The sequence below is a fragment of the Streptomyces sp. YS415 genome (assembly GCF_023544665.1).
Lineage (GTDB): Bacteria > Actinomycetota > Actinomycetes > Streptomycetales > Streptomycetaceae > Streptomyces.
Map to the genome: position 1 here is coordinate 1 of NZ_JAMJFL010000001.1, position 113,988 is coordinate 113,988.

The 113,988-nt window shown below is 71.5% G+C and carries 98 protein-coding genes, 1 other RNA gene, 1 pseudogene and 1 riboswitch; of the genes and pseudogenes, 49 read left to right on the forward strand and 51 right to left on the reverse strand.

What is annotated here, in order from left to right; translation table 11 throughout:
* From M8H82_RS00005 to M8H82_RS00025, 5 genes are all read right to left on the reverse strand, one after another.
* On the reverse strand, positions 1-869 hold an 869-nt coding region (locus M8H82_RS00005; RefSeq protein WP_250070147.1), incomplete at its 3' end, for an ABC transporter ATP-binding protein.
* The gene (locus M8H82_RS00010; RefSeq protein WP_250070148.1) at positions 866-2,014 is read right to left on the reverse strand and encodes an energy-coupling factor transporter transmembrane protein EcfT; all 1,149 of its coding nucleotides are present in this window, start codon (positions 2,012-2,014) and stop codon (positions 866-868) included. The genes M8H82_RS00005 and M8H82_RS00010, both read right to left, overlap by 4 nt.
* Positions 2,007-2,627, reverse strand: a complete 621-nt coding sequence (locus M8H82_RS00015) for an SCO2322 family protein (RefSeq protein ID WP_250070149.1) — start codon at positions 2,625-2,627, stop codon at positions 2,007-2,009. The genes M8H82_RS00010 and M8H82_RS00015 overlap by 8 nt, the downstream gene beginning before the upstream one ends.
* Complete coding sequence (locus tag M8H82_RS00020) at positions 2,624-3,838, reverse strand: prenyltransferase/squalene oxidase repeat-containing protein (protein ID WP_250070150.1); 1,215 nt, start codon at positions 3,836-3,838, stop codon at positions 2,624-2,626. Before M8H82_RS00020 ends, M8H82_RS00015 begins: the two co-directional genes overlap by 4 nt.
* A 110-nt stretch (positions 3,839-3,948) precedes the next feature.
* A riboswitch (cobalamin riboswitch) is annotated at positions 3,949-4,087 on the reverse strand.
* 17 nt (positions 4,088-4,104) lie between these two features.
* Positions 4,105-5,130 carry an MBL fold metallo-hydrolase gene (locus M8H82_RS00025; RefSeq protein WP_250070151.1) on the reverse strand — a complete coding sequence of 342 codons (1,026 nt, stop codon included), beginning with the start codon at positions 5,128-5,130 and terminating at the stop codon, positions 4,105-4,107.
* A 153-nt stretch (positions 5,131-5,283) separates the two neighbouring features.
* Here M8H82_RS00025 and M8H82_RS00030 point away from each other — a divergent pair, with 153 nt between their 5' ends.
* Positions 5,284-6,741, forward strand: coding sequence for an aldehyde dehydrogenase (locus tag M8H82_RS00030; RefSeq protein ID WP_250070152.1), 1,458 nt, complete (start codon positions 5,284-5,286; stop codon positions 6,739-6,741).
* A 5-nt stretch (positions 6,742-6,746) separates the two neighbouring features.
* Complete coding sequence (locus tag M8H82_RS00035; protein WP_250070153.1) at positions 6,747-6,980, forward strand: ferredoxin; 234 nt, start codon at positions 6,747-6,749, stop codon at positions 6,978-6,980.
* Positions 6,981-6,992: 12 nt separating this feature from the next.
* On the opposite strand, the gene M8H82_RS00040 is transcribed toward M8H82_RS00035, so the two are convergent.
* Positions 6,993-7,646, reverse strand: a complete 654-nt coding sequence (locus tag M8H82_RS00040) for a TetR family transcriptional regulator (protein WP_250070154.1) — start codon at positions 7,644-7,646, stop codon at positions 6,993-6,995.
* Positions 7,647-7,818: 172 nt separating this feature from the next.
* On the opposite strand from M8H82_RS00040, the gene M8H82_RS00045 reads away from it, so the two are divergent.
* Genes M8H82_RS00045 through M8H82_RS00055 form a run of 3 tightly spaced genes read left to right on the forward strand, consistent with a single transcriptional unit; the run spans position 7,819 to position 11,005 of the window.
* Positions 7,819-9,210 carry a glycosyltransferase family 4 protein gene (locus M8H82_RS00045; RefSeq protein ID WP_250070155.1) on the forward strand — a complete coding sequence of 464 codons (1,392 nt, stop codon included), beginning with the start codon at positions 7,819-7,821 and terminating at the stop codon, positions 9,208-9,210.
* On the forward strand, positions 9,204-9,938 hold the full coding sequence (locus M8H82_RS00050) for a class I SAM-dependent methyltransferase (RefSeq protein WP_250070156.1): 735 nt from the start codon (positions 9,204-9,206) through the stop codon (positions 9,936-9,938). Before M8H82_RS00045 ends, M8H82_RS00050 begins: the two co-directional genes overlap by 7 nt.
* A complete protein-coding gene (locus tag M8H82_RS00055; RefSeq protein WP_250070157.1) occupies positions 9,935-11,005 on the forward strand; it encodes a prenyltransferase/squalene oxidase repeat-containing protein in 1,071 nt (356 codons plus the stop codon). Before M8H82_RS00050 ends, M8H82_RS00055 begins: the two co-directional genes overlap by 4 nt.
* Positions 11,006-11,040: 35 nt before the next feature.
* Here M8H82_RS00055 and M8H82_RS00060 read toward each other — a convergent pair whose 3' ends face one another.
* From M8H82_RS00060 to M8H82_RS00085, 6 genes are all read right to left on the reverse strand, one after another.
* A complete protein-coding gene (locus tag M8H82_RS00060; protein ID WP_250070158.1) occupies positions 11,041-11,334 on the reverse strand; it encodes a hypothetical protein in 294 nt (97 codons plus the stop codon).
* Positions 11,335-11,374: 40 nt separating this feature from the next.
* Positions 11,375-12,382: an LLM class F420-dependent oxidoreductase gene (locus M8H82_RS00065; protein ID WP_250070159.1), complete on the reverse strand. Its 1,008-nt coding sequence runs from the start codon at positions 12,380-12,382 to the stop codon at positions 11,375-11,377.
* A 99-nt stretch (positions 12,383-12,481) separates the two neighbouring features.
* Positions 12,482-13,303 carry a DUF5336 domain-containing protein gene (locus tag M8H82_RS00070; RefSeq protein WP_250070160.1) on the reverse strand — a complete coding sequence of 274 codons (822 nt, stop codon included), beginning with the start codon at positions 13,301-13,303 and terminating at the stop codon, positions 12,482-12,484.
* A gap of 121 nt (positions 13,304-13,424) precedes the next feature.
* The gene (locus M8H82_RS00075) at positions 13,425-14,357 is read right to left on the reverse strand and encodes an N-acetylmuramoyl-L-alanine amidase (protein ID WP_250070161.1); all 933 of its coding nucleotides are present in this window, start codon (positions 14,355-14,357) and stop codon (positions 13,425-13,427) included.
* A gap of 22 nt (positions 14,358-14,379) precedes the next feature.
* Complete coding sequence (locus tag M8H82_RS00080; RefSeq protein WP_250070162.1) at positions 14,380-15,030, reverse strand: class I SAM-dependent methyltransferase; 651 nt, start codon at positions 15,028-15,030, stop codon at positions 14,380-14,382.
* Positions 15,031-15,132: 102 nt separating this feature from the next.
* The gene (locus M8H82_RS00085; RefSeq protein ID WP_250070163.1) at positions 15,133-16,851 is read right to left on the reverse strand and encodes an MFS transporter; all 1,719 of its coding nucleotides are present in this window, start codon (positions 16,849-16,851) and stop codon (positions 15,133-15,135) included.
* Between the two features lie 168 nt (positions 16,852-17,019).
* On the opposite strand from M8H82_RS00085, the gene M8H82_RS00090 reads away from it, so the two are divergent.
* The 3 genes from M8H82_RS00090 (at position 17,020) to M8H82_RS00100 (ending at position 20,110) form a co-directional block, all read left to right on the forward strand.
* Positions 17,020-18,519, forward strand: coding sequence for an MFS transporter (locus M8H82_RS00090; RefSeq protein WP_250070164.1), 1,500 nt, complete (start codon positions 17,020-17,022; stop codon positions 18,517-18,519).
* A gap of 233 nt (positions 18,520-18,752) precedes the next feature.
* Entirely contained in the window at positions 18,753-19,292 is a 540-nt protein-coding gene (locus M8H82_RS00095) for a SigE family RNA polymerase sigma factor (RefSeq protein WP_250070165.1), read from the forward strand.
* 29 nt (positions 19,293-19,321) lie between these two features.
* Entirely contained in the window at positions 19,322-20,110 is a 789-nt protein-coding gene (locus M8H82_RS00100; RefSeq protein WP_250070166.1) for a hypothetical protein, read from the forward strand.
* Here M8H82_RS00100 and M8H82_RS00105 read toward each other — a convergent pair.
* Positions 20,107-20,739 (reverse strand): response regulator transcription factor, encoded by a 633-nt coding sequence (locus M8H82_RS00105; protein ID WP_250070739.1) that lies wholly within the window; start codon positions 20,737-20,739, stop codon positions 20,107-20,109. The two genes, M8H82_RS00100 and M8H82_RS00105, sit on opposite strands and share 4 nt — an antisense overlap.
* 254 nt (positions 20,740-20,993) lie before the next feature.
* Here M8H82_RS00105 and M8H82_RS00110 point away from each other — a divergent pair, with 254 nt between their 5' ends.
* Genes M8H82_RS00110 through M8H82_RS00120 form a run of 3 tightly spaced genes read left to right on the forward strand, consistent with a single transcriptional unit; the run spans position 20,994 to position 23,932 of the window.
* The gene (locus M8H82_RS00110; RefSeq protein ID WP_250070167.1) at positions 20,994-21,851 is read left to right on the forward strand and encodes a MaoC/PaaZ C-terminal domain-containing protein; all 858 of its coding nucleotides are present in this window, start codon (positions 20,994-20,996) and stop codon (positions 21,849-21,851) included.
* 60 nt (positions 21,852-21,911) lie between these two features.
* Positions 21,912-22,988: a Zn-dependent alcohol dehydrogenase gene (locus M8H82_RS00115; protein ID WP_250070168.1), complete on the forward strand. Its 1,077-nt coding sequence runs from the start codon at positions 21,912-21,914 to the stop codon at positions 22,986-22,988.
* The gene (locus M8H82_RS00120) at positions 22,988-23,932 is read left to right on the forward strand and encodes a 3-oxoacyl-ACP reductase (protein WP_250070169.1); all 945 of its coding nucleotides are present in this window, start codon (positions 22,988-22,990) and stop codon (positions 23,930-23,932) included. The genes M8H82_RS00115 and M8H82_RS00120 overlap by 1 nt, the downstream gene beginning before the upstream one ends.
* A gap of 74 nt (positions 23,933-24,006) precedes the next feature.
* Here the strand turns inward: M8H82_RS00120 and M8H82_RS00125 are convergent, their stop codons facing one another.
* Both M8H82_RS00125 and M8H82_RS00130 read right to left on the reverse strand, forming a co-directional pair.
* Positions 24,007-24,159, reverse strand: a complete 153-nt coding sequence (locus M8H82_RS00125) for a hypothetical protein (protein WP_250070170.1) — start codon at positions 24,157-24,159, stop codon at positions 24,007-24,009.
* A 94-nt stretch (positions 24,160-24,253) separates the two neighbouring features.
* Positions 24,254-25,432 (reverse strand): hypothetical protein, encoded by a 1,179-nt coding sequence (locus tag M8H82_RS00130; RefSeq protein WP_250070741.1) that lies wholly within the window; start codon positions 25,430-25,432, stop codon positions 24,254-24,256.
* Between the two features lie 233 nt (positions 25,433-25,665).
* Here M8H82_RS00130 and M8H82_RS00135 point away from each other — a divergent pair, with 233 nt between their 5' ends.
* The 3 genes from M8H82_RS00135 to M8H82_RS00145 are packed head-to-tail and all read left to right on the forward strand — an operon-like array spanning position 25,666 to position 28,464.
* The gene (locus M8H82_RS00135) at positions 25,666-26,505 is read left to right on the forward strand and encodes a Nif3-like dinuclear metal center hexameric protein (protein WP_250070171.1); all 840 of its coding nucleotides are present in this window, start codon (positions 25,666-25,668) and stop codon (positions 26,503-26,505) included.
* Positions 26,502-27,245, forward strand: coding sequence for a zinc ribbon domain-containing protein (locus M8H82_RS00140; protein ID WP_250070742.1), 744 nt, complete (start codon positions 26,502-26,504; stop codon positions 27,243-27,245). The genes M8H82_RS00135 and M8H82_RS00140 overlap by 4 nt, the downstream gene beginning before the upstream one ends.
* A 25-nt stretch (positions 27,246-27,270) precedes the next feature.
* Positions 27,271-28,464 carry a bifunctional RNase H/acid phosphatase gene (locus M8H82_RS00145; RefSeq protein ID WP_250070172.1) on the forward strand — a complete coding sequence of 398 codons (1,194 nt, stop codon included), beginning with the start codon at positions 27,271-27,273 and terminating at the stop codon, positions 28,462-28,464.
* Here the strand turns inward: M8H82_RS00145 and M8H82_RS00150 are convergent.
* Complete coding sequence (locus M8H82_RS00150; RefSeq protein WP_250070173.1) at positions 28,439-29,071, reverse strand: bifunctional 4-hydroxy-2-oxoglutarate aldolase/2-dehydro-3-deoxy-phosphogluconate aldolase; 633 nt, start codon at positions 29,069-29,071, stop codon at positions 28,439-28,441. The two genes, M8H82_RS00145 and M8H82_RS00150, sit on opposite strands and share 26 nt — an antisense overlap.
* Before the next feature lie 71 nt (positions 29,072-29,142).
* A complete protein-coding gene (gene yaaA / locus M8H82_RS00155) occupies positions 29,143-29,925 on the reverse strand; it encodes a peroxide stress protein YaaA (protein ID WP_250070174.1) in 783 nt (260 codons plus the stop codon).
* A 75-nt stretch (positions 29,926-30,000) separates the two neighbouring features.
* Here yaaA and M8H82_RS00160 point away from each other — a divergent pair, with 75 nt between their 5' ends.
* The gene (locus tag M8H82_RS00160; RefSeq protein ID WP_250070175.1) at positions 30,001-31,440 is read left to right on the forward strand and encodes an RNB domain-containing ribonuclease; all 1,440 of its coding nucleotides are present in this window, start codon (positions 30,001-30,003) and stop codon (positions 31,438-31,440) included.
* On the opposite strand, the gene M8H82_RS00165 is transcribed toward M8H82_RS00160, so the two are convergent.
* Entirely contained in the window at positions 31,391-32,170 is a 780-nt protein-coding gene (locus M8H82_RS00165) for a MerR family transcriptional regulator (protein WP_250070176.1), read from the reverse strand. The two genes, M8H82_RS00160 and M8H82_RS00165, sit on opposite strands and share 50 nt — an antisense overlap.
* Positions 32,171-32,289: 119 nt before the next feature.
* Here M8H82_RS00165 and M8H82_RS00170 point away from each other — a divergent pair, with 119 nt between their 5' ends.
* Positions 32,290-32,856 (forward strand): Uma2 family endonuclease, encoded by a 567-nt coding sequence (locus M8H82_RS00170; RefSeq protein WP_374211609.1) that lies wholly within the window; start codon positions 32,290-32,292, stop codon positions 32,854-32,856.
* 29 nt (positions 32,857-32,885) lie between these two features.
* An RNA gene (gene rnpB / locus M8H82_RS00175) (RNase P RNA component class A) lies at positions 32,886-33,291 on the forward strand.
* Between the two features lie 31 nt (positions 33,292-33,322).
* On the opposite strand, the gene M8H82_RS00180 is transcribed toward rnpB, so the two are convergent.
* Positions 33,323-35,275 carry a DUF2075 domain-containing protein gene (locus M8H82_RS00180; RefSeq protein ID WP_250070178.1) on the reverse strand — a complete coding sequence of 651 codons (1,953 nt, stop codon included), beginning with the start codon at positions 35,273-35,275 and terminating at the stop codon, positions 33,323-33,325.
* A gap of 257 nt (positions 35,276-35,532) precedes the next feature.
* Positions 35,533-36,432 (reverse strand): replication-relaxation family protein, encoded by a 900-nt coding sequence (locus tag M8H82_RS00185; protein ID WP_250070179.1) that lies wholly within the window; start codon positions 36,430-36,432, stop codon positions 35,533-35,535.
* Between the two features lie 538 nt (positions 36,433-36,970).
* On the opposite strand from M8H82_RS00185, the gene M8H82_RS00190 reads away from it, so the two are divergent.
* The 5 genes from M8H82_RS00190 (at position 36,971) to M8H82_RS00210 (ending at position 47,312) form a co-directional block, all read left to right on the forward strand.
* Positions 36,971-38,641, forward strand: a complete 1,671-nt coding sequence (locus M8H82_RS00190) for a TIGR02677 family protein (protein WP_250070180.1) — start codon at positions 36,971-36,973, stop codon at positions 38,639-38,641.
* Positions 38,641-40,050 carry a TIGR02678 family protein gene (locus M8H82_RS00195; RefSeq protein ID WP_250070181.1) on the forward strand — a complete coding sequence of 470 codons (1,410 nt, stop codon included), beginning with the start codon at positions 38,641-38,643 and terminating at the stop codon, positions 40,048-40,050. Before M8H82_RS00190 ends, M8H82_RS00195 begins: the two co-directional genes overlap by 1 nt.
* On the forward strand, positions 40,047-44,222 hold the full coding sequence (locus M8H82_RS00200; protein WP_250070182.1) for a TIGR02680 family protein: 4,176 nt from the start codon (positions 40,047-40,049) through the stop codon (positions 44,220-44,222). The genes M8H82_RS00195 and M8H82_RS00200 overlap by 4 nt, the downstream gene beginning before the upstream one ends.
* The gene (locus tag M8H82_RS00205; protein WP_250070183.1) at positions 44,219-45,562 is read left to right on the forward strand and encodes a TIGR02679 family protein; all 1,344 of its coding nucleotides are present in this window, start codon (positions 44,219-44,221) and stop codon (positions 45,560-45,562) included. The genes M8H82_RS00200 and M8H82_RS00205 overlap by 4 nt, the downstream gene beginning before the upstream one ends.
* 76 nt (positions 45,563-45,638) lie before the next feature.
* Entirely contained in the window at positions 45,639-47,312 is a 1,674-nt protein-coding gene (locus M8H82_RS00210; protein WP_250070184.1) for an SWIM zinc finger domain-containing protein, read from the forward strand.
* A gap of 122 nt (positions 47,313-47,434) precedes the next feature.
* Here M8H82_RS00210 and M8H82_RS00215 read toward each other — a convergent pair whose 3' ends face one another.
* The 3 genes from M8H82_RS00215 to M8H82_RS00225 are packed head-to-tail and all read right to left on the reverse strand — an operon-like array spanning position 47,435 to position 49,203.
* The gene (locus M8H82_RS00215; protein WP_250070185.1) at positions 47,435-48,169 is read right to left on the reverse strand and encodes a translation initiation factor IF-2; all 735 of its coding nucleotides are present in this window, start codon (positions 48,167-48,169) and stop codon (positions 47,435-47,437) included.
* A gap of 44 nt (positions 48,170-48,213) precedes the next feature.
* A complete protein-coding gene (locus tag M8H82_RS00220) occupies positions 48,214-48,615 on the reverse strand; it encodes a MazG-like family protein (RefSeq protein ID WP_250070186.1) in 402 nt (133 codons plus the stop codon).
* Between the two features lie 30 nt (positions 48,616-48,645).
* Positions 48,646-49,203: a DoxX family protein gene (locus tag M8H82_RS00225; protein ID WP_250070187.1), complete on the reverse strand. Its 558-nt coding sequence runs from the start codon at positions 49,201-49,203 to the stop codon at positions 48,646-48,648.
* Positions 49,204-49,334: 131 nt separating this feature from the next.
* Between M8H82_RS00225 and M8H82_RS00230 the strand changes: the two genes are divergently transcribed.
* A complete protein-coding gene (locus M8H82_RS00230) occupies positions 49,335-49,661 on the forward strand; it encodes a nuclear transport factor 2 family protein (protein WP_250070188.1) in 327 nt (108 codons plus the stop codon).
* A gap of 72 nt (positions 49,662-49,733) precedes the next feature.
* Positions 49,734-50,720, forward strand: coding sequence for an aldo/keto reductase (locus M8H82_RS00235; protein ID WP_250070189.1), 987 nt, complete (start codon positions 49,734-49,736; stop codon positions 50,718-50,720).
* Between the two features lie 277 nt (positions 50,721-50,997).
* Here M8H82_RS00235 and M8H82_RS00240 read toward each other — a convergent pair whose 3' ends face one another.
* On the reverse strand, positions 50,998-51,765 hold the full coding sequence (locus tag M8H82_RS00240; protein ID WP_250070190.1) for an SDR family oxidoreductase: 768 nt from the start codon (positions 51,763-51,765) through the stop codon (positions 50,998-51,000).
* Between the two features lie 134 nt (positions 51,766-51,899).
* Here M8H82_RS00240 and M8H82_RS00245 point away from each other — a divergent pair, with 134 nt between their 5' ends.
* Positions 51,900-53,555 carry an alkaline phosphatase gene (locus M8H82_RS00245; protein WP_250070191.1) on the forward strand — a complete coding sequence of 552 codons (1,656 nt, stop codon included), beginning with the start codon at positions 51,900-51,902 and terminating at the stop codon, positions 53,553-53,555.
* 27 nt (positions 53,556-53,582) lie between these two features.
* On the opposite strand, the gene M8H82_RS00250 is transcribed toward M8H82_RS00245, so the two are convergent.
* Positions 53,583-54,635 carry a Gfo/Idh/MocA family protein gene (locus tag M8H82_RS00250; protein WP_250070192.1) on the reverse strand — a complete coding sequence of 351 codons (1,053 nt, stop codon included), beginning with the start codon at positions 54,633-54,635 and terminating at the stop codon, positions 53,583-53,585.
* A 91-nt stretch (positions 54,636-54,726) separates the two neighbouring features.
* On the opposite strand from M8H82_RS00250, the gene M8H82_RS00255 reads away from it, so the two are divergent.
* The 4 genes from M8H82_RS00255 (at position 54,727) to M8H82_RS00270 (ending at position 59,045) form a co-directional block, all read left to right on the forward strand.
* Entirely contained in the window at positions 54,727-56,049 is a 1,323-nt protein-coding gene (locus tag M8H82_RS00255) for a multidrug effflux MFS transporter (RefSeq protein WP_250070193.1), read from the forward strand.
* Positions 56,019-57,176 (forward strand): serine hydrolase domain-containing protein, encoded by a 1,158-nt coding sequence (locus tag M8H82_RS00260; protein ID WP_250070194.1) that lies wholly within the window; start codon positions 56,019-56,021, stop codon positions 57,174-57,176. The genes M8H82_RS00255 and M8H82_RS00260 overlap by 31 nt, the downstream gene beginning before the upstream one ends.
* Positions 57,177-57,390: 214 nt before the next feature.
* A complete protein-coding gene (locus M8H82_RS00265) occupies positions 57,391-58,383 on the forward strand; it encodes a small ribosomal subunit Rsm22 family protein (protein WP_250070195.1) in 993 nt (330 codons plus the stop codon).
* 47 nt (positions 58,384-58,430) lie between these two features.
* The gene (locus tag M8H82_RS00270) at positions 58,431-59,045 is read left to right on the forward strand and encodes a TetR/AcrR family transcriptional regulator (RefSeq protein WP_250070196.1); all 615 of its coding nucleotides are present in this window, start codon (positions 58,431-58,433) and stop codon (positions 59,043-59,045) included.
* Here the strand turns inward: M8H82_RS00270 and M8H82_RS00275 are convergent.
* The gene (locus M8H82_RS00275; protein WP_250070197.1) at positions 59,015-59,866 is read right to left on the reverse strand and encodes a glycerophosphodiester phosphodiesterase family protein; all 852 of its coding nucleotides are present in this window, start codon (positions 59,864-59,866) and stop codon (positions 59,015-59,017) included. The two genes, M8H82_RS00270 and M8H82_RS00275, sit on opposite strands and share 31 nt — an antisense overlap.
* A gap of 159 nt (positions 59,867-60,025) precedes the next feature.
* Here M8H82_RS00275 and M8H82_RS00280 point away from each other — a divergent pair, with 159 nt between their 5' ends.
* Positions 60,026-60,757 carry a bifunctional DNA primase/polymerase gene (locus M8H82_RS00280; RefSeq protein WP_250070198.1) on the forward strand — a complete coding sequence of 244 codons (732 nt, stop codon included), beginning with the start codon at positions 60,026-60,028 and terminating at the stop codon, positions 60,755-60,757.
* Positions 60,758-60,777: 20 nt separating this feature from the next.
* Here M8H82_RS00280 and M8H82_RS00285 read toward each other — a convergent pair whose 3' ends face one another.
* The 5 genes and pseudogenes from M8H82_RS00285 to M8H82_RS00300 form a co-directional block, all read right to left on the reverse strand.
* Positions 60,778-61,773 carry a hypothetical protein gene (locus M8H82_RS00285; protein ID WP_250070199.1) on the reverse strand — a complete coding sequence of 332 codons (996 nt, stop codon included), beginning with the start codon at positions 61,771-61,773 and terminating at the stop codon, positions 60,778-60,780.
* Positions 61,733-61,870, reverse strand: a pseudogene (locus tag M8H82_RS36590) (iron transporter); the annotation flags it as partial. The gene M8H82_RS00285 and the pseudogene M8H82_RS36590, both read right to left, overlap by 41 nt.
* Positions 61,871-61,884: 14 nt before the next feature.
* On the reverse strand, positions 61,885-62,706 hold the full coding sequence (locus M8H82_RS00290; protein ID WP_250070200.1) for a heme ABC transporter ATP-binding protein: 822 nt from the start codon (positions 62,704-62,706) through the stop codon (positions 61,885-61,887).
* Positions 62,707-62,918: 212 nt separating this feature from the next.
* A complete protein-coding gene (locus tag M8H82_RS00295) occupies positions 62,919-64,004 on the reverse strand; it encodes an iron ABC transporter permease (protein ID WP_250070201.1) in 1,086 nt (361 codons plus the stop codon).
* Positions 64,001-65,005, reverse strand: a complete 1,005-nt coding sequence (locus M8H82_RS00300; RefSeq protein WP_250070202.1) for a hemin ABC transporter substrate-binding protein — start codon at positions 65,003-65,005, stop codon at positions 64,001-64,003. Before M8H82_RS00300 ends, M8H82_RS00295 begins: the two co-directional genes overlap by 4 nt.
* Positions 65,006-65,175: 170 nt before the next feature.
* Here M8H82_RS00300 and M8H82_RS00305 point away from each other — a divergent pair, with 170 nt between their 5' ends.
* From M8H82_RS00305 to M8H82_RS00320, 4 genes are read left to right on the forward strand one after another with little or no spacing between them, the layout of a single operon-like run.
* Complete coding sequence (locus tag M8H82_RS00305) at positions 65,176-66,567, forward strand: HtaA domain-containing protein (protein ID WP_250070203.1); 1,392 nt, start codon at positions 65,176-65,178, stop codon at positions 66,565-66,567.
* 34 nt (positions 66,568-66,601) lie between these two features.
* A complete protein-coding gene (locus M8H82_RS00310) occupies positions 66,602-68,104 on the forward strand; it encodes an HtaA domain-containing protein (protein ID WP_250070204.1) in 1,503 nt (500 codons plus the stop codon).
* A gap of 11 nt (positions 68,105-68,115) precedes the next feature.
* Positions 68,116-68,994: a hypothetical protein gene (locus M8H82_RS00315; protein ID WP_250070205.1), complete on the forward strand. Its 879-nt coding sequence runs from the start codon at positions 68,116-68,118 to the stop codon at positions 68,992-68,994.
* Positions 68,987-69,631, forward strand: coding sequence for a PhzF family phenazine biosynthesis protein (locus tag M8H82_RS00320; RefSeq protein WP_250070206.1), 645 nt, complete (start codon positions 68,987-68,989; stop codon positions 69,629-69,631). The genes M8H82_RS00315 and M8H82_RS00320 overlap by 8 nt, the downstream gene beginning before the upstream one ends.
* 8 nt (positions 69,632-69,639) lie before the next feature.
* On the opposite strand, the gene M8H82_RS00325 is transcribed toward M8H82_RS00320, so the two are convergent.
* Together M8H82_RS00325 and map are read right to left on the reverse strand one after the other, a co-directional pair.
* Complete coding sequence (locus tag M8H82_RS00325; protein ID WP_250070207.1) at positions 69,640-70,287, reverse strand: heme oxygenase (biliverdin-producing); 648 nt, start codon at positions 70,285-70,287, stop codon at positions 69,640-69,642.
* A 112-nt stretch (positions 70,288-70,399) separates the two neighbouring features.
* Entirely contained in the window at positions 70,400-71,257 is an 858-nt protein-coding gene (gene map, locus M8H82_RS00330) for a type I methionyl aminopeptidase (protein ID WP_250070208.1), read from the reverse strand.
* A gap of 58 nt (positions 71,258-71,315) precedes the next feature.
* Here map and M8H82_RS00335 point away from each other — a divergent pair, with 58 nt between their 5' ends.
* Positions 71,316-71,543 (forward strand): hypothetical protein, encoded by a 228-nt coding sequence (locus M8H82_RS00335; RefSeq protein ID WP_250070209.1) that lies wholly within the window; start codon positions 71,316-71,318, stop codon positions 71,541-71,543.
* On the opposite strand, the gene M8H82_RS00340 is transcribed toward M8H82_RS00335, so the two are convergent.
* Together M8H82_RS00340 and M8H82_RS00345 are read right to left on the reverse strand one after the other, a co-directional pair.
* Positions 71,544-72,827, reverse strand: coding sequence for an MFS transporter (locus M8H82_RS00340; protein WP_250070210.1), 1,284 nt, complete (start codon positions 72,825-72,827; stop codon positions 71,544-71,546). It lies immediately after the preceding gene.
* Between the two features lie 72 nt (positions 72,828-72,899).
* On the reverse strand, positions 72,900-73,511 hold the full coding sequence (locus M8H82_RS00345; RefSeq protein ID WP_250070211.1) for a hypothetical protein: 612 nt from the start codon (positions 73,509-73,511) through the stop codon (positions 72,900-72,902).
* Between the two features lie 144 nt (positions 73,512-73,655).
* Between M8H82_RS00345 and npdG the strand changes: the two genes are divergently transcribed.
* Together npdG and M8H82_RS00355 are read left to right on the forward strand one after the other, a co-directional pair.
* Entirely contained in the window at positions 73,656-74,363 is a 708-nt protein-coding gene (gene npdG, locus M8H82_RS00350) for an NADPH-dependent F420 reductase (protein ID WP_250070212.1), read from the forward strand.
* A 112-nt stretch (positions 74,364-74,475) separates the two neighbouring features.
* Positions 74,476-74,655 carry a hypothetical protein gene (locus tag M8H82_RS00355; protein ID WP_250070213.1) on the forward strand — a complete coding sequence of 60 codons (180 nt, stop codon included), beginning with the start codon at positions 74,476-74,478 and terminating at the stop codon, positions 74,653-74,655.
* Here the strand turns inward: M8H82_RS00355 and M8H82_RS00360 are convergent.
* Positions 74,640-75,407 (reverse strand): site-2 protease family protein, encoded by a 768-nt coding sequence (locus tag M8H82_RS00360; protein ID WP_250070214.1) that lies wholly within the window; start codon positions 75,405-75,407, stop codon positions 74,640-74,642. The genes M8H82_RS00355 and M8H82_RS00360 overlap by 16 nt on opposite strands.
* Positions 75,408-75,513: 106 nt before the next feature.
* Here M8H82_RS00360 and M8H82_RS00365 point away from each other — a divergent pair, with 106 nt between their 5' ends.
* On the forward strand, positions 75,514-76,062 hold the full coding sequence (locus M8H82_RS00365) for a DUF6578 domain-containing protein (RefSeq protein WP_250070215.1): 549 nt from the start codon (positions 75,514-75,516) through the stop codon (positions 76,060-76,062).
* Between the two features lie 37 nt (positions 76,063-76,099).
* Entirely contained in the window at positions 76,100-79,333 is a 3,234-nt protein-coding gene (locus tag M8H82_RS00370; protein ID WP_250070216.1) for a BTAD domain-containing putative transcriptional regulator, read from the forward strand.
* A gap of 27 nt (positions 79,334-79,360) precedes the next feature.
* Here M8H82_RS00370 and M8H82_RS00375 read toward each other — a convergent pair whose 3' ends face one another.
* The 6 genes from M8H82_RS00375 to M8H82_RS00400 form a co-directional block, all read right to left on the reverse strand.
* Positions 79,361-80,170, reverse strand: coding sequence for an ABC transporter permease (locus M8H82_RS00375; RefSeq protein ID WP_250070217.1), 810 nt, complete (start codon positions 80,168-80,170; stop codon positions 79,361-79,363).
* The gene (locus M8H82_RS00380) at positions 80,167-81,192 is read right to left on the reverse strand and encodes an ATP-binding cassette domain-containing protein (RefSeq protein ID WP_250070218.1); all 1,026 of its coding nucleotides are present in this window, start codon (positions 81,190-81,192) and stop codon (positions 80,167-80,169) included. Before M8H82_RS00380 ends, M8H82_RS00375 begins: the two co-directional genes overlap by 4 nt.
* A 79-nt stretch (positions 81,193-81,271) precedes the next feature.
* Positions 81,272-82,495, reverse strand: coding sequence for an MFS transporter (locus M8H82_RS00385; RefSeq protein WP_250070219.1), 1,224 nt, complete (start codon positions 82,493-82,495; stop codon positions 81,272-81,274).
* 112 nt (positions 82,496-82,607) lie between these two features.
* Entirely contained in the window at positions 82,608-83,660 is a 1,053-nt protein-coding gene (locus tag M8H82_RS00390) for an endonuclease/exonuclease/phosphatase family protein (protein WP_250070220.1), read from the reverse strand.
* A 181-nt stretch (positions 83,661-83,841) separates the two neighbouring features.
* Positions 83,842-84,477, reverse strand: coding sequence for a TetR/AcrR family transcriptional regulator (locus tag M8H82_RS00395; protein ID WP_250070221.1), 636 nt, complete (start codon positions 84,475-84,477; stop codon positions 83,842-83,844).
* A 33-nt stretch (positions 84,478-84,510) separates the two neighbouring features.
* A complete protein-coding gene (locus M8H82_RS00400; protein WP_250070222.1) occupies positions 84,511-86,061 on the reverse strand; it encodes an MFS transporter in 1,551 nt (516 codons plus the stop codon).
* A 179-nt stretch (positions 86,062-86,240) separates the two neighbouring features.
* On the opposite strand from M8H82_RS00400, the gene panB reads away from it, so the two are divergent.
* Positions 86,241-87,107 carry a 3-methyl-2-oxobutanoate hydroxymethyltransferase gene (gene panB / locus M8H82_RS00405; RefSeq protein ID WP_250070223.1) on the forward strand — a complete coding sequence of 289 codons (867 nt, stop codon included), beginning with the start codon at positions 86,241-86,243 and terminating at the stop codon, positions 87,105-87,107.
* A 67-nt stretch (positions 87,108-87,174) separates the two neighbouring features.
* Here panB and M8H82_RS00410 read toward each other — a convergent pair whose 3' ends face one another.
* The 3 genes from M8H82_RS00410 to M8H82_RS00420 all read right to left on the reverse strand — a co-directional run bounded on the left by M8H82_RS00410 (position 87,175) and on the right by M8H82_RS00420 (position 90,278).
* Positions 87,175-88,929 (reverse strand): NAD+ synthase, encoded by a 1,755-nt coding sequence (locus tag M8H82_RS00410; protein ID WP_250070224.1) that lies wholly within the window; start codon positions 88,927-88,929, stop codon positions 87,175-87,177.
* A 66-nt stretch (positions 88,930-88,995) separates the two neighbouring features.
* Positions 88,996-89,619 (reverse strand): DUF305 domain-containing protein, encoded by a 624-nt coding sequence (locus M8H82_RS00415; RefSeq protein WP_250070225.1) that lies wholly within the window; start codon positions 89,617-89,619, stop codon positions 88,996-88,998.
* Positions 89,616-90,278 (reverse strand): DUF3105 domain-containing protein, encoded by a 663-nt coding sequence (locus M8H82_RS00420; RefSeq protein ID WP_250070226.1) that lies wholly within the window; start codon positions 90,276-90,278, stop codon positions 89,616-89,618. Before M8H82_RS00420 ends, M8H82_RS00415 begins: the two co-directional genes overlap by 4 nt.
* Positions 90,279-90,465: 187 nt before the next feature.
* On the opposite strand from M8H82_RS00420, the gene M8H82_RS00425 reads away from it, so the two are divergent.
* On the forward strand, positions 90,466-90,912 hold the full coding sequence (locus M8H82_RS00425; protein WP_250070227.1) for an Rrf2 family transcriptional regulator: 447 nt from the start codon (positions 90,466-90,468) through the stop codon (positions 90,910-90,912).
* A gap of 118 nt (positions 90,913-91,030) precedes the next feature.
* On the opposite strand, the gene M8H82_RS00430 is transcribed toward M8H82_RS00425, so the two are convergent.
* Positions 91,031-92,203 (reverse strand): globin domain-containing protein, encoded by a 1,173-nt coding sequence (locus M8H82_RS00430; RefSeq protein ID WP_250070228.1) that lies wholly within the window; start codon positions 92,201-92,203, stop codon positions 91,031-91,033.
* A gap of 312 nt (positions 92,204-92,515) precedes the next feature.
* Between M8H82_RS00430 and glnA the strand changes: the two genes are divergently transcribed.
* The gene (glnA, locus tag M8H82_RS00435; protein ID WP_250070229.1) at positions 92,516-93,877 is read left to right on the forward strand and encodes a type I glutamate--ammonia ligase; all 1,362 of its coding nucleotides are present in this window, start codon (positions 92,516-92,518) and stop codon (positions 93,875-93,877) included.
* Positions 93,878-93,939: 62 nt separating this feature from the next.
* On the opposite strand, the gene M8H82_RS00440 is transcribed toward glnA, so the two are convergent.
* The 3 genes from M8H82_RS00440 to M8H82_RS00450 form a co-directional block, all read right to left on the reverse strand.
* Positions 93,940-95,094, reverse strand: coding sequence for a hypothetical protein (locus M8H82_RS00440; protein WP_250070230.1), 1,155 nt, complete (start codon positions 95,092-95,094; stop codon positions 93,940-93,942).
* A 146-nt stretch (positions 95,095-95,240) separates the two neighbouring features.
* The gene (locus tag M8H82_RS00445; protein ID WP_250070231.1) at positions 95,241-95,681 is read right to left on the reverse strand and encodes a VOC family protein; all 441 of its coding nucleotides are present in this window, start codon (positions 95,679-95,681) and stop codon (positions 95,241-95,243) included.
* On the reverse strand, positions 95,681-96,211 hold the full coding sequence (locus M8H82_RS00450) for a pyridoxamine 5'-phosphate oxidase family protein (protein ID WP_250070232.1): 531 nt from the start codon (positions 96,209-96,211) through the stop codon (positions 95,681-95,683). Before M8H82_RS00450 ends, M8H82_RS00445 begins: the two co-directional genes overlap by 1 nt.
* 101 nt (positions 96,212-96,312) lie before the next feature.
* On the opposite strand from M8H82_RS00450, the gene M8H82_RS00455 reads away from it, so the two are divergent.
* Positions 96,313-99,297: a bifunctional [glutamine synthetase] adenylyltransferase/[glutamine synthetase]-adenylyl-L-tyrosine phosphorylase gene (locus tag M8H82_RS00455; RefSeq protein WP_250070233.1), complete on the forward strand. Its 2,985-nt coding sequence runs from the start codon at positions 96,313-96,315 to the stop codon at positions 99,295-99,297.
* On the opposite strand, the gene M8H82_RS00460 is transcribed toward M8H82_RS00455, so the two are convergent.
* The gene (locus M8H82_RS00460) at positions 99,294-100,136 is read right to left on the reverse strand and encodes a phosphatase PAP2 family protein (protein WP_250070234.1); all 843 of its coding nucleotides are present in this window, start codon (positions 100,134-100,136) and stop codon (positions 99,294-99,296) included. The two genes, M8H82_RS00455 and M8H82_RS00460, sit on opposite strands and share 4 nt — an antisense overlap.
* Before the next feature lie 108 nt (positions 100,137-100,244).
* Positions 100,245-101,279 carry a LacI family DNA-binding transcriptional regulator gene (locus M8H82_RS00465; RefSeq protein ID WP_250070235.1) on the reverse strand — a complete coding sequence of 345 codons (1,035 nt, stop codon included), beginning with the start codon at positions 101,277-101,279 and terminating at the stop codon, positions 100,245-100,247.
* Between the two features lie 382 nt (positions 101,280-101,661).
* Here M8H82_RS00465 and M8H82_RS00470 point away from each other — a divergent pair, with 382 nt between their 5' ends.
* The 6 genes from M8H82_RS00470 (at position 101,662) to pulA (ending at position 113,940) form a co-directional block, all read left to right on the forward strand.
* Complete coding sequence (locus M8H82_RS00470) at positions 101,662-102,930, forward strand: extracellular solute-binding protein (protein WP_250070236.1); 1,269 nt, start codon at positions 101,662-101,664, stop codon at positions 102,928-102,930.
* A gap of 100 nt (positions 102,931-103,030) precedes the next feature.
* Complete coding sequence (locus M8H82_RS00475) at positions 103,031-104,035, forward strand: carbohydrate ABC transporter permease (RefSeq protein ID WP_250070237.1); 1,005 nt, start codon at positions 103,031-103,033, stop codon at positions 104,033-104,035.
* A 13-nt stretch (positions 104,036-104,048) separates the two neighbouring features.
* On the forward strand, positions 104,049-104,960 hold the full coding sequence (locus tag M8H82_RS00480; protein ID WP_250070238.1) for a sugar ABC transporter permease: 912 nt from the start codon (positions 104,049-104,051) through the stop codon (positions 104,958-104,960).
* Between the two features lie 237 nt (positions 104,961-105,197).
* Entirely contained in the window at positions 105,198-106,877 is a 1,680-nt protein-coding gene (locus tag M8H82_RS00485; protein ID WP_250070239.1) for a glycoside hydrolase family 13 protein, read from the forward strand.
* A gap of 167 nt (positions 106,878-107,044) precedes the next feature.
* On the forward strand, positions 107,045-108,421 hold the full coding sequence (locus tag M8H82_RS00490; protein WP_250070240.1) for an alpha-amylase family protein: 1,377 nt from the start codon (positions 107,045-107,047) through the stop codon (positions 108,419-108,421).
* A gap of 128 nt (positions 108,422-108,549) precedes the next feature.
* A complete protein-coding gene (gene pulA, locus M8H82_RS00495) occupies positions 108,550-113,940 on the forward strand; it encodes a pullulanase-type alpha-1,6-glucosidase (RefSeq protein WP_250070241.1) in 5,391 nt (1,796 codons plus the stop codon).
* The last annotated feature ends 48 nt before the right edge of the window (positions 113,941-113,988 follow it).

The following is a 113,988-nucleotide window of genomic DNA, read 5'->3' on the forward strand; positions in this document are numbered from 1 at the left end:
GGTAGCCGCAGGTCGAGTACAGCCCCGCGCCCCTTAAGGGAGTCGGTGTTCCGCTCTTTTAGCTGTTCCCTTAGGTCCGCTGCCCTTCTGCGGGCGTCCCTGACCGTCAGGGGCAGGGGGGTCCAGCCCGCGAGGCGGCCGAGGTCCACCACCGGTGGGGTGACCGGGGAGATCGCCATGACGTCCGCCGGGGCGCCGAGGACGGGGGCCGCTCCCGGCGACGGGAGCAGGACGACGTGGTCGGCGTACTGGATGACCCGTTCCAGGCGGTGCTCGGCCATCAGGACCGTCGTGCCCAGGTCGTGGACGAGGCGCTGGAGGACCGCCAGGACCTCCTCCGCCGCCGCCGGGTCCAGGGCGGAGGTCGGTTCGTCGAGGACCAGGACCTGGGGGTGGGGGGTGAGGACCGAACCGATCGCCACGCGCTGCTGCTGGCCGCCGGAGAGGGTCGCGATCGGACGGTTGCGCAGCTCGGCCAGGCCCAGCAGGTCGAGGGTCTCCTCGACCCGGCGGCGCATGACGTCCGGGGCCAGGCCCAACGACTCCATGCCGTAGGCGAGTTCGTCCTCGACCGTGTCCGTCACGAAGTGGGCGAGGGGGTCCTGGCCCACCGTGCCCACCACGTCGGCCAGTTCACGCGGCTTGTGGGTGCGGGTGTCGCGGCCGGCGACGGTCACCCGGCCGCGCAGGGTGCCGCCGGTGAAGTGCGGAACGAGACCGCTCACGGCGCCGAGGACCGTGGACTTGCCCACGCCGGACGGGCCCACGAGCAGGACGAGTTCGCCCTCCGGCACCTCGAAGTCGATGTGCTGGACCGTGGGTTCGCGCTGCCCGTCGTAGGTCACGGAGACGTTCTCGAAGCGGATCACGACGGCTCCTTCGGGGTGGGGGCGAGGACGGCGGGGAGCAGGCCGAGCAGGATCGCCGCGGCGGGCCAGAGGGGCAGGGTGGGCGCGGTCAGGGGGATCACGCCGGGTTCCAGGGCCGCGGGGTTCTGGGCCTCCGCCAGGAACATGAGCGCGGCGACCGCGATGCCGGACGCCGTCACCAGCCAGGCCCGCGCGTCCCAGGGGTCGGGGCGGTAGCGGGTGCGGGCGGCTCGGCGACCGCCCAGGCGCAGGCCGACGAGGGCCGTGGTGAGCCCGGCGAGGAGGACGGGCAGGCCGTAGGTGCCGCCCTCCGCGGTCAGCACGCCGTAGGTGCCGGCGCAGACGCCGAGCAGGCCGCCGAGGGTGAGGGCGGTGGTGGTACGGCGTACGGCGGGCGGGACGTCGGCGGTACGGCCGTAGCCGCGGGCGTCCATGGCGGCGGCGAGGGCGACCGAGCGTTCCAGGGCGCCCTCCAGGACGGGCAGGCCCACGTGGAGCAGGCCCCGGATGCCCTTGTCCTGGCGGCCCCGCAGGCGGCGGGCGGCCCGCAGGCGCTGCACGTCCGCGATGAGGTTCGGGGCGAAGGTGAGCGCCACGACCACCGCCACGCCCATCTCGTACAGGGCGCCCGGGAGGCATTTGAGGAGGCGGGTGGGGTTGGCGAGGGCGTTCGCCGCGCCCACGCAGATGAGGAGCGTGGCCAGCCGCAGGGCGTCGTAGAGCGCGAAGACGATGCCCTCCGCGTGCACCCGGCCGCCCAGGCGGATGCCCTGGGCCCAATCGGGGAGGGGGATCTCGGGGAGGGTGACGAGGGTGTGGGTGCCGGGGATGGGGGAGCCGAGGACGACGGCGAAGGCGAGGCGGATGAGGATGACGGCGAGGGCGAGCTTGACGAAGGCGTTGTAGGAGCGGGACCAGGGGGTTTCCTGGCGGCAGGTCACCACGACGTAGGCGGACGTGGCTATGAGGAGGGTGAGCAGGAGGGGGTTGGTGGTGCGGGTCGCCGCGGTGCCGAGGGCGAGCGACCAGAGCCACCAGGCGCCGGGGTGGAGGGGGGTGCGGGGCGTGGGCCGGGGCGGGGTGGGAGCGCTCACCGGCGCTTGCCGGGTGCCGCTGCGCCCCGAGTGGCTGGGCGCCTTATCCATGCCGGCGTCGGCGTGCCTGCCAGAGTGCCGCCGCTCCCAGGGTTGCCACGCCCGCCACGCCTGCCCACAGGCCCACCGACGGGCCCTCGGTCTGCTCCGTGCTCTTGGGTGCCGACTTCGCCACCTTTTCGCCGCAGCCCGCGCTCGGGTAGCCCGCGATCGCGCACAGCAGGGCGTTGGAGTCGTAGCGGAGCGGTTTGGCGACCGAGGCCAGCGCATCCGCCGTGGTGGCGTCCTCGCCGACCCGGGCGCAGGCCGTGCGCGGCTTCGGAGGGGTCTCGCCCGAGGGGGACTCCGCCCTGGTGCCGAAGTCGATGACCAGGGCCACCCGCTTCTCGCCGTCCCGCGCCGGTGTCCGCGCGCAGATCGCGCCGAAGGTCGCCGTGCCGCGCGGGGTCGCCGCGTCGGCGGAGTCCTCGCTCACGGTGAAGCGGAACCCCTGGACGTCGCCGTCCGAGGGGACCGTTGTGGACGGGCCCTGGGTGGCGTACGTCCAGGCCGAGCCGTCACGGTCCCAGAAGGACCAGTAGCGGTAGCCGGCGGCCTGCGCCGAGGGGGCCGCGGCCCACAGGGCGAGCGCGGCCATCAGCAGGGCGCAGGCCCGACGTGTCACAGCTGCTGCCCCTTGTTGCGGCCGGTGAACAGGAAGCCGACACCGATGCCCGCGACCAGGCCCACGCCGATGATCCACCAGACGCTGACGCCGTCCTCGTCGTCCTCCGCCTTCTCGGCGGCCTTCGCGGTGGCCTGCGTCTTCGGCTCGGGGCCGGTGGCGTTGAGCTGCTTGACCAGGTCCGTGCCGCCGAAGGTGCGCGGGTCCGCCCCGGCCGCCTCGGCCGCGAGGATCAGCTGGGCGTAGGCGGCGGGGCCGTTCTGCTTCGCCCAGTCCGCGGAGTTCTTCTCCAGCCAGGTCAGCGGCTTCTCCGCCGCCTTCGGACCGGCCGTCACGGCGAGCGCGACGACCGCGTCGGCCGTGTTGCCGAAGTCGGGCTGGTCCTCGGCGCCGGCGAGGGCGGACATCAGGTGGCTGTCCTTCTCCATCGCCTCGGCGAGGTAGGACGCGCCGTTGGCGGCGACCTGGTCGGGCTCGGCCTTCGTGGCGTCGGTGCAGCTGAGGTCCGTGTCGTCGGCCGCCTTCGCCGACTCCATGCTCATGCCCTTCAGGCCGACCACGGCTGCCGCGGTCGCGTCGGCGTTGGCGGTGAGCTTGCCCTTCTTGTCGGGCTGGTAGGCGAACGCGCCGCCGTCCTCGCAGGGCAGCGCCAGCTTGCGCAGGGCGTCGTAGGGGGACTTGCCGTCCTTGACCGCGGTGTCGGGGTCCTGGCCCACGGCGTTGAGGGCGCCGATGACGACGGACGTGGAGTTGGCGTCGCTCGGCCCGCCGGGGGTGTAGCCCCAGCCGCCGTCCTTGTTCTGCACGCTCTTCAGCCAGGTGACCGCCTTGAGGGCGACGTCCATGTGGTCGCCGTCACCGGCCAGGGACAGGGCCTGGGCCGCGGCGGCCGTGCTGTTGGTGTCGACCATGACCTTGGCGTCGCATGCTTTGGCGGGCTCGGCGCGGAAGGCGGCGAAGGCGCCGTTCGCGCACTGCTGTCCGAGCAGCCAGTCGACGGCCTTGGTGGCGGGCCGCACATCCGACTTGTGCTGGGCGATCAGGGCCAGCGACTGGCGCCAGACGCCGTCGTAGGTCGGATCGCTGGTGCCGTACAGACCGGAGGGGACGGCGACGGACGGTGACGGTGACGGGGACGCGGCCATGACGGGCGTGGCCGTGCCGATCACGGCGGTGGCGGCCAGGACCGCGGCGCTGCGGCGGACGTTCATGATCGGCGGGTGCCTCTCCCTGGGGGAGCCGGGCAGCACGGGACGACCCCGGGCGGCTCGGCTCCGCAGACCTCGACGGTGCCGTGCGGCGGCGGGCTGCCGGCGCACGTGAGCCGTTCACGACCGTAGCGGGGCAGTCCGGCTCGCAGTTCCATGACTGCTTACGGTTGCGGGTCAGCGCCGGAATTGCACCGGCTTCCCCCCGTACGGGTGTGATGACGACGCGGCCACTCTACCGGCCCGTAATTTCGGCTCCTACGGAACCCTCACACGGCCCGGTACGTCACCGGCCCGCTCCCCGTCACCGTCTCCGCCCGGCCCAGCTTCACCAGTCGGCGCAGGTGGGACTCGGCCTCCGAGACCGCGATGTTCCGTGAGCCGTAGGGGATCTGCTCCCAGGGGCGGTTCCACTCCATGCGCTCGGCGAGCTGCCAGGCGGTGAGGGGTTCGCGCAGGAGGGTGAGCAGGCCGGTGAGGCGGGCCTCGTGGTGGGCGAGCAGTTCCCGCACGCGGGCCTCCGCGCCGGTGAAGGCGTGCTGGTGTGCCGGGAGGATCTCGGCGGGGGCCAGCCGGGCGATCCGCTCCAGGGAGTCCAGGTAGTCGCCGAGAGGGTCGGTGACGGTGTCGTCGTCGGGGTCCTCGTACAGGCCGATGTGCGGGGTGATCTCCGGGAGGACGTGGTCGCCGGAGAACAGGCGCCCGTGGCCGGGGAGTTGAGCGGGATGCTCCTCCTCCAGGTGCAGGCAGACGTGGCCGGGTGTGTGGCCCGGGGTCCAAATCGCGCGCAGCCGTCGGCCGGGGAGGTCGAGGAGTTCGCCCGGGACGATCTCGCGGTCCGGGAGGGCGGGGGAGAGGCCGGGCAGGGTGTGGCGGCGGGCGCCGCGCAGGGGGGCCACGTGCTCCTCGGGGGCGCCGGCCGCGGTGAGCTTCGCCGCCATGTACGTGAACCAGCGCTCGGGTTCGGCGGAGCGGGTGCGGCGCACGATCGCGGTGTCCGCCTCGTGCATCGTGATCCAGGCGCCGGAGGCCTCGCGCACGGTGCCGGACAGGCCGTGGTGGTCGGGGTGGTGGTGGGTGACGACCACGCCGTGGACCTCGCCGACGGACGTACCGCAGGCCGTCAGGCCCTCGGCGAGGGCGTCCCAGGAAGCCGGGTCGTCCCAGCCGGTGTCGATCAGCACCGGTCCACGGTCGGTGTCGACGACGTGGACGAGGGTGTGGCCGAGGGGGTTGTCCGGGATGGGGACCTGGATGGACCGAACGCCCCCGCCGTGATCGTAGGTTCTCGTCATCTGCCCCTCCGCGTCGCGGTCATTGCCCACTATAACTAGAACTGGTATCAGTTCTGAGGCAGCGTCAGAAAACCGTGCAGCGTCAGTAACAGTGCAGCGTAAGAAACAGCGCAGCGTCAGAAACAGTGCTCAGCTCCGCAGGAGGCGTCGGCCATGACCGAGCTCGTGGAACACGGACAGCTGTTCATCGGCGGGGAGTTGACCGACCCCCTCGGCAAGGACTTCATCGAAGTCGTCTCGCCGCACACGGAAGAGGTCATCGGGCGGGTGCCGCACGCGTCCACCGCCGACGTGGACCGGGCCGTCGCCGTCGCCCGGAAGGCCTTCGACGAAGGGCCCTGGCCGCGGATGTCACTGGAGGAGCGGATCGAGGTCGTCACCCGGATCAAGGACGCCTTCGCCGTACGGCACGAGGAGATCGCCCGGGTCATCTCCTCCGAGAACGGCTCCCCGTACTCCTGGAGCGTCCTCGCGCAGGCGCTCGGCGCGATGATGGTGTGGGACTCCGCCCTCACCGTCGCGCGGGACTTCACCTACGAGGAACACCGCGACGGAGTCCTCGGCAGGATCCTCGTGCGGCGCGAGCCGGTCGGGGTCGTGGCGGCCGTGGTGCCGTGGAACGTCCCGCAGTTCATCACCGCCGCCAAGCTCGGCCCCGCCCTGCTCACCGGCTGCACGGTGGTGCTCAAGCCGTCGCCCGAGTCGCCGCTCGACGCCTATCTGCTCGCCGAGATCACCAAGGAGGCCGGGCTGCCGGAAGGGGTCCTGTCCATCCTCCCCGCCGACCGCGAGGTCAGCGAGTACCTCGTCGGGCACCCCGGCATCGACAAGGTCTCCTTCACCGGCTCGGTCGCCGCGGGCCGGCGCGTGATGGAGGTCGCCGCGCGGAACCTGACGCGGGTGACGCTGGAGCTGGGCGGCAAGTCGGCGGCGGTCGTGCTGCCGGACGCGGACATCGACACCGCGGTGGCCGGGATCGTCCCGGCGGCCTGGATGAACAACGGCCAGGCCTGCGTCGCCCAGACCCGCATCCTGCTGCCGCGCTCCCGCTACGACGAGTTCGCCGAGGCCCTCGCCGCCGCCGCGAACGCCCTCGTCGTCGGCGACCCCCTCGACCCCGCGACCCAGGTCGGCCCGCTCGTCGCCAAGCGCCAGCAGCGCCGCAACCTCGACTACATCCGCATCGGCCAGGAGGAGGGCGCCAAGATCCTCACCGGTGGCGGGCGTCCGCCGGGCCTGGACCGGGGCTGGTACGTGGAGCCGACGCTCTTCGGCGACGTCGACAACTCCATGCGGATCGCGCGGGAGGAGATCTTCGGGCCGGTGATCTGCCTGCTGCCCTACGGCGACGAGTCCGAGGCCGTGAAGATCGCCAACGACTCCGAGTACGGGCTCAGCGGCAGCGTCTGGACGGCCGACGTCGAGCGCGGCATCGAGGTCGCCCGCCGGGTCCGTACCGGCACCTACTCCGTCAACACCTTCAGCCTCGACATGCTCGGCCCCTTCGGCGGCTACAAGAACTCCGGCCTGGGACGCGAGTTCGGGCCCGAGGGATACGGCGAGTACCTCGAGCACAAGATGATCCATCTCCCCGCCGGCTGGGAGGCGTAGGCGGGATGGGAGACCGCTGGCACGTCGAGGTCGACCGGTCCGTGTGCATCGGCTCGGCCCAGTGCGTCCACCGGGCCCCCGACGCGTTCCGGCTGGACACCGCCCGCCAGTCCCACCCCCGCGAGCCGGAGACGGACGCCCACGAGGAGGTCCTGGCGGCGGCGGAGACCTGCCCGGTGGAGGCGATCGTGATCACTCTGCTGGGCAGCGGGGAGCCGGTCTTCCCGCCGGAGGACTAAGGGATTGGGGGACTACGGGGTGCGGGAAGCCGCCCCGTGGGTCTCTTGCGGGTCCTCGGGGGCCGTCAGGTCGATCAGGCGGCACACCGTCTCGATGTCGATCTTCACCTGGGCGATGGAGGCACGGCCCGACAGCCAGGTGATCAGCGCCGAGTGCCAGGTGTGCTCGATGACCCGGACCGCGGACAACTGCTCCGGCGTCGGGTGCTCCTGGCCCATCGCGTCCAGGATGATCACGGTCGTCTGCCGGGACACCTGGTCCACCTCGGGCGACACACTGCGGTCCGCGAAGGTCAGCGCGCGGACCATGGCGTCGGCGAGATGCGGCTCGCGCTGCAGGGCGCGGAAGGCGCGCATCAGCGTCTCCGCCACCCGCTCCGCCGCCGTCTCGCCGGCCGGCGGCTTCTTGCGGAGGGTGCCGTGCATGTGCTCCAGCTGATCCTGCATCGTGGCGACCAGCAGATGGATCTTGGACGGGAAGTAGCGGTAGAGCGTGCCGAGCGCCACCTGCGACGACTCCGCGACCTCCCGCATCTGCACGGCGTCGAAACCGCCCCGGCTGGCCAACTGCGCGCTCGCGTGCAGGATGCGGCGGCGACGCGCCTCCTGCCGCTCGGTGAGGGGTGGGGCGACGGGTCTCGCGGTACTGGCTGCCACCTTGTCCACCTTGTTCCCCTCGCCGTGGCGCGACCGTGGCGTGAATCACCTGATCCACTGCTCACGCCGCCTCTACCTGCCGGTAGATTCGGAGCCTCTTGAACGATCAAGTCTGTAACTTGTTCTAGATTAGCGTCCCGGCGTAATCTCGCGGGACAGTGCAGGGAGAAGGGGGCCCGGAGTGACCGCTGAGGCCAGTCGGACGGGTTCCCCCACGGAGCCCGCCGCGGACGGCGAGCGACCTCTCGACATCGCGCTTCTCACCTATAAAGGGAACCCGTTCTGCGGCGGCCAGGGCGTCTACGTCCGCCACCTCTCCCGCGAACTGGCCCGCCTCGGCCACCGCGTCGAGGTCATCGGCGCCCAGCCCTACCCGGTCCTCGACGAGGGCGTCCCGCTCACCGAGCTGGCCAGTCTCGACCTGTACCGCCAGCCCGACCCCTTCCGCACGCCCGGGCGTGGCGAGTACCGCGACTGGATCGACGCGCTGGAAGTGGCCACGATGTGGACCGGCGGCTTCCCCGAGCCGCTGACCTTCTCGCTGCGCGCCCGCCGCCATCTGCGCGCCCGCCGCGGCGAGTTCGACGTCGTCCACGACAACCAGACGCTCGGCTACGGCCTGCTGTGCGACGTGGGCGCCCCTCTCGTCACCACCATCCACCACCCCATCACCGTGGACCGGCAGTTGGAGCTGGACGCCGCCGAGGGCCGGCGCCGCCGGTACTCGGTGCGCCGCTGGTACGCCTTCACCCGGATGCAGAAGCGCGTCGCCCGCCGCCTGCCCTCGGTCCTCACCGTCTCCGGCACCTCCCGCGCCGAGATCGTCGACCACCTCGGGGTGCGCGAGGACCGCATCCACGTCGTGCACATCGGCGCCGACACCGACCTGTTCTCGCCGGATCCGTCCGTCCCCCAGGTCCCCGGCCGGATCGTGACCACCTCCAGCGCCGACGTCCCCCTCAAGGGGCTCGTCTTCCTCGTCGAGGCGCTCGCCAAGGTGCGCACCGAACACCCCGACGCCCACCTCGTCGTCGTCGGCAAGAAGCCCGCCGAGGGCCCGGTCGCGCAGGCGGTCGAGCGGTACGGCCTCGACGGCGCCGTCGAGTTCGTCAAGGGCATCTCGGACGCCGAACTGGTCGACCTGGTCCGCTCGGCGCAGGTCGCCTGCGTGCCGTCCCTGTACGAAGGCTTCTCCCTCCCGGCCGCCGAGGCCATGGCCACCGGCACGCCCCTGCTCGCGACAACCGGCGGGGCGATCCCGGAGGTGGCCGGCGCGGACGGCGAGACGTGTCTGGCGGTGCCGCCCGGCGACGCGGGCGCGCTGGCCACCGGGCTGAGCCGGCTCCTCGGGGACCCCGGACTGCGGGCGCGGCTCGGCCGGGCCGGACGTGAGCGCGTGCTGGCGCGGTTCACCTGGGCGCGAGCGGCGGAGGGCACGGTGGCGCACTACCGCGAGGCCATCGCCCGCTCCACGGCCACGGACGGCGGCGCACCCACGCCCCCGGCCGGGGCCGCCCCCCTGACCTCCGCGAGTAACACCGGCGTCTATCCCGAAAGCAGGGCCACGTGCTGACCGTCGACTTCTCCCGGTTCCCGCTCGCCCCGGGCGACCGTGTCCTGGACCTCGGCTGTGGTGCCGGGCGGCACGCGTTCGAGTGCTACCGGCGCGGCGCCCAGGTCGTCGCGCTGGACCAGAACGGCGAGGAGATCCGCGAGGTCGCCAAGTGGTTCGCGGCGATGAAGGAGGCGGGCGAAGCACCCGAGGGCGCCACCGCCACGGCGATGGAGGGCGACGCGCTGGCCCTGCCGTTCCCCGACGAGTCCTTCGACGTCGTCATCATCTCCGAGGTCATGGAGCACATTCCGGACGACAAGGGCGTCCTCGCCGAGATGGTCCGGGTGCTCAAGCCCGGCGGCCGCATCGCCATCACCGTCCCGCGCTACGGCCCCGAGAAGGTCTGCTGGACGCTGTCCGACGCCTACCACGAGGTCGAGGGCGGCCACATCCGCATCTACAAGGCCGACGAACTCCTCGCCCGGATCCGCGAGGCGGGCCTGAAGCCGTACGGCACCCATCACGCGCACGCGCTGCACTCGCCGTACTGGTGGCTCAAGTGCGCGTTCGGCGTCGACAACGACAAGGCGCTGCCGGTGCGGGCGTACCACAAGCTGCTGGTCTGGGACATCATGAAGAAGCCGCTGGCGACGCGGGTCGCCGAGCAGGCCCTCAACCCCCTCATCGGCAAGAGCTTCGTGGCCTACGCGACCAAGCCGCACCTGCCCCGGGTGGACGCCAAGTGACCACTCCGCGGACAGAGCACCTCGTCCTGCCCGGGGTCCTCACCGCCGAGCAGGCCGCCGCGACCGTCGCCGGACTGCTCGCCGTGCAGCGGGAGGACGGCGCCATACCGTGGTTCCGGGGACACCATCTCGACCCCTGGGACCACGTCGAGGCGGCCATGGGCCTGGACGCCGCAGGCGAGCACGAGGCCGCCGAGCGCGCCTACGAGTGGCTCGCGCGGCACCAGAACGAGGACGGCTCCTGGTACGCGGCCTACCAGGACGGCGCCTTCGACGACGTCACCGACCGCGGACGCGAGACCAACTTCGTCGCCTACATAGCGGTCGGCGTCTGGCACCACCACCTCTCCACCGGCGACGACGCCTTCCTGGACCGCATGTGGCCGACCGTGTACGCGGCGATCGAGTTCGTCCTGCGGCTGCAGCAGCCGGGCGGGCAGATCGGCTGGCGGCGGGACGACGACGGCACGGCGACCGAGGACGCGCTGCTGACCGGCTCGTCCTCCGTCCACCATGCGCTGCGCTGCGCGCTCGCCATCGCCGAGCAGCGCGAAGAGCCCCAACCGGACTGGGAGTTGGCGGCGGGCGCCTTGCGGCATGCGATCCGGCGGCACCCCGAGCGGTTCCTGGACAAGGACCGCTACTCGATGGACTGGTACTACCCGGTGCTGGGCGGTGCGCTCACCGGCGTGGAGGCCAAGGCCCGCATCGAGGAGTCCTGGGACCGCTTCGTCGTCCCCGGGCTCGGCGTGCGGTGCGTGGACCCCAACCCCTGGGTGACGGGTGGTGAATCGGCCGAACTCGCCCTGGCCCTGTGGGCGATGGGCGAGTCCGACCGGGCGCTGGAGATCCTCCAGTGGATCCAGCACCTGAGGGACGAACGGACCGGCCTGTACTGGACGGGCTACGTCTTCGACGACGCGGCGATCTGGCCGAGGGAACTGACGACCTGGACGGCGGGCTCACTGCTGCTCGCCGTCGCGGCCCTGGGCGGCCATGAGGCCACCTGCCGGGTCTTCGGCGGCGAGCAACTGCCCACCGGCCTGGACCCGGACTGCTGCGGCTGACTCAGTGGCGGTGTGCGCGGTCTGCTGCGGCTGACTCAGTGGCGGTGGACGCGGTTCGCGATGGCGTGCCCGATGAACAGGTACACCACGGCGGCGAGTCCGTACCCCGCCACGACCCGGGCCCATGCCTCGTCGAAGGTGAACAGGTCGTGGGACCAGCCGGCGAGCCAGCGGGCCGCGTCATGGATGAACTGCACGAAGTCGTTCGTGCGGTTCGCGTCCAGCAGGTACATCAGGATCCACAGGCCCAGTATGAGCGCCATGATGTCGGCGACGATCGCGATGACCCTGCCCGCCGAGCTCGCACCGTTGCTATATCGAGGGGACATGCCCGACGGGTTGCCGCTGAACCGCCGACGAAACCCCGGCTCAGCGGTTCAGCTCGGCGAGCACCCGTAGCGACCGCGCGTCCGGCGCCAGCGCCAGCAGGTCCGTCACCGGGCCCTTGCGCCACAACTCCAGCCGCTCGGCGATGCGTTCACGCGGGCCGACCAGGGAGATCTCGTCGGCGAAGGCGTCGGGGACGGCGAGGACCGCCTCTTGGCGGCGTCCTTCGAGGAACAGCCGCTGGATGCGGCGGGCTTGCTCCTCGTACCCCATGCGGGCCATGAGGTCGGCGTGGAAGTTGCGGGCCGCGTGGCCCATGCCGCCGATGTAGAAGCCGAGCATCGTCTTCACCGGCAACAGGCCCTCGGCCACGTCGTCGCAGACGCGGACCTGCGCCATCGGCGCGACCACGAAGCCGTCGGGAAGGCTCTCGGGGAGGGCGTACGCCTCGGGGCGGGCCGGGGACCAGTACAGCGGGAGCCAGCCGTCGGCGATCCGCGTGGTCTGGGCGACGTTCTTCGGACCCTCGGCGCCCAGGAGGACCGGGAGGCCGGGGCGGAGGGGATGGGTGATGGGCTTGAGGGGCTTGCCGAGGCCGGTGGCGTCGGCGCCGCGGTAGGGGAGGGGATGGAAGCGGCCGTCGAGCGTGACGGGGGCTTCCCGCCTGAGCACCTGCCGTACGACATCGACGTACTCCCGGGTCGCGGTGAGCGGCGACTTCGGGAACGGGCGGCCGTACCAGCCCTCCACCACCTGCGGCCCGGACAGCCCGAGGCCGAGCATCATGCGGCCGCCGGAGAGATGGTCCAGGGTGAGGGCGTGCATCGCGGTCGTGGTCGGCGACCGGGCCGCCATCTGGGCAACCGCCGTGCCCAGCTTGATCCTTGACGTCTGCGCGGCGATCCAGGTCAGCGGGGTGAAGGCGTCGGAGCCCCAGCTCTCCGCCGTCCACACCGAGTCGTAGCCGAGCCGCTCGGCCTCCCGGGCCAGCGGCACATGATCGGGGGAGGGGCCGCGCCCCCAGTAACCGAGCGCGAGACCGAGCCGCATACCTGCCTCCTGACGGTGCGTCAGCCGGAGATCCGGAGGGCGACTGTACGACAACGGCCCCCCGCCTGGAAGGGCGAGGGGCCGTGGCGTCGAGCGGTGTCAGCCGCGCTGGATGCCGCTGGTGTCCTGGAGGACACCGCGACGACCGTCCTGCGTCTGCGCGATCAGGCTCGGGCCGCGCTGCTCCACGGCCAGGTACCAGGTACCGGGCGCCAGTTCGGCGATCGGCGTCGGCGAACCGTCCTCCGCGAACAGCGGGCGCGGCACCGGCACGGCGAACCAGAACGGGGAGAAGTCCCCGCCGGGCTGCGGCGCGGGCGCCTGCGGCTGCTGCCCCGGCTGCGGCTGGCCGCCGAACGGCTGCGCACCCTGCGGCTGACCGCCGTAGGGCTGGCCGGGCTGCGGCTGAGGCCCCGGCTGCCCCGGCTGGGGAGCGCCCGGGTAGCCGTAACCACCCTGCGGCTGACCGCCGTACGGCTGCGGGGCCGCGGGGCGGGAGGCCGGCATGAGGGGGGCCTGGAGGGCGGGCATGAGCGGGGAGGCGACGGCGGCACCGGCCAGCAGGAGGGCGGCGATGAAACCGAGGATGAGACCGGCACCGGCCGAGACGTTGTCCGGGACGTCCACGATCGTCCAGAACAGGACCCAGGTGGCGAAGATGGTGAACGCCGTGCCGAGCACACCGAGGTCCAGACCGGCCACCTTGCGCGGAGCCGGCAGCAGGCGGTTGACGACGATCAGCGCGGCACCGATGACTCCGCCCAGATAGACACCCATGCCGGTGTACAGGTTTTCCCAGGCGTTCGGGATGTCAGCATCGAAGCCGTCGATGGAGTACATCTCGAGGAACGACGCGACGAAGAGCAACACCGCTGCTCCGATCACCACGCCGTCGCCTCGAGTGAGGGAGCGGATATTCACTTCAGGTCCTTCGTAGGTCGTCTCGTCATCGGTAGAGGCGTCGCGGGGGTGGCCCCTTATCGTACGGACGACCCTATCGTCCGAACGATCAGGCTGTCCGCCGGGATCAGCGCGCTGTTCACTACCCGCGCAGGAAGCTCACGATTCCCTCGGAGATCCCTTGCGCCGCTTTCTGCCGCCACGCACCGCTGGTCAGCTGTGCCGCGTCCTTGGTATCGCGCATGTTGCCGCACTCGATGAACACCTTGGGAACCGTTGACAGATTGAGACCGCCGAGATCCTTACGCGTGACGATCCCGGTGCCGTCGCCGACGTAGTTGGAGGGCGTGCTGCCGGTGGCGCGGACGAACCTGCCCGCGATGCGTTCGCCGAGATCGCGGGAGGCGCCGACGATCGGGCGGGTGTCCGCGGCACCGGAGTTCACCGCGCCGGGGAGGATGACGTGGAAGCCGCGGTTGCCCGAACCGGAGCCGTCGGCGTGCACGGAGACCACCGCGTCGGCCTCGGCCTGGTTGCCGATGCGCGCCCGCTCGTCGATGCACGGGCCGTACGAACGGTCGCCGTCCTGGGTCAGTTTCACCGTCGCGCCCTGCTTCTCCAGCAGGGTGCGCATGCGGTGGGCGACGTCCAGGGTGAACTCGGCCTCGGTGTAACCGGAGTTGGTGGCCGTGCCGGTGGTGTCGCACTCCTTGTAGCCGGTGCCGATGTTCACCTTGGCGTTGATCTCGGCGGTGTGCCGGAAGTTGGCCGGGTTGTGGCCGGGGTCGATGACGACGACCTTGCCCTTGAGAGCACCGGGGGAGCCGGGGGCAGCGGGAGCGGAGGTCGCGGGTTCCGTGGGGCTGGGCCCCGGTTCCTTGGCGTCGCCGGTGGCCGACGGCGTGCGTACCGCCGCCGACTCCGGGCCGCCGCGGCCGTCGTCGGTCGCGCTGCCGAGTCCCTCGTACACCACCCAGCCGAGCAGCGCGCCCGGCACGAGCGCGGCGAGGGCCACGGTCAGGGGGCGGCGCCGGGGGCGGCGGGGCGGTTCGAATTCAGGGCCTGCGTACGACACGTCTGCGACTCTAACCTCGGCCTCAGATCCCCGCCCCGGTTCGCCGCAGCACGCGCAGCGAGTCCGTGACGGAGATCTCCGTGAACGCGCTCGACTCCAGCGCCCGCAGATAGACGCGGTACGGGGCCTGGCCGGTGAACTCGTCCGCCGGGTCCGGGAAGACGTCGTGGATGGCGAGCAGGCCGCCTTCGGCCACATGGGGGGCCCAGCCCTCGTAGTCCGCGGTGGCGTGCTCGTCGGTGTGGCCGCCGTCGATGAAGACCAGGCCGAGCGGGCTGCCCCAGACCCGGGCCACCTGCGGGGAACGCCCGACCAGGGCGATCACGTGCTCCTCCAGTCCCGCCCGGTGCAGCGTGCGCCGGAAGGTGGGCAGCGTGTCCATCAGGCCGATCTCGGGGTCGACCGTCTCCGGGTCGTGGTACTCCCAGCCCGGCTGCTGCTCCTCGCTGCCGCGGTGGTGGTCGACCGTGAGGGCGCTCACCCCGGCCGCGCGGGCCGCGTCGGCGAGCAGCACGGTGGAGCGCCCGCAGTAGGTGCCGACCTCGAGGAGCGGAAGCCCGAGCCGACCGGCCTCCACGGCCGCCGCATAGAGCGCCAGCCCCTCACCCACCGGCATGAACCCCTTCGTCGCCTCGAATGCGGCAAGGATTTCGGGCGCGGGTGCCGGGGCCATGGGGCCGCCTTTCGGTCGTACGGGCATCTGAGCGCCCCATGCTGCCGTATGCGCAGGTCGGGTGGTGAGCGGGGGGCGGGGGCAGGGCGGGGGCGCTGCGGACTACCTGGCCGGGACCGTCCCGCTCGGTAGGGACAGGTCCAGGGACACCGTGCTGTCGTCGCCCGCGTGGGTTGCCGCGGAGGCGTGGGGGCCGTGGCCGTCGGCCGTGGCGGCCAGGACGTACGCGCCCTGCGCCGGGACCGGGAGGGTGTAGGTGCCGTCCGCCGCCGAGAGCGTGGCGCCCGCCTGGCGGCCCCGGGGGTCGATCAGGGTGACCTTGGCGTGCGGGACCGGGGTGCCGGTGGCGTCCAGGACCCGGCCGCGGAAGCCGCGCAGGGCCGCTTCCGCGCGGGCCAGGTTGGCGTCCTCCTCGCTGCTGGCGCGAAGCTGCGGCGCGCGGTTCGGCTTCGGCAGGAACAGGGCGAGCAGCAGGCCGATGGCCACCGCGCCGGTCGCGATCAGGAAGGAGAGGCGGAAGCCGTGCATGGTGGGGATCTCGGCGCCGTTCACGGTGTTCGCCGTGTTCGCCAGCACCATGCCGATGACGGCGCTGGAGACGGACGTACCGATGGAACGCATCAGCGTGTTCAGGCCGTTCGCCGCGCCCGTCTCCGACGCCGGGACCGCGCCGACGATCAGCGCGGGCAGCGAGGAGTAGGCGAGGCCGATGCCCGCGCCGAGGAGGACGGCGATGACCAGGGACTGCCAGGCGGCGCTCATCAGGCCGAGGCCCGCGCCGTAGCCGACGGCGATGATCGACAGGCCGAGGATGAGGGTGAACTTGGGGCCGTACCGCGCCGAGAGACGGGCGTAGACGGGCGCCGTGAACATCATCGTCAGGCCCAGCGGCGCGACCAGCAGACCCGCGACGACCATCGACTGGCCGAGGCCGTAGCCGGTGGACTCGGGCAGCTGGAGGAGCTGGGGGAGGACCAGGGAGACGACGTAGAAGGAGACGCCGACCATGATCGAGGCGAGGTTGGTGAACAGCACGGCCGGGCGGGCGGTGGTGCGCAGGTCGACCAGCGGGGCCTTGGTGCGCAGCTCGTAGACGCCCCACAGGAGCAGGACGACGACGGCCGCGGCGAACAGGCCGAGAGTGAGGGCGGAGCTCCAGCCCCAGTCGCTGCCCTTGGTGATGGGGAGCAGGAAGAGGACCAGGCCGGCGGACAGGCCCAGCGCGCCCGGCAGGTCGAAGGTGCCCTCGGCGCGCATCGGGGACTCCGGTACGACGAGGAACGTGAGGGCGATGGCGAGGACGCCGAGCCCCGCGGCGCCGTAGAAGAGGGCGTGCCAGTCACTGTGCTGGGCGACCAGCGCGGCGGCGGGCAGCGCGAGTCCGCCGCCGACGCCGATGGAGGAGCTCATCAAGGCCATCGCCGAGCCGAGCCGCTCGCGGGGCAGCATGTCGCGCATCAGGCCGATGCCGAGCGGGATGGCACCCATCGCGAAGCCCTGGAGGGTACGGCCGACGATCATCGGCAGCAGGGCGCTGGTGACCGCGCTGACGAGGGCGCCGACGACCATCACGGCGAGGCTCAGCACCAGCATGCGCCGCTTGCCGTACAGGTCGCCGAGGCGGCCCATGATCGGGGTGGCGACGGCGCCGGAGAGAAGGGTGGAGGTGAGGACCCAGGTGGCGTTGGACGGGGAGGTGTCCAGCAGCAGCGGCAGGTCCTTGATGACCGGCACGAGGAGGGTCTGCATCACCGCGACCACGATGCCCGCGAAGGCGAGGACGGGGACGACTGCGGGGCGGTCGTGGGGCGTACGTGTCATGTGTAGCTTGAACTCGGTGTGCCGGAGCAACTATTCCGATGCTTCGGCTCACTAACGAAATCTTGACCTTTTCTTGGGTCGCTTGGGGAACAGCCGCTCACCCATGGGAACGGCCAGGTCGGACCTAGTCCGAAATGCCGATGCCAGGAGCGTCGGGCGGTTGAGAACATGACAGGCATGCCCGATGCCCCCGATGTCCCCGCCGCCAGCGACGCCTCCCGTCCGCCTCGCCGTACCGCCCCGCCCGCCTGGGTCGTGGTGGCCCTCGCGTGCGCGGGCCAGTTCCTCGTCGTGCTCGACGTCTCCGTGGTGAACACCGCGCTGCCGTCGATGCGGACCGGCCTCGGGCTGAGCGAGCAGGGGCTGCAGTGGGTGGTGAACGCCTACGCCATCGCCTTCGCCGGGTTCATGCTGCTCGGCGGCCGGGCCGGTGACCTCTACGGCCGCAAGCGGATGTTCCTGGTCGGGCTCGGCTTGTTCACCCTCGCCTCCCTCGGCGGCGGGCTCGCCCAGGACGACTGGCAGCTGCTGCTCGCCCGCGCGGTGCAGGGGCTCGGCGCGGCCGTGCTGGCACCGGCCACGCTGACGATCGTCACCTCGGCGGTGCCGGAGGGCGCCGCCCGGGCCCGGGCCATAGCGACCTGGACCGCGGTGGGCGCGGCCGGCGGCGCGTTGGGCGGACTGGTCGGTGGCCTGCTGGTGGAGGGCCTGACCTGGCGCTGGGTCCTGCTGATCAACGTCCCCGTCGGCGCGGTCGTGCTGTTCGCGGCCGCCCGGTACCTGGCCGAGAGCCGCGCGGGGGACGGGCGCCGGCTCGACCTGCCGGGCGCGGTGCTGGTGACGGCGGGGCTCGCGACCCTGGCGTACGGGATCTCGCAGACCGAGGCCGAGGGCTGGACGGCCACGGCCACGCTGGTGCCGCTGGCCGCCGGGCTCGCCATGATCGGGCTGTTCCTCGCGGTGGAAGCACGGACGACGGCCCCGCTGATGCCGCTCGGCCTGCTCGCGCGCCGGCCGGTGTCCTCGGCGAACGTGTCGATGTTCCTGTGCGGCTCCGCCATGTTCTGCATGTGGTTCTTCATGACGCTGTACGCGCAGAACGTCCTCGGCTACACCCCGCTGGAGGCCGGTCTCGCGCTGGTGCCCAGCTCGCTGGCGGTGATCGTCGGCTCCAAGCTGGCGCCCCGGCTGATGCGTCGGCTCGGGGCGCGCGGCCTGGCGGCGCTCGGCAACCTCGTCGCGGTGGCCGGGTTCGCCTGGCAGTCCCTGATGACCGTGGACGGCTCCTACCTCACGGCGATCATGTTCCCCGGGGTCCTGATGATGCTCGGCGCGGGGCTCGCGGCGACCCCGCTGGCCGCGCTCGCCACCTCGGGGGCGCCGCCGGAGGAGGCGGGCCTGGTGTCGGGGCTGGTGAACACGTCACGGGTGATGGGCGGTTCGCTGGGGCTCGCGGTGATGTCGACGATCGCGGCGGCCCGGACCGAGAGCAGCTCCGGGGGTACGGCGCATGCGCTGACGGAGGGGTACGCGCTGGTGTTCCGCACGGGGGCTTGGGTGTTGCTGGCCGGGACGGTGCTGATGCTGGTGTGGCTGCCGCGGAAGGCGGCGGCGGAGGTACCGGCGGAGGTTTTGGCCGAGGCGGCGGCGGACGTGCCTGCCAAGTGATGTCGGCCGAGTTATGTCGGCCAAGTGACGTCTGCCGAGTGATTTCGGCTGAGCGCTGGCTGCCCAGTGATGTCTGCCGCGTGATGTCGGCTGAGCGCTGGCTGCCCAGTGATATCCGCCAAGTGATGTCCGCCAAGTGATGTCCGCGAAGTGATGTCCGCGAAGTGATGTCTGCGAAGTGAGGCAACGGTTTGGGCGGCTCATGGACTCCTTCAATCATCTAGGAGGTGCCCATGGGGGAACGGACACTGGCTCGGGACGAGGAGTTCCGCAGCTTCGTCACCGGCCGCTGGCCGCGGCTGATGCGCACGGCATTTCTCCTCACGGGGGAGCAGCACGCCGCGGAGGACCTGGTCCAGTCGACCCTCGAACAGGTCTACGTGGCCTGGCGCAGGGTCGGCTCGGCCGACGAACCCGACGCGTACGTACGGCGCGTAATGATCAACTCGCACGCCCGCAAGCACCGCAGACGGCTCAAGGAGTTCCTGGCGCCCAAGGACGACTCGGGCCTGGTGCGCGAGGTCCCCGACACCGGTGACCGCATCGCCCAGGCCGACGACCGCAACGCCCTGCTGACGGCACTCGCTCAACTGCCGCCCCGGCAGCGGGAGGCGGTGGTCCTGCGCTACTGGGAGGACCTGACCGAGACACAGACGGCACAGGCGATGGGCTGTTCCGTCGGCGCGGTGAAGAGCAACGCGGCCAAGGGGATCGCGAAGCTGCGCGCAATACCAGGGCTGGCGGAGACGGTGACGCACGGAGGGCGGATGTGATGAACGCGGACCGGGAGACGAACCTCGACATGACTCACAGGGACATCGCACTCCTGCTGGCCGAGGCGGCGGACGAGGCGGAGATCGGCATAGCCCCCACCCAGGCGGTACTGCGGGGCGGCCGCAGGCGCAGAGCCCGCAGGTGGGCGGTGGCGACGGCCACGGCGCTGGTGATCGCGGGGTCGAGCGGGGCGCTGGCGGTGGCGGGGCTGCCGGGTGGGGACGGGGGCGGTAGCCGGGAGGTGGCGGTGGCGCCTTCCGTGTCCGCGGACCTGCTCAAGCCCCGGTCGACCGCACTGGCGGTCGGAAGGGACGAGGGCAAGAACTGGAGCGTGATGCTGGAGTTGTGGGCGCCCCCGCAGAACGAGAAGGAGGCGCGGGCCCAGCTGGCGGCGATGGAGGAGTTCGGCATGCGGCCGGACGGTGTCGAGAGGGCCTCGGAACTCATCGGCCGGACGACGTACTTCGTGGGCAGGGCCGTGGAGGGTGCTTACGGAGAGATCGAGCAAGGCGCCTTCGGCGGCAAGCCGGCAGTGGTCCTCAGCGAGACGGCCGTCCCCCTGGAACCCGACACCGACGGCCCTGCCCGTTTGGTGGTCGGCCGGCTCGCCAAGTACGACGCGGGCGTCATCTGTACATGGCAGGACGGCACCACCACCGATCTTCGGAGGAACAAGCACGGCTCCGACGGTACGGCGATCACCTCCGTCGAGGGCTCCCCGGCCGACTGGTTCGTTTGCCTGGCACCGGAGGACACTGCTTATGAGTCGGTGGGGCACATCGTGCCTCCACTGCCGCGAGGGGCTCAGAAGCCCTAGACCCACCCCTGCTCCCGGGCCGCCCGCAGGGCCTCCGTCGGGGTGTGAGCGGACGTCTTGGTGAGGGCCGTGGCGAGGTGGGCGCGGACCGTCGGCTCGGGGAGGTGGAGGGCCTCGGCGATAGTGGCGACCGTCGCCCCGTGCGTGCAGGCGCGCAACATGTCGCACTCGTCGGCCGTGAGGGGGTTCGGCGCGGCGCCCCGGGACGCTGCCGCGAGCGCCGGATCGATCACGGTCTCCCCGGTCAGTACCCGGCGGATCGCCCCGGCCAGCTCCTCCACGGGGCCGTCCTTCACCAGGATGCCCGCGGCGCCCGCGGCCATGGCCCGCTGGAGGTAGCCGGGCCGGGCCGACGTCGTCAGGAGCAGTACCCGGCAGTCGGGTGCCTGGTCGCGCAGGTCGGCAGCCGCTTCCAGGCCGCCTCGGCCGGGCAGTTCGACGTCGAGCAGGGCCACGTGGGGACGGTGGAGAAGCGCCGCGTCGACCAGGTTCTCGCCCTTCCCGACCTGCGCCACGACCTTCAGGTCCGGCTCCATCCCCAGCAGCACCGCCAGCGCGCCGCGCCGCGTGCCCTGGTCCTCGGCGAGCAGCACTCTGATGGACCTGGCGGGGCGGTGGTCCCGGGGCATCTCGTTCACGGGCCAAGCGTAGGGCGGGAGGGACAGGCAGGCGACGCGGGCGAGCCACGGGCGGGCTGACGCCATGTCAGGAGCCTTCACAAGTGCCGGGCGCTCGGCTATAACGAGGGCGCCGGACTGGAACGCGTTCTAGGTCCTGAAGGGACCGGGTCCGCCGACGCGCTTCCGGGCCCGCCCCTACGCGACCTCGGTGCGGCCGACGGTGCGGACGACCGCGCCGAGGTCTCAGACCCCTCAGGAGCCCCATGCCCATCGACGCAGCGAAGGCCGTAGCCGCCGAACCCCGGTCCGGCGAGATCTCCTGGACCGCCAAGGACGTCCAGCTCTACCACCTCGGCATCGGCGCCGGACGCCCGGCCACCGACCCCGACGAGCTGCGCTACACCCTGGAGTCCCGGCTGCAGGTGCTGCCCAGCTTCGCCACGGTCGCCGGCTCCGGCGCCCCCGGAGTGATCAGCGGTCTGTCCATGCCCGGCGTCGAGGTCGAGCTGGCCCGCGTCCTGCACGGCGGGCAGAGCCTGGAGATCCACCGCCCGCTCCCCGTCGAGGGCACCGCGACCACCACCTCCCGCATCGCCGCCGTGTACGACAAGGGCAAGGCCGCCGTCCTGGTCCTGCGCACCGAAGCCGCCGACGCCGACGGGCCGTTGTGGACCAACGACTCGCAGATCTTCATCCGGGGCGAAGGCGGATGGGGCGGCGACCGGGGCCCCTCGGCCCGCCCCGAGCCGCCCACTGGGGAGCCCGACAAGATCGTGGAGCGGCCGATCCGCGAGGACCAGGCGCTGCTCTACCGACTCTCCGGCGACTGGAACCCCCTGCACGCCGACCCCGACTTCGCCGCCAAGGCCGGCTTCGACCGGCCCATCCTGCACGGGCTGTGCACCTACGGCATCACCCTCAAGGCGGTCGTCGACACCCTGCTGGGCGGCGAGGCGGGCCGGGTGCGCGCGTATGCGACCCGGTTCGCCGGGGTCGTGTACCCGGGAGAGACCCTGCGCATCCGCATGTGGCACCGGGGCGACACCGTCCGGGTTGCCGTCGGCGTCGTCGAACGGGACGACGCACCCGCCCTCACCGACACCGTCGTCCACCACTCCTGAGTCACCGCCGTCCACCACTCCTGCGTCACCGCCCGAGTCACCGTCGAGGGGAGCCGCACCATGCGCGCAGCCGTACTGCACGAGACCGGCCAGGACAAACTGGAGGTCCTCGACGATGTCGAGGCGGTGGGATTCGGCCCCGGCCGGGTGAGGATCCGGGTGCGAGCCACCGGGCTCTGCCACTCCGACCTGTCCGCCATGAACGGAGTACTGCCCCAGCCGGCCCCCTTCGTCCCCGGCCATGAGGGCGCGGGGGAGATCCTCGAAGTCGGCGAAGGTGTCACCCATTTGAAGCCCGGTGACCGGGTCGTCGTGTGCTGGCTGCCGGCCTGCGGTGCCTGTCCCGCCTGCAAGCGCGGCCAGACCGAGCTGTGCCTGGCCGGGTTCATGAACGCCGGCACCCCCAACTTCAAGCGCCCCGGCGGCGATGTCTTCGGCTTCGCGGGTACCGGCACCTTCGCCGAGGAGGTCGTCGTCGACGCCGGCTGTGCGGTGCCGATCCCCGAGGACGTGCCGTTCGACATAGCCGCCCTCATCGGCTGCGGGGTCACCACCGGACTCGGCGCCGCCATCAACACCGCCGACGTGCAGGCCGGTTCGTCGGTCGCCGTCATCGGTTGCGGCGGGGTCGGCATCTCCGCGATCCAGGGCGCCCGGCTCAAGGGCGCCGCCGAGATCGTCGCCGTCGACCCCGTCCCGAGCCGCCGCGAGGCCGCGCTCGCCTTCGGCGCCACCAAGGCCGTCTCGCCTGACGAACTGCCCGGCGCCAAGCAGGAGATCACCGCCGGCGAGGGCTTCGACTACGTCTTCGAGGTCGTCGGCAGGTCCGCCACCGCCCGCACCGCCTACGAGAACACCCGGCGCGGCGGCACCCTGGTGATCGTCGGCGCGGGCGCCATGGACGACTTCCTCCAGCTGAACATGTTCGAGCTGTTCTTCGACGAGAAGCGCATCCTGCCGTCCCTGTACGGCGGCGGCGACGTGCTGCGCTCCTACGAGCGGACCATCGACCTGTGGCGGGCGGGCCGCGTCGACCTGGCCGGGCTGATCACCCACCGGGTGCCCCTCGCCGAGATCAACGAGGCCCTCGACCAGATGCGTACCGGCAGCGCGCTGCGTACGTGCATCGAGCTGTGATGGCCACCCCCTCCGGGGCCCCGCTGGAAGGGCTCACGGCCATCGTCACCGGCGCGGGCAGGGGCCTCGGCCGCGCCGAGGCGCTGGAGCTCGCCCGGCTCGGCGCGGCCGTCGTCGTCAACGACTACGGTCAGCCGGGCCGGGACGGCTCCGGCGCATCCTCCGCCGGACCTGCGGAGGAGACGGCCGCCGAGATCCGCGCGGTGGGCGGCCACGCCCGCGCGCACACCGGGGACGTCGCTGACTTCCAACAGGCTCAGCAAATGGTCCAGTTGGCGATCGAGGAGTTCGGCAAGCTGGACATCCTCGTCAACAACGCGGGCATCCTGCGCGACCGCATGGTCTTCTCGATGACCGAGGACGAGTGGGACTCGGTGATCCGCGTCCACCTCAAAGGCCACTTCAATACCACCCGCTTCGCGGCAGCGCACTGGCGCGAGCGGTTTAAGGCGGACGGCGGACCGGTGTACGGGAGGATCGTGAACACCTCCTCGGAGGCGTTCCTCGCCGGATCCGCGGGACAGCCCAACTACGCCGCCGCGAAGGGCGGAATCGTCGGCCTGACCACCTCCACGGCACTGGCGCTCGCCAAGTACGGGGTGACCGCCAACGCCATCTGCCCGCGGGCCCGGACCCGGATGACCGAGGACGTGTTCGGCGAGCCCGCCGAGGGCGGCCTCGACCCGCTCGCCCCCGAGCATGTGGCGCCGCTCGTCGGCTACTTGGCCTCACCGGCCGCCGCCCGGATCAACGGCCAGTTGCTCGTCGTGCACGGCGGCATGGTCGCGGTCGTCGACCGTCCCCGGGTCCGGGCCCAGTTCGACAGCAAGCAGGACACCTTCTCCTACGACGAGCTGGACGCCGTACTCACCGCGCACTACGCGGACCGGCCGCCGGGGGAGACGTTCGCGGCGACGGAAGTGCTGGGACTGAAACGGGCGTAGGTAATTCCACTTGGATACAGGGATACAGAACGGCCCCCGCGCCTCTCATCGAGGTGCGGGGGCCGTTCCGTCGCTCAGGCCGCCGTCTCGGTCTGCTCAGCCGGCTTGCGGTGACGGCCGCGGGGGGCCGCCTCGCCGTCGTGGGACGAGACCGGACCGCGGTGCCTGCCCTGACCTGAGTTCTCCTGGTCCTGGGCATGCGGCTGGGTCATAGTGGCGTCGCTCATCGGAAATTCACCCCGTCAACATGATCTTTCAGACAGCCGAGCGAGTTTAACCGGCACACCTCGGGCCGAATCCAGCCGCACACGCCAACCGCCACTACTTCGTTACAAGACGCCCCAACGGCGCCTGCTGCAACGGCACGGGCCGTACCGGGGCTGGGGTCGAGGGGGTGGGTGGTTCGTCCTGGTGCGGGCCCGCTGCGGCGCCGTCCAGGTCGGTCGCGCGGTTCCCCTCGCCCCCCACGGGAGCCTCCGGACCCGGACTTTCCCAGTGCGCCACCCCGCACGGCACCGCCTGCGTCGAGTACGGCAGTTGGAGCGACCCCTCCCGCGTCCACCAGCCCGCTCCCGCCAGCCATCCCTCCGGCGCCGCAAGATGACGCATCTGCTTCTCGGCGGGCCGCCACACCCCGAGCCAGCTGCCGAGCGGGCCGTCCACCCGCAGCGCCACCGAGCAGCTCTCCGGCATCAGCACCTGCCCCGGCTGGACCGCGAACGGTGTCACGGCGCACTCCGGCACCCGCAGGCACTCCGGGAACCGCACCGGCAGGGTGCTGCCCAGCACGCCCCACCCCAGCCTCGGCGCCTCCCCCGGCTCCGGCGCGTCCGAGCCGATCAGCAGCAGCCCGCTGTCCGCGTCCGCGAGCAGCAGCCGGTCGTCGCTCTCCGCCGCGATCTGCAGCAGCGGCGACACCTCCCCGCCGCGCTCCAGGTCCACCACGACCGCCTTGGTCCGGCCCCCGACCTCCCGGTCCAGCGCCAGCATCCGCCCCGCATGGTCCAGCCACACCCCGCCCGAGCAGCGCCCCGGGATCTCGGCGACGTGCTCCGGCCCGAAGGCGCCGCCCGCCACCAGCCACACCGTGCTCGTGTACCGGCCCACGGCGAGGGCGTACGCCTTGCGCCCGCACGGCGCCGGGGGCAGCAGCCGCAGCCCGGTGTCGGCGTCGGGGCACTCGACCGCGCCGATGAGCAGCTCGCCGGTGCCGGGCCCGGTCGGATAGAGCAGCGTGAAGACATGCCGTCCGTCGGTGGGCCGCCGGATCAGGACGCGTCCGTCGCCCATCGGCTGCACCTCGGTGCCGGGCTCCTCCGGCTGGTTGCCGGGCAGCGGCACGGCGTACGGCTCGGGTCCGTCCAGCGTCCAGCGCTCCGGGAACCAGCAGTCGCCGTCCAGCGCGAGACGCGCGGCATAGGCGCCGTCCGCGGTGATCACGCACCCCGCTTGCGGCGCCTCGGACTCGGCGGCGGGGGGTTCGATGGCACAGGCCGTCATCGTCTGGTCACCTCCGGCCACGAAGCTAGTTTTCGTACGCACAGGCGTGGGACCGGCAGGCTGCCGCTTCACACATAAGGGTGTTCCAGGAACGATTCGCCTGAGGGAACGGGGGCGGGTGTGCTGGGCGGGGGAGCGTGGCGCCCGTGGGGCCCGGGAACGTGACATTTCACGGACCCCGCGGCCGGGGTGCGACGGTTCTGCGGCACAGAACGGCCAGGTAGCCTTTTCACGTGCCCCGTCTGTCTGAAGTCATCGCCGCGCTGGAGAACCTGTGGCCCGCCGAGCGGGCCGAGTCCTGGGACGCGGTCGGCACCGTCGTGGGCGACCCCGATCAGGAGGTCACCCGGGTCCTGTTCGCCGTCGACCCGGTCCAGGAGATCGTCGACGAGGCGGTCAAGCTGGGCGCCGACCTGCTCGTCACCCACCACCCGCTCTACCTGCGCGGTACGACGACGGTGGCGGCCTCGCACTTCAAGGGCCGCGTCGTCCACACCCTGATCAAGAACGACATCGCGCTGCACGTGGCGCACACCAACGCCGACACGGCGGACCCGGGAGTGAGCGACGCCCTGGCCGGCGCCCTGGACCTGCGGGTCGTAGGGCCCCTCGTGCCGGACCCGGCCGACCCGTCCGGACGCCGCGGCCTCGGCCGTATCTGCGAACTCGACCACCCGGTCACCGTCCGCGAACTCGCCGCCCGCGCCGCCGCCCGGCTGCCCGCCACCGCGCAGGGCATCCGGGTCGCCGGCGACCCCGAGACGACCGTCCGTACGATCGCCGTGAGCGGCGGCTCGGGCGACAGCCTCTTCGACGCCGTCCGCGCCTCGGGCGTCGACGCCTTCCTCACCGCGGACCTGCGCCACCACCCGGCGTCCGAAGCCGTGTCCCACACCCCTCTCGCGCTGCTCGACGCCGCGCACTGGGCCACCGAGTGGCCCTGGTGCGAGCAGGCCGCCGCCCAGCTCGACGAGATCTCCGACCGCCATGACTGGAACCTCCGCGTCCATGTCTCGAAGACGGTCACCGATCCCTGGACCAGTCACTCCCCTTCACCTGGAGCCCCCAACTGAACGCCGCGCCCGCCGACCAGATCCGCCTTCTCGAGGTCCAGGCCCTCGACGTCCGCCTCCAGCAGCTCGCGCACAAGCGCCGCTCGCTGCCCGAGCACGCCGAGATCGAGTCGCTGACCAAGGACCTCACCCAGCTGCGCGACCTGCTCGTGGCCGCCCAGACCGAGGAGAGCGACACCGCCCGCGAGCAGATCAAGGCCGAGCAGGACGTCGACCAGGTCCGCCAGCGCGCCGTCCGCGACCAGCAGCGGCTGGACTCCGGCGCGGTCAGCTCCCCGAAGGACCTGGAGAACCTCCAGCGCGAGATCGCCTCCCTCGCCAAGCGCCAGGGCGACCTGGAGGACGTGGTCCTGGAGGTCATGGAGCGCCGCGAGTCCGCGCAGGAGCGGGTCGCCGAGCTGACCGAGCGGGTCGGCTCCGTGGAGTCGAAGATCGAGGACGCGACCGCGCGCCGCGACGCCGCGTTCGAGACGCTGGACGGTGAGGCGGCGACCGTGACCAAGGAGCGCGAGGTCATCGCGGGCGCGATCCCGGCCGACCTCCTCAAGCTCTACGAGAAGCTGCGCGAGCAGCAGGGCGGCGTCGGCGCGGCCAAGCTGCAGGCGCGCACCTGCCAGGGCTGCCGCCAGGAGCTGTCCATCACCGACATCAACGAGATCCGCGCGGCGGCGCCCGACACGGTGGTGCGCTGCGAGAACTGCCGCCGCATTCTGGTGCGTACGGCCGAGTCGGGTCTGTAGGCCGGGTCCGTAGGGAGCTTCGGTCGTGCGGGAGTTCATCGTCGAGGCGGACGGCGGGTCACGGGGCAACCCGGGGCCCGCGGGCTACGGCGCGGTGGTCTTCGACGCCGCTACGGGGCAGACGCTGGCGGAGCGGTCCGAGTACCTCGGCGTGGTCACGAACAACGTCGCCGAGTACCAGGGCCTGCTGGCCGGCCTGCGAGCCGCGTTCGACCTGGACCCGACCGCGACCGTGCATGTTCGCATGGACTCCAAGCTCGTCGTGGAGCAGATGTCGGGCCGCTGGAAGATCAAGCACCCCGACATGAAGCCGCTGGCCATGGAGGCGTCACGGGTGTTTCCACCGGAGCGGGTGACGTACGAGTGGATTCCGCGGGAGCGGAACAAGGTGGCGGATCGGTTGGCCAACGGGGCGATGGATGCGGGGGTTGCTGGAGCGGCGGAGGTCTCGGCGGACTCGGTGGCCCCGGTCGCCGGGGGTGCCGCAGCCGACGCTGCCAGGGCTGACGCCGCCATGACCGACACCGCCAAGGCCGACGCCGACATCCGCGCCGCGAAGACCGTGGCGAGCGCCGGATGGGGACCCCCGGACATGGGCGCGCCCGCGACCTTCGTACTCCTCCGCCATGGCGAGACCGCGCTGACTCCGCAGAAGCGGTTCTCCGGAAGCGGCGGCAGCGATCCGGCCCTGTCGGAGATCGGCCGGGACCAGGCCGAGCGGGCCGGCGCCGCGCTGGCCCGGCGCGGCACGATCCAGGCCATCGTCGCGTCCCCCCTCGCCCGTACCCGCGAGACCGCGGCCGCCGTGGCCAGGCGCCTCGGCCTCGAAGTGGCCGTCGACGAGGGCCTGCGCGAGACGGACTTCGGCGCCTGGGAGGGCCTGACCTTCGGCGAGGTCCGCGACCGCTACCCGGACGACCTCAACGCTTGGCTCGCCGACCCCGAGGCCCGCCCCACCGGCGACGGCGAGAGCTTCACCGAGACGGCCACCCGCATCGCCGCGACCCGCGACAAGCTGGTCGCCGCCTACGCGGGCCGCACGGTCCTCCTGGTCAGCCACGTCACCCCGATCAAGACCTTCGTCCGGCTGGCCCTGGGCGCCCCGCCCGAGTCCCTGTTCCGCATGGAACTCTCGGCGGCCTCCCTGTCGGCGGTGGCGTACTACGCCGACGGCAACGCGAGCGTACGGCTCTTCAACGACACGTCCCACCTGCGCTGAGCCCCGCCGCGCCCCGGGCCAGCGCCTCGATGCGCGCCCAGTCCCGCGCGGCGACCGCATCCGCGGGAAGCATCCAACTCCCGCCCACGCATCCCACATTGGGCAGTGCCAGATACTCCGGCGCGGAGTCGGCCCCGATCCCCCCGGTCGGACAGAACCGAGCCTGCGGCAGGGGCCCGGACAGCGACTTCAGATACGCCGTCCCCCCGGCGGCCTGCGCCGGAAAGAACTTCATCTCCCGCACCCCGCGCTCCAGCAGCGCGACAACCTCGGAAGCCGTCGACACCCCCGGCAGGAACGGCACACCCGACGCTCGCATGGCCTCCAGCAGTACGTCCGTCCACCCCGGACTGACAAGGAACCGCGCCCCGGCATCGACGGCCGCCGTCACCTGCTCCGGCGTGATGACGGTCCCCACCCCGACAACGGCCTCCGGCACGTCAGCCGCCATGGCCCGTATCGCATCCAGCGCTGCCGCCGTCCGCAGGGTCACCTCGATGGCGGGAAGCCCTCCGGCGACGAGCGCCCGGGCGAGCGGCACGGCGTCGGACGCGTCCTCGATCACGACGACAGGCAGCACGGGGGCGAGATCCAGCACGGAGGTCATGCGGACATCCTGTCGCCGCCGTGCAGCATGCGCAAAGACCGTTGCACATGCTGCAATGCGGCGAGGGCGACTCAGTGGATCTCGTCCACCAGCACATCCAGCGACCAAGGCGCACCGGCCTTGCCCGGCGCCGCGGCCTCCACCTCGTACCCCAGATCCCGCAACGCCTCGACCAACTCGGCCGGACCGCCGGGCTTCGTGCCGGACGTGAGCAGACTGCGCACGATCCGCCCCTTCGTCGCCTTGTTGAAGTGGCTGACGACCTTCCGGGTCGGCGCGTGCAGCACCCGCACGCTCGCCGTCCGCCCGGCCACCTCACCCTTGGGCTTCCAGGCCGCCGCGTACGCAGCGGACCGCAGATCCAGTACGAGCCCGTCCCCCGCGACCTCGGGAAGCACCGCCGCCATGGCCGTACGCCAATGAGTGCCCAGCGCCCCGAGCCCAGGCAGCTTCACCCCCATCGAGCACCGGTAGGAGGGAATCCTGTCGCTGACCCGCACCGCCCCCCACAACCCGGAGAACACGAGCAACGAGCGCGCCGCCCGCTTCTTCGCGGCGGTGTCGAGGGAGGCGAGGTCGAGGGCGTCGTAGAGGACGCCGGTGTAGATCTCCCCGGCGGGCCGGGCACCAGCGGTCCGCAGCTCGGCATTCTTGGCGACCTCGCCCCGCAACCCCTCACTCAGCCCCAGAACCTCCCGCGCCTTCTCCTCGTCCCCCGCGCACAGCTCGACGAGTTCGTCGAGCACGGCCGCACGAGCCTCGGACAGCCCCGGCAGCGACAGCGACTCCAGCTTCAGCGGGGCACCACGGCCGGAAGACGCCTTGCCTTCGGAGGGCGGCAGCAGGACAAGCACGGGTGGATCTCCTTCTGTAGAACTCGGCCAAGCGTACGGCGTGCTTCCGGGCGGCCTCCGCCCTAGGCTCGCTGTATGCCTCGCCGCCACATCCGCGTGACCGGCGCCCCAGAAGCCCCGCTCCGGGCCGCCCTCACCGCGTTGCGAACCGAGCTCGACATCGACGAGACCTTCCCGCCGGAGGTCCTGGCGGAAGCCGAAAGGGCCGCGCGAGACCCCGTGCTGCCGGTGGAGGACGCCACGGACGTCCCCCTCTTCACCATCGACCCACCCACGTCCACGGACCTCGATCAGGCGATGCACCTGTCCCGCCAGGGCACCGGCTACCGCGTGCGGTACGCCATCGCGGACGTCGCCGCCTTCGTCGAACCGGGCACGGCACTCGACGCCGAGACCCACCGCCGCGTCATGACCCTCTACTTCCCGGACACCCGCATCCCCCTGCACCCAGCCGTCCTCAGCGAGGGCGCGGCGAGCCTGCTGCCGGGCCAGACCCGCCCGGCGGTCCTGTGGACGATCGACCTCGACGCGGAGGGACGCCCACTGGCCGTCGACGTCCGCCGCTCGCTGGTCCGCAGCAGGGCGAAGCTGGACTACGCCGCCGTACAGAAGGAGATCGAGGAGGGGACGGCCGAGGAGCCGCTGGCGCTGCTGGCGGAGATCGGCCGGCTGCGGGAGGCCCTGGAGGTGGACAGGGGAGGCATCTCCCTGAACGTCCCCGAGCAGGAGATCGTGCAGCGGAACGGCGGCTACGAGCTGAGCTTCCGCGCCCCACTGCCGGCGGAGGGCTGGAACGCGCAGATCTCGCTCCTCACGGGCATGGCGGCGGCGGACCTGATGCTGTCGTCCGGCACGGGAGTCCTGCGCACGCTCCCCGCTGCCCCCGACGGAGCGGTGGGCCGCCTCCGCCGTACCGCACACGCCCTGCACATCGACTGGCCGCACCACGTGTCGTACGCGCAACTCGTGCGCTCCCTGGACCCTTCGGTCCCCCACCATGCGGCATTCCTCCAGGAGTGCACGACGCTGCTGCGGGGCGCGGGCTACACGGTCTTCCGGGACGGCGACCTCCCCGACATCGTGACCCACTCGGCGGTGGCAGCCCCGTACGCCCACTGCACGGCCCCCTTGCGCCGCCTGGCCGACCGCTTCGCGTCCTCACTGTGCCTCGCGGCAGCAGCGGGCGGCCCCCCGCCCGAGTGGGTCCTTTCGGCCATGGACGCGCTGCCCAAGGAGATGGCGGACGGCTCGCGGCGGGCCGGGACGGTGGAGCGGTCGTGCGTGGACATCGTGGAGGCGGCGGTGCTGGAGGGCCGGGTGGGGGAGGTGTTCGACGCGTACGTGGTGGATGTGGACGAGCGTCGGCCGGGGGTCGGAACCGTCCAGTTGGAGAGCCCAGCGGTGATAGGGCGGGTGGAGAGCGAGAACGGGGCGCTGCCGCTGGGGGAGCGGCTGCGCGTACGCCTCACGCAGGCGGATCCGGTGGCGGCGAAGGTACGTTTCGCCCCCGCGTGACGATCTGGACGGTCCGCCGGATGGCCTCGGCCTGCGCCGGGGCGAAATCGGCGTAGAAGGCGCGGAGGAAGCTGTTGTCCTGGTCGATGGGAGGGGTGGGCAGCATGAGCTCGCTGGGGAGGCATTCGACGAGGGCATGAGCAGCGTGCTCAACGCGGGGATCGTCGGGTTCGGCGTCGGCGAGGTCGTCGAGGAGGGCGTAGGCGGCACGGACGCGCTCGATGCCGGCGGGGTCCTCCAAGGCGGCACTCATGATCCCCGAGAACCGCTCGCGCTCCTCCGGACCGGCGGTGCTCTCCATGAGCGCGAGGATCTCCCGGTCCTTGGCGGCCATGGGGGAGTCGGAGAGATGCGCGGTACGACGGAAGAGCGAGGCAAGCTCGGGAGAAACGGGCCCCTCGACGGAGACGCCGTCCTCCATCAACGCCCGCAACCTCGCGCGCCGCTCCCGCAGCGCGGCCTCCTGCCGAGCAAGATCCTCATCGAGCTCGCTCAACACCTCGGCGAGGTCCTTCCCGGCCTCATCGGCCAGCACGTCCCGCACCTCCCCGAGCCCGAGCCCCAACTCGGTGAGCCGCCGTATGCGAGCGAGCACGACGGCGTGGCGCAGGGTGTAGTCCCGGTACCCATTGCTCAGCCGCTCGGGCTCCGGGAGCAGCCCGAGGTGGTGATAGTGCCGCACGGTTCGGGTGGTGACACCTACGGCGTCGGCGAGCTCTCCGATGCGCATGGGGCCAGTAGAGACCTTGACGTGGCGGCAGGGTCAAGGGGGAGGCCGACGGCCCCCGTGCAGGTGATCGTCCTCATTTCCGGCTCCCTCTTCGCTCGCGGGAGCCTTGTATGGGTGACATGGCACTGGACGCGATCACGCAGAAGGTTTTGCTGGACTGGTTTGCCGAGCTGGACGCCCCCGAGGGTCTTCGGGTGGAGCTCATGGAGGGGGAGGTCGTCGTGGCGCCGTTGCCGGACGGCCACCATGAGCACTGCGTCAGCGAAATCGTGAGTCAGGTGCATGAGCACTCCGTGACCGAAATGCAGTTCTCTAGGCAAAAAGGCTTGAAGCTGCGAAGCGCGGATGGCTGTCCACAGGATCACGTGATCCCGGACGGGACGTTCGCTCCCAAGGAACAACGCCTCTATCGGGGAGCCGACCCGTGGATGCCATGCGAGGGAGTCACGATGGTGTTGGAGGTGACATCCGGGAAGCCGCGGCCAGACCGCGAGATCAAACGCCGCTGCTACGCCCGAGCCGGTATCCCCCTCTACTTGCTCGTCGACCGCGAGGCCAGATGGACCACGCTGTTCGAGTCCCCGAAGGCGGACGACTACGAAGAGCTCCGCGGCGTCGCCTACGGCAAACCGCTCCCCCTCCCCGCCCCCTTCGCCTTCGACCTGAAGACGACCGACTTCCTCTGAGCGCCTAGTACCATGGTCGACACGGCAGACGAGCCGGGCGGGCGGCCGCGTGGAGGTTCTTGGATCTCCCCGAGGAACGTCCGGGCTCCACAGGGCAGGGTGGTGGCTAACGGCCACCCGGGGTGACCCGCGGGACAGTGCCACAGAAAGCAAACCGCCGGGGACCGCAAGGCCCTCGGTAAGGGTGAAACGGTGGTGTAAGAGACCACCAGCGCCTGAGGTGACTCAGGCGGCTAGGTAAACCCCACCCGGAGCAAGGTCAAGAGGGGCCGCCTTTCGAGGTGACCCTGCGCGGACGTTCGAGGGCTGCCCGCCCGAGTCCGCGGGTAGACCGCACGAGGCCGGCGGCAACGCCGGCCCTAGATGGATGGCCGTCGCCCCGGCTCCCGCGAGGGAACCGGGGAACAGAACCCGGCGTACAGCCCGACTCGTCTGCCAGCAGGACCCCCGACCAGGCCCCCGACATTCATGCACGGGACGGCGTGGGCACGGGGCTTTCGGCTTCGGACGCCGCATGAATGAGGGACCTCAGCTTCTCGCGCGTCTCCGGGTCCGTTGAGTAGATGATCGTGCCGACCATCCCGCGGGTCAGCAGCACCTTGTAGGTGTTGCGGATCAGTCGGTCGATGTCCTCGTCGGATGTGGCCTTCGTGAACGACGGATCCTTCGACGCAGACCGGTCCACCACCCAGTGGTCCGTGCGCCACACCAGGTCGGGGCCCATGATGACGCCCGACCAGTCGTACTCAAAGCCCTGGGCGGTGTAGACGCAGCCGACCTGGGTGAATCCGGCCGGGTCGGTGGCCCAGAGCGGGGCGGGCGGGGCGCCGAGCATGGAACGGTCGCCGTAGACGTTCCAGGGGCGGGCCCAGTCGCCGATGACGACGTCGGTGGGCAGGGCCGTCATGGTGGGGGTGATCTTCGTGGTCCACTTCCAGCAGTAACCGGCGGAGATCCGTGCGCCGTAGCCCTCTGCGCGGCGGCTGATGAGGAACTCCTCCAACTCTTGGGGACTTCCCGCGGTCAGCAGCTCGAACTTGCCGTCTGGAGCCCAGTGGTGGGGCGTGCCGCCGTCCAGACCGAGCAGATCGACGACCCACTTCTCGTACGCCTCACTGCCGCCGCACCGGAACTGGCCGTCCAGTTCCACGACCGTGCACTCCAGGCCCTGGGCTGCGGCGGCCTGCTGAATCGCCTCCTTAGTTCCCATCTCGCCGGGGCGCACTACCTGGTGCTGGTCGAGGAGGAACACCGGCACGCGTGCCGCGTCGATCAGCTCCGCCACCTGGGGACGACCAGTGCGGAGTTCCGCCTTTGTGTACCGGTTGGCGGAGGTCTTGCGGAGGCGGTGTGCCTCGTCACAGATCAGGACGTCGATGTCGTTCGGCTCGGCGTCCATGAAGCTGTTGAAGTACTTGAACAGTTGCTGGACTTCGCGCTTGCGGGCGCCCGCGACCTTGCGCATCGTCTTGGTGAAGGACTGCGACCCGGTCGCGTGAAGAGCGGGTACCCCGCGTCGGTACAGCTCGCCCAGTAGCGACATCGCCACCACGCTCTTGCCGGAGCCGGGGCCGCCGGTCACCACGATCACCTGCTTGTGGTTGGACCGCTTGGCCTTGCGTACGGCGGACATCACCTGCTCGTACGCTTCCCGTTGCTCGGCGATCAGCACGAACTGTTCGCGGTCACGGATCTCGGCCGCCGCCACGGACATCAGTTGCTTCGACGGCCGAACCTTCCCGGCGAGCAGTTCGTCCGCGGCCTGGGCGCCGGGCTGGGCGGCGAGCCGGGAGCGCAGGAACTCCATGAAGGCGCCGCGCTGTTCGCCGGTGTACATCCGGCCGTACTGGTCCTCCTTGACGGCCCGCAGACCCGCCACGCCGAACTCGGTCGCATTGTGAAGGAACGCGACTCCCGCCAGGGACTTGGGCATCCGCTCCAACGCCCCGTTGAATGAGAGCAGGTATTCGCAGTAACCCCGCACCTGCTCGATCGGGTTGAGGACGGGCTGTGCGTAGGAGTCGATCCGGCACAGCAGTGGTTCTTCCTCATCTGGGTAGGCAGAGCTCCACTGCTTGAGTTCCACGACGACGTAAGACGGTTCGCGGGTGGTGGGGTGAACTCCCGCGAGTACGGCGTCGGCGCGCTTGCTGGTGAGGGGCAGGCTGTATTCGACGAGGACTTCGACCTCGTCGAGCCCGGCCTCGATGAGGGCGTTGACGAGCGCGGGCAGGCTGCGTTCCCAGGACCGGATCTCCGCCTGCGCCGGCATTCTGCCGTGCAGATGACGGAAGTTCTCAGTCAGGTGCAGAGCCAGCGATCCTTCGAGTATGCGGGTGGCCACGGACGCCGCGGACTCACGGAACAGCAAGAAAACGCCCCCAGGCAGCACGAAGTGAACTCGTGCGGGTGGGGGCATGTCCTCCGGTGTCCGCCCGGAGGCGGATCAGGAAGCCCGTCGGGCCGCTGAGATGGTGCTCGCCATCCTAAGACAGCGTGTATGGCGCGGCCGTCCCTTCCCGTGTGCGCAAGGCTGCGTAGGTGTCCGAGCATTGCGCATCGCGATGCGCACGGGGCGTGACGCTGATTGCGCATCACCGCGACCTCGCTCGTGGTTCGGTATTGCGCAGCCGCCGCACAGCGGTAGCAGCCATTGCGCACGGCTGCGCAATCCGTCTACTGACGCGGTGACCAGGTCCAAGGGACTGCGCAGTCGGGACCCAGGACGGGGTGCCACACCGGCGCGGAGGGGCCGCTGTTGCGCAGGTCTGCCAGTGCAGCGGTCAGGATGGGGACCGTGTGGAAGAAGAGGGGCTGCTCCGAGGCCTTGGCGGCTCCTTGCAGGGCGTCGAGGCGGGTCTTGATGCCGGTGGGGCCCGTGCCGTCCAGGACGAACAGCAGGCGGGGGAACAGCGGATAGTGCCGCCGCCATTCCTCCTGCACCGGGCCTTGGGTGGCAGTCCGCCGGTGGCCTGCGAAGGGCGTGGGGGTGTAGCTGTGAAGGCGGGAGTAGGCGCCCAGTTTCGCGCCCAGGCGCTCGGGGCCCATGGTGGCCCGGTCGACCTCGACGAACGCTCGCAGCATCGTCCCGTCGCCCGCGGTGGTGCCCCGCGCGTAGTACATGAGGGCGTCCGGTATGACCGCCTCGCCGCCCCCGAGAGGGTGGTACACCTCGGGGATCCAGTCCAGCGGGCGGCACAAGTCGCCGATTCGGCGAGCGTCTTCGATGAAGGTGAGCGCTGTCTCGGTCACCGTCAATGTGTGGCCTGACCGCAGTCTCGCGGCTGTCGGGTCGGACACCATCCTCGGCAGTCGTCGGCCCCGCAGCTCCGGCCACTCCGCGGCGATCTGCGCGCCGTACGAGGTCGGGAACCATGCACGCAGGCGTCCTGCTTGGGGGAGGGTAATGCGGTCGACCAGTCCTTCCGACCGCAGCTTGGCCATCCGGCGCCGCGTCTGCTCGATGCGCACTCCCGGCGCGATCAGCCGGTGCATCTGCTCGGTGGTGGTCATCCGGTACTGCGTCAGCACCGCGAGTGCCAGGCGATCCCCGCCGCCCGTATCCACGTCCGTCATCGTCGGCCTGCCCTTCGGTACAGGTGGCGCCGTCCTGACCGGCTCCACGTGTACGGCCACCGCAGCAGGCCACCCCGACCACACCTGCGACCGCGAAGGCCCGACCACGGTCACGATGCGACAACTCCCCCGACAACCGGGCCGACAGCCCCGCCCATATCCCCGGGGACAGCTGTTCGTGCCTTGCCGGAGGGGGGCGGCGTATTCGCAGGTCAGCACGCCATTCTCGGCTTGGTCGCCAGGCCGACATCCCCCTCTGCACACCCCACACCCGCCCCGAAGCAAAAGAAGAACAGGGGACGGCGGGAGAACGGGTGGGCGCGTGCCGCCGGGGGATCGGGGCGCCGTGTCGCATGCTGCGCGCCGGCGACCGCCGTCGCGCTCACGCGCCGATCCCGGCGCACGTCAACGGCACGAGCGAAGTCCCGAGGGCAGGCACCTTCGCCCTGGCCATCGACGTCCGGATCGGACCGCACAGACCAGTCGGATTCCCCGAACCCTCTCCGTACTGTCAGTGCCACTCCGTACGCTCGAGAGCATGGTGGGGGACGAACTACGCCAAGAACCACATGACGAGCCGCCCGGCGAGGAGAGCGAGAGCGACAGCGAGACCTGGCAGCGACTCAGCGCCTACGCCTACCTCAGCGCACCCGAGCGCCTGGAGTACGTCGCAGTGATGCGGGTCTTCTGCGGCACCCTGCTCGCGGACCTCGCCGTACCCGATGTGCTCGGCAAGCTGGTGCAGGCCGGGCATCCGGTTGCTGCGCTGGGCGCGGAGACCTTGACCGCTCGGCTCGAACAGCTCGTGCGCTGGGGCAATCTGCTGCGCAGTACGCACACGGTCACTGCGACCAGCATCGCCGAGTACCAGCGCTCACGGTCCCGTTATCAGCTGTCGAAGCTGGGGGAGCGGGTGCAGCGTGATGCCGATGAGGTGCTGGCAGGAGCGGATGCCGCGCGTGAGGTCAGCAGTGAGCTGCTCACCCTCGTCGACCGGGGGCTCAAGGAGATTGCTGCGCTGGCCGCCGCGCCGGGCGGTACGGAGCCGCAGCAGGCCCTGGAGAAGATCAGCACGCTCTTCGCGCAGTTCGCCGAGTTCGCCGAGTCGGTGCGGGACTTCTACGCCTACCTCGGCCAGGTTCTTGCCCGCTACGACCTCGATGGCGCCGAGTACCAGGGCTTCAAGGAGCTGCTGCTCGACTACGTGCAAGCGATCACCGAGGATGTTTCCTTCCGCGCTCCGCGCATCGCCGCCCATCTGCAAGCCATCTGGCCGCATCTGCCCGCCTTGCTCAGCCGCATCGACGCTCATGCGTCGGGCCTCGGTGCGCTCTCCGACGCGCTGCCGGAGACGCGGGTGCAGCGCAGCCGGGGGCGGGAACTGGCCGACTGGGAGGGAATGCGCGACTGGTTCGCCGACAGTGACGGCCACGGCAGCCAGGTGGACCAGCTCCGGGACGCAACCATGCGCGCCCTGCAGTCCCTGCTCGCCAACGCCAAACGAATGCTGCGTTCGGCGTCGGGGGAGATGTCCCGCCGCAAGGACCTGCTCAGGCTTGCCGCCTGGTTCGACGCCGCGGAGCCCGACGAGGCGCACGACATCGCGGTCGCGGCCTTCGGGCTGTACGGGGCGCGGCATCTGGGGGTGGCGCCGGATCCCGATCTGTCCGTGCCCGCGTATGTGAGCTGGTGGAACGGCCCCGTCGTGGATGTGCCGGTGGCCTTGCGTGAGCGTGGCAGCCGAGCCCCGCACGGGCGATCCGCGGCGATCGAGGACCATGCTGAGCAGAAGCGCCGGCTCATGGAGCAGGCGCGTGAGCAGGCCGCCGCGCGTCACGCCGCGGCCGCCGAACTGCGCAGCGCATCGGGTCGGTTCGACCAGGTGCGGCTCGGTTCCGCCGCCATGCGGCTCCTGCTGGAACTCCTCACCACTGCCCTCGGCAATGCCCAACTGCACAAGGATGGCGATGACTTTCAGCTCGGTACCGCGCAGGCAGGTGACGTGGATTTGGGCATCCGGTTGACGGCCTGGCGTACCCCGGGCCGGCACACCCTCCTGCGTTCCGCGGACGGCGACCTGACGGCGGACGACCTCACCCTGGCCGTCGAAAGTATCACCGGCAGCGTCACCGGCGGCATTGCTGGCAGCATCCCCGAGGGCGTCACCAACACCGCCCCGGCTGCCACGGCCGAGGAAGCGAGCGCCTGATGCCCCTGCCCTCCGCCCACGACGTCGCACTCGCCGCCGAACGCCGTACCGCCGCCCGCCTGCTACTGGCCCACCCTCTGGTCACCAGCAACGGCCCGCACAGCGACACGTTCCCGCTGATCCGCCGCCACGCTGACTGGCTTGCCCAGCGCTTCCAGCAGGTGTTCGGCTACCGACTCCTTGTCGAGGCTTCATACGCCCGCCTGTTCAAGGCAGGCCTTGGCCCCGGCTCCGGGCACCGCCTGGAGCGGCCGTCCACCGGTACGCCATTCACACCGCGGACGTACACCTACCTCGCCCTTGCCCTCTCGGTTCTCGTCACCGCCCCCGAGCAGGTTCTGCTGTCCCAGCTCGTTGCCGATCTGAGGGTCGCGGCCGTGGACGCCGGCATCGAGGTCGACGACATCGGGCGTCAGGCAGAACGGCGTACGCTCGCCGCCGCGTTGCGCCAACTCGTGGACTGGGGAGTGCTGACGGAGACCGAAGGCCATGTCTCGGCCCTCGCCGAGGAGCGGGGCGGCGAGGCGCTGCTGACCGTGGACCGCGAGATCGCCCGCGCGGTCGTCGCCGGACCGCTGACGCAGAGCCGCGACGGAGCCGATCTCGTACGCCGAGCCGCCGACCCCGGCTTCGGCGGCCCGCGTACGTACGTGCGCAGACGCCTCGTCGAGACACCCGCCGTCCACCTCGACGACCTCACCGGCGCCGAGCGGGAATGGCTGCGGACCCGGCAGCGGCGTGAGTCGCAGGCCTTCTCCGAACTGCTTGGCCTGGAGGCGGAGATCCGTGCCGAGGGCATCGCTCTCATCGACCCGGACGGTGATCTCACCGACCTGCACCTGCCCGGCACCGGCACCGTCGCACAGGCGGCACTGCTCCTGGTGGGACGGCTGGTCGACCGGCTGCGCCCCGAGGATCCCGGCCACCCGGCAATCGGCGGGAGGTTGATCATCGGCGTTCCCGTGCCGGACGGGCTGCTGCCTGAGCTGCTGGACGAGCTCGTCGAGGAGTACGGCCGACGCAGCAACTGGCAGCGCGGCCTCCTGGAGGATCGGAAGGGACTGCTCGCCGCCGTCCTCGATCACCTGGTCCGCATGCGCCTGATGGCGCCCGCAGGCCCGGTGCGCGCCGACGGCCACGGCCTGCCCGACGGACACGAGGACGCAGCGCTGGACGGCCGGTCCGTCACCGACGTCTCGGGCGCCCGAGGACAGGACGGCGCCCACGGCTGGGTGCTGCTCGCCGCTGCCGCCCGGTTCGCCACCACCGTGGCCGTCACGCCCCGTGGCGGACAGCCGCAAGCAGACGAGGCCTCCCAGGCACTCGCCACCACCGTGGCCGTCACTCCCCGTACCCAACAGCCTCAAGCAGACGACGCCTCCCAGGCCCTCGAGGAGCCGACCCGGTGAACCGCCCCTCTTCCCCGCCCCGCTACCGCCTGCACCGCGCCGGCATCCTGAACGTCTGGCAGTACGACCGGCAGGAGTTCGCCTTCGGCGACGGGCGCCTGCTGCTGCGCGGCAAGAACGGCGCCGGCAAGTCCAAGGCGCTGGAGATGCTGCTGCCCTACCTCCTCGACGGTGACGCCCGCGCCCTGGACGCCACGGGAACCGGCCGGACCACACTCCTGTGGCTGATGCTCGACGGATTCGAGCAGACCAACCGGCTGGGCTACCTCTGGGTGGAGTTCGCACACACGGATGAGGATGGCAACGAGCGTCACCTCACCCTCGGAGCCGCCGTCCGCGCCTCCCAGTCGACCAGGACGGCCAAGCCGTTCTTCTTCATCACCCCGCTGCGGGTCGGGCAGGACCTCCACCTGGCACCCGCCGGCCAGCCGCTGCCCCTCGACCAACTCAAGGCACTCGTCGGCCCGGAGAACATCACCGACCGGGCCGTGGAGCACCGAGCCCGGGTCGCCCACCGCCTGTTCGGCCTCACCGATCCGGCCCGCTACCGCAACCTGCTCCACCTCCTGCACCGCCTGCGCCGCCCCACCATCGGCGACCGCATCGACTCCGGCGGGCTGGTCTCCGTTCTCGCGGAAACGCTGCCCGCGCTCGACGACGATGTCGTGGAAAAGGTGGCGCGCAACCTCGACGACCTGGACACCGTACGCACCCACCTCGCGCGCCTGGAAGGGACCGACGAGGCACTGCGCACCTTCCTGACCGGCTACCGCGGCTACCTGCACGGGGCGTTGCGCCGCCGCACCGACGAGCTGAACGGTGAGCTGGGACGGCTGGCGGAGCAGCGGCGTCTGGCGGACGAGGCAGTGAAGAAGGTGGTCAAGCTCCGCACCAGCGAGGAGGAACTCACCGCCCGTCTCGACGTCCTCAACGCGGAGGCGGACGCGGCCGAGACGGACCTTGCCGCCCTGCACGCCAGCGCTGCCTACCGCAGCTTGCAGGAGCTGGGGGAGAAGCGCGCCACGGTAACCGCCCTGCACAGCGCGGCGGCGGCCGCCTTCAAGGCCCTGCGTCAGGCTCACAGCACTCAGGAGGAAACCGGACGGCGGCTCACCGAGGAAGCCGGGAGGCTCGGCGGTGAACTTGCCGACCTCAGTACGACGCACGGCGAGCTGCTGCGCGAGGCGGAGCGGTCCGGGCTCGACCCCGTGCACCTGGGTGAAGCAGGGGCGGTCACCGTGACCCCGATCGCGGCAGCAGCGGCAACCGAACTGACCTCCCCCGACGGCGACTTCCATCTCGTGCGGCACAGCGAAGTCCGTGCCGTCGACACGGAGTCCTGCGCCGGAGCTCTGGAAGCTTGGGACACCCAACTGGACGCCGCCGGCCCGGTGGTCAGGAACCGCGCCCGGGCCGTGACCGAAGTGACCGCGCTCATCGACAAGGCACACCAGGCCCAGCACAGGGCGCACCAGGCCGACTCCGCCCGGGAGCGTCTGGAGGAGCAGCTGGACGAGGCGCGCGAGCAGGTCGAACGCCGACGGGAGGAGACGGCACGCGAAGGGGAGGCCTACGCGAGCGCCGTACGGACCTGGACCGAGCGGCTGCGCAGCCTGACTGGCGTGGCCCTGGACGACGTAGACGCCCTGACCGCTCACGACCCGGCGGAGGGTCCGCTGTCCGCCCACGTCCCCGACGAGGTGGCCGACACCGCCCGGTCGGTCGTCGAGCCGTGGCTTGAGGAATTGGGCGAGCAGCGCGATGCGCGGGCGTTGGCGATCCGTGAGCTGGCCGCCGAAAGGGACCGCCTGCGGCGTGAGCGGAACGACTGGGAAGCCCGCACCGACCCCGAACCCGCGCCCCCGACCCACCGCTCGGCCCCCCGCACACCCGGCACCGGGGCCCCGCTGTACCGGCTCGTCGACTTCGCCGATGGCCTGGCGCCGACGGCCCGCGCGGGCCTGGAAGCCGCACTCGAGGCGAGCGGCCTGCTCGACGCATGGGTATGCGCCGACGGCGCCGTCGTGGACCCGGCCACACGAGACACCCTCCTCACCCCCGGTACACCGCCCGCCGGGCCGACGGTGGCCGACGTTTTGCGCCCGGTCACGGCATCCGACAGCGGGGTGACGACCGAGCAGGTCGAGCGCCTGCTCCACGCCGTGGCTCTGGTCACGGAGGGGACCACGGGTACGACGGCGGACTCCGCCCTCGGCACCGACGGCTCCTGGAAGCTGGGCGTCGCCCGAGGCCGTCACACCAAGCAGACCGCCGAGTACGTCGGCGCGGAGGTACGGGCCGAGACCCGCCGCCGGGTCTTGGCCGAGCTGGACCAACAACTCAAGCGCCTCGCCGAAGAACTGACGCAGCACGAGAACGGCCTGCGGATCCTCACGGAACACCGCGCGCAAGTAGCAGACGCCCTCAGCCACCCACCCACAGCCCGCCCACTGACCGACGCATGGGCCCGTACCACCGAGGCCGAGCGCACCGCCGGCGTGCTGGCCGGCAAGGCCTCCGCAGCCGCCCGTGAGGCCGAGCAGGTGCGCGCCCTCGCGGTCGCCGCCCGGCGCGAGTCCGAGGCGACCGCGAGCGCGAACGACCTCCCGGTCGACCCGGCCGCGCTCGACTCCGTACGCCTGTGTCTGGACCGCCTCGACACGGGCATTGAGCGATTGCGCAGACGGCTGCGCGTGGTGGGTTCCTCCGTCGACGCCCATCGCCAGAGCGGCGTGGACTACCAGCGCTCCTTGACATCCACCCGAGAAGCGGAATCCGACTACTCCGAGCCGCTCGCCCGCCTGGACACCGCCCGCCGCACGGTCAGGGCCTTGGAAGAGGCGCTGGACGCGCCGGAACAGGAGATCCTCGCCCGCGAGGACGAGGCGAAGCGGCGACTGGAAGCCGTACGTCGGCAACTGCCCGGTGCCGAGCGGGACCTGAACGCCGTGCACGACGAACGGGTGCGCGCGGAGGAGGACGAGAGGGTCAGGCGCCAGGCGCTCGCCACGCAAGAAGGGGAGGCGGTCGCAAGTGGCAGGCGACTGCGTACGGCGCTGTCCCTGCCGGGCGTGACCCGGGGCGCGGGCATCGACCTGTCCACCCAGGAGGAGGGGAGCGAGGGGCACGTCCTCGATGATGGCGCGCGCGACCGCACCACGGCATTGCGCCCCCTCGTGGAAGCCGTGCGCCGATGCCTGGACGCCGAGCGGCGCGACATCTCGGACACCGCGCTCCTCAACCGGCACACCGAGCTGCGCGACAAACTCTCCGGAGGCTACGACGCCACACTGGAGGAACACGACGGCATAAAGGTCTGCCGTCTCGTCGACGACCACGGTCCGCACGACGTCGCCACCGTGGGCGAGCGCATCGCCGCCGAAGCAGCCGATGCCCGCCAACGGCTCACGGACCGCGAACGAGAGGTCTTCCAACGCTTCCTGACCGGTGAGCTGGGCGACCACCTCTCCGGTCAGGTCCTGGCCGCAGGCGCCCTCGTCGCTGCACTGAACGGCACCCTGTCCACCGTCCGGACCTCGCACGGACTGGGGGTCACACTCGACTGGAAACTGGCGGACGGAGTCGAGGCCGACGTCAAAGCGGCGGTCGACCTCCTGCGCAGCCCCTCGGGCCTGCGTACACACGAGCAGTCCGAGCGGCTCCGTGACGTGCTCCAGCGCCGTATCGAGGACGCCCGCCGCGCCGACCCGGGTGCCAGCTACGCCGCCCATCTGCGCACCGCCCTCGACTACCGGGACTGGTTCACCTTCACTCCCTGGGTGGTCGACGACGCCGCCCCCAGCAGCCGCCGCAAGCTCTCCGGCCGCACCGGCCTCAGCCAGGGCGAACAGCGAGTCCTGTCCTACCTGGTCCTCTTCGCCGCCGCGGCCGCCCACTTCACGAGCCTCGCCGAGTCAGCCCCGCACGCGCCCCGGCTGATCCTGCTGGACGACGCCTTCGCCAAGGTCGACGAGCCCACCCACGCCCGTCTCGGCCGTATCCTGGTCGACCTGGACCTGGACTTCGTCCTCACCAGCGAACGCCTTATCGGCAACTGGCCCGACGTGCCGTCTCTGCACATCTACGAGTGCCTGCGCGACCCGCACGTGCGAGGCGTGGCCACGCTGCACTACACCTGGAACGGGCGACAGAGGCGGCTGGTATCGGTATGACGGACGCCTCAACGGACGCCTCAACGGACGCCCCCACGGACGCCCAATCGGAGAGTGAGCAGCCGCTGACCGCCGAAACCCTGGCCTTCCTGACCCGCCCAGGGCTCAAGCGCCTGTGGACCACGGCCCGAACCCGCCTCGAACGAAGCGGCCTCCAACCGGCCGGCACCATCCGACTCCAGGACCTGGACGCCGAGGAGCGCCAGGCCCTCTCCCTCCTCCTGGCCAAACCCGTCACCGGCCCCACCGCCACGATCCGCCTGCCCGACCTGGACACTCGCCTGCGCACCAGCGCGGTCGGCCGGAGCCTGCCCGAGACGCTGACGGCACTGGGCCCGCCGCTGACCGACCGGCGGGCGGTGCGGGACGCGGCGCAAGCCGAACGCACCCGCCTGTGGTCCGCGACGGAAACGGCCCTCGCCGCCACGCCACTGGCAGACCATGCGTGGGCCCACCAATGGCTCGAGGAGATACGGCGGGGCGGCACGCTGATGCGACAGCCGTCCGGCGAGACCGCGCTCACCACCATCACCAAGGCCATCGACACTCTGGCCACCCTCTTCCCCGGCGCGGACAGGCAACCCACCCCCGCCACTTGGGGTCGCGGTGAACTGGCCACCCGCACCACCGGCTCGGCCCACGGCCTGGACGACGGCACGGTGCTGGCCCGCCTGGTCCTGCGCGGCATAGCGATGGCCCGAGGCGTGGACTTCCCCACCGATGCACCCGGCCGCCGTGCACTGTGGCGCCAGGCCTCGGTCACCCCCGACGAGGTCTCCAGCACCGTGCTCACCTACGGTCTACGCCCGACAGGCGCCACCTGGCAGGAAGCGGCCCTGCGCCAACGCGCCGACCACCGCCTCGAGGCACATCTCACGCTGCGCGAACTCCGCTCCCTGCACCTGACGTTCCCACCCACCACGCGCATCCATGTCTGCGAGAACCCGCGCGTGGTGGAGGCCGCCGCGGACACCGCCTGCACCGCGCCCCTGATCTGCACCTCAGGCAGTGCCGCGACCGTGGTCCTCACCCTCCTGGATGCGCTGTCGGCGGCCGGCTGCGTCTTCGCCTACCACGGTGACTTCGACTGGCCGGGCATCGCGCTCGCCAACCGCGTCATCGGGCGGTACCAGGCGGAACCGTGGCGCATGGCGGCTGCAGACTACGAATACCTCGCGACGCGCGCGCAGTTGCAGGGCACGCCGTCGCTTCCTCTCACCGGCCCATCGATCGAGGCGACCTGGGATGCCGAACTGGCCCCGAGCATGGACGCCTTGGGTATCGCCCTCCATGAGGAGGCGGCCCTGGATCTGCTGCTCGCCGATCTCCAGGAATCTTGAGCATCCGTGACAAAGCGCCCTCCGCCTACGGCACCCTTGAGACAGCACATCAAGCGCACCACGGGAGCTGGGCGGAATGGACACGGAAGGCCTCACCGAGGCGAGTCTCCAGGAGCTGGCCGGAGCCCGTTCCTTCGCGCGGGGGCTCGGGTACCGCGACGCCGTCTCTGCAGTGGAGATCGGCGACAGCTGGATCACGGCAACCGTCCACGGCACCGAGCCCTACCTGGTGGAGCTGACCCTCGACGATCCCGGCGGGCTCTCCGGCGAATGCGACTGCCCCTACGGCCAGGAAGGCAACTTCTGCAAACACCTGGTCGCCCTCGGGCTGACGGTACTCGCCCAGCGGGAGAGCCTGCCGCGACAGCGCAAGGCCGCCCGGCGCCGAGGGCAGGACCTTGACGCGTGGCTGTCCGCCCTGTCCAGGGACGAGTTGCTCGCGCTGATGCGGGAGCAGATCGGCGAGGACCGCAAGTTGCGGAGCCGCCTTGAGTTGCGGGCTTCGAGCGCCCGCGGGGATGTGTCCGGGGTCCGCTCCCGCATCCGTGAGCTTCTCGACATCGGCCCGTTCGCCCGCTACGGGTACGTCGAGTACGCCGACGCCCGCGCCTACGCCGACCAGGCCGGGCAGGCGGTGTCCGCGATTGTCGCGCTCTCCCGCTCGGGCCGGGCCGCGGACGCGATCGACGCGGCGCGGGAGGCGATGCGGCTGCTGGCCGACGCGGTGGACAGCGTCGACGACTCCGACGGCGGGCTCGGTCAGGTCGGTGACGCGCTCGCCGACGCCCACCTCGAAGCGTGCCGTGCCGCCCGCCCGGACACGGAGGAGCTCGCGCGCTGGCTGGTCGCTCACGCGCTCGGCGCATTCGATGACGGCCTCATCGACATCGACCCGCTCGACTACGAGGACATCCTCGGCGGACAGGGCATGTCCACCCTGCGTGAGCTGGCGACCAAGGCGTGGCGGAGCAAGCGCAAGGGCTGGGCGGAGAAGGCCTTGATGGAGCGCCTGGCCAAGGCGGGCGGCGACGTCGACACGGTGATTGCCGTGTACGCGGCCGACCTTGCGGCGAGCGGTCACACGCACCTGCTCATCGCCGGCGAACTGGACGGCGCGGGGCGCACCGAGGAAGCGCTGCAGTGGGCGGTACGCGGCATCCGGGACACGCGCGACCTCGCCACCGTGGACACCGCCCTCGTCGACTACCTCTGCGACCGCTACGCGCGAGCAGCGCGGCTGTCCGACGCCGTCGCCCTGCGCCGCGACCACTTCCGCGCCCGACTTACGCTGCTCACGTACCGGCAGCTGCGCGCCGCCGCCCAGGCGGCCGACTGCTGGCCGACTGAGCGCGAAAAGGCGCTCACCCTGCTGCGCGCCGACGCCGAAGGACAGCGGCACGGCAGCCGCGTCCTCATCGACGCCCTGCTCGACGACAAGGACCTCGACGCGGCCTGGCAGGCCGCCACCGCCGTCGGCGCCGACGACCGCCAGTGGCTCCTCCTTGCCGACCAGGCGCGGGCCGACCGTCCCGCCGACGCGCTCGACATCTACCTGCGCCTGGCCGAACCGCTCACCCAGCAGACCGGCAATACGGTCTACGAACGCCTCGTCAACCTGCTCCTGAGCATCCGTGACTGCCGCCGACGCCTGGGTACGGAGGACGAGTTCGCCGCGCACGTCCAGGCTCTGCGCGCCGCCCACAGACGCAAGCGCAATCTGATGCGGCTGATGGAGGAGCAGGGGATGTGAGCCGGGCCCATGCCATGACGGCCTGGCGATCCAAGGTGATGACCAAGGCAGGGGTACGCGGTCGACCGGGCCGGACTGCACCGGGTACGGGACATCCTTCCGCGCACTGCCTGAACGGCCCCTCAGTGCGGTGCCGGCTGCGGGTCCAGGGCGTTGCCGACCGTGCAGCCGCCCTCTCCGGGCATCCGCTGGATCCGGGGCGGCGCCCACACCTCGGTGGCACCGGGGGCCACGCGGGCGAGGAGGCAGTCCTGCGCGTCGTAGCCGTTGCCCTGAACCGACAGGAGAACGCCGACCCGGCCGCCGTCCGCCTTCACCTCGGTACGGATCGCCGGGTGCAGGTCCAGGGCGGCGAGCGTACGGCGTACCTCGGCCTCGTCCGCCCGGCCGCTCTCCGGTACCCGGGGAAGGTGCGTCCGGAGCTCGTCGTACGGCAGCTCGGGCGGTTCGGGTGGCGGGGCGAAGGTCAGCGGTGGGCCGTCCGGGCAGTCCACGGCACGGGGATCCTCGCTCCACTCCGATGTGGGTGACACCCGTACCGCGAAACAGCGCCGTACGGTGACCGGCTCCGGGGTGAGCCATCCGCTGGACGCCGAGCCGGACGTGCGGATGACCACCTCGACGCCGTCCCCGTCGTGTGTCGAGGTGCCCGTCACCCGCAGCACCTCCACCCCGTCGAGGTCGGAAGCGGAGCGCCCGACCTCTTCCGCCGTGCGCGGCCGCTGGCCGTACAGCCGCTCGCCCGCCTTCCCGGCCACGTCCCGCGCGGCGTCCGTCGCCTCGTCCTCGGCTGATGGCGCCAGCGCACAGCTGGCGGTGAACAGCAACAGCGGGGCGAGCAGGAGCAGTCGGCGCATGCCTTCACCCTTGCGGCGCAGGGCGCGGCGGGCTATCCGCTTGCCTACTCAGAGCGGCGTAGGTGGTCGTACTCAGCCGGTGCGGCGGCGACTGGTGGCCTTCCCAGTGAGCGCTGCCGGACCCGGTCCAGGTGCCGGGCGAAGACCTCCCGGGTGTCCGGGGTGAGCGTCCGCAGGGCGACCAGGGCCGTGATGACGACGTCGCACAGTTCCGCCTGGACGTCGTCCCAGGTGTGGGTGACGCCCTTGCGGGGGTTCTGGCCGGTCGCCCCGATCACCGCCTCGGCGACCTCGCCGACCTCCTCGGACAGCTTCAGCATGCGCAGCAGCATGCCTTCGCGGCCGTCGAGCGGACGGTTGGCCTCCAGCCAGGTCCACAGCTCGTCGATGCCGGACCAGAGGTCGGGGTGGATGGCCGGTTCGGGAGGCGTGGCCTGTTCAGTCATGCGAGCAGGGTTTCATGGCACGCCAGGGGCCTACTTCGAGAACTCCTGCTCGAACAGGGCCACCTGCTCGCCCTCCCGCTCCTCGCGCAGCCGCTTGTTGCGCATGCCCACCACCACCGCGGTGCCGGCGGCCGTCGCCGCGAACGCCGCCGGGACCATCCAGCTCCGGTCGGCGACATGGCCGAGCGCGTGGTCCAGGGAGAGCCGGCCGGGGCCGCTGACCGCCAGGCCGAGGGCGGCCAGGCCCAGGCTCGCCGCGTACTCGTAGCCGCCGCCGGCGTTGAAGAAGCCGTTCGGGGTGTGCACCGCGGCGGCGCCCGCCATCGCGCCGCCGGCCGCGGCGCCCGCCGCCGGGGTGGCAAGACCGAGCGCCAGCAGTGTGCCGCCGCCCGCCTCGGCGAGGCCGGCCATCGTGGCGTTGGCCCGGCCGGGCCGGTAGCCGACGGACTCCATGAACTTGCCGGTGCCCTCGATACCACCCCCGCCGAACCAGCCGAAAAGCTTCTGCGCGCCGTGCGCGGCGAGGACCCCGCCGGTACCCAGCCGGAGCAGAAGCAGGCCCAGATCACGTCGGTCGTAAGCGCTCACGATGTCTCCCGTGGCAGTCGGCGGCAACAGTCCCCACCCGCGCCTCCACCGTCGCACCGGTCGTGCCCGGCGGGCCTGCCCGGGCCGCCGTTCGGGTGGCGGGGTGCCGGGAGCGGTGTGAGTCTGCGGTCATGACGATCCAACCGAAGAACCTCAGCGACCCGGTCGTCCGGGACTTCGTGACCGCCGTCAACCAGCACGACCGGGACGCCTTCATGGCGCTGCTCGCCCCGGACGCGACCATGGCGGACGACGGCTCCGACCGGGACCTCGACGACTGGGTCGACCGGGAGATCTTCCAGTCCCGCGGCCACCTGCAGGTCGACCGTGAGTCCGACGGCGGCCACGCCCTCGTCGCCCGCTACAGCAACGACACCTACGGCGAGATGCGCACCCGGTGGCGCTTCGAGGTCGACGACAGCGGCCGCATCCGCCGCTTCGAGACCGGGCAGGCGTAGCGCCTCCTACGGCCCCTTGCCGCCTACGGCCCCTTGCGTTGAAGTGCGCTCCAACTCCTAGCGTCTGCCGTCATGGAGACGAACTTCAGGACCCTGGGCCGCAGTGGCATCGACGTCAGCGCGCTCGGCTTCGGCTGCTGGGCGATCGGCGGTGAGTGGACCGACCCGGACGGGCAGCCGCTCGGCTGGGGCCGGGTCGACGACGAGGAGTCCGTACGGGCGGTCCGGCGCGCCCTCGACCTCGGTGTGACCTTCTTCGACACCGCCGACACCTACGGCGCCGGGCACAGTGAGCGCGTCCTGGGCCGTGCGCTGGGCAAGCGCCGGGCCGATGTCGTCGTCGCCACCAAGTGGGGCAACGTCTTCGACGAGGAGACCCGCACCCTCACCGGCGGCGACGACTCCCCGGCATACGCGCGCCGGGCCCTGACCGCGTCATTGCGGCGCCTGGACACCGACTGGGTCGACCTGTACCAGCTGCACCTGTCGGAGGCCGATCCCGAGCGTGCCGCCGAACTCCGGCACGTGTGCGAGGAGTTCGTGCGCGAAGGTCTCGTTAGGGCCTACGCCTGGAGCACCGACGATCCGGCCCGCGCCGCCGTATTCGCCGAGGGCGCGCACTGCACGGCCGTACAGCACCGGCTCAATGTGCTCCAGGACGCGCCCGAGATGCTGGCGCTGTGCGCGGAGGCGGACCTGGCGAGCATCAACCGCAGTCCGCTCGCCATGGGGTTGCTGACCGGTAAGCGGGCCGCGGGGGAGGCGCTGGAGGCGGGGGACATCCGCAGCGCGCCGCCCGCCTGGTTGCCCGGGTTCTCGGTGGAGGGCGCCGACGCCGAGTGGCTGATGCGGGTCGACGCGCTCAGGGAGGTCCTCACCAGCGGCGGCCGTACGCTCGCGCAGGGCGCCCTCGCCTGGATCTGGGCGCGCAGCCCGCACACGGTGCCGATTCCCGGGTTTCGTACGGTCGCGCAGGCCGAGGAGAACGCCAGGGCGCTCGCCCAAGGGCCGCTCACCAACGCCCAGTTGGCGGAAGTCGACGGCATCCTGGGACGGTGAGCTGCCCTGCGTCCAGGGCGGTGATCCGCGCCCCCGTACGTATCCGGCAGCCGTCCACGGCGCGGAGTGTGCCCCGCGGTCCCGCGCGAGGCCCACCCCCAACCCGCGCCGTGGGACGGCTGCCGTCTCCCCCCTCGGTGTGGTCGGCGGAATCTCTCCACTCCAACTGTGAAGCTCTTGTGGAGGTGATCCGAGCATAGGTCGCCGACCGGCCGCAATGCAGCGGAAGGTCGAATTCCGCATGTGCACATTGTGGAGGCCCGATCGCTGAGCGGACCTAGCCGCGACCCACGTACGGCATCGCCGTCGCCAGGACCGTCGCGAACTGCACGTTCGCCGCCAGTGGGAGCTCCGCCATGTGCCGGACCGTGCGCGCCACATCGGCCACGTCCATCACCGGCTCGGGCGCGACCTCGCCGTTGGCCTGGAGCGCGCCGGTCTGCATGCGGGCCGTCATGTCGGTGGCCGCGTTGCCGATGTCGATCTGGCCCACCGCGATGCCGTACGGCCGACCGTCCAGCGACAGTGACTTGGTCAGACCCGTCAGCGCGTGCTTGGTCGCGGTGTAGGCGACGGAGTGCGGACGGGGCGTATGGGCGGAGATCGAGCCGTTGTTGATGATCCGGCCGCCCTGCGGGTCCTGCTCCTTCATCTGCCGGTACGCCGCCTGCGCGCACAGGAACGCCCCGTTGAGGTTGGTGTCCACCACATGCCGCCAGGCGTCGTAGGGCAGCTCCTCCACCGGCACCCCGCCGGGGCCGAACGTCCCCGCGTTGTTGAACAGCAGGTCGACCCGCCCGAACCGGTCCACCGTCGCCGCGAACAGCGCGGCCACGTCCTCCGGCCGCGACACGTCCGTGCGTACGGCGAGGGCAGCGCCCTCGGGGGCCAGGGCCGCCGTCTCCTCCAGCGTCCCGGTGCGGCGGCCGGCCAGCGCCACCGACCAGCCCGCGCGCAGCAGCTCCACGGCGACCGCGCGTCCGATACCGGAACCCGCCCCGGTCACCACGGCGGTCCTCGGCTTGCCCGTTTGCTTCGCATTCATGGGCCCGCAGCCTAGGCGAGGGTCCGCCATCCGGAACTCATCTGTCCGCCATCCGGGTGTTGTGTACGCGCCAATAGAGAGTCGTCCCCGGCCACTGCAATGCGGGGTGCATTCATTCGCCAGGGGAGGACCGGATGACACTCGACGCACGCCCGTCACAGCACACCCCCTCGGGGCACCACCCCGAGCTCCGCGCGGCCGCTCGCCACCTCGGCCGGCGCCGCTTCCTCACGGTGACCGGCGCGGCCGCCGCGCTCGCCTTCGCGGTGAACCTGCCGACGGCCGGTGTCGCCGGCGCCGCCGAGCTCGACGCCGCCCGGATCACCGACGACCCCTTCACGCTCGGCGTCGCCTCCGGCGACCCGCTGCCCGGCTCCGTACTGCTGTGGACCCGTCTCGCGCCCGCCCCCTTCCAGCCCGACGGCGGCCTGCCCGCCGAGCGCGTCACCGTGCACTGGGAGCTGGCCCGCGACGAGAACTTCCGCCGCCCCGTCAGACGCGGCATCGCCACCGCCCACCCCGAGTTCCACCACACGGTCCATGTCGAGGTGAACCACCTGGGCACGGACCAGGTCCTCTTCTACCGCTTCCGCGTCGGCAAGTGGATCTCCGAGACCGGCCGCACCCGCACCGCCCCCGCCCCCGCCGCCCACAGCGCCGGGCTCAAGCTCGCCGCGGTCTCCTGCCAGGCGTACCACGACGGCTACTTCACCCCTTACGGCCATCTCGCCGCCGACGACGTCGACGTCGTCCTCCACCTCGGCGACTACCTCTACGAGTACGCGGTCAACTCCGTCGGCGGATCCCGCAACTACACCGACCGCACCCTGCCCGCCCTCTTCAACCGCGAGACCGTCACGCTGGAGGACTACCGCCTGCGCTACGCCCTCTACAAGTCCGACCCCGACCTGCGCGCCGCGCACGCCGCGCACCCCTTCGTCGTCACCTGGGACGACCACGAGACCGAGAACAACTACGCCGACGACACCCCCGAGAACAGCGTCCCGCCGGAGGAGTTCCTGCTGCGCCGGGCCTCCGCCTACCGCGCCTACTGGGAGCACCAGCCGCTGCGCCGCCCCCAGTTGCCCGAGGGCCCCGACATGCAGCTGTACCGGCGGCTGCACTGGGGCCGGCTCGCCCAGTTCGACGTGCTCGACACCCGGCAGTACCGCAGCAACCAGGCCCAGGGAGACGGCGCCAAGGTGCCCGGGCCCGAGGTCGACGACCCGGCGCGCACGATGACCGGTGCGACGCAGGAGCGGTGGCTGCTGGACGGCTGGCAGCGGTCGCGGGCGGTGTGGAACGTGCTCCCGCAGCAGGTCGTCTTCGCGCAGCGCAAGTTCGACCTGACCGAGCCGTCCCGGGTCTCGATGGACGCCTGGGACGGCTACCGCGCCTCCCGCCGCCGGGTCCTGGACGGCGCCGAGGCCGCCGGGGTGGAGAACCTGATGGTGCTCACCGGCGATGTGCACGTCGGGTACGCCTTCGACATCAAGGACGACTTCGACGACCCGGACTCACGGGTGCGGGGCACCGAGATCGTGGCGACCTCGATCTCCAGCGGGCGCGACGGCGCCGACCGCCCCGCGAACTGGGACACCTACATGACCGCCAACCCGCACCTGAAGTTCTACAACGGCCGGCGCGGCTATGTGACCGTCGCGCTGGACGAGCAGCGGGCGCGGGCGGACTTCAAGACGGTGCCGTACGTGACCACGCCCGGGGCGCCGGTCACGACGGCCGCGTCCTTCGTCACGGAAGCGGGGGAGCCGGGGCTCCGGCCGGTGTGAGGGCGCGGAGCGAGGGGGAGCCGGGGCTCAGGCCGGTGTGAGCGCCGGCGCGCCGGGCTCGCCCTCGGCCTCGCCTGGAGCGCCGGTCTCGCTCGGGTAGCGGACGCCGACGCGGTCCCGGATCGCGTCGAGCGTCCGCATCACGGCGAGGGTGCCGTCCAGCGGGACGAGCGGGGACTCGGTTTCCCCGGCCCGCAGGGCGCGCATCACCTCGGAGGCCTCGTGGCGCAGGCTGTTGCGGGGCCCATCGGCCGGGTCGGCGGTGACCTTCTCGGGGTCGCGGCCGTCCCGGTGCAGCACGAAGTGGTCCGGGAAGAAGAAGCCGGACGGGATGTCGATGCGGCCGTGCGAGCCGGTGATCGATGCCGAGGTCGCCGTACCGCCGACGATGGAGCAGTGCACCGAAGCGAGAGCGCCGCTCTCCCAGGAGAGCAGTGCTCCGGTCTGGAGATCGACGCCCTCGTCGGAGAGCACCGCTCTCGCGGTGACGTCCGAGGGCTCACCGAGCAGCAACTGCGCGAACGACACCGGATACACCCCGAGGTCGAGCAGCGCGCCCCCGCCCTGCAGCGGGTCGCGCAGGCGGTGCGAGGGCGGGAAGGGCCCGGCGAGCCCGAAGTCGGCCTGCACACTGCGCACTTCACCGACCGCCCCGTCGTCGACGAGCGCCCTGACCTTCCTGACCAGCGGATTGCAGTACATCCACATCGCCTCCATCAGGAAGCTCCCGCGCGCCCGGGCGAGGGCGACCAGCTCCTCCGCCTCGCGCGCGTTCAGGGTGAACGCCTTCTCGCACAGCACGTTCCGGCCGGCCTCCAGGCACAGCCCGGCGGCCGCGCGGTGCGCCGAGTGCGGGGTGGCGACGTAGACGACGTCGACGTCCTCGTCCGCCGCGAGCGCGGCCCAGTCGCCGTACGCCCGCCCGATCCCGAAGCGCTCCGCGAACGCGTCCGCCGACGCCTGCGACCGCGAGGCCACCGCCACGACCTCCGCGTCCGGCAGATCGACCAGGTCCGCCGTGAACGCGGCCGCGATCCCGCCGGTCGCCAGGATCCCCCAGCGCACCCTCTGCTCCGTCATCCCCGAACCCCACCCCTGCAGCTGTAGTGACCCTCGGCACTCTGTTCGAGCTGAGAGCATAGGTGCCGTATCGCGAGGAGAGGGAGGGCACATGCCCGACAGCGGGGCGTCCAGGGCATCCATACCGAACGAGGCGCAGGCGGCCGTACCGACGACGGAACCGGCCGCCCGCGTCATGCGGCGCACCGGACTGCTCGTCACCTTCGTCCTCGGCGGCCTCACCGCCACGCCCCCGCTGGCCATGGACATGTACCTCCCGGCCCTCCCGCAGGTCACCGGAGCCCTGAACGCGCCCGCCGCCACAGTCCAGCTCACCCTCACCGCCTGCCTGGCCGGCATGGCGCTCGGCCAGCTCGTGGTCGGCCCGATGAGCGACCGATGGGGCCGCCGGCGCCCGCTGCTCATCGGCCTCGCCGTCTACGTCCTCGCCACCGCCCTGTGCGCGTTCGCGCCCACCGTCGAGTCGCTCGTCGCCTTCCGGCTGGCGCAGGGGCTCGCGGGCGCGGCCGGGATCGTGATCGCGCGAGCGGTCGTCCGCGACCTCTACGACGGCATCGAGATGGCCCGCTTCTTCTCCACCCTCATGCTGATCTCCGGGGTCGCGCCGATCATCGCGCCGCTGATCGGCGGCCAGATCCTGCGGGTGACGGACTGGCGGGGCGTGTTCGTCGTTCTCACGGTGGTCGGGGCGCTGCTCGCGCTGCTGGTGTGGGCGCGGCTGCCGGAGACGCTGGCGCCCGCCGACCGCCACGAGGGAGGCGTGGGCGAGGCGCTGCGCTCGATGCGGGGGCTGCTGGCGGACCGGGCGTTCGCGGGCTACATGCTGACGGGCGGCTTCTCCTTCGCGGCGCTGTTCGCGTACATCGCCGCCTCGCCGTTCGTGATCCAGGAGATCTACGGTGCTTCGCCGCAGACCTTCAGCCTGCTGTTCGGCCTCAACTCCATCGGCCTGATCATCTTCGGCCAGATCAACGGCAAGGTGCTGGTGGGACGGGTCAGCCTGGACGCGGTGCTGACGGCCGGCCTGGGCGTGGTGGTGCTGGCCGCGAGCGTGCTGCTGCTGATGTCGACGGGGGTGTTCGGCGAGGTGGGCCTGGTGCCGGTCGCGGCGGCGCTGTTCGTCCTCATGTCGGCCATGGGTGTGACCTTGCCCAACACCCAGTCGCTCGCGCTGATGCGGACGAAGCAGTCGGCGGGTTCGGCATCGGCGCTGCTGGGTACGTCGTCGTTTCTGATCGGTGCGGTGGTCTCCCCGTTGGTGGGGGTCGCCGGGGAGGACACCGCGGTCCCGATGGCCGTCGTCCAACTGGCCGCCGCCTTGGTGGCGTCGGCCTGTTTCGTGGGTATGTGCCGTCCCTGGCACCGGCGGGCCGGCGATCAGGGGTGGGCGAGCGTGGAGGGAGCGGGGAGCTGAGCGCACCGAGACTGCGCGGCGACACACCGGAACGGGCGGGACTCGACCCGGCGGAACTCGGCCGTCTCGTCGACGACGTCCGCGCCCTCACCACGGGTGAGCGGCCCTGGGCCGCGGGCGCGGTGGTGATCGCCGGACGGGGCCCCTTCGTCGCCGTGGAGGAGGCGGCGGGCTGGGCGGTCCGGTATGCCTCCTACGACCCCGAGACGGACACGGGCGTGGAACTGCCGTCTGCCGCCCGGGTCCCGATGACCGTGACGACGCCCTTCGACCTGGCGTCGCTCACCAAGGTGTTCACGGCGGTCGCGGCGGTGCAGCAGATCGAGCGGGGCACGCTCGGCATCGACGCGGAGGTCGGCGCGTACCTGCCGGACTTCCGCGCGGCGGCCCGCTTCGGGATGACGGTACGGCAGCTGCTGACACACACCTCCGGGCTGCGGCCCGAACTCCCGCTGTACTCCTGCGCGGACGACGCCGAGCGGCTGGCGCGGCTGCAGGCGGAGGTGCCGGTGGGGGTGCCGGGCACGTACTGCTACTCGGACCTGAACCCGCTGGTGCTGCAGCACGTGCTGGAGCGGATCACCGGGCGCGGCCTGGACGTCCTGATCCACGACGGCATCACGCGGCCGCTCGGCATGACGGCGACCCGTTTCGGGCCCTGCCCCGGTGCCGCGGCGACGGAGGACCAGCGGCGGCCGTGGGCGAAGGCGGACCGCGGGATGCTGCGGGGCGTGGTGCACGACGAGAACGCGTGGGCGCTGGGCGGGGTGGCCGGGCATGCGGGGCTGTTCTCGACGGCGCGCGATCTGGCGGTGTTCTGCCGGGCGCTGCTCGCGGGCGGGTCGTACGGTCCCGCGCGCATCCTCGGCCCGGACTTCGTGGAACTGCTGCTGACACCGCCCGGGTTGGGGTTCGCGATGGATCAGCCGGGGTTCATGGGGGAGCTGGCGGGGCGGGGAGCGGCGGGGCACACCGGCTTCACGGGGACGATGCTGGTGCTGGACCGGGCCACGGACACGTTCCTGGTCCTGCTGGCGAACACGGTGCATCCCCGGCGCAGGCCGGCGGACAGCAGGCCCCGGGCGGCGGCGGGGACGCGGGTGGCACGGGCGGTGCGGGAGCGCTGACGCGGGGCGGGGCGGAGGGCGGGGGCGGTACGGCAGCGGTGCCGGAGGGCTTTCCTCGCCCCCGCCGCCCCTACCCGTCCCATCCCCAGGGGCTGCCGCCCCTTCGGCCCCCGCCGCAGGGGGCTCCGCCCCCTGGACCCCCGCTCCTCAAACGCCGGAGGGGCTGGTTTTCGGGACGGCAGTCCGTTCGTGCGGGCGAGATTAGAATCGGCGGGTGAACCACCCCGCTGCCCCGGCCGATACCCTGCGTGCCGCTCTCGCCGGACTCCTCGACGGACTCCCGCCCCGGCAGGCCGCCGCCGCCGTCGAGCGGCTGATCGCCAGCTACCGCGGGGCCACTCCCACCCACGCCCCCATCCTCCGGGACCGCGCCGACGTCGTCGCCTACGCCGCCTACCGGATGCCCGCCACCTTCGAGGCGGTGCACGCCGCGCTGGAGGCGCTCGCGGAGGCCGCGCCCGAGTGGGCCCCGGCGAGTCATGTCGACGTCGGCGGGGGCACCGGCGCCGCGACCTGGGCCGTGAGCGCGACCTGGCCCGCCGAGCGGAGCGTCACCGTGCTGGACTGGGCCGAGCCCGCGCTCGCCCTCGGCCGGGAGATCGCCGCCGCCGACCCGGCCCTGCGCGACGTCCGCTGGCAGCGCTCTCGTATCGGATCAGCGCTCTCCATCGAGAGCACCGATCTCGTCACCATCTCCTACGTCCTCAACGAGCTCGCGGAAGCCGACCGGGCCACCCTCGTCGACACCGCCGCCTCCGCCGCCCAGGCCGTCGTCATCGTCGAGCCCGGCACCCCCGACGGCTACACCCGGCTCATCGAGGCCCGGCAGCGGCTCATCGCGGCCGGTTTCCGGATCGCCGCCCCCTGCCCCCACAGCGCCGCCTGCCCCATCGTCCCCGGCACCGACTGGTGCCACTTCTCCACGAGGGTCAGCCGCTCCTCCCTGCACCGCCAGATCAAGGGCGGCTCCCTCGCCTACGAGGACGAGAAGTTCGCCTACGTCGCCGCCACCCGCTTCCCGGTCGCCCCGGCCCCCTCCCGGGTCGTCCGCAAGCCCCAGATCCGCAAGGGCCAGGTCCTGCTCGACCTGTGCGAGACGGACCCGGCCCTGACCCGCACCACGGTCACCAAACGCCACGGCGACCTCTACAAGGCGGCCCGGGACACGGCCTGGGGCGACCCCTGGCCCCCGGACACCGACGCCTAGCAGCTACGGCGAGACGCAGCGTCTTGCCAACCTGGTAAGTTCGAGGCATGGCCAAGAACCTCGCCCCCGACTCCACCCGCCGCAGTGAGAAGTCCCGCCGGGCCATCTACGACGCCGCCCTCGCCCTCGTCGGGGAGGTCGGGTACCCGAAGACCACCATCGAGGGGATCGCCGCCCGTGCCGGCGTCGGCAAGCAGACCATCTACCGCTGGTGGTCCTCCAAGGCCGAGGTGCTCATGGAGGCGTTCCTCGACCTGGGCGAGCAGGCCAGCCGGGAGGCCGGGCAGGAGCCGTACGCCATCCCCGACACCGGCGACCTCGCCGCCGATCTCAAGGCCGTCCTCCGCGCCACCGTCGACGAGCTGAAGGACCCCCGCTTCGAGGTCCCCTCCCGTGCGCTCGCCGCCGAGGGCGTCGTCAACGAACAGCTCGGGCGCGCCTTCGTCGCCAAGCTCCTCGAACCCTCGCTGCAGCTCTACGCCGAGCGCCTGCGCTCCGCCCAGGGCGCCGGGGACGTCCGCCCGGACGTCGACCCGCGCATCGCCCTGGAACTCTTCGTCTCACCTCTCGCGCAACGGTGGCTGCAGTACACCGGGCCCATCTCCCACGAGTACACCGACACCCTCGTCGACTACGCCCTCCACGGCATCGCCCCCCGCTGAGCCCTCGGCTGCGCCGCCCGCGCCAGACGGCCCGGCGCATCCGTGATCACCCCGTCGCAGCCCAGCGCCAGCACCCGGTCCCGCTGGGCCGGCGTCACCACTGTGTGCGCCCACACCCGCGGGATCCCGGCCCGTACCGCCCGCCGCAGATCCCCGTCCCGCGCCCGGTGGTCCACGTCCAGCACATCCACGTACGACCGCCAGCGTGCGGGCCGGTCCGTGCGCAGCTGACGGGCCGAGCGCCACAGCTGCGTCACCAGGCCCAGCCGGTCGGCCCGCCACGCCACCTTCGGGTCGTTGGTGTTCACCAGCACCGAGCGGGTCAGGCCCCGGGCACGGATCAGCCCGGCCACCCCGTCGAGGGCCGCCGGGTCCTTCACCTCCAGCATCAGCACGATCCGGCCGCCGAACCGGTCCAGCACCTCCGCCACCGTCGGCGGCCGCTCCGGGCGCCAGCGCCCCGGCAGGGACGGCGCCGGACGCAGCCGTACCGCCCGCCAGTCGCCGATGTCCAGGGTCCGTACCGCGCCGGACCGGCCCGTCGTGTGCCGCAGGGTCGGGTCGTGGAGGACCACCGGCGTCCCGTCGCGCAGCATGCGGGTGTCGAAGTCCAGCACCTGCGCCGTCCCGCGCCGGTACGCCGCCGTCAGCCCCGACATGCTGTTCTCCGGGACCTCACGGGCGCCGCCGCGATGGGCGACGTAGGTGATGCGGGGGAGCCCGTCGACGGTGAGCGGGGCCGGGCCCCACTCCAGGGGGACCGGGGAGATCAGGGAGGCCGTGCACGCCACGGTCGCGGTCAGTGCGGTCCAGGTGACCATGGCGACACCGTAGGGGCGTAAATCCCGCCAAGGTGTGCAATGACACTCGATCCCGGGCCTCGTCCCACCTACCCCTGTTGTCGGCTACGGCCCCCCGGAGCGCACGATGGTGGGACGATAAGGCATGCTGTGTCGCACGACAGCGAGGCGAGGGGATAGATGAGCGCGGAGTTCGGCGACCGAGGCCCACAGAGCAAGCTCTCCCGGTGGCTGCGCGGCCGCCGCCCCCAGGAGGCCACCGGCGACGGCGGTCGTGAGGCTCTGCTGCTCGCCGCCGCCTCGGCGGGACTGCCACTGGCGCCCGCCGCATACCCGGCGCCCGGCTACCGCTGCTCCTGCGACCGGGTCGGCTGTCCGACCCCCGCCCAGCATCCCGTGTCGTTCGCCTGGCAGACGCAGTCCACCACCGACCACGCGCAGATCGAGCGCTGGGCCCGCAACCAGCCGCAGGCCAATTTCATCACCGCCACCGGCATGGTCCACGACGTCCTGGACGTCCCGCTGGAGGCCGGCCGCGAGGCCCTCGGCCGGCTCCTCGACGCCGGTATCGAGGTCGGTCCCGTCGCCGAGAGCGACGCCGGCCGCATGCTCTTCTTCACCCTCACCCGCGGCACCCCCGAGGACGAGGACGAGTGGTGGCCCTGCGAGCTGGACTGCCACCCCGAGACGATGGACGAGCATCCGGGTCTACGGTGGCACTGCCGCGGTTCCTACGTCCTCGTGCCGCCCGCCCGCCTCACCGGCGACGACCAGCACGTGCGCTGGGTACGCGGGCCCGAGCATCCCCTGCCGGATCCGCTCACCCTGCTGGAGGTCCTCACCGACGTCGGCACCCGGCACGCCGACCAGGAGACCGGTCCCGCGCAGCCCGCCTGGCCCTCGCGCCGCTGACCCCGGGGCAGCGGCGGGCCCTACTCGCCCTTCGCGCCCGTCAGACCCTCGATCCGGCCCAGCACCGACACGTTCCCCGTGCCCCTCGGCGGGTCCAGCGCCACCTCGTTGGAGACGAACTCCATCATCAGCGACTGCTTGATCTCGCCCTTCGTCAGGGCCTGCACGTCCTTGTTGGGGGTGGGCACCGCGGTACCCGGCGCGGCCGTCTGCTTCTGGTAGTGGTGCGTGGTGAAGAACACCAGCGCCCCGCCGTCCGTCGTGCGCAGCGCCAGCGGCCGGTAGTCGCCCTCGGTCAGCGGCTCGTCGACGTACTGCGTGACCAGACCCGGCTTCTCCGCGTTCTTCGCCCGCTTGTCCCGCCAGCCGGAGGTGTGGCTGCCGTCCGCGAAGATGGCGCCGCCGCCCTTGAGGTAGGTCGTGTACGACGCGCTCAAGTCGCCCGGTGGGACGGCCAGTTCCTTGGAGTTCGGGTCGACCGCCTCGGCCCAGCCGTCCTTGTCCCGCTTGAACTCCGGCATCCTGTCCGGCGCCACCAGTGTCAAGTAGGCGGCCTCCCACGGATCTTCGGCGGCGTCCCGGGTGAACACCAGCAGCCAGCGCGAGTCACCGCCGCGGTTGGCCCGGACGTCGGCCAGGAACCAGCGCGGCCAGCCCGGCTTCTTGGGGATGGTGAACTCGGCGTCGGTGAACTCCAGCGGGGAGTGGCCGGGGTTGCCCTCCGGGTTGTTGGCCCGGCCCGCCGTCAGCCGCGCCTCGTCGATGTCGCCGAGCGCGCCGGTGACATGGTCGGCGTCCAGAGAGCTGTCGTACGCCTTGTCGGCGGCGTTGTACGCGGCGGTGAAGTCCTTCAGTGCCTCCGCGGCCTCGGCCCGGGTGGCGGTGGGGAGCAACTCCCGTTCCCCGTGCACCACGACGCACCCGCTCGCCGTCAACGACAAAGCGGTCACGGAGGCTGCCATCAGCACCCTCCGGTCAAGCCTGCGGAGCCTTCGAGGGCTGCGATCCCTGCTCATCGGGTCCTTTCACCTTCCCCTTCCCGGAGGCGAACCCTACCGGGGCTCCGAACCGCCCGAGCGCCGGGACCGGGTACAGCGGCCACACCGTGACCTGAGGGCCGGTCCGGGTCAGGGATGCCGGCGCGGGCCGACCAGAATCGCTCCCGTGCGGGGGTGGGGGAGGACCTCGACGGGCTGGTCGTAGACCTCCGACAGCAGCCGCTCGGAGAAGACCTCGGCCGGTGGGCCGTCGGCGGCGACCCGGCCGGCTTGGAGCACCGCCACGCGGTGGGCGTAGGCGGCAGCGAGGCCGAGGTCGTGCAGGACGACGACGACGGCGTCCCCGGCCCGCGCCCGCTCCCGGCACAGCCGCAGCACCAGTTCCTGGTGCTTGAGGTCGAGGGCGGCGGTGGGCTCGTCGAGGAGGAGCAGCGGGGTGCGCTGGGCGAGGACCCGGGCCAGCGCGACGCGGGCGCGCTCGCCGCCGCTGAGCGCGGAGAAGGGGCGCGGCGCGAACTCGGTCACCTCCGTCTGCCGCATCGCCTCCGCCACGACGGCATCGTCGTCCTCTGTCCCCAGGCCGGCCCAGGGGGCCCGCCCCATCCGGACGACGTCCTCGACGGAGAAGGGGAAGGTGAGCGTCGCGGACTGCGGCAACACGGCCCGGCGCAGGGCGAGTTCCGGGGCGGACCACTGGGTGGCGGGACGGCCGTGAATCCGTACGACTCCACCGGCGGCCGGAATGTCGGCGGCGAGGGCGCCGAGCAGGGTGGACTTCCCGGCCCCGTTCGGCCCCACGAGAGCGACCACTTCCCCGGCCCGCACGGTGACATCAACGCCGCGCAGAACATCCCGCCCACCGAGCCGAACGCACAGCCCTTCGGCTTGGACGAGGGTGTCACCGGGGGTGGCGGGGGACGGGGGAGTGGGCCGTGGCCGGAGAAGTCTCATGGAGGGGTCCTTAGGAGGGGCGAGCGATGGAATCAAGGGCGGGTGCGACTCCCTCAGGGGCGCGGGGAACTGCGCGACCAGCCCCCACCGACCCGCAGACGAAGACACGACGGGCCGAGCGATGGAACCGAGGGTGCCCCCAACTCCCCCAGGGGCGCGGGGAACTGCGCGACCAGCCCCCACCCACCCGCAGACGAAGACACGACGCCCCCCTACGCCCACCCCCCTTGCCGCCGCCGAGTCCTCCGCAGCAGCCAGAAGAAGAACGGGCTCCCGATCAGCGCCGTAAGAACCCCGAGCGGCAACTCCGCCGGCGCCGCAACCGTCCGCGCAGCCACATCCGCCGCCACCAACACCACCGCCCCCAGCAACGCACTCCCCGGCACCAGGAACCGATGCCCCGCCCCCGCCACCATCCGCAACAGATGCGGAACCACCAGCCCCACGAAGCCGATGATCCCCGACACGCTCACCGCCGCCGCCGTGAGCAACGCGATCACGAAGACCAGCGTGATCCGGAGCCGTTCCACCTCCACCCCCAGATGCCGTGCCGGACGTTCCCCCAGCGCCAGCAGATCCAGCCGGCGCGAGTACAGCGGCGCCACGACCAGGCCCAGCGCAGCGCACGGCAGCACCGCCAGCACCTTCGCCCACGTCGCCTGCGACAACGACCCGAGCTGCCAGAACGTGATCTGCTGGATCGCCGCCGCGTCCGCGAAGAACAGGAACAGCCCGATCACCGCCCCCGCGAACGCGTTCACCGCGATCCCGGTGAGGATCAGCGTCACGACCTCCGTACGCCCCCCGGAGCGGGACATGACGTACACCAGCAGCACCGTCGCCAGGCCCGCCACGAACGCCGCCACCGAAACCGTCCACGTCCCGGCGAAGTCGAGACCGAACGCGATCGACGCGACCGCCCCCACCGCCGCCCCCGAGGAGATCCCGATGACCCCCGGCTCGGCGAGCGGGTTGCCGAACACCCCCTGCATCAGCGCGCCCGCGCAGCCCAGGCAGGCGCCGATGAGCAGGGCGAGGACGATGCGCGGGAAGCGGACGTTCCACAGCACGGACTCCGCCACCCGGTCCAACTCGGCCCCGCCGAGCCCGACTCGGTGCTGCACGGACGCCAGGACATCCCCGACCGGCACCGGATACGCCCCGGTCCCGGCCGCGACCGGCACCAGCACTACGAGCGCGAGCACCAGCCCCGCGGTCAGCAGCCACGCGACGGTACGGGGCCCGCGCACCACCGGCGTCGCCTCCACAGCCGGCGCCGTCTTCTCCAGGACCGTCATGCGGCACCGCCCGGGTAGAGCTGCCGCACGACGGACTCCAGCACCTGGTCGGTGCGCGGCCCGTAGTTGAGCAGGACGCCGTCCTCGACGGACACGACCCGGCGGTCCATCCCGGCCGGGGTCTGCGCGACCCCCGGGATCTTCACCAGCCCGTCGATCCCGCCGACCGACGCAAGTCCCTTGGACATGACGAGGATCGCGTCCGGCGCCGCCTTCACGAGGGCCTCGCTGGTGATGGCGGTGAAGTCCTTCGTCAGCCCCGACTCGGCGCCCGCGTCGATCCCTCCGGCCGCCTCGATCAGCGAGGTCGCCCCGGATCCCGTGCCGCCGATGAGATAGACGGAGGCCGAGCCGCGAAGGTAGAGGAAGGCGACCCGCGGCTTCTCGCCCGTACCCGGGACCTCCTCGCGCACGGCGGAGATCCGCCGTTCCGACCGCTCGGTCAGCCGCTGCCCGGCCGCCGGTACGCCGAGCGCGTCCGCGACCGCCCGGATCCGGGTGCCGACGTCGTCGAGCCCTCGCGCCGGATCGACCACGAGCACCGGCACCCCCGCGGCACGGATCTGCTCCATCGCCTCCCGCGGCCCGCTGCTGGTCTCCGCGATCACCAGATCCGGCCGCAGCGACAACACGCCCTCGGCGGAGACGTCGTGGCCCCGGGTGACCACGGGCAACTTCGCGGCCTGCTGGAACGTGGCGGTGATGTCACGGGCGACGACCCGGTCCCCGAGCCCCAGCGTGAAGACGATCTCGCTGAGGCTGCCGGACAGCGGCACGATCCGGTCGGCCTTCCCGACGGTCACCTTCCCGCCGCCCGCGGAGTCGACGGTGACCGGCAGATCGGGCGTGGGAGCGGGGGAGAGGGGCTCGACCCGGTCGGCGTTCCGCCCGGTCGCGGAGGCCGCGGGGGTCGCCGCCGAAGCACCGTCGCAGGCCGTCGCCGTGGCCAGAGCGAGGACCGCCAGGAGGGCTCCCGCCAGTCGTGTGGGCAAGCGTCGCACCGTCGGACCTTCTCTCCGCGCCCGCTCTGACGTGCGCTTCTTCCCTGTGACCGGGCTGTGTTCGGATCCCGGTCTGTCGATCGGGACGCGTTGTAGTTTAGGTTAGCCTTGCCTTACCTGGCCAGCGTCACCGGATGCCGGCCGGACCTCGCTGTCCCCGGAGGCCACCCATGTCCCCATCCCTGCCGAGACGCCTGTACGGCGTTCTCGCCGTGCTGTGCCTGGCCGTCCTCGGGGCTCTGCTCCCGGCGCCGGACGCGCACGCCGCGACCCGCACCGTGCAGGGCGGCCGGCTCGACTGGGGCGTGAAGTCCTCCTTCCAGAGCTACGTCACCGGCCCCGTCGCGCAGGGCAGTTACTCCCTCACCGGTGGCGCGGCCACGGTGGGCACCGGCAGCTTCCGGTTCCACTCGGCCACCGGCACCTACGACGGCGGCACCGGCGCCTTCACCGCGTCCTTCGCCGGCGGGGTCCGCTTCCTCGGCCACCAGGAGGACTCCGGAGGCCATCAGCTCGACCTCACCCTCAGCCGCCCCACCGTCCGGGTCTCCGGTTCCGCCGGAACCCTCTACGTGGACGTCACCAGCAAGGCGAAGGGCACGGGGACGGTCACGACGTCCCGCCAAGTGCCCTTCGCCTCCCTCTCCCTGGGCGGCATCGACATGCGGGGCGGCGGCGACACGGTCGTGCTCAACAACCTCCCCGCCACCCTCACCGCCCAGGGCGCCACGTCCTTCGCCGGGTACTACACGGCCGGGACCGCGCTCGACCCGGTGAGCCTGTCGGCGGACGTACAGCCGGCCGCCGCCGCCGAGTCACCCACCCCGACCGCCTCGAAGTCACCGTCCAAGAAGGCGCCTTCGAGCGACGCCATCGAGGACGGCGCCGTCGACTGGGGTGTGCGCCGCACCTTCCGCGAGTACGTCACCGGCGACATCGCCCAGGGCGCGTGGACGCTCACCTCCGGCGCCCAGGACGGAGGCGCGCTGTTCCGCTTCCCCAAGGGCGAAGGGACTTACCGGAAGGGGGAGTTGACCGCCCGGTTCCGGGGTGCCGTCCATTTCACCGGCGAGCAGGGGCTCGATCTCGAACTCAGCGATGTCCGCGTCACCGTCGAGGACGGCAGGGGCACGCTCTACGCCGATGTGGCGGCCCCCGACCTCACCGCCGCCGAGGTCCCGCTGATCACCTTCACGGCAAAGGACCTGAAGACCGCCCACGGTCTGGTCACGCTCACCGAGGCGCCCGCGAAGCTCACCGCCCGCGGCGCCAAGGCCTTCGGCGGGATGTACCGGGCGGGCACGGACATGGACCCGGTGTCCCTGGCCGTGGCGACCACCCGGGACGCCGAACTCCCCGCCCTGCCCGACCTGGGCAGCAGCCCAACGGCCAGTGAGCCGCCGAAGGCGGCCTCCCCCGAACCCTCCACCGAACCAGTGGCGAGCACCCCGGACGACGACGGCGGTGTCCCCGTTGCCCTGTCCCTCGGTGTCGCGGCCGGGTGCCTGCTGCTGGTGGCCGCGGCCCTCGCGGTCGTCACCGCCCGCAGGCGCAGGAACTGAACCCACCCCCCTCTCGCAAGGAGAACCCCCGACCATGCCCGCCAGATCGCACCGCCGCCCCCTCGCCCTCGCCGCCGCGGTCGCCACGGCCGCCGCCCTCGGCGCCACCGCGCTCGCCTCCACCACCGCCACGGCGGCCGAAGTCCCGCTGACGGGCTACGAGTTGACGTGGGGCATCAAGCAGTCGTACCGCACCTACGTGACCGGGTTCGCGGCCGGCACCTTCACCGCCACGGACGGCGCCTCGCAGGCCGCGGGCAACGGGGCGTTCACCTTCACCGAGGGCGCGGGCAGCTACGACTCCACCGCGCATACCGTGGACCTCGGCTTCAAGGGCAGCCTGAAGATCGAGTCCCAGCTGCACGGGTTCGCCATCGCCCTGACCGACGTGCGGTTCGACACCACGGCCGCCGAGATCACCGCCGATGTGACCAAGGGCGGTACGACGACGGACGACGTTCCGCTCGCGGACGTGACCGTCACGCGGGCGATGACGGACATGGCGACGACCCTGACCAAGCAGGCCGCGGACGTCTTCGGCAGCGCGAGCTACGCGGGGGCGGCGGGAGACCCGCTGACGGTGGTCCAGAAGACGGTGTCGCAGTCACCGAGCCCGACGGCCACCCCGAGCGGCTCCCCGAGCGCGACCCCGACGACATCCGCGTCCCCATCCCCGTCCACCTCGGCTTCGGCGAGCGCGACCCCGTCGGCCTCCGCTTCCGCTTCCGCCTCTGCCTCCGAGAGCGCCTCGCCCTCCGCCACAGCCACCGAAGCACTCGCTGGCGGGGACATCGTCGACGGCACCCTCGGCTGGGGCGTGAAGCAGTCCTTCCGTTCGTACGTCGTGGACGGCGTGGCGAAGGGGAAGATCACGGTGTCGGGCGGGGCGAGCCAGGCCGCGGACAACGGCGCGTTCACGTTCGTCGAGGCGACGGGGGAGTACGACACCGACGCGGACTCCCTGTCGGCTTCCTTCGCGGGTGCGGTGAACTTCAAGGGCCACGAGGAGAACGGCGAGTACGGTCTCGGCCTCACCCTGACCGGCCTCGAAGTGTCCCTCGACGGCGGCTCCGGCGCCCTGACCGCCGACGTGACGAGCCTCGGCAAGACGTCCAAGGACGTGCAACTGGCCGACCTTGAGGCGGACACCGCCGACCTCACCGCCAAAAGCGACGTCATAACCCTGACCGACGTCACCGCCACCCTGACCGCCGCGGGCGCGGAGGCCTTCGGCGGCTTCTACCCCGCGGGCGCCGAACTCGACCCGATCGACGTCTCGGTGGCACTGACGGACGACGCCGAACTGCCGGGTGCCGGCTCCGGTTCCACGGGTGGTTCCGGTTCCACCGGCGGCGGCTCGGGCACGACCGGTTCCACCACCGGCGGCACCGGCTCGACGACCGGCGGGATATCGGGCGGGCTCGCCTCCACCGGATCCGACGTCCCCGTCGCGGCCCTCGGTACGGCCGCCGCGGTGACCGTGGCGGCGGGCGCGGGCGTGGTGTTCGCGCTGCGCAGGCGGCGTACGGAGGCGTAAGACTGGTGCCCATGAAGCGAGGGCACAGGGAACTGCTCGGGCCGGGGCGGCTGGTACTGCACGTACGGGGCCGTCCCGGCCCGCCCGCGCTGGGCTTCGAGACGGCGAGCGGTGGCCGGCTCGTGCTCAGGCAGGGGGACCGGCCGGTGCTGCTGGGCCGGTCGGTGGGCGAGGGCTGCTGCCCGGAGCTGTATCTGCACCGCCTGGACGGTTACCGCTCGCCCCTGCCGCCGGTGCGCTCGGCGGAGATGCGGTCGCAGGTCAACTGGCCGCACCGGTACGCCCGGTGGCTGGAGGAGGCGGACGGAACGCCGCTGCTGGAGGGGCGCTGGGAGCTGGCCCGCCGGGGCTGCTTCGAACCGGGCGTCTGGACCGAGGACTTCGTGTCCGAGTGGCCGGCCGGCCGGCTGGAACTGTCCTGCGGGGGCGGCTGGCACGGCGTGCTCCCCCTGCGCAGGCTCTCGGCGCCGGACGCCGCGCGGGTGAAGGCGTACCGCAAGCATGCCCGGGACGGCACCCTCGCGCCCGTTCTGCTGTGGTGGGTGGCCTTCCTCGACGGCTGGGTGCTCCTCGACGGACACGACAGGGCCGTGGCCGCGCTCGCCGAGGGCCGGGTGCCGCAGTGTGTCGAGCTGACCCAGGTGCCCGACGAGGCCGAGTGGCGGCGGGCGGCCGAGGAGTTCACCGAAGCGCACGAGCGCCGCATGCAAGGGCTCACCGCACACCCCGGCACCGAACGCCGGCGGGCCGCCGCGGAGGAGGCGTACGCCGATACGCTCGCCGACCTGCCCTACGGGGTGCCGCCCAGCCGGTTCCGGGACCTGCCCGGTGGCGCCGCTGCCTGGGACGACTTCGCAGCTCGGGTGATGTTTCAATTCCCCCGTGACTGACTATGACGTGCTCCGGGTCTTCTGCGGGCCACGCGGCGGCTACGGCAACGAGCTGGGCGTGGTCCGGGAGGGCTCGGCGCTGCCGGAGCCGGAGGAGCGGCAGGCGTTCGCCGCGAAACTCGGGTTCAGCGAGACGGTGTTCGTCGACGATCCCGAGCGTGGGGTGATCGACATCTACACGCCCGGCGTCCGTTTGCCGTTCGCGGGTTACCCCTGCGTGGGCGCGGCCTGGCTCCTGGACGTCCCGGAACTGGTGACGCCGGCGGGGGTCGTCGGTGCCCGGCAGGACGGGGAGTTCTGCTGGATCGAGGCCCGGCCGGAGTGGGCGCCGCCGCGCACGCTGCGTCAGTACGGGTCCGCCGCGGAGGTCGACGCGCTTTCGGTGCCCGCGCCCGGGGAGTGGCTCTATGCCTGGGCGTGGGAGGACGAGGCGGCGGGCCGGGTCCGGGCGCGGGGCTTTCCCGGCCGGGGCGACGGGATCGAGGAGGACGAGGCCACGGGTGCGGCGGCGCTGCTGCTGACGGAACGCCTGGGGCGCGCCCTGAACATCACCCAGGGGGCGGGCTCCCAGCTGCTGACGGCCCCGCAGCCGGGAGGCTGGGTGGAACTGGGCGGCCGGGTCGTCCTGGAACGCTGACCGGGCCCTCACGCCGACAGCGGGAACTCCTCGCCCAGTGCCCGGAAGACCGCCGTGTTCAGGGCGAACGCGCGCTTGCACTCGGCCACCACGCGCTGCTTCTCCAGGTCGTCCGCCCGCACCGCGTCCAGCAGTTCCCGGTAACCCCGCTTGAAGGCGGCCGGGTTGGTGATCTCCTCGAACACGTAGAAGCGGACGCCGTCGCCCTTCCTCTCGAAGCCCCAGGTCTTCTCCGCCTTGTCGCGGATGATCTGGCCGCCGGAGAGGTCGCCGAGGTAGCGGGTGTAGTGGTGGGCGATGTAGCCCGCCGGCCATTCCTGGGCGCAGGTGCGGACCCGGTCCGCGTACGCCTGCGTCGCCGGCAATGCCGAGGCGCCCGCCCGCCACTCGGGCCCCCGCAGATGCGCCAGGTCCTTCTCCAGCGCGCGCAGCCGGAACAGCTCCGGCTGGATGAACGGCCCCGCCACCGGATCCGACGCCAGCTGTCCGGCCTCGCTCTCGAGTGCGTCGTAGACGAACCACAGCTGCTCGGTGTAGCGCGCGTACGCGTCGACGCCGAGGCGCCCGCCGAGCAGGTCGCTCATGAACGTCGAGGTCTCCGCCTCCACGTGCTGCTCGTGGGAAGCGGTGCGGATGACTGTCGAGAAGGAGTCCATACCGCACATCCTCTAAGGTAAGGCTAACCTAAGTCAATAGGGTTGCCGACGTGCTGTCGGTAAAAGCGTACAAGAAAAAACCCGCCCCCAGCAGGGGCGGGTTCCAGGGGCGCTACGGCAGCGTGAGGATCTCCGCGCCGGTCTCCGTCACCACCAGCGTGTGCTCGAACTGGGCCGTCCGCCTGCGGTCCTTCGTCACGACCGTCCAGCCGTCGTCCCACATGTCGTACTCGTGGGTGCCCAGCGTCAGCATCGGCTCGATCGTGAAGGTCATCCCGGGCTGGATGACCGTCGTCGCGTGCGGACTGTCGTAGTGCGGGATGATCAGGCCGGAGTGGAACGACGAGTTGATGCCGTGGCCGGTGAAGTCGCGGACCACGCCGTAGCCGAAGCGCTTGGCGTACGACTCGATGACCCGGCCGATGACATTGATCTGGCGGCCCGGCCTGACCGCCTTGATGGCACGGTTCAGGGACTCACGGGTGCGCTCCACCAGCAGGCGGCTCTCCTCGTCCACCTCCCCGACCAGGTACGTCGCGTTGTTGTCGCCGTGCACGCCGCCGATGTACGCCGTCACGTCGAGGTTGATGATGTCGCCGTCGCGCAGCACCGTGGAGTCCGGGATGCCGTGGCAGATCACCTCGTTGAGGCTGGTGCACAGCGACTTCGGGAAGCCCCGGTAGCCGAGCGTCGACGGGTAGGCGCCGTGGTCGCACATGTACTCGTGCGCCACCTTGTCCAGTTCGTCGGTGGTGACCCCGGGCGCGATCAGCTTCGCCGCCTCGGCCATCGCCCGCGCGGCGATCCGGCCGGCGACACGCATCGCCTCGATGGTCTCCGGAGTCTGCACCTCCGGGCCCGAGTACGGCGTCGGCGCGGGCTTGCCGACGTACTCGGGACGGCGGATGTTTCCGGGTACGGAACGGGTGGGAGACAGCTCCCCTGGTACGAGCAGCGACTGGCCAGACATGCCAGCGAGTCTAACGAGCCGCCGTGGGGGAACATGTCCGTGGCGAGAGGAGCTGGTCATGGCCTTGTTCAAGAAGCGCACCGTCGGGAAGCCGGGCGAGTGGTACTACTGCCTGGAGCACAAGAAGGTCGAGGAGGGTCCGGACTGCCCCGGCAAGGACCGCTTCGGTCCCTACACCTCCCGCAGGGAGGCCGAGCACGCGATGGAGACCGCCCGCGAGCGCAACCTCCAGTGGGAGAACGACCCCAACTGGCACGACGCCCCCAAGGGCGCCGACGACACCTGATCAGGACTCGGCGGGAGCCGACGCCCGGGCCGCCGTGCGCTGTTCGCGCACACTCTTCGCGTGCTCGCTCGTCCGGGCGTCGTACGTCATCAGCTTCGGCAGGCACAGCGCCAGCAGCCCCACCGCGCCGGCGCACAGCAGGCCACCGGACCACACCGACGCCCGCACGCCCCACCACGCGGCGAAACCGCCCGACCTGACCTGGCCGAGGGTCGGCCCGACCGAGTACGACAGCAGTTCGATCCCGGCGAGCCGCCCCCGCAGCTCGTCCGGGATCGTCTGGTTCCACATCACCCCGCGGAAGATCCCGCTGACCATGTCGCAGCCGCCCGCCACGGTCAGGAACAGCAGCACCAGCCAGACGTTGCCCACCGCCCCGGCGGCCGCGATCGCCACGCCCCACAGCGCGGCCGCCAGCACCACCATCCGCCCGTGCCGGTGGATCCGGCCGGTCCAGCCGCTCGTCACGCTCACCAGCAGCGACCCGAGCGGCACCGCCGCGTACATCAGTCCCAGCGACCACTCCGCGTGCAGCTCGTCCGCGAGGAACGGCAGCAGCGCCAGCGGCATCGCCAGGAACATCGCGGCCAGGTCGATCGCGTAGGTGCCGAGGAGTTCCTTGCGGCTCCACGCGTACCGGGCGCCCTCCGCGATCGCCTTCAGCGACGGCTTCGCGGCCTCGTGCGCGGCCGGGGAGGAGGCGAGCGGGATGATCAGGACCACCGAGACGACGAAGGTCAGCAGGTCGGCGGCGTAGGCCCAGCCCAGACCGGCGTACGCCACGACCACACCCGCCACCGCCGGGCCCGCGACGCCGCCGACCGTCCAGCGCAGCGCGTTCAGGGAGGCGGCGGCCGGGAGGTGGTCGTGGGCCACGATCCGCGGCCACAGCGAGTCCAGCGCCGGGCGCTGCACGGACACCAGCGCCGAGGAGAGGGCCGCCACGACATACAGCGGCCATACGACGGGCTCCGGCAGCAGGGAGTTCACCAGCAGCGCCGCGCTCAGGACTCCCTGGCCCACCTCGGTCCAGATGATCAGGCCGCGCTTGTCGAGCGAGTCGGCCAGGGCCCCGCCGTACAGGCCGAAGACGATCAGCGGGACCAGTTCCACCGCGCCGATCGCGCCGACGGCCGCCGCGGAGCCGGTCAGCTCCTTGACCTGCACCGGCAGCGCCACGAACGTCAGGAAGCTGCCGAATCCGGAGACGAGCCCCGCCAGCCACAGCCGCCGGAAGTCGGCGGAGGCCCGCCAGGGGGACAGATCGGGGAGGAAAGAACTCACGAGAGGTCATGGTCGGCAGGGACGGGTCGGCGGGGCAACTTCTTTTCGCCGTGATCTCACCGCCGACAGAGGTCACCAGCGCGCCGGTGGCGGTGCCGTCAACTGGTCCGCAAGAGCTGACAGGCGGTCGCGGAAGCGCCGGCGGGCCCGGGGGGAGGGAACGGAATTCTCCCCGGCCGCCGCGCTCACCAGATGCTGCACCGTGTCCAGGTCCAGATCCGTGGCCTCCGGCACCGAAAGCGACTCGTGGGCCATCGTCGCCAGGTCGTCGCCCTCCCCGGCACCGGCGCCCAGCGCCAGCACCGTCGCCCCCGCCCGCCGCGCGTCGTGCACCCGCTCCAGCAGGCCCGCCCCCGGCACCTGCGGCGACACCACCAGCAGCGTCTCACCGCGCCGCGCCGCCGCGAGCCGCCCGAGCCCGACCGCCAGATGCGCCGGATCCGCCGCGCTCGCGTCATGCCGTACCAGCGTCGGCGTCAGCTCGGGCGTGCCCGACCACGCGGCCTCGTCCACCAGATGGGCCGCCAGATGCCACGGCTCGTACTCCTCGGTGCCGACGAGCAGCAGCCCCCCGCCGTGCGAGACCACCGAGCCCCGCAGCACACCCGCGAACCTCCGGGTGGCCCCCAACCACTCGGTCCCGGCGAGCACTTCACGCAACAGCGCGACCCGTACGGCGTCCATGGCCCCGCATCCTGCCGCACCGGGCCGCCCGGCAGGGGCAGTTCGCCCCGAATTCCCCCAACCCGGTCACGGGGTACGCCCCGCCGGCATCCGGCGATCCGGTCCGGAGCCGAGGGGCCGCCGACGCGGACGTACAGTCGGGCCATGACCTCTACCGACAGTGCTGCACAGAAGGCCCCCGCCAAGGACCCCTGGGACCTTCCCGATGTCTCCGGGCTCGTCGTCGGCGTGCTCGGCGGGACCGGGCCGCAGGGCAAGGGCCTGGCCTACCGGCTCGCCAAGGCCGGCCAGAAGGTGATCATCGGTTCCCGTGCGGCGGACCGCGCGCAGACCGCCGCCGAGGAACTCGGGCACGGAGTCGAGGGCGCCGACAACGCCGAGTGCGCCCGCCGCAGCGACATCGTGATCGTCGCCGTGCCGTGGGAGGGCCACGGCAAGACCCTGGAGTCGCTGCGCGAGGAACTCGCCGGGAAGCTGGTCGTCGACTGCGTCAACCCGCTCGGCTTCGACAAGCAGGGCGCCTACGCCCTGAAGCCGGAGGAGGGCAGCGCCGCCGAGCAGGCGGCCGCCCTGCTGCCGGACTCCCGGGTCACGGCCGCCTTCCACCACCTGTCGGCGGTGCTGCTGCAGGACCCCGCGATCGACGAGATCGACACCGATGTGATGGTCCTCGGCGAGGCGCGCGCGGACGTGGAGACCGTCCAGGCGCTGGCCGGCCGCATCCCCGGCATGCGCGGCATCTTCGCCGGGCGCCTGCGCAACGCCCACCAGGTCGAGTCCCTGGTCGCCAACCTGATCTCCGTCAACCGGCGCTACAAGGCGCACGCGGGACTCCGCGTCACGGACGTGTGACCGCACTCGGCGTCACGGACGGATGACGGGACACCGCATCACGGACGAATGAGGGGATGGGGGACACTGGACGTCGTCGTACCGCAGTGTCCCCCCGACAGGAGCCCCCCGCATGCCCCGCCTCGCCCTCTACGCCCTGACCGTCTGCGTCCTCGCGGTGGCCGCCGCCGTCGTCTCCTTCGTGCAGGGCAGCTTCCTGGGGATCATCTGGGTGCTGCTGGCGGGGCTGTCGTCCAACATGTGCTGGTACTACCTGAAGCGCCAGAAGGCCGCCGCCTACCAGAAGCGGTAGAGGTCCCAGCCGAGCGCCGTCTCCAGCTCGCTCACCCCGAGGCCGCGCAGGATCGAGTCGACCAGGTCGAAGAACGCGCCGTTCACCGCCGGCAGCCACAGCAGCGCGAACACGAACAGCAGCCCGAACTGCGCGAACGGCTCCACCTGGCGCCGGACGCTGTAGGGCAGCCAGGGCTCGATGACGCCGTAGCCGTCCAGGCCCGGAACGGGCAGGAAGTTCAGGATCGCCGCCGTGACCTGCAGCAGGGCGAGGAAGGCGAGCGCGAACCGGAAGTCGTCGGGGACGCCGTCCAGGGCGCCGAGCCAGAACGGTGCCGTGCACACCGCGGCGAACAGCAGGTTCGTGAGCGGGCCCGCCGCCGAGATCAGGCTGTGCCGCCACCGCCCCTGGATCCGGCCGCGCTCGATGAAGACCGCGCCGCCGGGCAGCCCGATCCCGCCCATGATCACGAAGAGCACCGGGAGCACGATGCTCAGCAGGGCATGGGTGTACTTCAGCGGGTTCAGCGTGAGGTAGCCCTTCGCGCCGACCGTGATGTCGCCGCTGTGCAGGGCCGTGCGGGCGTGCGCGTACTCGTGCAGGCACAGGGAGACGATCCAGGCCGCCGTCACGAACAGGAACACGGCGAGCCCCGGCTGCTCGGCGAACCCGGTCCAGGTGGCCCAGCCGGTCACCGCCGTGACAGCCAGGATCCCCACGAAGACGGGGCTCATCCGCCGGTCGCTGTGGCGGGTGGTGATGGCGGTCATGCGGCTCCCTGAACTGATCGGCACGCGGTGTGCTGCCGCCCGACGGTACCGGGCGCACCGGGAAAACGTCTCGCGGGCCGGCCTTGGTTCCGGAGAAGGTGGGGGGATGGGGATCTGGCACGTGTTCTACGCGGACTGGCAGATGGAGTGCTGCGGCACACCGTTCTCCCTCGGCGACGAGGTGAGCTGGCCGCTGCTGCTCGACGACTCCGGCGACGTCCTGGGCGGCGACTGGGACGACGAGCTCGCGACGGTCGTCGGGGAGGTGGCGGAGGTGGGAGGTGTCCGGGTCCTTCAGGAGGAGTCGGGACTGACCGTGGCCCTGCACGAGGACCCCGTCGACGTCATGGCTCCGGAGGCCCTCGGCGAGGAGCGGCCCGGCGACCGGATCCGCCTGGCCGGACTGCTCACGGTGGAACGGCACGGCGGCGAGTGGCCCGAGGCCCGGGGGCGGGTGCGGGCCCTCCGGGTAGTGAGCCAGGAGTACGCCGAGACCGACCCCGGCTCCCGCACCTGGCACCCGGTGCCCGGCACCCGCTCCCTGCGCCCGGTCGACACCTGCCCCAAGTGGTTCACCGACCCCGCCCCACCCACACCGGGCCGCGGCCGGAGGGAGACGGGAGCGCTGGTGACCCTGGAGATCCCGGCCCCCTGAGCCCGCCCCCGCGCCCACCCCCCACCCACCAGAGACAATGGACCCCGTGCGCTATCGCATCCTCGGCACCACTCAGGCCCTCCGTTCCGACGGCACCCCGCTCCCGGTCGGCGGGGCGCGGCTGCGTGCGCTGCTCAGCGTGCTGGCGCTGCGGGGCGGCCGGACCGTACCCGTGCAGTTCCTCGTGGACGAGGTGTGGGGCGCGGACCCGCCCGCCGACGCCGCCGGGGCGCTGCAGGCGCTCGTCGGACGGCTGCGCCGGGTGCTCGGCGCCGAGGCCGTCGCGTCCGTCGACGGCGGGTACCGGCTGGCCGCCGGCCCCGACGACATCGACCTGCACCGTTTCGAACGGCTCACCGCCGACGGACTTCGCGCCCTCGCCGACGGCGACCCCGCCAAGGCCGCCGGCGTCCTCGACGACGCCCTCGCCCTGTGGCGCGGCCCCGCCCTCGCCGACCTCCCCGACCGCACCGCCGAGGCCGCCCGCTGCGAGGCCCGGCGCCTGGACGCCCTGCGCGCCCGGCACACCGCCGCCCTCGCCCTGGGCCAGGCCGGAACCGCGCTGCCGGAACTGACCGCCCTGTGCGACAGCCATCCGCTCGACGAGCCGTTGCAGGCGCTGCGCCTGCGCGCGCTGCGCGACACCGGCCGCGCCGCCGAGGCGCTGGCCGCCTACGACGACGTACGACAGCTCCTCGCCGAGCAGCTGGGATCCGACCCCGGCCCCGAACTACGATCACTGCACGCCGAGTTGCTGAAACCGGCGGCGCCGGCCACGCCCGGCAACCTGCGCGCCCGGCTCACCTCCTTCGTCGGCCGGGAAGCCGACATCGAGGCCATCCGCGGGGACCTCGGCAGCGCCCGCCTGGTCACGCTGCTCGGCCCCGGCGGCGCCGGCAAGACCCGGCTGTCGCAGGAGGCCGCCGAGACGCTCCGGGACGCCGCCCGGGACGGGATCTGGCTCGCCGAGCTGGCCCCCGTCGACGACCCGGCCGCCGTACCGGAGGCCGTGCTCACCGCCGTGGGCGCCCGCGAGACCGTGCTGTACGGCGCCGGTGCCGAGGAGTTCCGCAGCGCCGTCGCCGACCGGCACGACGACCCGCTCGACCGGCTGGTGGAGCACTGCGCCCGGCGCCGCATGCTGATCGTCCTCGACAACTGCGAGCACGTCGTCGACGCCGCCGCCCGGCTCGCGGAGCACCTGCTGGCCCGCTGCCCCGGCCTGACCGTCCTGGCCACCAGCCGCGAACCCCTCGGCGTACCGGGCGAGGTGCTGCGGCCGGTGGAGCCGCTGCCGCAGCCGTACGCGCTGCGGCTGTTCGCCGACCGCGGGGCCGCCGCCCGGCCCGGGTTCAGCGTCGACGACGACCCCGAGGCGTGCGCCGAGATCTGCCGCCGCCTCGACGGACTCCCCCTCGCCATCGAACTCGCCGCCGCCCGGCTGCGAATGCTCACCCCCCGCCAGATCGCCGACCGGCTCGACGACCGCTTCCGGCTGCTCACCTCCGGCAGCCGGACCGTCCTGCCCCGCCAGCAGACCCTCAGGGCCGTCGTCGACTGGTCCTGGGACCTGCTCGATAAGGACGAACGCGCGGTGCTGAGCCGGCTGTCGGTCTTCGCCGGCGGCTGCGACCTGCCCGCCGCCGAGGCCGTGTGCGGACCGGCCGCCCTCGACGCGCTCGGCTCCCTGGTCGACAAGTCCCTGGTGGTGGCCGCCCCTTCGGGCGACGGCGCCATGCGCTACCGGCTCCTGGAGACCGTCGCCGAGTACGCGGGCGAGCGCCTGGACGAGGCCGGGCAGCGCCCCCGCGCCGAGCGCGCGCATCTGACGTACTACCGCGAACTCGCCCGCACCACCGACCCGTTGCTGCGCGGCCCCCGCCAACTGGAGGCCGTGGAACGGCTCCAGCGGGAGTACGAGAACCTGCGCACCGCCCTGCGCCACGCCGTCGCCGAACGCGACGAGCAGGAAGCGGTGACCCTCGTACTGTCGCTGGCCTGGTACTGGCAGATGCGCGACCTGCGGATCGAGGCCCGCGGCTGGTGCGCGGAGGTCATGACGCTCGGCCCCGACCCCTTCGCCGAGCCCATGCGCCGGGCGGAGCCGGTCTGGCGGCGCGTCACCGCGGACCCGCCCCCGTACACCGGCGAGGTCCTGGCGGAGGCGCGGCGCGGAGTCCATCTGTGCCACCTCGCCTGCATGGACACCGAGATCGCCGCCTGGCAGAACCCGGCCGCCCAGCAGAAGCTGCGCACCATCGCCGGGGTCTACGAGCCGGGGCTGCCGCAGACCTGCCGCAGCCCCGGCCTGCTTGCGATCTTCGCCGTGATGCTCACCGGCGACATCGGCCGGGTCGGCACGATCCTCGACGCCGCCGTGGAGACCTGCCGCCGCACCCCCGACTACGACTGGGAACTGGCCGCCACCCTCCAGATGCGGGCCAACCTCCTCGCCCACCGCCCCGGCCGCGCCGCGGCCGCCGCCCAGGACGCCGACGAGTCCCTGACCATCTACCGGCGGCTCGGCGACGCCTGGGGCAGCGCCGAGGCGCTGGCGGCACGCGGCGAGGCCCGCGAGCGCAAGGGCGCCTTCCTGGAGGCCGCCGCCGACTACGAGGCCGCCGTCGAACACGCCCGCCGCCTCGGCGCGCACGCCCAGGAGGCCGTCCTCAGCGCCCGGCTGGCCGGCGCGCTGCTGGAGGGCGGGCGGGCCGAGGAGGGCGAACGCCTGCTGCGGGAGGTCATCGACGGACTGGACGGCGGGCACAGCGAGGCGATGCCGTTCAGCCGGATCATCCTCGCCGGCTGGCTCAGCATCACCGGCCGTACCGTCGAGGCGCGCGAGCAGATGCGGCTGCTGCGCGAGGACTTCGGCCTCGCCCAGTTCCACGTCTTCGACGCCTTCATCCTCAGCGGGGAGGCCTGGCTGGACGCCTCCGACGGGCTGCACGAACAGGCGCGGGAGAAGCTGCGGCGCGCTCTGGAGCAGGCGGACGACCCGCTGTCGCAGGCGATGGCCCCGCAACTGGTCTCGGGGTGCCTGGTCATCGCCGCCGTGGCGCTGGCCCCGACCGCGCCCCTCGACGCCGCCCGCTGCCTGGGGGCCGCCGAGGCGCTGTGGCCGCCCGGGCACCGCAACTCCACGCTGGAGCGCGAGTGCCGGGACCGGGCGGTCGCCGCGGTGCGCGCGGTCCTCGACGACGAGGCGTACGAGGCCGGGTTCGCCGAGGGCGGCGACCTCACCGCTAAGGAGGCCGCCGCCCTGGTGTGACCCGGGCCCGGGTCACTTCTTGTTCCGTCAGGTCTTGGTGCGGAACTTGTGGATGGCGATCGGCGCCATGACCGCGGTGAGCAGCACCGACCAGCCGAGCGTCAGCCACAGGTCGTGGGCGACCGGCCCGCCGTTCATCAGCCCGCGGGCCGCGTCCGCGAGGGCGGACAGCGGGTTGTAGTCGGTGAAGTTCTGCAGCCAGCCCGGCATCGACTCGGTCGGCGCGAAGATCGACGACCCGAACTGCAGCGGCATCAGCACCAGGAAGCCCATCGCCTGCACGGACTGGGCGTTCTTCATCACCACGCCGAGGGTGAGGAACACCCACATCAGCGCCGAGCCGAACGCCACCGACAGGGCCACGGAGGCGAGCAGTCCGGTCCAGCTGGTGATGTCGAAGCCCACGAGCAGGGCCACGATCATCAGCACGGCGGTGGCGAACAGCATCCGCAGCAGCTCGACGGCGATCTTCGCGAACAGCACCGAGCCGCGGCCGATCGGCAGCGACCGGAAGCGGTCCATGACACCGGTGTTGAAGTCCTGGTTGAAGCCGGTGCCCACGCCCTGGGCCATGGTCATGCCCATCATGGCGAGCATGCCCGGCACGACGTACTGCACGTACGCGTCCTGCCCGCCGCCCAGGGACTGCCCGATGGAGCCGCCGAAGACGTACACGAACAGCAGGGTGAAGACGATCGGGAAGAGGACGGCGTCGGCCATCGACTCCGGGTCCTGCCGGATCCACAGCAGATTGCGCCGGACGAGGGCGCCGGTGTGCCGGAGGTGGCCGCGCACCGGGATGCGGGCGTCGGCGGTGGTGACGGTGGTGGCGCTCATACGGCGACCTCCTCGCGCTCGTCGGTGGGTACGGCGTCCTGCGGAGCACTGGCGCGGTGGCCGGTGAGGGACAGGAACACCTCGTCCAGGCTGGGCAGTTCGGTGGAGACCGAGGAGAGCGTGACGCCCTGGGCGGTCACCGCGCCGACGACGGCGGTGAGCTGCTCGTCGCTGAGGATCGGCACCAGCAGGGCGCCCCGGTCGGCGTCGACGGTGGTGGTGGCGAGCCCGGTGATCCCGAGAGTGTCGAGGTGGGAGGCGAGCGGCCGCAGCTGCAGCGGATCGGCCGGCCGCACACGCAGGGTGCGCCCGCCGACCTTCGCCTTCAGCTCCTCGATGCCGCCCTTGGCGATGACCTTGCCCCGGTCGACGACCGTCAGCTCGTCGGCGAGCTGCTCGGCCTCCTCCATGTACTGGGTGGTCAGCAGCACGGTGACACCGTCGCCGACCATGGCCTTGACCTCGTCCCAGACCTCGTTGCGGGTGCGGGGATCGAGCCCGGTGGTCGGCTCGTCCAGATACAGCACCGCCGGGTGCCCGATCATCGACGCGGCGAGGTCGAGCCGCCGGCGCATGCCGCCGGAGTAGGTGGCGGCGGGCCGCTTGCCGGCGTCGGTCAGCGAGAACCGCTCCAGCAGCTCGTCGGCCCGCGCGCGGGCGTCCCGCCGGGACAGGTCGAGGAGCCGCCCGATGAGGTACAGGTTCTCCCAGCCCGGCAGCTTCTCGTCGACGGAGGCGTACTGCCCGGTCAGGCCGATCACCCGGCGCAGCTGCCGGGGCTGCCGCACGACGTCGTACCCGGCGACGGTGGCCTGCCCGGAGTCGGGGGCGAGCAGGGTGGACAGGATCCGCACGAGGGTGGTCTTCCCGGCCCCGTTCGGGCCGAGCACCCCCATCACGGTGCCCTCCCGGACATCCAGGTCCACACCGTCCAGCGCCTTGGTCTCGCCGTAGTGCTTGACCAGCCCGCGCACAGTGACGGCACTCCCCGCGCCGCCGCCCTTCACATCGATTCGCGTCATGCCCCCCACGCTGCCGACCCGCACCGACAAACCACCGACAGGAGGCCGACGGCTGCCTGCAGACCGCCGACACCGGCCGTCAGGACCGCACGGCCCGCGCCGTCTCCTGGGGCAGGTGGCCGGCGATCAGGCGCTCGCGGGCGGGCCGGGCGACCCGGCGGCGGTCCACCGCGTACGCCGTTCCCGCCACGCCGAGGCCCAGTACGGCCAGCGCGGCGCCCGCGAGTGCGGGGGAGGTGACGCCGAAGCCCGCGGCCAGCGCCAGACCGCCGATCCAGGCGCCGCCGGCGTTGGCGAGGTTGAAGGCGGCCTGGTTGGCGGAGGAGGCCAGGGACGGGGCCGCCGACGCCTTCTCCATGACCATGAGCTGCAGCGGGGAGCCCGTCACGAACGCCGCCGTGCCGAGCAGCACCACCGCCAGCGCCGCGCTCCACGCCGAGGACATCAGCAGCGGGAACAGGGCCAGGACCAGCGCCAGGGACACCAGCCCGCCGAAGAGCGTCGCGCGCATCGCGTGGTCCGCCAGCCGCCCGCCGAGCAGGTTCCCGGCCGTCGCGCCCACGCCGAACAGCGCGAGCAGCACCGTCACGCTGGCGTCGGCGTACCCGGCGGCATCCGTCAGCATCGGCGTGATGTAGCTGTAGGCGGCGAAGAGCGCCCCGAAGCCGGCCACCGTCGTGCCGAGGGCCAGCCAGACGGGAAGCGAGCGCAGGGCGGCGACTTCGCCGCGCAGGCCGGAGGAGGCGGCACCCGGCGCGTCCGTGCGGGGGATCAGCAGCGCGAGCGACACGATCGCGGCCACGCCGATCGCGCTCACGCCCAGGAACGTCGCCCGCCAGCCCAGGTGCTGGCCCAGGAGCGTGGCGACGGGCACGCCCGCGATGTTGGCGACCGTCAGGCCCAGGAACATCAGGGACACCGAGCGGGCCTTGCGCTCCGGGGCGACCAGCGTCGTGGCGACGACCGCGCCCACGCCGAAGAAGGCGCCGTGCGGAAGACCGCTCAGGAAGCGCGCGGCGAGCAGCGAGCCGTTGCCGGGCGCGAGGGCCGACAGGACGTTGCCCACCACGAAGAGGAGCATCAGGCCGATCAGGACCGTGCGGCGGGACATCCGCGCGGTGCCGGCCGCGAGGAGCGGGGCGCCGACGACGACGCCGAGGGCGTACGCCGAGACGAGGTGGCCGGCCGCCGGGAGGGAGATGCCGAGGTCGGCCGCGACGTCGGGCAGCAGGCCCATCATGACGAACTCGGTGGTGCCTATGCCGAAGGCGCCGACGGCGAGAGCGAGCAGAGCCAAGGGCATGGAGGGCCTGTGCCTTTCGGGAGCGGGGTTCCGTACAGCATATGTTCAAGTACGGAACAAACTCTCCCAGGCCCAGTATTCCTGGAGGTTAAGCCCAGGTGACCAGGGGCTTTTACGAGGCGGTTGTGTCGACCTTCACACGCGCGGCCACCGGAAGGTGATCGCTCCCGGTCTCCGGCAGCGTCCACGAGGTGACCGGCTCGATGCCCTTCACCAGGATCTGGTCGATGCGCGCCATCGGGAACGACGCCGGCCAGCTGAACCCGAACCCGGTCCCCGCGGCGCCCTGCGTGGAGCGCATCTGGGAGGTGACGGCGTTCAGCGCGCGGTCGTTCATGGTGCCGTTGAGGTCCCCGAGCAGCACACTGCGGGGCAGCTTCTCGTCGGCGATGGCCTCGCCCAGCGCGTCCGCGCTCTTGTCGCGCTGGCGGGCGGTGAACCCGGCCTCCAGCTTCACCCGCACCGACGGCAGGTGGGCGACGTACACCGCGATCTCGCCGGACGGCGTGCTCACGGCCGCGCGCATGGCCCGGGTCCAGCCCAGCTTGATGTCGACGGCCTTCACCCCGGTCAGCGGGTACTTGCTCCACAGCCCGACCGTGCCCTGCACCGAGTGGTATTTGTACGTCGACCTCAGCGCCTTCTCGTACACCGGCACCGCGCTCGCGGTCAGCTCCTCCAGCGCCACCACGTCCGCGCCGGAGGCGGCCACGTCGCGGGCGGTGCCCGACGGGTCGGTGTTGTCGGCGTTGACGTTGTGCGTGGCGATCGTGAGGTCGCCGCCGGGGGAGGTCTTGTCGCTGAGGAGCCCGCCGAAGAGGTTCAGCCACACCACCGCGGGCAGTACCACCGCGATCAGCGCGGTCGCGGACTTGCGGACCAGGGCGACCAGCACCAGCAGCGGGACGAGCACGCCGATCCAGGGCAGGAAGGTCTCGGTGAGGCTGCCCAGGTTGCCGATGGCGTTCGGGATCTGCGCGTGCAGCAGCATCACCAGGGCGAGCAGCACCGCGATCACGGCGGTGACGATGCCCCGGCGCCAGATCCGCGGGTCACCGCGCCAGCCGGCCGCCAGTCTTCCCAGCAGACGCCGGAACCGGTTTCCCCGGCGGTCGGGTCCCGAGCCGCCGTTGTCCGTCTCCGTCATGTATGCCTGCTGCGCCATACCGTCGCCTCACTGCCTGCCGTGCACACCTTCATCCCCCGCGGTTACGACCCTAGGGGATGATCGGTTCTCTTCCTGCCGTCCCGGGACGGCCGTACGGGCACGAGGACGTCCAAGTTGGCTCCGGGAGTTCCGGGCACGCCCGCGGAAAGCGCGCTCTGTGACGAAACGCGCACATCCGCTACGCAGGAGGCGAACTGACGGACGGTGAGCTGACGGGTCGCAGCCCTTCCAGCAGGGTGTCGACGATCTGTTCGGGCAGCGCGGCCGGCAGGTCCGCGTCCGGGCGCATCACCGACCGCAGCAGCATGGGGCCCACGAACAGGTCGTTGAGCAGCTCCACGTCGACGTCCTCGCGCAGTTCCCCGTCGCGCTGGCCGCGGCGCAGCACCTCGATGCAGAGCCGGCGCCGGGGGGCGACGACGAGGGTGTGGTACGCCGCCCAGATCTTGGGGCTGCTCTTCATCTGGGCGTGCACGTTGTGCAGGATCGCCGAAGACCGGCTGACCAGCCCGCGCCGGCGCAGCGACTCCAGCAGCACGACGAGGTCGTCGCGCAGGGAGGTGCCGGGCAGTTCGGGGTCGGGGGGTTCGGCGGCGCGTACGACGTCGACGAAGAGCTCCTCCTTGCCGCGCCAGCGCCGGTAGATGGTGGCCTTGCCGACCCCGGCGGTACGGGCGATCCGCTCGATGGAGAGTTCCGCGAGCGGTACGCCCTCCTCCAGCAGCCGCATCACGCCCTCGATGATGGCGCGCTCCACGGCCTCGCTGCGCGGGCGGCCCCGGACCGGGCCGGGCTGACGGTCGGCGAGTGTCACGTGCGGGTCCCTTCTGTGGTCCGGGGAATTCTGTCAGGACCGCTCCGGCGTCCTTCCCGGCAGGAACAGCGCCACCACCACCGCTCCGACCACCGCGACCGCCGCGCCGCCCAGGGCGGTGACGTGCATGGCGTGCAGGAAGGCGTCGTCGGCCCGGTCGGCCAAGGGCCCCGCCTGGGGGCCGAGCTTCGCCGCGACCGCGAGGGTCGACTCGATGGACTCGCCCGCCGTGTGCCGCAGCCCGGGCGGCACCGCGGTGAGGTCGTCCTCGATCGAGGAGCGGTACGCCGTGGAGAGCACGGAGCCGAGGACGGCGATCCCGAGGGCGCCGCCGACCTGGCGGAAGGTGTTGCTGAGCGCGGAGGCGGAACCGGCCTTCTCGCGGGGCAGGGTCTGCATGATCACGACGCTGACCGGCGTCATGATGTGCGCCATGCCGGTGCCCATGAGGAAGAAGATCACCTCGAGGATCCAGATCGGCGTGTCCGCGTCCAGCGTGGCGAAGGCGGCCAGCGTCGCCGCGACCAATGCCATGCCCGCGGTGGTGGTGGCCCGGTTGCCGAAGCGGTCGACCAGGAGGCGGGCGCGCGGTGCGAACAGCAGCTGCGCGACGGCGAGCGGGAGCAGCAGCAGTCCGGTCTCCAGCGGCGAGTAGCCGCGCACGCTCTGGGTGTAGAAGACGGAGAAGAACGTCACGCCCATCAGCGCGAAGAAGACCAGCGCGATGGCGGCGATCGCGGCCGAGAAGACCTTGTCGCGGAAGTAGCCGACATCGATCGACGGGTGGTCGCTGCGCTTCTCGAACACCACGAAGGCGACCAGGAACGCCAGCCCCGCGGCGATCGTCGACACCACGGTGAGATCGGTGAAGTCAGCCAGCTCGCCGCCCCAGATGATGCCGTAGACCAGCAGGACCAGGCCGGCGACGGACAGGACGACGCCGACGGGGTCGACGCGGCCGGGGTCCGGGTCGCGGGAGTCGGGAACCAGCCAGATCATCAGCGCGACGGCGATCAGCACGATGGGGACGTTGATGAGGAAGACCGAGCCCCACCAGAAGTGGTCGAGCAGGATGCCGCCGGTGATCGGGCCGATGGCGATGGCCAGGCCCACCCCGCCCGCCCAGATGCCGATGGCCTTGGGCTGCTCGTCGCGCTCGAAGACGTTCATCAGGACGGCGAGGGTGGCCGGCATGACGAAGGCGGCGCCGAGGCCCATCACCGCCCGGAAGGCGGTGAGCTCGCCCGGGGACCCGGCGAACGCGGCGAGCGCGGAGCCGATGCCGAAGACGGCGAGCCCGCCGAGCAGGATCTTCTTGCGGCCGAGCCGGTCTCCGAGCAGACCGGCGCTGAACAGCAGCCCCGCGAAGACCAGGGTGTAGGCGTTGATGGCCCACTCCAGCTCGCTCTGGGTGGCGCCGAGGCCGGTCGGGGCGGGCGTCGAGATCGTCTTGACGGCGACGTTCAGGATCGAGTTGTCCAGCACGATGATCAGCAGGCTCAGCATGAGCACGCCGAGAATGGCCCAGCGGCGACGGTGCACCGCTTCCGGTATCCGGGGTACAGGGGGAGCGGAGGCAATCATGCCGCCAGAGTAACCATTTACGATACGGATACGTGTCGTATCGTAAATCTCTTACCCGGCTCTCACCGCGCTCGAGCGTGACCGGGGTCCCCCTAGCCGCGCTTGGCACGAGGTGCCACCATGGAGGTGGTCCGGGGACGCCGTCAGGGCGCCTCGAGATGACGTAAGGAGCCGTTGCCATGACGCAGCTTTCGGCTGCCCAGACCTCACCCTCCGGCGGCAGCAAAGCGCTGTACGGGGGGAAGGGCACCCGCCGCATCACCGTCCGCGACATCGCCGCCGCCAAGGAGCGGGGCGAGAAGTGGCCCATGCTGACCGCCTACGACGCGATGACCGCCTCCGTCTTCGACGAGGCCGGCATCCCGGTCATGCTGGTCGGGGACTCGGCGGGCAACTGCCACCTCGGCTACGAGACCACCGTGCCCGTCACGCTCGACGAGATGACCATGCTGTCCGCCGCCGTCGTACGCGGCACCTCCCGCGCCCTGATCGTCGGCGACCTGCCCTTCGGCTCCTACCAGGAGGGCCCGGTGCAGGCGCTGCGCTCGGCGACCCGGCTGGTGAAGGAGGCCGGCGTGGGCGCGGTCAAGCTGGAGGGCGGCGAGCGCTCGCACCGCCAGATCGAGCTGCTGGTCGAGTCCGGCATCCCGGTGATGGCCCACATCGGCCTGACCCCGCAGTCCGTCAACGCCATGGGCTACCGCGTCCAGGGCCGCGGCGAGGAGGCGGCGGCCCAGCTGCTGCGCGACGCCAAGGCCGTCCAGGACGCGGGCGCCTTCGCGGTCGTCCTGGAACTGGTCCCCGCGGAACTCGCCGCCGAGGTCACCCGGGTCCTGCACATCCCCACGGTCGGCATCGGCGCGGGCGCCGAGACCGACGCGCAGGTCCTGGTCTGGACGGACATGATGGGCCTGACCGGCGGGCGCGTGCCCAAGTTCGTCAAGCAGTACGCCGACCTGCGCCGGGCCATGGGCGACGCGGCCAAGGCGTTCGCGGAGGACGTCGTCGGCGGGACCTTCCCGCTGGAGGAGCACTCCGTCCACTAGAGCCACCGCGGCACAGAGGCAGCCCGCCGATTTCCCCCGTCGGCGGGCTGCCGTATGTCTGCCGTCCCTACGCGGTCTCGCGCCAGCCGTTCGTGATCGGCAGCCGGCGGTCCTTGCCGAAGCCCTTCGGGGAGATCTTCGTGCCCGGCGGGTACTGGCGGCGCTTGTACTCCGCCGTGTCCACCATGCGCAGGGTCTTCGCCACCAGGGCCGGGTCGTAGCCGGCCGCGACGATCACGTCGGCGCCCTCGTCGCGGTCGACGTAGCGCTCCAGGATCGCGTCCAGGACCGGATAGTCGGGCAGGGAGTCGGTGTCGACCTGGCCCGGGCGCAGCTCGGCGCTCGGGGGCTTGCTGATGGAGTTCTCCGGGATCGGCGGGGTCTGGCCGCGCTCGGCCGCCGCCCGGTTCCGCCACTCGGCAAGCCGGAAGACCGACGTCTTGTAGACGTCCTTGATGGGGCCGTAGGCGCCCACCGAGTCGCCGTACAGCGTCGAATAGCCCACCGCCAGCTCGGACTTGTTGCCCGGCGCCAGGACGATGTGGCCCTCCTGGTTGGAGATCGCCATCAGCAGCGTGCCGCGCAGCCGGGACTGCAGGTTCTCCTCCGCCAGACCCGTCAGACCCAGGGACGTCATATAGGCGTCGAACATCGGCTCGATCGGCACCGTGCGGAAGTTCAGCCCCGTCCGCCGGGCGAGCTCGGCGGCGTCGCCCTTGGAGTGCTCGGAGGAGTACTTGGACGGCATCGAGACGCCGTACACGTTCTCCGCGCCGACCGCGTCGCAGGCGATGGCGGCCACCAGCGCCGAGTCGATGCCGCCGGACAGGCCGATCAAGACCGACCTGAAGCCGTTCTTGGCCACATACGCCCGCAGGCCCACGACCAGTGCCGAGTACACCTCCTCGTCGTCCTCCAGACGGTCGGCGTAACCGCCCGCGAGCTCCGGCTCGTACGCCGGGAGCGGCTCCTCGGAGAGCACCACGCGGTCGATCCTGAGCCCGTCGTCCACCACGCCCACCGGGGCGTCGGCGGCGGCCGCCGGCAGGTCGAGGTCCAGGACCACACAGCCCTCGGCGAACTGCGGCGCCCGCGCGATCACCTCGCCGCTCGCGTCGACCACGATCGAGTCGCCGTCGAAGACCAGCTCGTCCTGGCCGCCGATCATGGCGAGATAGGCGGTGGTGCAGCCCGCCTCCTGGGCACGCTTGCGGACCAGCTCGAGACGGGTGTCGTCCTTGTTGCGCTCGTACGGCGAGGCGTTGATGGAGACCAGCAGACCGGCCCCGGCGGACCGCGCCGCGGGCACCCGGCCGCCGTCCTGCCACAGGTCCTCGCAGATGGCGAGGGCCACGTCGACGCCGTGCACCCGCACCACCGGCATGGTGTCGCCGGGCACGAAGTAGCGGAACTCGTCGAAGACGCCGTAGTTCGGCAGGTGGTGCTTGGCGAAGGTGAGCACCACCTCGCCGCCGTGCAGCACCGCCGCCGCGTTGCGCGGGGCACCGGCCGGCTGGCCGTACTTCGGCTGGGCCGCCTCGGAGCGGTCGAGGTAGCCGACGATCACCGGCAGCTCCCCGAAGCCCTCCTCGGCGAGCCGGGCGGCCAGCGCGTGCAGGGCCGCGCGGGACGCCTCCACGAAGGAGGACCGCAGGGCCAGGTCCTCGACGGGGTACCCGGTCAGCGCCATCTCGGGGAACGCCACGAGATGCGCTCCCTGCTCGGCGGAGTGCCGGGTCCAGCGGAGGATCGTCTCGGTGTTGCCGGCGAGGTCACCGACGCGCGAGTCGATCTGATTCAGGGCGAGGCGAAGTTGAGGCACGCGCCCAGTGTAATCGTCAGAGCGACGCGATGGGGTGGGAGGGGTGCCGGACACCCTGGGCGGGGCCTACGGCCGGGCCTTCGCGCCCCGGTCCTTCAGCATGTCCGCCATGAGCCCGATCTCCGACTCCTGGCCGTTGACCATGGTCTGCGCGAGCCGCTTCTCCACGCCCACCTCGCACCGCTTCACACAGGCCTCGGCCATGTGGACGCCGCCCTTGTGGTGGTCGGTCATCAGCTGGAGGTAGAAGACCTCCGCCTGCTTCCCGTCGAGCGTGTTCAGCTTCTTCATCTCGGTGTTCGACGCCATGCCCGGCATCAGCGCGCCGTCCTCGCCGGAGGGCATGGAGCCCATGTCCATCCAGGTCATCGGCGGCTCCGAGGAGAACTTCGGCAGCTCCCACAGATCGAGCCAGCCCAGCAGCATCCCGCGCTGGTTGGCCTGCGTCTGCGCGATGTCGTACGCCAGGCGGCGCACCTCCTCGTCGTCCGTGCGGTCGCGCACGATGTACGACATCTCCACGGCCTGCTGGTGGTGCACCGCCATGTCCCGCGCGAACCCCGCGTCCGCGGAGCCGGCGGCGGGGGCCCCGTCGGAGCCCCCGTCCTCCGCCACGGCGTAGGTGATCGCGCCGGCCGCGACGAGCACCGCCGCCGCGGTCCCCGCGATCCAGCCGACGTGCTTGTTCACTGCGCCTTACCGCCCGTGCACGCGGCGCCCGGCTCCGGCGTCTGCTCGCCCTGGACGTACTTCTCGAAGAACTTGTCGAGGTCCGGGTCGCTCGCGCTCTTCACGGTGCGCTGCGCGCCCCACGCCGAGAGCATGATCGGCGACTTCTGGTTCTCGTAGGGGCTCATCAGCGTGTACGGGGTCTTCTTCACCTTCGCCGAGAGCGCGTCGATGTCGGCCTTCGACGCCTTGCTGGTGTACGTCACCCAGACCGCGCCGTGCTCCAGGGAGTGCACGGCGTTCTCGTTCGCCAGTTCCTCGGTGTAGACGTCGCCGTTGCAGTTCTGCCAGACCGCGTTGTGGTCGCCGCCGACCGGGGGCTCGACCGGGTACTTCACCTTCTTGTCGACGTGGGTCTGGCTGAGCTTGCCGCCCTGCCAGGTGCTCACGCCGTCGGCGCCGGCCACCAAGGAGCCCGTGGTCTTGCCGTCGGCCGTGTCGCTGTCGTCGGACTGCGACTGGACCAGGACCACACCGCCGACGACCAGGGCGGCGACGACCGTCACGCTGGCGCCGATGGTGAGCATCCGGTTGCGGCGCTCGCGGGACTGCTCGGCGCGCCGCATCTCTTCTATGCGAGCCTTGCGCGCCGCGGAGTTGCTCTTCTTGGCGGATCCCATGGCGTGATGTCCTTCTGGGGAAAAGGGACGGACGAGTCCGCTGATCGTAATGGGGATGCCGGGACCTCTCGAAGGCCGGTCACAGGAAAGGGCCGGATCGCAACGGAATCGACAGGCACTCGACAGGTGTCCGACAGGCGCCCCGGATAATTTGAAGCGCAGATGCGCATTATCTACGCTACGTGCCATGCGGCTGCTGCGCTCCACCGACCTCGCCCTGCGGCTCCTCATGCGACTGGCCGTCGCCGAGGGCGCGACGCCCACCACGCGCGAGGTCGCCGCGGACATGGACGTGCCGTACACGCACGCAGCGAAGGTCGTCGCCGAACTCCAGCACCAGGGTCTGGTCGACGCCCGCCGGGGGAGGGGCGGCGGTCTGGCGCTCACCGACAAGGGCCGCACGGCCTCCGTGGGCGCGGTGGTGCGCTCCTTCGAGGGCGACGGCGACGTCGTCGACTGCGAGGGCGGCGCCGCACCTTGTCCCCTGCACTCCGCCTGCCGGCTCCGCGGCGCCCTGCGCCGGGCCCAGGAGGCGTTCTTCGCCTCGCTGGACCCACTGACGCTGGGCGACATGGTCGCCGCACCCACGGGGCCGCTGCTCCTGCAGATCGGTCGGCCCAGCTCTCCTGCGTAGCCGGAGGGGGCGGCTTCGCCTGGAGGGCGGGTGGCCTGCCCCTCCGGCGGGAGCCAGAGGGCGCTGCTGCTTCGGCCGGTCCAGCGCTCCCGCCGAGCCGGCCTGGAGGTCGCCCGGGCTAGCCCTCCCGCGTGAGCCAGAGGTCGGGCCCGAACACCTCGTAGTGGATGTCGGCCGCCGCCACGCCCTTGCCGAGCAGCTGGGCCCGTACCGCCCGCATGAAGGGGAGCGGTCCGCACAGGTACGCGCGCGTGCCCGGTGCCACGGCGATGCCGGTGAGGTCGACCCGCCCCGCGCGGGCGCCTTCGGGGGCGTCCTCCTCGTACCAGAAGTGGACGCTCGCGTCGGGGAGCTTGGCCGCGTAGGACTCCTGGTCGGCGCGCAGGGCGTGGGTGGCGGGGGAGCGGTCGCCGTGCACGACGGTGACCGGGCAGGCGTGGCCGTCCTGGGCGAGCTGGGCCAGCATGGCGATCATCGGAGTCACGCCGATGCCGGCGGAGGCGAGCAGGAGAGGCACCTCGGGCCCCTCGTCCAGGGTCAGGTCGCCGTAGGGGGCGGACAGCTCCAGGACGCTTCCCGCCTGCACGCGCGCGTGCAGGTGGGCAGAGACCTCGCCTCCGGCCTCTCGCTTCACGCTGATCTGGCGCAGGGTCGAGCCCGGCGCACCGGACAGGCTGTACTGCCGTATCTGCCGGGCGCCGTCAGGGAGTTCGACGCGTACCGAGACGTACTGGCCGGCGCGGAAGTCGGCGACCGGTCCGCCGTCCAGCGGGCGCAGCCGGAGGGTGATGACGTCGGGCGTCTCCTGGACGCGCTCCACCACCTCCCACTGCCGTCGGCCGGGCTCGCGGGACTCCTCGTACAGGCGCTTCTCCAGGGCGATGAGGGCGTTGGCCATCAGCCAGTAGACCTCGTCCCAGGCCGCGGCGACCTCCGGGGTGACGGCCTCGCCGAGGACATCGGCGATGGCGGCGAACATGTGCTCGTGGACGAGCCCGTACTGCTCCGGCGCCACGCCCAGGGAGGCGTGCTTGTGCGCGATGCGGGCGAGCATCGCGTCGGGGCGGTGGTCCGGGTGCTCGACCAGGTACGTGGCGAAGGCGGCGACGGAACCGGCCAGGGCCCGGCGCTGGGTGCCGGCCGCCTGGTTGCCGCGGTTGAAGAGGTCGCGCAGCAGGTCGGGGCGGGCGGCGAAGAGGCCGGCGTAGAAGCGCTCGGTGATCTCGTCCAGGGAGGCGCCCACGGCGGGGAGGGTGGCGCGGACGGTGGCGGCGGACTTTTCGGACAGCATCGAGGAACCCCTTCGGCTCACGGCTCGACGGACAGCCACCATTAAAACTTGCATCTGAGATACCAATTAACGCGGGGGTGCTGTCGGGGCAGCCGGCGGCGGCCGGGCATTACGGATGTGAGTCCGAGCAGGCAAGATGGGCGGCAGAGCGGTGCACGTGCGGCACGCCGGGCGTTCAGACCGAGGTCGGACGGCCGATCAAGGTCGGCAACGCGCGCGAAACGGTGTTGTGGTGTGATGCTCAGGTGCCCGACCGACTTCCCGCGGTGCGCGGGGCAGGCGGCCTGACCAGCAAGGATGGGGAAGCGGAAGATGGACAAGCAGCAGGAGTTCGTGCTCCGTACATTGGAGGAGCGCGACATCCGGTTCGTACGCCTGTGGTTCACGGACGTGCTGGGCTTCCTCAAGTCCGTCGCCGTGGCCCCGGCCGAGCTCGAACAGGCGTTCGACGAGGGCATCGGCTTCGACGGCTCGGCCATCGAGGGCTTCGCCCGGGTCTACGAGTCCGACATGATCGCCAAGCCGGACCCCTCCACCTTCCAGGTCCTGCCCTGGCGCGCGGAGACCCCCGGCACGGCCCGGATGTTCTGCGACATCCTGATGCCCGACGGCTCCCCGTCCTTCGCGGACCCGCGCTACGTCCTCAAGCGCGCCCTGGCCCGCACCTCCGACCTGGGCTTCACCTTCTACACCCACCCCGAGATCGAGTTCTTCCTGCTGAAGGACCGCCCCCTGGACGGCTCCCGCCCCACCCCGGCCGACAACTCGGGCTACTTCGACCACACCCCGACCAACGTCGGCATGGACTTCCGCCGCCAGGCGATCACCATGCTGGAGTCGATGGGCATCTCGGTGGAGTTCTCCCATCACGAGGGCGCGCCGGGCCAGCAGGAGATCGACCTGCGCTACGCCGACGCGCTGTCCACCGCGGACAACATCATGACGTTCCGCCTGGTCATGAAGCAGGTGGCGCTGGAGCAGGGCGTGCAGGCGACGTTCATGCCGAAGCCGTTCAGCGAGCACCCCGGCTCCGGCATGCACACCCACCTCTCCCTCTTCGAGGGCGACCGCAACGCCTTCTACGAGTCGGGCTCGGAATACCAGCTCTCCAAGGTCGGCCGCTCCTTCATCGCGGGCCTGCTCAAGCACGCCGCGGAGATCTCGGCCGTCACCAACCAGTGGGTGAACTCCTACAAGCGCATCTGGGGCGGCTCCGAGCGCACGGCCGGCGCGGGCGGCGAGGCGCCGTCGTACATCTGCTGGGGCCACAACAACCGCTCCGCCCTGGTCCGCGTGCCCATGTACAAGCCCGGCAAGACCGGCTCGGCGCGCGTGGAGGTCCGCTCCCTGGACTCCGGCGCCAACCCCTACCTCGCCTACGCCGTCCTCCTGGCCGCCGGCCTCAAGGGCATCGAGGAGGGCTACGAGCTGCCTCCGGGCGCCGAGGACGACGTCTGGGCGCTGTCCAACGCCGAGCGCCGCGCGATGGGCATCGAGCCCCTCCCGCAGAACCTCGGCGAGGCCCTGACCCTCATGGAGAACAGCGACCTGGTCGCCGAGACCCTGGGCGAGCACGTCTTCGACTTCTTCTTGCGCAACAAGCGCCAGGAATGGGAGGAATACCGCAGCGAGGTCACGGCTTTCGAGCTGCGGAAGAACCTGCCGGTGCTGTAAGCGCGGGCATGCGTTGCCGCTGACACACAGGGAGGCCCGGACACTGCGTCCGGGCCTTTCCGCTAGGCAGGCCTCGTCGGCTCGGCCGGTCCGTCGCCGGGTGCCCGCTCGGTGTCCGCTCGCCCAACTGCCGCTTCGGCGCTGCCGCGACGGGACCCGTTGGGGCCGCCGGGCCGCAGCGCGGGTTTTATCAGCCAGTCGGTGCTGGGCGGCGGTGAATCCGCGGCCCGCGACGAACCGCGGACGTTGTCCAGGAGAAGGTTGCCCTTCTTGTCCAGCATGCGAGTCAAGGTCTCCTGGCCGATCCCGAAGGCCACGGCCCAGGCGGCGATCTGCGCCCCGCTGTCCAGCGCCGAAAGGCCCGGGATGAACTCGCCGTGTATGAGGACCAGGCCCAGAATGGCGGACAGGGCGCCGATCGGGATACGCAGGATCAGCAGGCTCATGGGGACCATGTAAGGAACAGCGGATCCGCGTATGTGCCGAATGGACGTCGCACCCGCGAGTGCGGCTGCCGCGGCGCCCAAGGAGGCGACGAGCAACACGTTGTCACCGTCGGCCGGTTTCCCGCCGACGGGGCAGACGTACTTCGTCGCATCGGGATTCTGAGGGGTGGGGGCGGGCGGCTGGAAGCACAGTTTGTCCGCGAGCGCTTTGGGATTGTCATAGCCCGAGAGGACCAGAAGCACCGTGAAAACGGAAAGCGCAAGGAAGGCAAGCAGCAGGATATCGCGGAAATTGCGCACCCTGGCTATCTCAATTTCCTCCACGTGATTGGCGGCATGGAGAACACCGGCGGCCAGATGTCGACCTTCGGCATTCAGCAGGTTGCCGTTCTCGCGCAGATGCTCCTCGAGCAGCTTCAGGCGCGGATCCTCCTGCCCCAGGTGCTGAATTCCCTTGGCCAGGACAGAGGGTCCCGTCCACCCGATCTCCTGAGCGGGCGTGAGCTTGAGGAGGATCAACTCGGCTTCGTGAATGGTGGCCAGGGCCCGGTCCCTCGCGGATGCGCCGGACCGGAAGGGCGGCCAGCCGTCCGCCGCCTCCCGGGCCCCCTGCAGAAGCTGGTTCGCCTTGTCCGCGAGTTTCTTGTCGCACTCCGACAGGCACCCCATCATCTCGATGCGGTCCAGTTCCGCCTGCACGACTGCCACGTGAGCACTCGTGCGCTGACGCCATGACCCCATTTTCCTGTACGCGACGACATCGTCACTCATGCGATTCACCATCCTGCGATGCATGGAAGGTGACAGGAAGGGTGAATATCCAGTCCAGCACGCAGGGGCACCCCGTGCAACTCAACAAAAGAGGCGCTGCGGGGTACCCCTGAGTGCGAACTCGTCGTCGCTGAAGGCCGTTGCGGTCAGTCGGCCTGTTCCGCAAGGTGCTTGTGCAGTGGCTTGGCGGCCCGGACGCGGTACTCCTGGATCGACCAGCCGTTGCCGTCGGGGTCCTTGAAGTACATGAACGTGGCGCCGTCGTCCGGCGTGTACTGGACCGGTTCCGACACCTCCAGGCCCCGCTCCACCAGCTCCGCGTGCGCCGCCTTGATGTCCGCCACGCACAGCTGCAGGCCCTGGTAGGAGCCCGGCTGCGGCTTGCCCTCGCCGTTGGTCAGGTCCCACAGGCTGTCGCCCAGCGCGATCGAGCAGCCGGAGCCGGGCGGGGTCAGCTGGACGATCCGCATCCCGGGCATGACCTCCTGGTCGATGTCGACGTGGAAGCCGACCTTGTCCCGGTAGAAGTCCCGGGCCCGGTCGATGTCGCTCACGGGCAGCGGGATCACTTCGAGCGTGAAGTCCATTACTGGTCCTCCCTGGAGAATCGCCAACGGGTCTGGCTGAACGGCTCACCCTTACCGAAGCCGAAAACCGTCCGCGGCGCCACCGAGAACACGAAAGCGTGCCCTGATCCGTGCTGGAAGCACCCCTCCCGCACGTCGAAGTGCCAGAAGCTGCCGTACTTCGCCTCCCAGGCCGCGGCCAGTTCGCGCAGCCGGGAGTCGTCCGTCACCCGTACCGCCTCGCCCTCGACGACCACGTCGTAGCCCTCGTCCCAGGTGTTGGTGCCCGTGGTCAGCACGACGTGCGCGTTCCCGGCGAGGTTGCGCGCCTTGCGTTCCTCCGGCCCCGTGCAGAAGTGCAGCGCGCCCTCGGACCACACCGCCGGCAGCGGTGTCACGTGCGGCCGCCCGTCCGGCCGTACCGTCGAGATCCAGAACAGCTCCGCCGCCGACAGCAGTGCCAGCACCTCGGGCCAGGGCCGCGCCGTGGCGGCCTCGTCGCTGTAGCGGGCGTCCAGGGACGCCCGCGGCTCCTTCGCGTTGTCGGTCATACAGGGCAGACCCCGTCCGCCTCCGGAACTCATCGGCGCTTCCCACCAGCACTGCGGCTACTCTCGATCGCGTACGACCTTGATCGGACGGGAGGCCCAGGATGACGGCGCCGGGGCGCAGGAGCAGTACCTTCACGCGCCTGCTTCGGCACGGCTTCACCGACCCGAGCGCCGCCGAGCGGCTGCTGGACGCCCCCGAACTGGCCCCCGTGCGCGACGACCCGGTGCTGCTGGAGGCCCTCGGCGCCACCGCCGACCCCGACCTCGCCCTGCACGGCCTGGTCCGCCTGCTGGAGGCGCAGTCCGGGCGGGACCTGCTGGACACGGTGATAGCCGCCAAGCCGCTGCGCGACCGCCTCCTCGGCGTCCTCGGCGCCTCCACCGCGCTCGCCGAACACCTCGCCCGGCACGCCGACGACTGGCGCGCCCTGGTCACCTACGAGCCCCGGGACCTGCACCCCGGCGTCGCCGAGTTCGAGCGGGGCCTGGCCGAGGCCACCGACCCCGTCTCACTGCGGGTGGCCTACCGGCGCTGCCTGCTGTCCATCGCCGCCCGGGACGTGTGCGGCACCACCGACGTCGCCGAGTCCGCCGCCGAACTCGCCGACCTCGCCACCGCCACCCTGCGCGCCGCGCTCGCCCTCGCCGGGGCAGCCGCCCCCGACGACGCCGCCGCCTGCCGGCTCGCGGTGATCGCGATGGGCAAGTGCGGGGGCCACGAACTCAATTACGTCTCCGACGTCGACGTCATCTTCGTCGGCGAGGCGGCGGAGGGGGTCGACGAGACCAAGGCCCTCAGAGCGGCCACCAAGCTCGCCTCGCACATGATGCGGATCTGCTCCGAGACCACCGTCGAGGGCTCGATCTGGCCCGTGGACGCCAACCTGCGGCCCGAGGGGAGGAACGGCCCGCTGGTCCGCACCCTCTCCAGCCACCTCGCCTACTACCAACGCTGGGCGAAGACCTGGGAGTTCCAGGCGCTGCTCAAGGCCCGCCCGGTCGCCGGCGACCTCGCGCTCGGCGAGGAGTACGTCGCCGCCCTCGAACCCCTCGTCTGGAAGGCCGCCGAGCGCGAGAACTTCGTCGCCGACGTGCAGAAAATGCGCCGCCGGGTGATCGAGAACATCCCCCTCGCCGAGGTCGACCGCCAGCTCAAACTCGGCCCCGGCGGACTCAGGGACGTCGAGTTCGCCGTACAGCTCCTGCAGTTGGTGCATGGGCGGGCCGACGCCTCGCTGCGCAGCGGCTCCACCCTGGAGGCCCTGAAGGCCCTCGCCGCCGGCGGCTACGTCGCCCGCGCCGACTTCGCCCAACTGGACGACGCCTACCGCTTCCTGCGCTCCATGGAGCACCGCATCCAGCTCTTCCGGCTGCGCCGCACCCACCTCGTCCCCGAGGACGAGGCCGATCTGCGGCGCATCGGCCGCTCGCTGGGCCTGCGCAGCGACCCGGTGGCCGACCTGAACCGCGAGTGGCGGCGACACTCCTCCGTCGTACGACGGCTGCACGAGAAGCTGTTCTACCGGCCGCTGCTCGACGCCGTCGCCCAACTCGCGCCCGGCGAGGTCCGGTTGAGCAGCGAGGCGGCCCGCGAACGGCTCGTCGCCCTCGGCTACGCCGACCCGGCCGCCGCGCTGCGGCACCTGGAGGCACTGGCGTCCGGCGTCACCCGCAAGGCCGCCATCCAGCGCACCCTGCTGCCCGTCCTGCTCGGCTGGTTCGCCGACTCCGCCGACCCCGACGCGGGCCTGCTCAACTTCCGCAAGGTCTCCGACGCCCTCGGCAAGACACCCTGGTACCTCCGGCTGCTCAGGGACGAGGGCGCGGCGGCCGAGAACCTCGCGCGGGTGCTGTCCGCCGGGCGGCTCGCCCCGGACCTGCTGATGCGGGCCCCCGAGGCGGTGGCCCTGCTCGGCGACGGGGACGGCGGCGGCCTCGCCCCCCGACCCCGCGCCCATCTGGAACAGGAGATCCTCGCCGCCGTCAACCGCGCCGACGGCGCCGCGCAGGCCGTCACCGCGGCCCGCGGCGTACGCCGCCGCGAGCTGTTCCGTACGGCCGCCGCCGACATCGTCGGCTCCTACGGCACCGAGGCCCGGCCCGCCGAGGCCGACCAGGGCGCCCTGGTCGACCGGGTCGGCGGCGCCGTCTCCGACCTGACCGCCGCGACCCTGGCCGGGACACTGCGCGCGGTCGTCCGCGAGGGCTGGGGCGACACCCTGCCCACCCGGTTCGCCGTCATCGGCATGGGCCGCTTCGGCGGCCACGAGCTGGGCTACGGCTCCGACGCGGACGTCCTGTTCGTCCACGAGCCCCGCGACGGCGTCGACGAGCAGGAGGCGTCCCGGGCCGCCAACCGCGTCGTCTCCGAGATGCGCCGCCTGCTCCAGCTCCCGAGCGCCGACCCGCCCCTGCTGATCGACGCCGACCTGCGCCCCGAGGGCAAGTCGGGCCCCCTGGTGCGCACCCTGAAGTCCTACGAGGCCTACTACCGCCGCTGGTCCCTCGGCTGGGAGTCCCAGGCGCTGCTGCGGGCCGAGCCGGTCGCCGGGGACGAGGACCTGGGCCGCCGCTTCGTCGAGCTGATCGACCCCCTGCGCTACCCGAAGGCCGGTCTCACCGACGACGCGGTCCGCGAGATCCGCCGCCTGAAGGCCCGTATGGAGACCGAACGCCTCCCGCGCGGCGCCGACCCCAAGCTCCACACCAAGCTGGGACCCGGCGGCCTCTCCGACGTCGAATGGACCGTCCAGCTCCTGCAACTGCGCCACGGCGCCACCCTGCCGGGCCTGCGCACCACCCGCACCCGGGCGGCGCTGTCCGCGGCGGCCGCCGCCGGCCTGATCCCCGCGCAGGACGCGGCCACCCTGGACGAGGCCTGGGTCCTCGCCACCCGGGTCCGCAACGCCGTGATGCTGGTCCGCGGCCGGGCCGGCGACACCTTCCCCTCGGACACCCGGGAACTCGCCGCCGTGGGCCGCTACCTCGGCTACGGCCCCGGCCACGTCGGCGACATGCTCGACGACTACCGCCGCACGGCCCGCCGGGCCCGAGCCGTGGTGGACGAGCTGTTCTACACCGGCTAGCGCCGGGGCACCTTCGCCGGCACCAGCTTCGGCAACGCGTGCGGCAGCGCTCCGTACCAGAGTCGTACCACTACGTAGCCGAAGGCCAGGCAGAGCAGGCCTCCGACCGCGTCGAGCCAGAAGTGGTTGGCGGTGGCGACGATGACGACCAGGGTGGCCACCGGGTAGAGCAGGCCCAGCACCTTCGCCCACGGCACCGAGGCCAGGGCGAAGATGGTCAGCCCGCACCACAGGGACCAGCCGATGTGCATGGAGGGCATGGCGGCGTACTGGTTCGACATGTTCTTCAGGTCGCCGGAGGCCATCGAACCCCAGGTCTGGTGGACCAGCACGGTGTCGATGAAATTGCCGCCGGTCATCAGCCGGGGCGGCGCGAGCGGATACAGGTAGTAACCGAGCAGGGCCACACCGGTGGTCGCGAAGAGCACCGTGCGGGTCGCCGCGTACCGGCCGGGATGGCTGCGGTACAGCCACACCAGGACACCCAGAGTGACCACGAAATGCAGCGTCGCGTAGTAGTAGTTCATGCCCACGACGAGCCAAGTCACCGAGTTCACGGCGTGGTTGAACGACTGCTCGACGGCCAGACCGACGGTCTGCTCCGCCTTCCAGATCCAGTCGGCGTTGCGCAGCGCCTCGGACTTCTGCTCCGGGACGGCGTTGCGGACCAGTGAGTACGTCCAGTAACTCACCGCGATCAGCAGGATCTCGAACCAGAGCCGGGGTCGGCGGGGAGCGCGCATCCGGTGCAGCAGGCCCGGGCGCTCCGCTGCCGTGACGGGGTGCGGAACGGCCGCCTGTGTGCGGTCTTCCAGCTCGGTCACGGTCGTCTCAGCCATAGGCACAGAGTCTGCCAGACACCCCTTCCTCCACCGATCATCCCCTGGTCTCGTTCCGGTCGCACGTTCTACCACGGGCGTACGGCACCCGGCCGTCCGGTCTCCGACCTAGGGACGATTTCGGTCCCCAGGGGCCGAAGCGGTCGAACCGCGCACCACCAGTTCCGGCATGAACACGAATTCACTGTGCGGCGCCGGAGTCCCGCCGATCTCCTCCAGCAACGTGCGCACCGCGGCCTGGCCCATCGCCGGCACCGGCTTGCGGACCGTCGTCAGCGGCGGGTCGGTGAAGGCGATCAGCGGGGAGTCGTCGAAACCGACAACCGAGATGTCCGTCGGCACCTCCAGGCCGCGCTGCCGGGCCGCCCTTATGGCGCCCAGCGCCATCATGTCGCTGGCGCAGACCACCGCCGTGCAGTCGCGGTCCATCAGCGCCGCGGCGGCCGCCTGGCCGCCCTCCAGGGTGTACAGCGAGTGCTGGACGAACCGGGTCTCTATGACCTCGGCGGCCAGGCCCAGCTGGTCCTGCATGGTGCGGACGAAGCCGTCGATCTTCCGCTGGACCGGGACGAACCGCTTCGGGCCGAGCGCGAGACCGATCCGGGTGTGACCGAGCGACACCAGATGCGTGACCGCGAGCGTCATCGCCGCCCGGTCGTCGGGGGAGATGAAAGGCGCCTGCACCTTGGGGGAGAAGCCGTCGACGAGGACGAAGGGGACACCCTGGGCGCGCAGGCGCTCGTAGCGCTGCATGTCGGCCGTGGTGTCCGCGTGCAGTCCGGAGACGTAGATGATGCCCGCGACCCCGCGGTCGACCAGCATCTCGGTCAGCTCGTCCTCGGTGGAGCCGCCGGGCGTCTGGGTGGCGAGCACCGGCGTGTAGCCCTGCCGGGTCAGCGCCTGGCCGATGACCTGGGCCAGGGCCGGGAATATCGGGTTCTCCAGCTCCGGGGTGATCAGCCCCACCAGGCCCTCGCTGCGCTGTCGCAGCCGTACCGGGCGTTCGTACCCGAGCACGTCGAGGGCGGCCAGAACGGACTGGCGGGTGGTGGCGGCGACGCCCGGCTTCCCGTTCAGGACCCGGCTGACGGTCGCTTCGCTCACCCCCGCCTGCGCAGCGATGTCAGCAAGCCGTGTGGTCACGGCACTGGACTGTACCGGCCGTATCTCACGTTGCACACCAATCGGACGCCGGGTGCGGGCGTTTGACCGGCGCGCTGCGGGTTGCTGCGACATGGCGTCCCCTCGTGAAACGGATGGCAAGAGCTTGCAGAGTCTTGCACAGCACCGTCCTTGGCCGCTCAACCCCGCAGAACAACGGTCTCACGGCGGTCGCCGAGCGGTCACGTCCGGGTAACTTCGGTGATGCCTTGCACTTTTTTTCTGCAAGGTCTTTCGCGGCGCTTACATGGCTGTTACGTTTCCGACGCCCGGCGGCCGCAACGGCGCAGTCGGCAAGACAGCAGGAGCGGCAGACGGGGCCGCCACCTGCACCACACGGGCTTTTCACCCTCAAGGAGAACTCATGCGGCGTGGCATAGCGGCCACCGCGCTGGTGGCGTCCCTCGCCCTCGCGGCGACGGCCTGCGGCGGAGACGGCGACAGCGGCGACAAGGCCGACGGTCCGGTCACCCTCACCTGGTGGGACACCTCCAACGCCACCAACGAGGCGCCGACCTACAAGGCCTTGGTCAAGGAGTTCGAGGCCGCCAACAAGGGCATCAAGGTCAAGTACGTCAACGTGCCCTTCGACCAGGCGCAGAACAAGTTCGACACCGCCGCCGGCTCCAAGGGAGCCCCGGACATCCTGCGCTCCGAGGTCGGCTGGACCCCCGCCTTCGCCAAGAAGGGGTTCTTCCTGCCGCTGGACGGCACCGAGGCCCTCGCCGACGAGAGCAAGTTCAAGCCCAACCTGATCGAGCAGGCCAAGTACGAGGGCAAGACGTACGGCGTCCCGTTCACCACGGACACCCTCGCCCTCGTCTACAACAAGGAACTGTTCGAGAAGGCCGGCGTCGAGGCCCCCGAGACCTGGGACGACCTGAAGAAGGCCGCCGCCACGATCAAGGGCAAGACCGGCGTCGACGGCTACTGGGGCTCCACCCAGGCCTACTACGCCCAGTCCTTCCTGCACGGCGAGGGCGTCGACACCGTCGACGCCGAGGGCAAGAAGATCACCGTGAACTCCGCCGAGGCCAAGAAGGCCTACGGCACCTGGCTGGACCTCTTCGACGGCAAGGGCCTGCACAAGGCCGACACCACCGCCGACGCCTACGCCCACATCCAGGAGGCGTTCGTCAGCGGCAAGGTCGCCTCGATCATCCAGGGCCCGTGGGAGATCACGAACTTCTACAAGGGTTCGGCGTTCAAGGACAAGAACAACCTCGGCATCGCCAAGGTCCCGGCCGGCTCCGCCGGTCAGGGCGCCCCGACGGGCGGCCACAACCTGGCGGTCTACGCCGGCTCCGACGAGGCCAAGCAGAAGGCCGCGCTGAAGTTCGTGAACTTCATGACCTCGGCCAAGGCCCAGGAGACCATCGCCCTGAAGAACTCCACGCTGCCCACGCGTGACGACGCCTACAGTGTCAAGGTCGTCGCCGACCCGGGCATCGCGGGCTACCAGGACGTCCTGGCCGTCGCGCAGCCGCGCCCGGCGCTGCCCGAGTACAGCTCCCTGTGGGGTCCGGTGGACACCGAGCTGCTCGCCATCGCCGGCGGCAAGAAGTCCCTGGACGAGGGTCTGAGCAGCGCTGAGACCGCCATCGCCAAGCTGGTGCCGGACTTCAGCAAGTGATCGCCCGTGGCCGCCGGGTCCCGCCCGACAGGGGAGGGACCCGGCGGCCACCGGCCTGTGGCCTGGCCCAACCGTGATCTCCCAGAAGGTGTCGAAGAACATGACAGTCGCCATCGACCGCGCCACCGGCAAGCGCCGCGGTGACCGCGCGCCGCGGCCCGGGCTGGGCCAGCGCCTGAAGCACTCGTACCACAAGCACTGGTACGCCTACGCGATGATCACGCCGGTGATCGTCGTGCTCGGCGTCCTCGTGCTCTACCCCCTGGGCTACGGCTTCTACCTGACGCTCACGGACGCCAACAGCCTCAATACCGCCCGCACGATCGGCGCCAACGAGATCGAGGCGACCTACAAGTTCATCGGCCTGGACAACTACGCCGACATCCTGTGGGGCGAGACCGCCTACGACCGGTTCTGGTCGCACTTCATCTGGACGATCGTGTGGACGGCCGCCTGCGTCGCCCTCCACTACTCCATCGGCCTCGGCCTCGCCCTGCTGCTCAACCAGCAGCTGCGCGGCCGCACCCTGTACCGGCTGATCCTGATCCTGCCCTGGGCCGTGCCGACCTTCGTCACCGTCTTCGGCTGGCGCTTCATGCTCGCCGACGGCGGCGTCATCAACTCCTTCCTGGAGACGCTCCACCTGCCCACCCCGCTGTGGCTGGAGGACACCTTCTGGCAGCGGTTCGCCGCGATCATGGTCAACACCTGGTGCGGTGTGCCGTTCATGATGCTCTCGCTGCTCGGCGGACTGCAGTCCATCGACAACACCCTCTACGAGGCGGCCGAGATGGACGGCGCGACCAAGTGGCAGCAGTTCCGCTACGTCACCCTGCCGGGCCTGCGCTCGGTCAGCTCCACCGTCGTGCTCCTCGGCATCATCTGGACCTTCAACCAGTTCGCCATCATCTTCCTGCTGTTCGGCGACACCGCCCCGGACGCCCAGATCCTCGTCACGTGGGCCTACTACCTCGGCTTCGGACAGCAGCCGCGCGACTTCGCGCAGTCGGCCGCCTACGGCATGCTGCTGCTCGCCATCCTGATCGTCTTCACCTCCTTCTACCGCCGCTGGCTGAACCGCAATGACCAGCAGCTCGCGATCTGAGGCAGGAGTTCTTATGAGCACCACTACCGTTGAGACCTCCGCCGAGGCGAAGAAGGAGATCCGTGTGGCCCCCACCCAGGGCAAGGCGCCCCGGCGCGGTGAGCAGAGTCTCGCGGGTTCGCTCGTCTCGCACGGCATCCTGATCGCCGCGAGCCTCGTCGCCCTCTTCCCGATCGCCTGGCTGGTCTTCCTCTCGCTCGGCCCGGACAAGGACGACTACCTGCACCCCGGTCGCATCTGGGGCAAGATGACGCTGGACAACTACTCGTTCGTGCTGCAGGAGACGAACTTCTTCCACTGGCTGTGGAGCACGCTGATCGTCTCGCTCGGCACCACGGTCATCGGCGTCATCATCGCCGCGACCACCGGGTACGCGGTCTCGCGGATGCGCTTCCCGGGCTACCGGAAGTTCATGTGGGTCCTCCTGGTCACCCAGATGTTCCCCATCGCCGTGCTCATCGTGCCGATGTACCAGATCCTCTCCGACCTGCAGCTGGTCGACACCTACCTCGGTCTGGTCCTGGTCTACTGCTCGACCGCGGTGCCGTACTGCGCCTGGCTGCTCAAGGGCTACTTCGACACCATCCCGTTCGAGATCGACGAGGCCGGACGCGTCGACGGACTGAACCCCTTCGGCACGTTCCTGCGGCTGATCCTGCCGCTGGCCAAGCCCGGCCTGGCCGTCGCCGGCTTCTACAGCTTCATCACCGCCTTCGGTGAGGTCGCCTTCGCCTCGACGTTCATGCTCTCCGACACGAAGTACACCTTCGCCGTCGCGCTGCAGACCTTCGTCAGCGAGCACGACGCGCAGCGGCACCTGATGGCCGCGACCGCGGTCCTGATCGCGATACCCGTCTCCGCGTTCTTCTACCTGGTGCAGAAGAACCTGGTGACCGGACTGACCGCGGGCGGCACGAAGGGGTAAAGCCGCCGGGGGGTGGAACTGCCGTCGTTCCGCCGCGGCGCCGTCGTGGCCTGTCGCGCCCACGCGGCGGAGCCGCACATCGAACACAGCCCCGCGCCCCCAACGGCATTGCCCCCCCCGACTCGAGACGGCCGCGGTGGCCATCCGACCCCGCTGCCACCGCGGCCGTCTCGGCACGACGACCCGCCGCCGTACGCACCCTGACCCGATGACCCCGTCAGATCTCCCAAGGACATCATGAGCCAGCACTCCGCCGACCCGGCACCGACCTCCGCCGTAGCCACCGTCGCCCATCGCCGCGACTGGTGGCGGGACGCGGTGATCTACCAGGTCTATCCGCGCAGCTTCGCCGACAGCAACGGCGACGGCATGGGCGACCTGGAAGGCGTACGCTCCCGACTCCCTTACCTGCGCGACCTCGGCGTGGACGCCGTGTGGCTGAGCCCCTTCTACGCCTCCCCGCAGGCCGACGCCGGTTACGACGTGGCCGACTACCGGGCCGTCGACCCCATGTTCGGCAGCCTCCTGGACGCCGACGCGCTGATCCGCGACGCCCATGAGCTGGGCCTGCGCATCATCGTCGACCTGGTGCCCAACCACTCCTCCGACCAGCACGAGTGGTTCAAGCGCGCGCTGCGCGAGGGCCCCGGCTCCCCGCTGCGGGAGCGCTACCACTTCCGGCCCGGCAAGGGCGCGAGCGGCGAACTGCCGCCCAACGACTGGGAGTCGATCTTCGGCGGCCCGGCCTGGACCCGGGTCACCGAACCCGACGGCACGCCCGGCGAGTGGTACCTGCACCTGTTCGCGCCGGAGCAGCCCGACTTCAACTGGGACCACCCGGCGGTCGGCGACGAGTTCCGCTCGATCCTGCGGTTCTGGCTGGACATCGGCGTCGACGGCTTCCGCATCGACGTGGCCCACGGCCTGGTCAAGGCCGACGGTCTGCCCGACCTCGGGGCCCACGATCAGCTCAAGCTGCTGGGCAACGATGTCATGCCGTTCTTCGACCAGGACGGCGTGCACGCCATCTACCGGCAGTGGCGCACGATCCTCGACGAGTACGCCGGCGAGCGCATCTTCGTGGCCGAGGCGTGGACCCCGACCGTCGAGCGCACCGCCAACTACGTCCGCCCCGACGAGCTGCACCAGGCCTTCAACTTCCAGTACCTCAGCACCGAATGGGACGCGAAGGAGCTGCGCACGGTCATCGACCGCACGCTGGAGGCGATGCGCCCGGTGGGCGCCCCGGCCACCTGGGTGCTGTCCAACCACGACGTGACCCGCCACGCGACCCGCTTCGCCAACCCGCCCGGCCTCGGCACCCAGATCCGCACGGCCGGCGACCGCGAACTGGGCCTGCGCCGCGCCCGGGCGGCCACGCTGCTGATGCTCGCGCTGCCCGGTTCGGCCTACGTCTACCAGGGCGAGGAGCTCGGCCTGCCGGACGTCGTCGACCTGCCCGACGAGGTCCGCCAGGACCCCGCGTACTTCCGGGGCGAGGGCCAGGACGGCTTCCGCGACGGCTGCCGGGTCCCGATCCCGTGGACCCGCGAGGGTTCGTCGTACGGCTTCGGCAGCGGCGGCAGCTGGCTGCCCCAGCCGCCCGTCTGGGCGGAGTTGAGCGTGGAGGCGCAGTCCGGCACCCCGGGCTCGACCCTGGAGCTGTACCGCGCGGCCCTGGCCGTTCGCCGCGACCACCCGGACCTGGGCGCCGGGGACGCGGTGCAGTGGCTGAAGGCCCCCGAGGGCGTCCTGGCCTTCCGCCGGGGCGAGTTCGTCTGTGTCGCCAACACGACCGGCGAGTCGATCACCACCCCGGTCCACGGCCGCCTCCTGCTCGCCAGCGGCGAGATCGCCGAGGTGGAGGGCGAGGCCAAGGTCCCGTCCGACACCACGGTCTGGTGGACCACGGCCTGACGGTCACGCACGCAACGGAGGGCCCGCTTCGGCGGGCCCTCCGTCTTGTCCGGGCGTCGATGAAACTTCTTGCCATCGGTTTCAAGACTCTTGCTGTAAACGTTTCGTTAGCGGTACGTTCCGCGGACACCAGGCAAGGACGCCTGCTGTCCCCACAAGGAGTACCCGTGATATCGAGATGGTCCGTCACCGCGACCGCGCTCGCCGCCACGGCGGCCGGAGCGCTGGTCCCCGGCACCGCCCACGCCTCCCCACCCGGCACCAAGGACGTCACCGCGGTGATGTTCGAGTGGAACTTCGCCTCCGTCGCCAAGGAGTGCACCACCACCCTCGGGCCCGCCGGCTACGGCTACGTCCAGGTCTCCCCACCCGCCGAGCACATCCAGGGCGCGCAGTGGTGGACCTCGTACCAGCCGGTCAGCTACAAGATCGCCGGTCGGCTCGGTGACCGCACGGCGTTCCGGAACATGGTCGACACCTGCCACGCGGCCGGGGTGAAGGTCGTCGTCGACACCGTCATCAACCACATGGCCGCGGGCAGCGGCACCGGCACCGGCGGCTCCTCGTACACGAAGTACGGCTACCCCGGCCTGTACTCCTCCTACGACTTCGACAACTGCACCGCGCAGATCACCAACTACGCGGACCGCGCGAACGTCCAGAACTGCGAACTGGTCGGTCTCGCCGACCTCGACACCGGCGAGTCCTACGTCCGCGGCGCCATCGCTGGGTACATGAACGACCTGCTCTCCCTCGGTGTCGACGGCTTCCGCATCGACGCGGCCAAGCACATGCCCGCCGCCGACCTCGCCAACATCAAGTCGCGGCTGACCAACCCGAACGCCTACTGGAAGCAGGAGGTCATCTTCGGCAGCGGAGAGGCTGTCCAGCCCACCGAGTACACCGGCAACGGCGACGTCCAGGAGTTCCGCTACGCCTACGACCTCAAGCGGGTCTTCAACAACGAGAACCTCGCCTACCTGAAGAACTACGGCGAGGGCTGGGGGTACATGAGCAGCGGGGTCTCCGGTGTCTTCGTCGACAATCACGACACCGAGCGCAACGGCTCCACGCTCAGCTACAAGGACAACGCCAACTACACCCTCGCCAACGTCTTCATGCTGGCCTGGCCCTACGGCGCCCCCGACATCAACTCCGGCTACGAGTTCACCGACCACGACGCCGGCCCGCCCAACGGCGGTCAGGTGAACGCCTGCTGGCAGAACGGCTGGAAGTGCCAGCACGCCTGGCCGGAGATCAAGTCCATGGTCGCCTTCCGCAACGCCACCCGCGGCCAGGCGGTCACCAACTGGTGGGACAACGGCGGCGACGCCATCGCCTTCGGCCGCGGCAGCAAGGGCTACGTCGCCATCAACCATGAGTCGGGCAGTCTGAGCCGCACGTACCAGACCTCCCTCCCGGCCGGCACGTACTGCAACGTGCAGAACAACACGACGGTGACCGTGAACTCCAGCGGTCAGTTCTCGGCCACGCTGGGCGCCAACACCGCCCTGGCGATCCACGCCGGCAAGTCCAGCTGCTGAACCGGGGCGGCCCCCGGAGCTGAAAGCTCTTGCCAATCATTTCAGGACTCTTGCTGTAACGCTTACGGCGGCGATACGGTCGCGCGGGGTCGGACCCAACAGAGCCGTATCGCAAGGAGTTCACGTCAGTGATACCTAGATGGTTGGCGCCGCCCAGGCGTCGTACCGCGTATGCCGGACGGGTCGCCGCGGTCACCGTGACCGCGCTGGCCGCGGCGCTCGTCCAGCCCGTCGCGGCCGGGGCCGACACCCCGCCCGCACCCCCCTCCGACGCACGCCTGGCGGCCGAGCCCGCCCGGCACGACGTCACCCGCGAGCAGTTCTACTTCGTCCTCCCGGACCGCTTCGCCAACGGCGACACCGGCAACGACAAGGGCGGTCTGACCGGTTCGCGCCTCGCCACCGGCTACGACCCCACCGACAAGGGCTTCTACCAGGGCGGCGACCTCAAGGGCCTGACGAAGAAGCTCGACTACATCAAGGGCCTCGGCACCACCTCCATCTGGATGGCGCCGATCTTCAAGAACCAGCCCGTGCAGGGCACCGGGGCCGACGCATCGGCCGGCTACCACGGCTACTGGATCACCGACTTCACCCAGGTCGACCCGCACTTCGGCACCAACAAGGACCTGGAGACACTCATCTCCAAGGCCCACGCCAAGGGCATGAAGGTCTACTTCGACGTCATCACCAACCACACCGCCGACGTCGTCGACTACGAGGAGAAGTCCTACGGCTACCTCAGCAAGGGCGCCTTCCCGTACCTGACGAAGAACGGCGAGCCCTTCGACGACGCCGACTACGCCGACGGCCGCGGGGACTTCCCCGACACGGACGCCGACTCCTTCGCGCGCACCCCGAAGGTGTCCAAGAACAACAAGGTCCCGTCGTGGCTCAACGACCCGACGCTGTACCACAACCGCGGCGACTCCACCTTCGCCGGTGAGAGCTCTCTCCACGGCGACTTCTCCGGCCTCGACGACCTGTGGACCGAGCGTCCCGAGGTGGTCAGCGGCATGGCGAAGATCTACCAGCGGTGGGTCAGGGACTTCGACATCGACGGCTTCCGCATCGACACCGTGAAGCACGTCAACATGGAGTTCTGGACCCAGTGGGCCAACGCCCTGGACTCCTACGCGGCCAAGCAGGGCCGGGACGACTTCTTCATGTTCGGCGAGGTCTACTCCGCCGACACGGACATCACCGCCCCGTACGTCACCCAGGGCGGCCTCGACGCCACGCTGGACTTCCCCTTCCAGGAGGCGGCCCGCCAGTACGCCTCCCAGGGCGGCAGCGCGCAGCGGCTGGCCTCGGTCTTCGCCGACGACTACAAGTACACGACCGGCAAGGCCAACGCCTACGAGCAGGTCACCTTCCTCGGCAACCACGACATGGGCCGCTTCGGATACTTCCTGAACCAGGACGACAAGGACGCCACCGACGCCGAACTGCTGAAGAAGGCGAAGCTCGCCAACGAGCTGATGTTCCTCAGCCGCGGCAACCCCGTCGTCTACTACGGCGACGAGCAGGGCTTCACCGGCGCCGGCGGCGACAAGGACGCCCGCCAGACCCTGTTCGCCTCCAAGACCGCCGACTACCTGGACGACGACCAGATCGGCACCGACCGCACCCACGCGAGCGACGCCTACGACACGAGCGCGCCGCTCTACCGGCAGATCAGCGCTCTCGCGAAGCTCCGCAAGGCCCACCCGGCGCTGACCGACGGCGTGCAGACGGAGCGCCACGCGGCCGACGGCGCCGGCGTCTACGCCTTCTCCCGCTTCGCCACCGACAAGACCGAGTACGTCGTCGCCTTCAACAACGCCGACGAGGCGCAGCAGGCGACCTTCGCGACCGGTTCGGCGGGCATGCGCTTCACGGGCATCCACGGCACCGACACCGCCGTGACCTCGGATGCCGACAAGAAGATCACCGTCACCGTCCCGGCCGGCTCCGCGATCGTCCTCAAGGCCACGGGCCGGCTCGCCGCCCCCGCCGCCAAGCCGGCGCTCACCCTCAAGGCCCCGGCCGCCGGCGCCACCGGCACCGTGGAGATCTCCGCCGACGTCGACGGCGGCCAACTGAACCGTGTCGTCTTCGCCGCCCAGACCGGCACCGGCAAGTGGCGCACGCTCGGCTCCGCGGACCACGCCCCCTACAAGGTCACCCACACCATCGGCAAGGACGTGCCGCCCGGCACCGCCCTGCGCTACAAGGCGGTCGTGATCGACTCCGCCGGCCGCACGGCGAGCGCGACGGCCGCGTCCACCACCGGCACCCCGCCCGCCGAGGAAGTCCCGACCGCCTCCTCCCGGGACTACGCGATCGTCCACTACAAGCGCACCGACGGCGACTACACCGACTGGGGCCTGTACGCCTGGGGCGACCTCGCCGAGGGCGAGTCCACCCAGTGGCCGGACAGCCACCCCTTCATCGGCCGGGACGCCTACGGCGCCTTCGCCTACGTCAAGCTCAAGCCCGGCGCCTCCAGCGTCGGCTTCCTGGTCATCGACAAGGACGGCAACAAGGACGTCTCCGCCGACCGCACGATCGACGTCACCAGGACCGGCGAGATCTGGATCGAGCAGGGGAAGGAGGACGTCATGACCGAACGGCCGGAGTACCCGGCACAGGACACGTCCAAGGCGACCCTGCACTACCACCGCGCCGACGGCGACTACGACGGCTGGGGCCTGCACGTCTGGACGGGCGCCGCGAACCCCACCGAGTGGTCGAACCCGCTGAAGCCGGTGCGGACCGATGCCTACGGCGCGGTCTACGAGGTGCCGCTCACCGAGGGCGCCGGCAGCCTCAGCTACATCCTCCACAAGGGCGACGAGAAGGACCTCCCCTCCGACCAGTCGCTGGACCTCAAGGCCAACGGCCACGAGGTGTGGCTGCTGAACGGCCAGGAGAAGTACCTCCTGCCGCAGCCCGCGGGCAGCGCGGCCGCCCTCGACCTGACCACCTCCAAGGCGGTCTGGATCGACCGGAACACGGTCGCCTGGAACGGCTCGGACGCGGCCGCCTCCACCCAGCTGCTGTACTCGCGCACCGGCTCCATCGCCGTGAAGGACGGCACGCTCACCGGCGCCGACCAGCGGTGGCTGCGGCTGAACAAGGCCACGCTCACCGACGCCCAGAAGGCGAAGTTCCCCCACCTGAAGGCGTACACCGCCTACTCCGTCGACCCCCGCGACCGCGACCGGGTCCGCGAGGCCCTGCGCGGCCAGGTCGTCGCCTCCCAGCGCGCGGCGAACGGAGCGGTGCTCGCGGCGACCGGCGTGCAGATCGGGGGAGTGCTGGACGACCTCTACGACGGCACGCGGGCCGACCTCGGCCCGACCTTCCGCAAGGGCCGTCCGACGCTCGCCGTCTGGGCGCCCACCGCGCAGTCGGTCAAGCTGGAGATCGGTGGCTCCACCGTCGCCATGAAGCGCGACTCCGCCACCGGCGTCTGGTCGGTCACCGGCCCCGCGTCCTGGAAGAACAAGCCCTACCGGTACGTGGTGAAGGTGTGGGCGCCCAGCGTCCGCGAGGTCGTCACCAACAAGGTCACCGACCCCTACTCCCTCGCCCTGACCGCCGACTCCAGGCGCAGCCTGCTCGTCCACCTCGCCGACAAGTCCCTCGCCCCGGCGGGCTGGACGACGTACACCAAGCCCAAGGCCGTGCCGCTGGAGGACGCGCAGATCCAGGAACTGCACGTCCGTGACTTCTCGGTCGAGGACCGCACCGCCGCGCAGCGGGGCACCTACCTGGCCTTCACCGACAAGCTCAGCGACGGCTCCAAGCACCTGCGCAAGCTGGCCGAGGCGGGCACCTCGTACGTCCACCTGCTGCCCGCCTTCGACATCGCCACCATCCCCGAGAAGAAGGCCGACCAGGCGAGCGTCGACTGCGACCTGGCCTCCTTCCCGGCCGGTTCCGACAAGCAGCAGGAGTGCGTGGCGAGGATCGCCGCGAAGGACGCCTACAACTGGGGCTACGACCCCTACCACTACACGGTCCCCGAGGGCTCCTACGCGACCGACCCGGACGGCACCGCCCGCAACGTCGAGTTCCGCAGGATGGTCAAGGCGCTGAACGAGGACGGCCTCCGGGTCGTCATGGACGTCGTCTACAACCACACCGCCGCGAGCGGCCAGGCCGCCACGAGCGTCCTGGACCGGATCGTGCCCGGCTACTACCAGCGGCTCCTCGTCGACGGCTCGGTCGCCAACAGCACCTGCTGCGCCAACACCGCGACCGAGAACGCCATGATGGGCAAGCTGGTCGTCGACTCGATCGTCACCTGGGCCAAGGAGTACAAGGTCGACGGCTTCCGCTTCGACCTCATGGGCCACCACCCGAAGGAGAACATCCTCGAGGTGCGCGAGGCCCTCGACGCCCTGACCCTGGAGAAGGACGGCGTCGACGGCAAGAAGATCATCCTGTACGGCGAGGGCTGGAACTTCGGCGAGGTCGCCGACGACGCCCGCTTCACCCAGGCCACCCAGAAGAACATGGCGGGCACGGGCATCGCCACCTTCTCCGACCGGGCCCGTGACGCGGTGCGCGGCGGCGGGCCCTTCGACGAGGACCCCGGCGTCCAGGGCTTCGCGTCCGGCCTGTACACCGAGCCCAACTCCTCCAAGCACAACGGCAGCACGGCCGAGCAGAAGGCCCGGCTGCTGCACTACCAGGACCTGATCAAGGTCGGTCTCTCCGGCAACCTCGCGAACTACCGCTTCACCGACACCGACGGCAAGGAGGTCACCGGCGCCGACGTCGACTACAACGGCCAGCCCGCCGGATACGCGGAGGCGCCCGGCGACGCCCTCGCCTACGCCGACGCGCACGACAACGAGTCCCTGTTCGACGCCCTCGCCTTCAAGCTGCCCGCCACGGTGAGCGCCGACGACCGGGCCCGCATGCAGGTCCTCGCCATGGCGACCGCCACCCTCTCGCAGGGCCCGGCGCTCTCCCAGGCCGGCACCGACCTGCTGCGCTCCAAGTCGCTGGACCGCAACTCCTACGACAGCGGCGACTGGTTCAACGCGATCCACTGGAACTGCGCCGACGGCAACGGCTTCGGCCGCGGACTGCCGATGGCCGCCGACAACCAGTCCAAGTGGCCGTACGCCACACCGCTGCTCGGCACGGTGAAGGTCGGCTGCGAGCAGATCGACGGCGCCTCGGCGGCCTACCGGGACCTGCTGCGGATCCGGTCGACGGAGGGTGCCTTCTCGCTCGGCTCGGCCGAGCAGGTGCAGTCGAAGCTCGCCTTCCCGCTGTCCGGCACCGACGAGACGCCCGGCGTGATCACCATGACGCTCGGCGACCTCGTGGTCGTGTTCAACGCGACGCCAGAGCAGCAGGAGCAGCGGATCGCCGAACTCGCGGGAACGGGATACGCGTTGCACGAGGTGCAGGCCGAGGGCGCGGATCCTATCGTCAGGACTTCGTCGTACGAGAAGGAATCCGGGACCTTCGCCGTTCCGGGGCGCACTGTCGCGGTCTTCTCGCGAACCGCCTGACATCGCACTAAGTTGGGTGGAGCGGGTCCTGTCCGGGGTCCGCTCCAC

Excerpts from the sequence above, each read along its gene's own strand:
- M8H82_RS00105 (WP_250070739.1), bottom strand. The coding sequence starts at position 20,739 with ATGCCCCGGGACCACCGCCCCGCCAGGTCCATCAGAGTGCTGCTCGCC.
- M8H82_RS00025 (WP_250070151.1), bottom strand. The coding sequence starts at position 5,130 with ATGACGAGAACCTACGATCACGGCGGGGGCGTTCGGTCCATCCAGGTC.
- M8H82_RS00110 (WP_250070167.1), top strand. The coding sequence starts at position 20,994 with ATGCCCATCGACGCAGCGAAGGCCGTAGCCGCCGAACCCCGGTCCGGC.
- M8H82_RS00345 (WP_250070211.1), bottom strand. The coding sequence starts at position 73,511 with ATGGACGCCGTACGGGTCGCGCTGTTGCGTGAAGTGCTCGCCGGGACC.
- M8H82_RS00460 (WP_250070234.1), bottom strand. The coding sequence starts at position 100,136 with ATGGCTGAGACGACCGTGACCGAGCTGGAAGACCGCACACAGGCGGCC.
- M8H82_RS00295 (WP_250070201.1), bottom strand. The coding sequence starts at position 64,004 with ATGACGGTCCTGGAGAAGACGGCGCCGGCTGTGGAGGCGACGCCGGTG.
- M8H82_RS00100 (WP_250070166.1), top strand. The coding sequence starts at position 19,322 with ATGACTCACAGGGACATCGCACTCCTGCTGGCCGAGGCGGCGGACGAG.
- npdG (WP_250070212.1), top strand. The coding sequence starts at position 73,656 with ATGACCTCTACCGACAGTGCTGCACAGAAGGCCCCCGCCAAGGACCCC.
- M8H82_RS00165 (WP_250070176.1), bottom strand. The coding sequence starts at position 32,170 with ATGCGCATCGGAGAGCTCGCCGACGCCGTAGGTGTCACCACCCGAACC.
- M8H82_RS00275 (WP_250070197.1), bottom strand. The coding sequence starts at position 59,866 with ATGGTCACCTGGACCGCACTGACCGCGACCGTGGCGTGCACGGCCTCC.
- M8H82_RS00115 (WP_250070168.1), top strand. The coding sequence starts at position 21,912 with ATGCGCGCAGCCGTACTGCACGAGACCGGCCAGGACAAACTGGAGGTC.
- M8H82_RS00085 (WP_250070163.1), bottom strand. The coding sequence starts at position 16,851 with ATGACACGTACGCCCCACGACCGCCCCGCAGTCGTCCCCGTCCTCGCC.
- M8H82_RS00390 (WP_250070220.1), bottom strand. The coding sequence starts at position 83,660 with ATGGCGCAGCAGGCATACATGACGGAGACGGACAACGGCGGCTCGGGA.
- M8H82_RS00485 (WP_250070239.1), top strand. The coding sequence starts at position 105,198 with ATGAGCCAGCACTCCGCCGACCCGGCACCGACCTCCGCCGTAGCCACC.
- M8H82_RS00230 (WP_250070188.1), top strand. The coding sequence starts at position 49,335 with ATGACGATCCAACCGAAGAACCTCAGCGACCCGGTCGTCCGGGACTTC.
- M8H82_RS00380 (WP_250070218.1), bottom strand. The coding sequence starts at position 81,192 with ATGACGCGAATCGATGTGAAGGGCGGCGGCGCGGGGAGTGCCGTCACT.
- M8H82_RS00245 (WP_250070191.1), top strand. The coding sequence starts at position 51,900 with ATGACACTCGACGCACGCCCGTCACAGCACACCCCCTCGGGGCACCAC.
- M8H82_RS00250 (WP_250070192.1), bottom strand. The coding sequence starts at position 54,635 with ATGACGGAGCAGAGGGTGCGCTGGGGGATCCTGGCGACCGGCGGGATC.
- M8H82_RS00150 (WP_250070173.1), bottom strand. The coding sequence starts at position 29,071 with ATGACCTCCGTGCTGGATCTCGCCCCCGTGCTGCCTGTCGTCGTGATC.
- M8H82_RS00010 (WP_250070148.1), bottom strand. The coding sequence starts at position 2,014 with ATGGATAAGGCGCCCAGCCACTCGGGGCGCAGCGGCACCCGGCAAGCG.
- M8H82_RS00120 (WP_250070169.1), top strand. The coding sequence starts at position 22,988 with ATGGCCACCCCCTCCGGGGCCCCGCTGGAAGGGCTCACGGCCATCGTC.
- M8H82_RS00090 (WP_250070164.1), top strand. The coding sequence starts at position 17,020 with ATGACAGGCATGCCCGATGCCCCCGATGTCCCCGCCGCCAGCGACGCC.
- M8H82_RS00190 (WP_250070180.1), top strand. The coding sequence starts at position 36,971 with ATGGTGGGGGACGAACTACGCCAAGAACCACATGACGAGCCGCCCGGC.
- M8H82_RS00455 (WP_250070233.1), top strand. The coding sequence starts at position 96,313 with ATGACGGCGCCGGGGCGCAGGAGCAGTACCTTCACGCGCCTGCTTCGG.
- M8H82_RS00305 (WP_250070203.1), top strand. The coding sequence starts at position 65,176 with ATGTCCCCATCCCTGCCGAGACGCCTGTACGGCGTTCTCGCCGTGCTG.
- M8H82_RS00210 (WP_250070184.1), top strand. The coding sequence starts at position 45,639 with ATGGACACGGAAGGCCTCACCGAGGCGAGTCTCCAGGAGCTGGCCGGA.
- M8H82_RS00315 (WP_250070205.1), top strand. The coding sequence starts at position 68,116 with ATGAAGCGAGGGCACAGGGAACTGCTCGGGCCGGGGCGGCTGGTACTG.
- M8H82_RS00280 (WP_250070198.1), top strand. The coding sequence starts at position 60,026 with ATGAGCGCGGAGTTCGGCGACCGAGGCCCACAGAGCAAGCTCTCCCGG.
- M8H82_RS00370 (WP_250070216.1), top strand. The coding sequence starts at position 76,100 with ATGGACCCCGTGCGCTATCGCATCCTCGGCACCACTCAGGCCCTCCGT.
- M8H82_RS00030 (WP_250070152.1), top strand. The coding sequence starts at position 5,284 with ATGACCGAGCTCGTGGAACACGGACAGCTGTTCATCGGCGGGGAGTTG.
- M8H82_RS00195 (WP_250070181.1), top strand. The coding sequence starts at position 38,641 with ATGCCCCTGCCCTCCGCCCACGACGTCGCACTCGCCGCCGAACGCCGT.
- panB (WP_250070223.1), top strand. The coding sequence starts at position 86,241 with ATGACGCAGCTTTCGGCTGCCCAGACCTCACCCTCCGGCGGCAGCAAA.
- M8H82_RS00270 (WP_250070196.1), top strand. The coding sequence starts at position 58,431 with ATGGCCAAGAACCTCGCCCCCGACTCCACCCGCCGCAGTGAGAAGTCC.
- M8H82_RS00215 (WP_250070185.1), bottom strand. The coding sequence starts at position 48,169 with ATGCGCCGACTGCTCCTGCTCGCCCCGCTGTTGCTGTTCACCGCCAGC.
- M8H82_RS00440 (WP_250070230.1), bottom strand. The coding sequence starts at position 95,094 with ATGAGTGACGATGTCGTCGCGTACAGGAAAATGGGGTCATGGCGTCAG.
- M8H82_RS00480 (WP_250070238.1), top strand. The coding sequence starts at position 104,049 with ATGAGCACCACTACCGTTGAGACCTCCGCCGAGGCGAAGAAGGAGATC.
- M8H82_RS00205 (WP_250070183.1), top strand. The coding sequence starts at position 44,219 with ATGACGGACGCCTCAACGGACGCCTCAACGGACGCCCCCACGGACGCC.
- M8H82_RS00285 (WP_250070199.1), bottom strand. The coding sequence starts at position 61,773 with ATGAGCAGGGATCGCAGCCCTCGAAGGCTCCGCAGGCTTGACCGGAGG.
- M8H82_RS00310 (WP_250070204.1), top strand. The coding sequence starts at position 66,602 with ATGCCCGCCAGATCGCACCGCCGCCCCCTCGCCCTCGCCGCCGCGGTC.
- M8H82_RS00430 (WP_250070228.1), bottom strand. The coding sequence starts at position 92,203 with ATGCTGTCCGAAAAGTCCGCCGCCACCGTCCGCGCCACCCTCCCCGCC.
- M8H82_RS00425 (WP_250070227.1), top strand. The coding sequence starts at position 90,466 with ATGCGGCTGCTGCGCTCCACCGACCTCGCCCTGCGGCTCCTCATGCGA.
- M8H82_RS00235 (WP_250070189.1), top strand. The coding sequence starts at position 49,734 with ATGGAGACGAACTTCAGGACCCTGGGCCGCAGTGGCATCGACGTCAGC.
- M8H82_RS00095 (WP_250070165.1), top strand. The coding sequence starts at position 18,753 with ATGGGGGAACGGACACTGGCTCGGGACGAGGAGTTCCGCAGCTTCGTC.
- M8H82_RS00125 (WP_250070170.1), bottom strand. The coding sequence starts at position 24,159 with ATGAGCGACGCCACTATGACCCAGCCGCATGCCCAGGACCAGGAGAAC.
- map (WP_250070208.1), bottom strand. The coding sequence starts at position 71,257 with ATGTCTGGCCAGTCGCTGCTCGTACCAGGGGAGCTGTCTCCCACCCGT.
- M8H82_RS00220 (WP_250070186.1), bottom strand. The coding sequence starts at position 48,615 with ATGACTGAACAGGCCACGCCTCCCGAACCGGCCATCCACCCCGACCTC.
- M8H82_RS00400 (WP_250070222.1), bottom strand. The coding sequence starts at position 86,061 with ATGATTGCCTCCGCTCCCCCTGTACCCCGGATACCGGAAGCGGTGCAC.
- M8H82_RS00360 (WP_250070214.1), bottom strand. The coding sequence starts at position 75,407 with ATGACCGCCATCACCACCCGCCACAGCGACCGGCGGATGAGCCCCGTC.
- M8H82_RS00240 (WP_250070190.1), bottom strand. The coding sequence starts at position 51,765 with ATGAATGCGAAGCAAACGGGCAAGCCGAGGACCGCCGTGGTGACCGGG.
- M8H82_RS00375 (WP_250070217.1), bottom strand. The coding sequence starts at position 80,170 with ATGAGCGCCACCACCGTCACCACCGCCGACGCCCGCATCCCGGTGCGC.
- M8H82_RS00325 (WP_250070207.1), bottom strand. The coding sequence starts at position 70,287 with ATGGACTCCTTCTCGACAGTCATCCGCACCGCTTCCCACGAGCAGCAC.
- M8H82_RS00130 (WP_250070741.1), bottom strand. The coding sequence starts at position 25,432 with ATGACGGCCTGTGCCATCGAACCCCCCGCCGCCGAGTCCGAGGCGCCG.
- M8H82_RS00290 (WP_250070200.1), bottom strand. The coding sequence starts at position 62,706 with ATGAGACTTCTCCGGCCACGGCCCACTCCCCCGTCCCCCGCCACCCCC.
- glnA (WP_250070229.1), top strand. The coding sequence starts at position 92,516 with ATGGACAAGCAGCAGGAGTTCGTGCTCCGTACATTGGAGGAGCGCGAC.
- M8H82_RS00020 (WP_250070150.1), bottom strand. The coding sequence starts at position 3,838 with ATGAACGTCCGCCGCAGCGCCGCGGTCCTGGCCGCCACCGCCGTGATC.
- M8H82_RS00475 (WP_250070237.1), top strand. The coding sequence starts at position 103,031 with ATGACAGTCGCCATCGACCGCGCCACCGGCAAGCGCCGCGGTGACCGC.
- M8H82_RS00185 (WP_250070179.1), bottom strand. The coding sequence starts at position 36,432 with ATGACGGACGTGGATACGGGCGGCGGGGATCGCCTGGCACTCGCGGTG.
- M8H82_RS00445 (WP_250070231.1), bottom strand. The coding sequence starts at position 95,681 with ATGGACTTCACGCTCGAAGTGATCCCGCTGCCCGTGAGCGACATCGAC.
- M8H82_RS00180 (WP_250070178.1), bottom strand. The coding sequence starts at position 35,275 with ATGCCCCCACCCGCACGAGTTCACTTCGTGCTGCCTGGGGGCGTTTTC.
- M8H82_RS00080 (WP_250070162.1), bottom strand. The coding sequence starts at position 15,030 with ATGGCCCCGGCACCCGCGCCCGAAATCCTTGCCGCATTCGAGGCGACG.
- M8H82_RS00470 (WP_250070236.1), top strand. The coding sequence starts at position 101,662 with ATGCGGCGTGGCATAGCGGCCACCGCGCTGGTGGCGTCCCTCGCCCTC.
- M8H82_RS00335 (WP_250070209.1), top strand. The coding sequence starts at position 71,316 with ATGGCCTTGTTCAAGAAGCGCACCGTCGGGAAGCCGGGCGAGTGGTAC.
- M8H82_RS00160 (WP_250070175.1), top strand. The coding sequence starts at position 30,001 with ATGCCTCGCCGCCACATCCGCGTGACCGGCGCCCCAGAAGCCCCGCTC.
- M8H82_RS00170 (WP_374211609.1), top strand. The coding sequence starts at position 32,290 with ATGGCACTGGACGCGATCACGCAGAAGGTTTTGCTGGACTGGTTTGCC.
- M8H82_RS00060 (WP_250070158.1), bottom strand. The coding sequence starts at position 11,334 with ATGTCCCCTCGATATAGCAACGGTGCGAGCTCGGCGGGCAGGGTCATC.
- M8H82_RS00035 (WP_250070153.1), top strand. The coding sequence starts at position 6,747 with ATGGGAGACCGCTGGCACGTCGAGGTCGACCGGTCCGTGTGCATCGGC.
- M8H82_RS00365 (WP_250070215.1), top strand. The coding sequence starts at position 75,514 with ATGGGGATCTGGCACGTGTTCTACGCGGACTGGCAGATGGAGTGCTGC.
- M8H82_RS00450 (WP_250070232.1), bottom strand. The coding sequence starts at position 96,211 with ATGACCGACAACGCGAAGGAGCCGCGGGCGTCCCTGGACGCCCGCTAC.
- M8H82_RS00355 (WP_250070213.1), top strand. The coding sequence starts at position 74,476 with ATGCCCCGCCTCGCCCTCTACGCCCTGACCGTCTGCGTCCTCGCGGTG.
- M8H82_RS00420 (WP_250070226.1), bottom strand. The coding sequence starts at position 90,278 with ATGGGATCCGCCAAGAAGAGCAACTCCGCGGCGCGCAAGGCTCGCATA.
- M8H82_RS00255 (WP_250070193.1), top strand. The coding sequence starts at position 54,727 with ATGCCCGACAGCGGGGCGTCCAGGGCATCCATACCGAACGAGGCGCAG.
- M8H82_RS00385 (WP_250070219.1), bottom strand. The coding sequence starts at position 82,495 with ATGCCCTTGGCTCTGCTCGCTCTCGCCGTCGGCGCCTTCGGCATAGGC.
- M8H82_RS00065 (WP_250070159.1), bottom strand. The coding sequence starts at position 12,382 with ATGCGGCTCGGTCTCGCGCTCGGTTACTGGGGGCGCGGCCCCTCCCCC.